The 111,856-nt window shown below is 68.1% G+C and carries 111 protein-coding genes, 1 other RNA gene, 1 pseudogene and 1 other annotated feature (1 of these 114 running past the window's edge); of the genes and pseudogenes, 53 read left to right on the top strand and 60 right to left on the bottom strand.

Annotation, left to right across the window (positions count from 1 at the left end):
- The 4 genes from NPJ82_RS03550 to ruvB all read right to left on the bottom strand — a co-directional run.
- On the bottom strand, nt 1–163 hold the 5' portion of the coding sequence (locus tag NPJ82_RS03550) for a tetratricopeptide repeat protein (protein ID WP_112382047.1). It extends 764 nt beyond the left edge of the window; only the first 163 of its 927 coding nucleotides appear in the window; its start codon is at nt 161–163; the stop codon falls past the left edge of the window.
- A gap of 97 nt (nt 164–260) precedes the next feature.
- On the bottom strand, nt 261–1,130 hold the full coding sequence (locus tag NPJ82_RS03545) for a helix-turn-helix domain-containing protein (RefSeq protein WP_342658374.1): 870 nt from the start codon (nt 1,128–1,130) through the stop codon (nt 261–263).
- A gap of 93 nt (nt 1,131–1,223) precedes the next feature.
- Entirely contained in the window at nt 1,224–3,497 is a 2,274-nt protein-coding gene (ptsP, locus tag NPJ82_RS03540; RefSeq protein WP_112382045.1) for a phosphoenolpyruvate--protein phosphotransferase, read from the bottom strand.
- Nucleotides 3,498–3,578: 81 nt separating this feature from the next.
- Nucleotides 3,579–4,610 carry a Holliday junction branch migration DNA helicase RuvB gene (gene ruvB / locus NPJ82_RS03535; protein ID WP_149682178.1) on the bottom strand — a complete coding sequence of 344 codons (1,032 nt, stop codon included), beginning with the start codon at nt 4,608–4,610 and terminating at the stop codon, nt 3,579–3,581.
- A 73-nt stretch (nt 4,611–4,683) separates the two neighbouring features.
- Between ruvB and NPJ82_RS03530 the strand changes: the two genes are divergently transcribed.
- Nucleotides 4,684–5,283: an exopolysaccharide biosynthesis protein gene (locus tag NPJ82_RS03530; RefSeq protein WP_342658373.1), complete on the top strand. Its 600-nt coding sequence runs from the start codon at nt 4,684–4,686 to the stop codon at nt 5,281–5,283.
- A gap of 3 nt (nt 5,284–5,286) precedes the next feature.
- Here the strand turns inward: NPJ82_RS03530 and pyk are convergent, their stop codons facing one another.
- Nucleotides 5,287–6,759, bottom strand: coding sequence for a pyruvate kinase (pyk, locus tag NPJ82_RS03525; protein WP_149682180.1), 1,473 nt, complete (start codon nt 6,757–6,759; stop codon nt 5,287–5,289).
- 76 nt (nt 6,760–6,835) lie between these two features.
- Between pyk and NPJ82_RS03520 the strand changes: the two genes are divergently transcribed.
- Both NPJ82_RS03520 and NPJ82_RS03515 read left to right on the top strand, forming a co-directional pair.
- Nucleotides 6,836–7,129, top strand: a complete 294-nt coding sequence (locus NPJ82_RS03520; protein WP_112382041.1) for a DUF1244 domain-containing protein — start codon at nt 6,836–6,838, stop codon at nt 7,127–7,129.
- A gap of 121 nt (nt 7,130–7,250) precedes the next feature.
- Nucleotides 7,251–7,511 carry a DUF2312 domain-containing protein gene (locus NPJ82_RS03515; RefSeq protein ID WP_112382040.1) on the top strand — a complete coding sequence of 87 codons (261 nt, stop codon included), beginning with the start codon at nt 7,251–7,253 and terminating at the stop codon, nt 7,509–7,511.
- Nucleotides 7,512–7,678: 167 nt separating this feature from the next.
- Here NPJ82_RS03515 and NPJ82_RS03510 read toward each other — a convergent pair whose 3' ends face one another.
- Complete coding sequence (locus tag NPJ82_RS03510; protein WP_112382039.1) at nt 7,679–9,142, bottom strand: ATP-binding protein; 1,464 nt, start codon at nt 9,140–9,142, stop codon at nt 7,679–7,681.
- Between the two features lie 111 nt (nt 9,143–9,253).
- On the opposite strand from NPJ82_RS03510, the gene NPJ82_RS03505 reads away from it, so the two are divergent.
- From NPJ82_RS03505 to NPJ82_RS03490, 4 genes are all read left to right on the top strand, one after another.
- On the top strand, nt 9,254–9,997 hold the full coding sequence (locus tag NPJ82_RS03505; RefSeq protein ID WP_149682181.1) for a YebC/PmpR family DNA-binding transcriptional regulator: 744 nt from the start codon (nt 9,254–9,256) through the stop codon (nt 9,995–9,997).
- Nucleotides 9,998–10,007: 10 nt separating this feature from the next.
- The gene (gene ruvC / locus NPJ82_RS03500) at nt 10,008–10,514 is read left to right on the top strand and encodes a crossover junction endodeoxyribonuclease RuvC (protein WP_149682182.1); all 507 of its coding nucleotides are present in this window, start codon (nt 10,008–10,010) and stop codon (nt 10,512–10,514) included.
- A 592-nt stretch (nt 10,515–11,106) separates the two neighbouring features.
- The gene (gene ruvA / locus NPJ82_RS03495) at nt 11,107–11,703 is read left to right on the top strand and encodes a Holliday junction branch migration protein RuvA (protein WP_149682183.1); all 597 of its coding nucleotides are present in this window, start codon (nt 11,107–11,109) and stop codon (nt 11,701–11,703) included.
- A gap of 87 nt (nt 11,704–11,790) precedes the next feature.
- Nucleotides 11,791–11,846, top strand: a sequence feature (sul1 is cis-regulatory element that is thought to sense ions involved in sulfur or methionine metabolism; They are found in Alphaproteobacteria).
- A gap of 61 nt (nt 11,847–11,907) precedes the next feature.
- Nucleotides 11,908–13,398 (top strand): SulP family inorganic anion transporter, encoded by a 1,491-nt coding sequence (locus NPJ82_RS03490; protein WP_342658372.1) that lies wholly within the window; start codon nt 11,908–11,910, stop codon nt 13,396–13,398.
- 70 nt (nt 13,399–13,468) lie between these two features.
- On the opposite strand, the gene lpdA is transcribed toward NPJ82_RS03490, so the two are convergent.
- The 11 genes from lpdA to NPJ82_RS03435 all read right to left on the bottom strand — a co-directional run bounded on the left by lpdA (nt 13,469) and on the right by NPJ82_RS03435 (nt 26,954).
- Nucleotides 13,469–14,863 carry a dihydrolipoyl dehydrogenase gene (gene lpdA, locus NPJ82_RS03485; protein ID WP_342658371.1) on the bottom strand — a complete coding sequence of 465 codons (1,395 nt, stop codon included), beginning with the start codon at nt 14,861–14,863 and terminating at the stop codon, nt 13,469–13,471.
- A gap of 110 nt (nt 14,864–14,973) precedes the next feature.
- Nucleotides 14,974–16,206 carry a 2-oxoglutarate dehydrogenase complex dihydrolipoyllysine-residue succinyltransferase gene (odhB, locus tag NPJ82_RS03480; RefSeq protein ID WP_112382033.1) on the bottom strand — a complete coding sequence of 411 codons (1,233 nt, stop codon included), beginning with the start codon at nt 16,204–16,206 and terminating at the stop codon, nt 14,974–14,976.
- 100 nt (nt 16,207–16,306) lie between these two features.
- Nucleotides 16,307–19,285 carry a 2-oxoglutarate dehydrogenase E1 component gene (locus NPJ82_RS03475; RefSeq protein ID WP_205411578.1) on the bottom strand — a complete coding sequence of 993 codons (2,979 nt, stop codon included), beginning with the start codon at nt 19,283–19,285 and terminating at the stop codon, nt 16,307–16,309.
- Between the two features lie 107 nt (nt 19,286–19,392).
- The gene (sucD, locus tag NPJ82_RS03470; RefSeq protein ID WP_112382031.1) at nt 19,393–20,277 is read right to left on the bottom strand and encodes a succinate--CoA ligase subunit alpha; all 885 of its coding nucleotides are present in this window, start codon (nt 20,275–20,277) and stop codon (nt 19,393–19,395) included.
- Between the two features lie 82 nt (nt 20,278–20,359).
- Nucleotides 20,360–21,322 (bottom strand): malate dehydrogenase, encoded by a 963-nt coding sequence (gene mdh, locus NPJ82_RS03465; protein ID WP_112382030.1) that lies wholly within the window; start codon nt 21,320–21,322, stop codon nt 20,360–20,362.
- Nucleotides 21,323–21,524: 202 nt separating this feature from the next.
- Entirely contained in the window at nt 21,525–22,646 is a 1,122-nt protein-coding gene (gene zapE / locus NPJ82_RS03460; RefSeq protein WP_342658370.1) for a cell division protein ZapE, read from the bottom strand.
- A gap of 128 nt (nt 22,647–22,774) precedes the next feature.
- Nucleotides 22,775–23,554: a succinate dehydrogenase iron-sulfur subunit gene (locus NPJ82_RS03455; protein ID WP_149682188.1), complete on the bottom strand. Its 780-nt coding sequence runs from the start codon at nt 23,552–23,554 to the stop codon at nt 22,775–22,777.
- 155 nt (nt 23,555–23,709) lie between these two features.
- The gene (locus NPJ82_RS03450; RefSeq protein ID WP_112382028.1) at nt 23,710–24,288 is read right to left on the bottom strand and encodes an ATP-dependent Clp protease proteolytic subunit; all 579 of its coding nucleotides are present in this window, start codon (nt 24,286–24,288) and stop codon (nt 23,710–23,712) included.
- A 185-nt stretch (nt 24,289–24,473) separates the two neighbouring features.
- On the bottom strand, nt 24,474–25,385 hold the full coding sequence (locus NPJ82_RS03445) for a glycoside hydrolase (RefSeq protein ID WP_342658369.1): 912 nt from the start codon (nt 25,383–25,385) through the stop codon (nt 24,474–24,476).
- 63 nt (nt 25,386–25,448) lie between these two features.
- Nucleotides 25,449–25,841: a hypothetical protein gene (locus tag NPJ82_RS03440; protein ID WP_342658368.1), complete on the bottom strand. Its 393-nt coding sequence runs from the start codon at nt 25,839–25,841 to the stop codon at nt 25,449–25,451.
- A gap of 51 nt (nt 25,842–25,892) precedes the next feature.
- The gene (locus tag NPJ82_RS03435) at nt 25,893–26,954 is read right to left on the bottom strand and encodes an SDR family oxidoreductase (protein ID WP_342658367.1); all 1,062 of its coding nucleotides are present in this window, start codon (nt 26,952–26,954) and stop codon (nt 25,893–25,895) included.
- Nucleotides 26,955–27,056: 102 nt separating this feature from the next.
- Between NPJ82_RS03435 and NPJ82_RS03430 the strand changes: the two genes are divergently transcribed.
- Nucleotides 27,057–27,437, top strand: coding sequence for a helix-turn-helix domain-containing protein (locus NPJ82_RS03430; RefSeq protein ID WP_342658366.1), 381 nt, complete (start codon nt 27,057–27,059; stop codon nt 27,435–27,437).
- A 16-nt stretch (nt 27,438–27,453) separates the two neighbouring features.
- On the opposite strand, the gene NPJ82_RS03425 is transcribed toward NPJ82_RS03430, so the two are convergent.
- The 4 genes from NPJ82_RS03425 to sdhC form a co-directional block, all read right to left on the bottom strand.
- Nucleotides 27,454–27,957: a hypothetical protein gene (locus NPJ82_RS03425; RefSeq protein WP_342658365.1), complete on the bottom strand. Its 504-nt coding sequence runs from the start codon at nt 27,955–27,957 to the stop codon at nt 27,454–27,456.
- A 221-nt stretch (nt 27,958–28,178) separates the two neighbouring features.
- The gene (gene sdhA, locus NPJ82_RS03420; protein ID WP_342658364.1) at nt 28,179–29,984 is read right to left on the bottom strand and encodes a succinate dehydrogenase flavoprotein subunit; all 1,806 of its coding nucleotides are present in this window, start codon (nt 29,982–29,984) and stop codon (nt 28,179–28,181) included.
- Nucleotides 29,984–30,367, bottom strand: coding sequence for a succinate dehydrogenase, hydrophobic membrane anchor protein (gene sdhD, locus NPJ82_RS03415; protein ID WP_112382022.1), 384 nt, complete (start codon nt 30,365–30,367; stop codon nt 29,984–29,986). The genes sdhA and sdhD overlap by 1 nt, the downstream gene beginning before the upstream one ends.
- Nucleotides 30,367–30,780, bottom strand: coding sequence for a succinate dehydrogenase, cytochrome b556 subunit (sdhC, locus tag NPJ82_RS03410; protein WP_112382021.1), 414 nt, complete (start codon nt 30,778–30,780; stop codon nt 30,367–30,369). Before sdhC ends, sdhD begins: the two co-directional genes overlap by 1 nt.
- 190 nt (nt 30,781–30,970) lie before the next feature.
- Between sdhC and NPJ82_RS03405 the strand changes: the two genes are divergently transcribed.
- The 4 genes from NPJ82_RS03405 to NPJ82_RS03390 are packed head-to-tail and all read left to right on the top strand — an operon-like array spanning nt 30,971 to nt 35,412.
- Nucleotides 30,971–32,332 (top strand): methyl-accepting chemotaxis protein, encoded by a 1,362-nt coding sequence (locus NPJ82_RS03405; protein ID WP_342658363.1) that lies wholly within the window; start codon nt 30,971–30,973, stop codon nt 32,330–32,332.
- 26 nt (nt 32,333–32,358) lie between these two features.
- Nucleotides 32,359–33,726 carry a methyl-accepting chemotaxis protein gene (locus tag NPJ82_RS03400; protein WP_342658362.1) on the top strand — a complete coding sequence of 456 codons (1,368 nt, stop codon included), beginning with the start codon at nt 32,359–32,361 and terminating at the stop codon, nt 33,724–33,726.
- Between the two features lie 32 nt (nt 33,727–33,758).
- Entirely contained in the window at nt 33,759–34,466 is a 708-nt protein-coding gene (locus tag NPJ82_RS03395; RefSeq protein ID WP_342658361.1) for an SDR family oxidoreductase, read from the top strand.
- Nucleotides 34,467–34,476: 10 nt separating this feature from the next.
- Nucleotides 34,477–35,412: a 50S ribosomal protein L11 methyltransferase gene (locus NPJ82_RS03390; RefSeq protein ID WP_342658360.1), complete on the top strand. Its 936-nt coding sequence runs from the start codon at nt 34,477–34,479 to the stop codon at nt 35,410–35,412.
- A 221-nt stretch (nt 35,413–35,633) separates the two neighbouring features.
- Here the strand turns inward: NPJ82_RS03390 and NPJ82_RS03385 are convergent, their stop codons facing one another.
- Both NPJ82_RS03385 and NPJ82_RS03380 read right to left on the bottom strand, forming a co-directional pair.
- Complete coding sequence (locus NPJ82_RS03385; RefSeq protein ID WP_342658359.1) at nt 35,634–38,771, bottom strand: efflux RND transporter permease subunit; 3,138 nt, start codon at nt 38,769–38,771, stop codon at nt 35,634–35,636.
- A gap of 4 nt (nt 38,772–38,775) precedes the next feature.
- Nucleotides 38,776–39,951 carry an efflux RND transporter periplasmic adaptor subunit gene (locus tag NPJ82_RS03380; RefSeq protein ID WP_112382017.1) on the bottom strand — a complete coding sequence of 392 codons (1,176 nt, stop codon included), beginning with the start codon at nt 39,949–39,951 and terminating at the stop codon, nt 38,776–38,778.
- Between the two features lie 204 nt (nt 39,952–40,155).
- Here NPJ82_RS03380 and NPJ82_RS03375 point away from each other — a divergent pair, with 204 nt between their 5' ends.
- Nucleotides 40,156–40,893, top strand: coding sequence for an SIMPL domain-containing protein (locus tag NPJ82_RS03375; RefSeq protein ID WP_342658358.1), 738 nt, complete (start codon nt 40,156–40,158; stop codon nt 40,891–40,893).
- A gap of 151 nt (nt 40,894–41,044) precedes the next feature.
- On the opposite strand, the gene NPJ82_RS03370 is transcribed toward NPJ82_RS03375, so the two are convergent.
- The 3 genes from NPJ82_RS03370 to NPJ82_RS03360 all read right to left on the bottom strand — a co-directional run bounded on the left by NPJ82_RS03370 (nt 41,045) and on the right by NPJ82_RS03360 (nt 42,102).
- Nucleotides 41,045–41,302 (bottom strand): GlsB/YeaQ/YmgE family stress response membrane protein, encoded by a 258-nt coding sequence (locus NPJ82_RS03370; RefSeq protein ID WP_112382015.1) that lies wholly within the window; start codon nt 41,300–41,302, stop codon nt 41,045–41,047.
- A 181-nt stretch (nt 41,303–41,483) separates the two neighbouring features.
- Nucleotides 41,484–41,783, bottom strand: a complete 300-nt coding sequence (locus NPJ82_RS03365; RefSeq protein WP_112382269.1) for a DUF1153 domain-containing protein — start codon at nt 41,781–41,783, stop codon at nt 41,484–41,486.
- 91 nt (nt 41,784–41,874) lie between these two features.
- Nucleotides 41,875–42,102, bottom strand: coding sequence for a hypothetical protein (locus tag NPJ82_RS03360; protein WP_112382014.1), 228 nt, complete (start codon nt 42,100–42,102; stop codon nt 41,875–41,877).
- Between the two features lie 192 nt (nt 42,103–42,294).
- On the opposite strand from NPJ82_RS03360, the gene mnmA reads away from it, so the two are divergent.
- Together mnmA and NPJ82_RS03350 are read left to right on the top strand one after the other, a co-directional pair.
- Nucleotides 42,295–43,401, top strand: coding sequence for a tRNA 2-thiouridine(34) synthase MnmA (gene mnmA, locus NPJ82_RS03355; protein ID WP_342658357.1), 1,107 nt, complete (start codon nt 42,295–42,297; stop codon nt 43,399–43,401).
- A complete protein-coding gene (locus NPJ82_RS03350; RefSeq protein WP_342658356.1) occupies nt 43,398–43,658 on the top strand; it encodes a UvrB/UvrC motif-containing protein in 261 nt (86 codons plus the stop codon). Before mnmA ends, NPJ82_RS03350 begins: the two co-directional genes overlap by 4 nt.
- Here the strand turns inward: NPJ82_RS03350 and NPJ82_RS03345 are convergent.
- Genes NPJ82_RS03345 through pdxH form a run of 3 tightly spaced genes read right to left on the bottom strand, consistent with a single transcriptional unit; the run spans nt 43,655 to nt 45,982 of the window.
- Nucleotides 43,655–44,449, bottom strand: a complete 795-nt coding sequence (locus tag NPJ82_RS03345) for a PhzF family phenazine biosynthesis protein (RefSeq protein ID WP_342658355.1) — start codon at nt 44,447–44,449, stop codon at nt 43,655–43,657. The two genes, NPJ82_RS03350 and NPJ82_RS03345, sit on opposite strands and share 4 nt — an antisense overlap.
- 10 nt (nt 44,450–44,459) lie before the next feature.
- The gene (locus NPJ82_RS03340) at nt 44,460–45,407 is read right to left on the bottom strand and encodes a cation diffusion facilitator family transporter (RefSeq protein ID WP_112382010.1); all 948 of its coding nucleotides are present in this window, start codon (nt 45,405–45,407) and stop codon (nt 44,460–44,462) included.
- Entirely contained in the window at nt 45,404–45,982 is a 579-nt protein-coding gene (gene pdxH, locus NPJ82_RS03335; RefSeq protein ID WP_267347323.1) for a pyridoxamine 5'-phosphate oxidase, read from the bottom strand. The genes NPJ82_RS03340 and pdxH overlap by 4 nt, the downstream gene beginning before the upstream one ends.
- A gap of 121 nt (nt 45,983–46,103) precedes the next feature.
- On the opposite strand from pdxH, the gene NPJ82_RS03330 reads away from it, so the two are divergent.
- From NPJ82_RS03330 to NPJ82_RS03315, 4 genes and pseudogenes are all read left to right on the top strand, one after another.
- Nucleotides 46,104–46,958, top strand: coding sequence for a Ku protein (locus NPJ82_RS03330; protein ID WP_112382008.1), 855 nt, complete (start codon nt 46,104–46,106; stop codon nt 46,956–46,958).
- A gap of 248 nt (nt 46,959–47,206) precedes the next feature.
- Nucleotides 47,207–49,638: pseudogene (ligD, locus tag NPJ82_RS03325) on the top strand (DNA ligase D).
- Between the two features lie 88 nt (nt 49,639–49,726).
- Nucleotides 49,727–52,198 (top strand): circularly permuted type 2 ATP-grasp protein, encoded by a 2,472-nt coding sequence (locus NPJ82_RS03320; protein ID WP_342658354.1) that lies wholly within the window; start codon nt 49,727–49,729, stop codon nt 52,196–52,198.
- Nucleotides 52,198–53,079: a transglutaminase family protein gene (locus NPJ82_RS03315; RefSeq protein WP_342658353.1), complete on the top strand. Its 882-nt coding sequence runs from the start codon at nt 52,198–52,200 to the stop codon at nt 53,077–53,079. The genes NPJ82_RS03320 and NPJ82_RS03315 overlap by 1 nt, the downstream gene beginning before the upstream one ends.
- 33 nt (nt 53,080–53,112) lie before the next feature.
- On the opposite strand, the gene NPJ82_RS03310 is transcribed toward NPJ82_RS03315, so the two are convergent.
- Nucleotides 53,113–53,367, bottom strand: coding sequence for a hypothetical protein (locus NPJ82_RS03310; RefSeq protein WP_112382004.1), 255 nt, complete (start codon nt 53,365–53,367; stop codon nt 53,113–53,115).
- A gap of 101 nt (nt 53,368–53,468) precedes the next feature.
- Between NPJ82_RS03310 and NPJ82_RS03305 the strand changes: the two genes are divergently transcribed.
- From NPJ82_RS03305 to NPJ82_RS03270, 8 genes are all read left to right on the top strand, one after another.
- The gene (locus tag NPJ82_RS03305; RefSeq protein ID WP_342658352.1) at nt 53,469–54,422 is read left to right on the top strand and encodes a J domain-containing protein; all 954 of its coding nucleotides are present in this window, start codon (nt 53,469–53,471) and stop codon (nt 54,420–54,422) included.
- Between the two features lie 7 nt (nt 54,423–54,429).
- Entirely contained in the window at nt 54,430–55,398 is a 969-nt protein-coding gene (locus NPJ82_RS03300; protein WP_112382002.1) for a YihY/virulence factor BrkB family protein, read from the top strand.
- Complete coding sequence (fabI, locus tag NPJ82_RS03295) at nt 55,395–56,198, top strand: enoyl-ACP reductase FabI (RefSeq protein WP_342658351.1); 804 nt, start codon at nt 55,395–55,397, stop codon at nt 56,196–56,198. The genes NPJ82_RS03300 and fabI overlap by 4 nt, the downstream gene beginning before the upstream one ends.
- A gap of 4 nt (nt 56,199–56,202) precedes the next feature.
- A complete protein-coding gene (locus tag NPJ82_RS03290) occupies nt 56,203–56,733 on the top strand; it encodes an N-acetyltransferase (RefSeq protein ID WP_342658350.1) in 531 nt (176 codons plus the stop codon).
- Nucleotides 56,734–56,795: 62 nt separating this feature from the next.
- On the top strand, nt 56,796–57,224 hold the full coding sequence (locus NPJ82_RS03285) for an endonuclease domain-containing protein (RefSeq protein WP_342658349.1): 429 nt from the start codon (nt 56,796–56,798) through the stop codon (nt 57,222–57,224).
- A complete protein-coding gene (aroC, locus tag NPJ82_RS03280) occupies nt 57,221–58,288 on the top strand; it encodes a chorismate synthase (RefSeq protein WP_342658348.1) in 1,068 nt (355 codons plus the stop codon). Before NPJ82_RS03285 ends, aroC begins: the two co-directional genes overlap by 4 nt.
- Before the next feature lie 63 nt (nt 58,289–58,351).
- Nucleotides 58,352–58,807, top strand: a complete 456-nt coding sequence (locus NPJ82_RS03275; RefSeq protein ID WP_342658347.1) for a hypothetical protein — start codon at nt 58,352–58,354, stop codon at nt 58,805–58,807.
- A gap of 67 nt (nt 58,808–58,874) precedes the next feature.
- Nucleotides 58,875–59,171, top strand: coding sequence for a hypothetical protein (locus tag NPJ82_RS03270; protein ID WP_342658346.1), 297 nt, complete (start codon nt 58,875–58,877; stop codon nt 59,169–59,171).
- Nucleotides 59,172–59,210: 39 nt separating this feature from the next.
- Here the strand turns inward: NPJ82_RS03270 and NPJ82_RS03265 are convergent, their stop codons facing one another.
- The 6 genes from NPJ82_RS03265 to NPJ82_RS03240 form a co-directional block, all read right to left on the bottom strand.
- Complete coding sequence (locus NPJ82_RS03265) at nt 59,211–60,500, bottom strand: adenylosuccinate synthase (protein ID WP_342658345.1); 1,290 nt, start codon at nt 60,498–60,500, stop codon at nt 59,211–59,213.
- 112 nt (nt 60,501–60,612) lie between these two features.
- Entirely contained in the window at nt 60,613–61,581 is a 969-nt protein-coding gene (locus NPJ82_RS03260) for a glutathione S-transferase family protein (protein ID WP_342658344.1), read from the bottom strand.
- A gap of 54 nt (nt 61,582–61,635) precedes the next feature.
- Nucleotides 61,636–62,736, bottom strand: coding sequence for an ATP phosphoribosyltransferase regulatory subunit (locus NPJ82_RS03255; RefSeq protein ID WP_342658343.1), 1,101 nt, complete (start codon nt 62,734–62,736; stop codon nt 61,636–61,638).
- Entirely contained in the window at nt 62,733–63,077 is a 345-nt protein-coding gene (locus NPJ82_RS03250; RefSeq protein ID WP_342658342.1) for a DUF559 domain-containing protein, read from the bottom strand. The genes NPJ82_RS03255 and NPJ82_RS03250 overlap by 4 nt, the downstream gene beginning before the upstream one ends.
- A 172-nt stretch (nt 63,078–63,249) precedes the next feature.
- The gene (gene serA, locus NPJ82_RS03245; protein WP_342658341.1) at nt 63,250–64,827 is read right to left on the bottom strand and encodes a phosphoglycerate dehydrogenase; all 1,578 of its coding nucleotides are present in this window, start codon (nt 64,825–64,827) and stop codon (nt 63,250–63,252) included.
- A gap of 163 nt (nt 64,828–64,990) precedes the next feature.
- Complete coding sequence (locus tag NPJ82_RS03240) at nt 64,991–66,145, bottom strand: phosphoserine transaminase (protein WP_342658340.1); 1,155 nt, start codon at nt 66,143–66,145, stop codon at nt 64,991–64,993.
- Nucleotides 66,146–66,453: 308 nt separating this feature from the next.
- Between NPJ82_RS03240 and NPJ82_RS03235 the strand changes: the two genes are divergently transcribed.
- Both NPJ82_RS03235 and NPJ82_RS03230 read left to right on the top strand, forming a co-directional pair.
- Nucleotides 66,454–67,104: an extensin family protein gene (locus NPJ82_RS03235; RefSeq protein ID WP_342658339.1), complete on the top strand. Its 651-nt coding sequence runs from the start codon at nt 66,454–66,456 to the stop codon at nt 67,102–67,104.
- Between the two features lie 45 nt (nt 67,105–67,149).
- Nucleotides 67,150–68,031, top strand: coding sequence for an LOG family protein (locus NPJ82_RS03230; RefSeq protein ID WP_112381988.1), 882 nt, complete (start codon nt 67,150–67,152; stop codon nt 68,029–68,031).
- A 204-nt stretch (nt 68,032–68,235) separates the two neighbouring features.
- On the opposite strand, the gene NPJ82_RS03225 is transcribed toward NPJ82_RS03230, so the two are convergent.
- Nucleotides 68,236–69,273: a nitronate monooxygenase gene (locus NPJ82_RS03225; RefSeq protein ID WP_342658338.1), complete on the bottom strand. Its 1,038-nt coding sequence runs from the start codon at nt 69,271–69,273 to the stop codon at nt 68,236–68,238.
- A gap of 7 nt (nt 69,274–69,280) precedes the next feature.
- Nucleotides 69,281–69,973 carry a cytochrome c family protein gene (locus NPJ82_RS03220; RefSeq protein WP_149682222.1) on the bottom strand — a complete coding sequence of 231 codons (693 nt, stop codon included), beginning with the start codon at nt 69,971–69,973 and terminating at the stop codon, nt 69,281–69,283.
- Nucleotides 69,974–70,085: 112 nt separating this feature from the next.
- On the opposite strand from NPJ82_RS03220, the gene NPJ82_RS03215 reads away from it, so the two are divergent.
- On the top strand, nt 70,086–70,976 hold the full coding sequence (locus NPJ82_RS03215; RefSeq protein ID WP_342658337.1) for a prephenate dehydratase: 891 nt from the start codon (nt 70,086–70,088) through the stop codon (nt 70,974–70,976).
- 267 nt (nt 70,977–71,243) lie between these two features.
- On the opposite strand, the gene nudC is transcribed toward NPJ82_RS03215, so the two are convergent.
- From nudC to NPJ82_RS03200, 3 genes are read right to left on the bottom strand one after another with little or no spacing between them, the layout of a single operon-like run.
- Nucleotides 71,244–72,098, bottom strand: coding sequence for an NAD(+) diphosphatase (gene nudC / locus NPJ82_RS03210; RefSeq protein WP_342658951.1), 855 nt, complete (start codon nt 72,096–72,098; stop codon nt 71,244–71,246).
- 5 nt (nt 72,099–72,103) lie between these two features.
- Nucleotides 72,104–73,447: a serine hydrolase domain-containing protein gene (locus NPJ82_RS03205; protein ID WP_342658336.1), complete on the bottom strand. Its 1,344-nt coding sequence runs from the start codon at nt 73,445–73,447 to the stop codon at nt 72,104–72,106.
- Nucleotides 73,444–74,451, bottom strand: coding sequence for an A/G-specific adenine glycosylase (locus NPJ82_RS03200; protein WP_342658950.1), 1,008 nt, complete (start codon nt 74,449–74,451; stop codon nt 73,444–73,446). Before NPJ82_RS03200 ends, NPJ82_RS03205 begins: the two co-directional genes overlap by 4 nt.
- A gap of 59 nt (nt 74,452–74,510) precedes the next feature.
- Between NPJ82_RS03200 and NPJ82_RS03195 the strand changes: the two genes are divergently transcribed.
- The 11 genes from NPJ82_RS03195 to NPJ82_RS03145 all read left to right on the top strand — a co-directional run bounded on the left by NPJ82_RS03195 (nt 74,511) and on the right by NPJ82_RS03145 (nt 85,741).
- Nucleotides 74,511–75,026: a DciA family protein gene (locus NPJ82_RS03195; protein WP_235903998.1), complete on the top strand. Its 516-nt coding sequence runs from the start codon at nt 74,511–74,513 to the stop codon at nt 75,024–75,026.
- Nucleotides 75,026–75,691, top strand: coding sequence for a thioredoxin domain-containing protein (locus NPJ82_RS03190; protein ID WP_342658335.1), 666 nt, complete (start codon nt 75,026–75,028; stop codon nt 75,689–75,691). The genes NPJ82_RS03195 and NPJ82_RS03190 overlap by 1 nt, the downstream gene beginning before the upstream one ends.
- Before the next feature lie 19 nt (nt 75,692–75,710).
- Complete coding sequence (locus tag NPJ82_RS03185; protein WP_149682225.1) at nt 75,711–76,445, top strand: thioredoxin domain-containing protein; 735 nt, start codon at nt 75,711–75,713, stop codon at nt 76,443–76,445.
- Nucleotides 76,446–76,722: 277 nt separating this feature from the next.
- The gene (locus NPJ82_RS03180; protein ID WP_342658334.1) at nt 76,723–77,457 is read left to right on the top strand and encodes a hypothetical protein; all 735 of its coding nucleotides are present in this window, start codon (nt 76,723–76,725) and stop codon (nt 77,455–77,457) included.
- 74 nt (nt 77,458–77,531) lie between these two features.
- Complete coding sequence (locus tag NPJ82_RS03175) at nt 77,532–80,924, top strand: AAA family ATPase (RefSeq protein WP_342658333.1); 3,393 nt, start codon at nt 77,532–77,534, stop codon at nt 80,922–80,924.
- A 206-nt stretch (nt 80,925–81,130) separates the two neighbouring features.
- Nucleotides 81,131–81,343, top strand: coding sequence for a cold-shock protein (locus NPJ82_RS03170; protein ID WP_112381980.1), 213 nt, complete (start codon nt 81,131–81,133; stop codon nt 81,341–81,343).
- A 58-nt stretch (nt 81,344–81,401) separates the two neighbouring features.
- Nucleotides 81,402–81,608 (top strand): hypothetical protein, encoded by a 207-nt coding sequence (locus NPJ82_RS03165; RefSeq protein WP_149682227.1) that lies wholly within the window; start codon nt 81,402–81,404, stop codon nt 81,606–81,608.
- Between the two features lie 154 nt (nt 81,609–81,762).
- Nucleotides 81,763–82,248, top strand: a complete 486-nt coding sequence (locus tag NPJ82_RS03160; protein ID WP_342658332.1) for a hypothetical protein — start codon at nt 81,763–81,765, stop codon at nt 82,246–82,248.
- Nucleotides 82,249–82,506: 258 nt separating this feature from the next.
- Nucleotides 82,507–83,760 carry a putative DNA modification/repair radical SAM protein gene (locus NPJ82_RS03155; RefSeq protein WP_149682229.1) on the top strand — a complete coding sequence of 418 codons (1,254 nt, stop codon included), beginning with the start codon at nt 82,507–82,509 and terminating at the stop codon, nt 83,758–83,760.
- A gap of 80 nt (nt 83,761–83,840) precedes the next feature.
- Nucleotides 83,841–84,326, top strand: coding sequence for a hemerythrin domain-containing protein (locus NPJ82_RS03150; RefSeq protein WP_342658331.1), 486 nt, complete (start codon nt 83,841–83,843; stop codon nt 84,324–84,326).
- 23 nt (nt 84,327–84,349) lie between these two features.
- A complete protein-coding gene (locus NPJ82_RS03145; RefSeq protein WP_112381975.1) occupies nt 84,350–85,741 on the top strand; it encodes a UdgX family uracil-DNA binding protein in 1,392 nt (463 codons plus the stop codon).
- A 336-nt stretch (nt 85,742–86,077) separates the two neighbouring features.
- Here NPJ82_RS03145 and NPJ82_RS03140 read toward each other — a convergent pair whose 3' ends face one another.
- Entirely contained in the window at nt 86,078–86,875 is a 798-nt protein-coding gene (locus NPJ82_RS03140) for an aldo/keto reductase (RefSeq protein ID WP_342658330.1), read from the bottom strand.
- Between the two features lie 89 nt (nt 86,876–86,964).
- On the opposite strand from NPJ82_RS03140, the gene NPJ82_RS03135 reads away from it, so the two are divergent.
- Nucleotides 86,965–87,600, top strand: a complete 636-nt coding sequence (locus NPJ82_RS03135) for a DedA family protein (RefSeq protein ID WP_112381973.1) — start codon at nt 86,965–86,967, stop codon at nt 87,598–87,600.
- Here the strand turns inward: NPJ82_RS03135 and NPJ82_RS03130 are convergent.
- The 11 genes from NPJ82_RS03130 to ssrA form a co-directional block, all read right to left on the bottom strand.
- On the bottom strand, nt 87,581–88,972 hold the full coding sequence (locus NPJ82_RS03130; RefSeq protein ID WP_342658329.1) for a hypothetical protein: 1,392 nt from the start codon (nt 88,970–88,972) through the stop codon (nt 87,581–87,583). The genes NPJ82_RS03135 and NPJ82_RS03130 overlap by 20 nt on opposite strands.
- Entirely contained in the window at nt 88,972–89,433 is a 462-nt protein-coding gene (locus NPJ82_RS03125; RefSeq protein WP_342658328.1) for a hypothetical protein, read from the bottom strand. Before NPJ82_RS03125 ends, NPJ82_RS03130 begins: the two co-directional genes overlap by 1 nt.
- 14 nt (nt 89,434–89,447) lie before the next feature.
- A complete protein-coding gene (locus tag NPJ82_RS03120) occupies nt 89,448–89,990 on the bottom strand; it encodes a demethoxyubiquinone hydroxylase family protein (protein ID WP_235903999.1) in 543 nt (180 codons plus the stop codon).
- Nucleotides 89,987–90,481, bottom strand: coding sequence for a disulfide bond formation protein B (locus NPJ82_RS03115; protein ID WP_112381970.1), 495 nt, complete (start codon nt 90,479–90,481; stop codon nt 89,987–89,989). Before NPJ82_RS03115 ends, NPJ82_RS03120 begins: the two co-directional genes overlap by 4 nt.
- Entirely contained in the window at nt 90,481–91,815 is a 1,335-nt protein-coding gene (locus tag NPJ82_RS03110; protein ID WP_342658327.1) for a S41 family peptidase, read from the bottom strand. The genes NPJ82_RS03115 and NPJ82_RS03110 overlap by 1 nt, the downstream gene beginning before the upstream one ends.
- 713 nt (nt 91,816–92,528) lie before the next feature.
- Entirely contained in the window at nt 92,529–93,692 is a 1,164-nt protein-coding gene (locus tag NPJ82_RS03105) for a peptidoglycan DD-metalloendopeptidase family protein (protein WP_342658326.1), read from the bottom strand.
- A gap of 1 nt (nt 93,693) precedes the next feature.
- Nucleotides 93,694–94,116: a 23S rRNA (pseudouridine(1915)-N(3))-methyltransferase RlmH gene (locus NPJ82_RS03100; protein WP_112381967.1), complete on the bottom strand. Its 423-nt coding sequence runs from the start codon at nt 94,114–94,116 to the stop codon at nt 93,694–93,696.
- 13 nt (nt 94,117–94,129) lie between these two features.
- Nucleotides 94,130–94,558: a ribosome silencing factor gene (gene rsfS, locus NPJ82_RS03095; protein WP_235904000.1), complete on the bottom strand. Its 429-nt coding sequence runs from the start codon at nt 94,556–94,558 to the stop codon at nt 94,130–94,132.
- Nucleotides 94,559–94,560: 2 nt separating this feature from the next.
- Complete coding sequence (locus NPJ82_RS03090) at nt 94,561–95,193, bottom strand: nicotinate-nucleotide adenylyltransferase (RefSeq protein WP_342658325.1); 633 nt, start codon at nt 95,191–95,193, stop codon at nt 94,561–94,563.
- Nucleotides 95,157–96,419, bottom strand: a complete 1,263-nt coding sequence (locus NPJ82_RS03085) for a glutamate-5-semialdehyde dehydrogenase (protein WP_342658324.1) — start codon at nt 96,417–96,419, stop codon at nt 95,157–95,159. Before NPJ82_RS03085 ends, NPJ82_RS03090 begins: the two co-directional genes overlap by 37 nt.
- Nucleotides 96,420–96,532: 113 nt before the next feature.
- Nucleotides 96,533–96,903, bottom strand: a transfer-messenger RNA (tmRNA) gene (gene ssrA, locus NPJ82_RS03080).
- A 37-nt stretch (nt 96,904–96,940) separates the two neighbouring features.
- Between ssrA and NPJ82_RS03075 the strand changes: the two genes are divergently transcribed.
- Nucleotides 96,941–97,372, top strand: coding sequence for an Rrf2 family transcriptional regulator (locus tag NPJ82_RS03075; protein WP_112382261.1), 432 nt, complete (start codon nt 96,941–96,943; stop codon nt 97,370–97,372).
- Here NPJ82_RS03075 and mscL read toward each other — a convergent pair.
- Nucleotides 97,369–97,854, bottom strand: coding sequence for a large conductance mechanosensitive channel protein MscL (mscL, locus tag NPJ82_RS03070; RefSeq protein WP_342658949.1), 486 nt, complete (start codon nt 97,852–97,854; stop codon nt 97,369–97,371). The genes NPJ82_RS03075 and mscL overlap by 4 nt on opposite strands.
- A 105-nt stretch (nt 97,855–97,959) precedes the next feature.
- Here mscL and NPJ82_RS03065 point away from each other — a divergent pair, with 105 nt between their 5' ends.
- From NPJ82_RS03065 to NPJ82_RS03050, 4 genes are read left to right on the top strand one after another with little or no spacing between them, the layout of a single operon-like run.
- Nucleotides 97,960–98,547 carry a LemA family protein gene (locus NPJ82_RS03065; protein ID WP_342658323.1) on the top strand — a complete coding sequence of 196 codons (588 nt, stop codon included), beginning with the start codon at nt 97,960–97,962 and terminating at the stop codon, nt 98,545–98,547.
- A gap of 5 nt (nt 98,548–98,552) precedes the next feature.
- On the top strand, nt 98,553–99,419 hold the full coding sequence (locus tag NPJ82_RS03060) for a TPM domain-containing protein (RefSeq protein ID WP_342658322.1): 867 nt from the start codon (nt 98,553–98,555) through the stop codon (nt 99,417–99,419).
- Nucleotides 99,419–100,087 carry a hypothetical protein gene (locus NPJ82_RS03055; protein ID WP_342658321.1) on the top strand — a complete coding sequence of 223 codons (669 nt, stop codon included), beginning with the start codon at nt 99,419–99,421 and terminating at the stop codon, nt 100,085–100,087. Before NPJ82_RS03060 ends, NPJ82_RS03055 begins: the two co-directional genes overlap by 1 nt.
- A complete protein-coding gene (locus NPJ82_RS03050) occupies nt 100,084–100,584 on the top strand; it encodes an NUDIX hydrolase (protein WP_342658320.1) in 501 nt (166 codons plus the stop codon). The genes NPJ82_RS03055 and NPJ82_RS03050 overlap by 4 nt, the downstream gene beginning before the upstream one ends.
- Before the next feature lie 57 nt (nt 100,585–100,641).
- Here NPJ82_RS03050 and NPJ82_RS03045 read toward each other — a convergent pair whose 3' ends face one another.
- The 3 genes from NPJ82_RS03045 to NPJ82_RS03035 are packed head-to-tail and all read right to left on the bottom strand — an operon-like array spanning nt 100,642 to nt 104,440.
- Entirely contained in the window at nt 100,642–100,923 is a 282-nt protein-coding gene (locus NPJ82_RS03045) for an ETC complex I subunit (RefSeq protein ID WP_112381958.1), read from the bottom strand.
- 12 nt (nt 100,924–100,935) lie between these two features.
- A complete protein-coding gene (gene hrpB, locus NPJ82_RS03040; RefSeq protein WP_342658319.1) occupies nt 100,936–103,401 on the bottom strand; it encodes an ATP-dependent helicase HrpB in 2,466 nt (821 codons plus the stop codon).
- A 28-nt stretch (nt 103,402–103,429) separates the two neighbouring features.
- A complete protein-coding gene (locus tag NPJ82_RS03035; RefSeq protein ID WP_112381956.1) occupies nt 103,430–104,440 on the bottom strand; it encodes a polyprenyl synthetase family protein in 1,011 nt (336 codons plus the stop codon).
- Nucleotides 104,441–104,559: 119 nt separating this feature from the next.
- Between NPJ82_RS03035 and NPJ82_RS03030 the strand changes: the two genes are divergently transcribed.
- Together NPJ82_RS03030 and NPJ82_RS03025 are read left to right on the top strand one after the other, a co-directional pair.
- A complete protein-coding gene (locus NPJ82_RS03030) occupies nt 104,560–104,838 on the top strand; it encodes a chorismate mutase (RefSeq protein WP_112381955.1) in 279 nt (92 codons plus the stop codon).
- A 4-nt stretch (nt 104,839–104,842) separates the two neighbouring features.
- Complete coding sequence (locus NPJ82_RS03025; protein ID WP_342658318.1) at nt 104,843–105,517, top strand: thymidylate kinase; 675 nt, start codon at nt 104,843–104,845, stop codon at nt 105,515–105,517.
- Nucleotides 105,518–105,712: 195 nt separating this feature from the next.
- Here NPJ82_RS03025 and NPJ82_RS03020 read toward each other — a convergent pair whose 3' ends face one another.
- The gene (locus NPJ82_RS03020; RefSeq protein ID WP_112381953.1) at nt 105,713–106,315 is read right to left on the bottom strand and encodes an NADPH-dependent FMN reductase; all 603 of its coding nucleotides are present in this window, start codon (nt 106,313–106,315) and stop codon (nt 105,713–105,715) included.
- Nucleotides 106,316–106,436: 121 nt separating this feature from the next.
- Between NPJ82_RS03020 and NPJ82_RS03015 the strand changes: the two genes are divergently transcribed.
- From NPJ82_RS03015 to NPJ82_RS03005, 3 genes are read left to right on the top strand one after another with little or no spacing between them, the layout of a single operon-like run.
- Entirely contained in the window at nt 106,437–108,482 is a 2,046-nt protein-coding gene (locus NPJ82_RS03015) for a carbon starvation CstA family protein (RefSeq protein ID WP_342658317.1), read from the top strand.
- On the top strand, nt 108,479–108,664 hold the full coding sequence (locus tag NPJ82_RS03010; protein WP_342658316.1) for a CstA-like transporter-associated (seleno)protein: 186 nt from the start codon (nt 108,479–108,481) through the stop codon (nt 108,662–108,664). Before NPJ82_RS03015 ends, NPJ82_RS03010 begins: the two co-directional genes overlap by 4 nt.
- Nucleotides 108,655–109,716: a sialidase family protein gene (locus NPJ82_RS03005; protein WP_342658315.1), complete on the top strand. Its 1,062-nt coding sequence runs from the start codon at nt 108,655–108,657 to the stop codon at nt 109,714–109,716. Before NPJ82_RS03010 ends, NPJ82_RS03005 begins: the two co-directional genes overlap by 10 nt.
- Before the next feature lie 64 nt (nt 109,717–109,780).
- Here NPJ82_RS03005 and NPJ82_RS03000 read toward each other — a convergent pair whose 3' ends face one another.
- Entirely contained in the window at nt 109,781–110,452 is a 672-nt protein-coding gene (locus tag NPJ82_RS03000) for a DUF1013 domain-containing protein (RefSeq protein ID WP_112381950.1), read from the bottom strand.
- Nucleotides 110,453–110,575: 123 nt separating this feature from the next.
- The gene (locus tag NPJ82_RS02995) at nt 110,576–111,577 is read right to left on the bottom strand and encodes an NAD(P)H-quinone oxidoreductase (protein WP_205411576.1); all 1,002 of its coding nucleotides are present in this window, start codon (nt 111,575–111,577) and stop codon (nt 110,576–110,578) included.
- Nucleotides 111,578–111,651: 74 nt separating this feature from the next.
- Here NPJ82_RS02995 and NPJ82_RS02990 point away from each other — a divergent pair, with 74 nt between their 5' ends.
- Nucleotides 111,652–111,846, top strand: coding sequence for a DUF1192 domain-containing protein (locus NPJ82_RS02990; RefSeq protein WP_112381949.1), 195 nt, complete (start codon nt 111,652–111,654; stop codon nt 111,844–111,846).
- Nucleotides 111,847–111,856: the final 10 nt, after the last annotated feature.

Raw genomic sequence — 111,856 nt, 5'->3', positions numbered from 1 at the left:
TGTCGGGTTGCAGATACTGGCCCGCCCCGTTCGGGAACACCTTGCGCTGGACGGCACGCATTTCGCTTTCCAGCTTGGTCACACGGCCCTCCACGCCTTGCGCGGATACCGCCGTGGGCAGGAACAGCGCGGCGGCAACGCCGGTCATCAACAGGTTACGCATCGATCACACCCCCCGGTGCAAGCAGGATTTTCATGAACATCGACCATAACTGCAACGCCCAAGCTGTCGCCAGCCTTAAAGCGGTTGCCGGCGCACGCTATTCCGGAATGGCCGCCGCGTTCAGCGGCCTCGGCGGCGCCGGCTCGGCGGCGGGCGCCGGAGCCGCGGCCGGGATCGGCGTCCCGGCCAGCCGCGCACCGACGGCGGCGGCGTCGACCCGCACATCCTTGATCGGGCGCGATCCGTCGCCCAGCGGCGGCGTCGCCTTGCCGTTCAGCATGATGGTCAGCTTGTCGGGGCGACCGACATTGATCTTGGGCTCGCGCGCGGTGGTCGGCACGTCGAACCGTTCGCCCGCCTTCATCGTGCGCAGGAACAGCGTCTCGTTGTTGGCGTCATAGACGCGCAGCCACACCTCGTCATTGGCGACCAGCGTCACCTGCCCGGTCGTGACGGCCGGCACCGGCTGCGTCACCGTCCTGGGTGCGGCGGCCGGGGTCGGCGCGGCGATTTCGGGTGCCGCCGGCGTCGTCGCGGTGCGGTTGTGGAACAGCTCGGTGCCGAACCACAGCGCCACCAGCACGAGGATGGCGAGCGCCACGCCGACGCCGAGGATCGCCAGGCCGCGCGGCGGCACGCGGGCCGGGTCGGCGATGTCGTGGGGCACATAGTCGCTCTGCCGGCGACCGATCCGGTCCACCTCGGCGCGCACCGAATGCGCGATCGCCACCTCGTCCGCGCCGACCGCGCGGGCATAGGCCTTGGCAAAGCCCATCGCATAGGTCGCCGATGGCAGGCTCTGGTAATCCGATGCCTCGATTGCGGCTAGATGGCGGTTGGGGATGCGGGTGCGTGCGCCGACATCCGCGAGGGACAGCCCCTGCGCCTCGCGGGCGGCGCGCAGAACGTCTCCGGCGCGCGCGGGTGCCGCGGGCGCGGCGTCATGGCCCGGATTGACCTCGTCCATTCTCAACTCCGAAGCGACCGCGGCCCACCCTGCCGGTCGCCCCCGTCTTTCCCAAAGGGTTGTAGGCGTGTCAACGCGCCCTCTGCCTTGGCATCAGGCCAATTCCACGCCGTTCGTCGCAGCCCAGGCACCAAGCACCCCGCGCATGTCGCGCGGCGGATGCGCCAGCAGCCGGTCCATCTCGGCGGCGATGGCGGCGTGATCGAGCGAACGGACCATGGCCTTGACCGGTCCGACCGCCGCCGGGGTGATCGACAGGCGGTCGATGCCGATCCCGATCAGCGCCATCGCCTCCAGCGGCCGTCCGCCCATCTCGCCGCATACCGCGACCGGCACGCCGGCGGCGCGGGCCGGCTCCACCACCCGGCGCAGGAAGCGCAGGATGGAGGGCGACAGCCAGTCATAGCGTTCTGCCAGCTTGGGGTTCGCACGGTCGGCGGCGAACAGGAACTGGGTCAGGTCGTTGGTGCCGATTGACAGGAAATCGACCTGCGGCAGGATCAGGTCCAATTGCTCGGCCAGCGCCGGCACTTCCAGCATCGCGCCATAGCGTATCTCGTTCGGCATCCGCTTGCCGCGTCCCGACAGGAATACCCGCTGCGCCTCGAACAGCGCGCGTGCCTCGTCGAACTCCCAGGCCTCGGACACCATCGGGAACATCACGTTCAGCGTGCGCCCGCCCGCCGCCTCCAGCAGCGCGCGCGCCTGGGCCTTCATCAGGCCGTCGCGTTCCAGCGCGAGGCGCAGCGCACGCCAGCCCATCGCCGGATTTTCCTCATCGCCCGCCTCGATGTTGAGATAGGGCAGCGCCTTGTCGCCGCCGATATCGATCGTGCGGAACACCACCGGGCGCTCGCCCGCCGCTTCCAGCACTTCGCGGTACAGCCGCTGTTGCCGCTCGCGCTGCGGCAGCGAGGCGGAGACAAGGAACTGGAACTCGGTCCGGAACAGGCCGATCCCGTCCGCACCGGTGATGTCCAGCGCCGCGGCATCGTCGCGCAGGCCGGCATTAACCATCACCGTCACCCGGTGGCCGTCCTTCGTCTCCGGCGCCACGTCGCGCAGCGCGGCATAGGCGGCGCGGCGCTTCTGGCGGAGCGTCAGCTTGGCATCGAACGCTTCCTCCATCGCCGCGGAGGGCCGGACGAAGACGTTGTTCTCGATCGTGTCGAGCAGCAGCCGGTCGCCCTCGGCGATCAGCCGGCGGGTGTCGCGCACCCGGCCCAGCACCGGCACGCCCATCGCGCGCGCGACGATGATGACGTGCGCGGTCAGCGATCCTTCCTCCAACACCACGCCCTTCAGGCGGCGCTTGTCATATTCCAGCAGCTCGGCCGGCCCCAGGTTGCGCGCGATCAGGATCGTGTCCTGGCGCAGGCCAAGTTGCGCCGCCGTCCCCATCTGGCCCGACACGATGCGCAGCAGCCGGTTCGACAGGTCCTCCAGATCGTGCATCCGGTCGGCGAGCAGGGGATCGTCGATCTGGCGCATGCGCTGGCGGGTGCGCTGCTGCACCCGCTCGATCGCCGCCTCCGCGGTCAGGCCGCTGTCGATCGCCTCGTTGATCCGCCGCGCCCACCCCTCGTCGTACGCGAACATCTTGTAGGTATCGATCACCTCCTCATGCTCGCCGCCGACACCGAACTCGGCCTCGCGCGCCATGCGGTCGATCTGTTCGCGCATCTTGTCGAACGCGGCATAAACGCGGTGCCGCTCGGCATCGGTGTCCTCGGCCACGGTATGCTCGATGGTGATGCGCGGCTGGTGGAAGACGGCAAAGCCCGAACCCATGCCGTCGACCAGCTTCTGGCCCATCAGCCGCTGCGACGCGGTGCTCTGCGGACGCCCGGCGCCCTGCCCGCCCTCGTCGATCAGCCCGGCATTGGAGATCAGCTCGGACAGCACCATCGCCACCGTCTGCAAAGCCTCGATCTCGACATCCTGATACCGGCGCGGCTCGCTGTGCTGCACCGCCAGCACGCCCACCGCCCGCTCGCGCCGGATGATCGGCACGCCGGCGAAACTGTGGAAGCGGTCCTCGCCCGTCTCTGGCTTGTAGGCGAAGTCAGGATGGCTGGCGGCTTCGTCCAGGTTCAGCACCTCGACATCCTCGGCGATCGTGCCGACCAGCCCTTCCCCCATCGCCAGCTTGGTGACGTGCACCGCCTCCTGCGCCAGCCCGCGCGTCGCGAACAGCTCCAGCACGCCCTCGCGCAGCAGGTAGATCGAACACACCTCGCTCCCGATCGCTTCACCGATGATCTGGACGACCTGGTTCAGCTTGGATTGCGCGGGCGCCCGCGACGCCATCACGTCGTGCAGGCGGACCAGGATTTCGCGGGCGGAGGCAGCGGCCGATAGGGGCATGGGCCAAGGGCTAACAGATCACTGCCTTGGGTGCCATGCAACATTATGACGCAGGGCACGAAGCTGGAGTGGCTGTCCCGATTATCCGCCCAGGTCGAACAGGCCGTCCTGGCTGCCCACCGGCGGATTGAGGCCCAGATGCTTCCAACCCCCGGCATTTAGCACGCGCCCGCGCGCGGTGCGCGCGACCAGGCCCAGCTGGATCAGATAGGGCTCGATCACTTCCTCGATCGTGTCGCGCGGTTCGCTCAGGCCCGCCGCCAGCGTCTCCACGCCGACCGGGCCGCCGCGATAGACGTCGGCGATCATCATCAGATAGCGGCGATCCATCGCGTCCAGCCCCAGCGCGTCGACCTCCAGCCGGTTCAGCGCCTGATCGGCGGCGCGGGCATCGACCACGTCATGCCCCGCCACCGTCGCGAAGTCGCGCACCCGGCGCAGCAGGCGACCCGCGATGCGCGGCGTGCCCCGCGACCGGCGCGCGACTTCGGTCGCGCCGTCCTCCGCAATGGCCAGGTCGAGCAGCCGCGCCGCGCGCGTCACCACCCGGGTCAGTTCCTCGACCGTATAGAATTGCAACCGCACCGGAATGCCGAATCGGTCGCGCAGCGGCGTGGTCAGCAATCCCTGCCGCGTGGTGGCGCCGACCAGCGTGAAGCGCGGCAGGTCGATGCGGACCGAACGGGCCGACGGCCCCTCGCCGATCATCAGGTCCAGCGCGCGGTCCTCCATCGCTGGATACAGCACCTCCTCCACCGCGGGCTGAAGCCGGTGGATCTCGTCGATGAACAGCACGTCGCCGTCTTCCAGATTGGTGAGCAGCGCCGCCAGATCGCCCGACTTGGCGATCACCGGGCCGGAGGTGGCGCGAAAGCCCACCCCCATCTCGCGTGCGATGATCTGCGCCAGCGTCGTCTTGCCCAGCCCCGGCGGGCCGAAGAACAGCACATGGTCCAGCGCGTCGCCCCGCGACCGGGCCGCCTGGATGAAGACGCGCAGATTGTCGCGCGCGGCCTGCTGGCCGACGAATTCGTCGAGATGCTTGGGGCGCAGCGCGGCGTCGACATCCTCGGGACGGCGGCTCGCGGACAAAAGGCGGTCGGTGTCGGTCACCTTTCGTTCCGTAGCGGGCGAGCGGGGGCGCTGTCGAGTGGAACCGCGCCACTTGTCATCCCGTTCCGCCCCCATGGCCAGTGATCCCCACAGCATCAGCGATATTCTCGACGCCCTGGATGAACTTGCGGACAAGCAGGACCGGGTTTCGCTCGGCGATGTGATCGAGGCTTTCGGCAACCGGTCCTATGGCCCCTTCCTGCTGTTGCCGGCGCTGGTCGACATATCGCCGGTCGGGTCGATCCCCGGCCTGCCGACCGTCCTCGCCTGCGTGATCCTGCTGACCGCGGTGCAGATGGTGCTGGGGCGCAAGCATCTCTGGCTGCCCGGCCTCCTGCGCAACCGCTCCGTCAAGGCCGAGACGGTCCGGAAAACCACGAAAAAGGCGCGCAAGCCTGCCGGCTGGGCGGACCGCTGGTTCCATGGTCGCCTGCCGGCGCTGACCAAAGGGCCGTTCGTGCGGGTCGCGGCGGTGGCGTGCATCCTGCTCGCCTGTACGGTGCCGCCGCTGGAATTGCTGCCGCTGGCGACCACCGCGCCGATGGCGGCGATCGCCACCTTCGGCCTGGCATTGATGGTCCGCGACGGGCTGGTGATGATCGTCGCGATCGTGCTGGCCGGCGTCGCAGTCGCGATCGGCGCCGGCCTGCTGGGGTCGAAGATCGGCGGCTGAAGTTCAGGCCTCCGCGCGATCCTCGCCGTACTTCTCCAGTTCGTCGCCGGTCAGCCGTGTGACGTGCAGCACGTTGGTCGATCCCGGCGTGCGGAACGGCACGCCAGCCATGATGATGACCTGATCGCCCGCAGCGGCGATGCCGTGACGCAGCGCCATGCGCTTCGACTTGGCGACCATTTCCTCGAACGATTCGACGTCGCGGGTGTGCACCGCATGACAGCCCCACAACAGGCCGAGCCGCCGTGCCGTCTCCGCCTGCGGGGTCAGCACCAGGATCGGCACCGGCGGCCGCTCGCGCGCCACGCGGCGTGCGGTCGATCCGCTAGTGGTGAAGCAGATGATCGCCTTGGCCGAGGTCGTGCGCGCGATGCTCTTGGCCGCCTCCGCCATCGCGTCCGCAGTGGTGGGATCGGGCTTCATCACGGTGAAGTGCACGCGGTCGCCATGCGCCGGGTCGCCTTCGACCGACACGCCGATCGCGTTCATCATCGCAACCGATTCGACCGGCCACGAACCCGCCGCCGATTCGGCGGACAGCATGATGGCATCGGCACCGTCATAGATGGCGGTGGCGACGTCCGACACTTCCGCGCGGGTCGGCGACGGGCTCTGGATCATCGATTCCAGCATCTGCGTGGCGACCACCACCGGACGGCCCATGCGGCGCGCCACCTCGACGATGCGCTTCTGCAGCGGCGGCACCGCCTGCGGCGGCAATTCGACGCCCAAGTCGCCGCGTGCCACCATCACGCCGTCGCACTGCTCGACGATCTCGTCCAGCCGGTCAATCGCCGCCGGCTTCTCGATCTTGGCAAGGAGCGCCGCCTTGCCCTTGATCAGGCCGCGCGCTTCCATCAGGTCCTCGGGCCGCTGCACGAAGGACAGGGCGATCCAGTCGACCCCCTGCTCCACCGCGAACGCCAGGTCGGAGCGATCCTTGGGCGTCAGCGCCGCCATGGGCAGCACCACGTCGGGCACGTTCAGCCCCTTGTTGTTCGACAGCGCGCCGCCGACCTCGACCAGGGTGACGATGCGATCCGCATCATGGTCCGCGACGCGCAGCACCAGCTTGCCATCGTCCAGCAACAGGCGCGCACCCGGCTCGATCGCGGCAAAGATCTCCTTGTGCGGCAGTTCGACACGCGTTGCGTCGCCCGGCGTCGGGTCGCGGTCGAGCACAAAGGTGCTGCCCGTCTCCAGCACGGTGCGCCCGCCCTCGAACTTGCCGACGCGCAGCTTGGGACCCTGAAGATCGGCCAGGATCGTGGTCGGCCGGTTGAACCGCGCCTCCATGCCGCGGATCGCCTGGATGAGCGGCACCTTGGACGCCTGGTCGCCATGGCTCATGTTGATCCGGAACGCGTCCGCGCCCGCCTGGAACAGCGTGGCGATCATTTCGGGATCGCTGCTGGCGGGTCCCAGCGTGGCCAGCACGCGGACTTTGCGGGATCGGGGGGCGAGGGCCTTGGTCATGTAGCGCTTATCCTGCGAACTTTGCCCGCACGGCTCTAACCTCTATTACGCGCCGATCAACCTTGGAGCTTGTAAAATGGACCGTCTCGACACGCTGGACGACGCCGCCGCCGCCGCGGCCTTCCGCCGGCTGGTGCGCCACCTGCGCCACCGCACCGATGCGCAGAATGTCGACCTGATGGGTCTGGCCGGCTTCTGCCGCAACTGCCTGTCCGACTGGGTGGGCGAGGCCGGCGGGCTGGACAAGGATGCCGCGCGCGAGACGATCTACGGCATGCCCTATGACCGGTGGAAGGCCGAGCATCAGGCCGACGCATCGCCGGAACAGCTTGCCCGCATGAAGGAAAGCGTCGCAAGGAACGCGCACTGACGACGGTTGAGCGGCGCGCGCAAAACGCCTAGACGCGCCGCCGCACCCGACATCGGGAATCTTCAACGCCGCCCCGTCCGCGCGGGCGAGGGCCGCGGCATCAAAGGGAAAGCGAATCACCATGGCGGACGCGGAATTCGAAGGCTCGGGCCAGGTTGCGGCAGACGAGCTGCGGCTGCTGATCGAGCGCGCCGAGCGGCTGGAAGAAGAAAAGAAGGGCATCGCCGACGACATCAAGGACGTGTTCGGCGAGGCCAAGGCCCGCGGCTACGACCCCAAGGCGATCAAGAAGATCATGTCGATCCGCAAGAAGAAGCGCGAGGAATATCAGGAGGAAGAGGCCATCCTGGAGGTCTATATGCAGGCGCTCGGCATGCTTTGAGCACTCTCCCCCTCTCCCCTCCGGGGAGCATCAGGTGAACAGCGCCCCGCGCTGTTCAGGTCATGCCGGGGGCATGACCGACCTGATGCTGGAGGGGCCCACTGCCAAAGGCAGTGGGAAGGTGAGGGGCCGCCAAGCAGTGCAACGCTGCTCGTCACGCCCCCGATTCAAGCCGCCTCGGCAGCCTGCGTCGTCCACCCCAGCCGCGGGATCGTGATCGACCGCTTGCCGGTCAGGTCGGTACGGCACACGAACAGGTCGCGGCTCTCGATATAGCCGATCAGGCGCCGCACCCGCCCCAGCGAACTGGTGCCATAGGTCTGCGCGATCTGCGTATCGGGCGGACATGGCTCCCCCGCCCGCGCCGCGCGCGCCACCAGCAGGAAGGCGCCCAGCATATCGTCGGGCAGCGCACTCGCCAGCGCCAGCGCATCCTGCCAGTCGGGATCGCTCACATCGAAGATGCCGGCGCGCGCGCAGGACAGGCGCCGCGCGAAACCGTTCAAATCCAGCGGCGGGCGCGCCAGTCCCGCCATGCGGCACCGCACCTGAAAATCCTGGAACAGCACGGACGCCGGACGGAAAGTCGATTCGGCATCCTCGACAATCGCGCGCAGCACCGCAGCATAGATCGCCTCCACCTCCTCGCCGCTCATGTCGGGCACCGCCGGTGCGGCCGTGGTGGGCAAGGGCGGACGGCCCAGATCTGCCATCAACTCGTCGGCCGGCACCCGCCGCGGACGCGGATCAAAGGTCATCGGCAGTTGCGGCGCCTCCTCCACGGGGGCGAACAACAGGTCCTGCAAATCGGGTGGCGGCGCATCGGGCAGGGGCGTCAGCTTGGGGCTGCCCGAACGGGCCGAGGTTTCCACCGCACCGATCTTCACCGTGATCGGCCGCCGCGATACCGCCGGGCCCAGCGCCAGGAAGGTGCCGCGCGCCAGATCGCGAATCGCATCCGCCTGCCGCCGCTCCATGCCCAGCAGGTCGGCCGCGCGCGCCATGTCGATGTCGAGGAAGGTGCGTCCCATCAGGAAGTTGGACGCCTCGGCCGCGACGTTCTTGGCCAGTTTCGCCAATCGCTGCGTCGCAATCACGCCGGCCAGGCCGCGCTTGCGCCCGCGGCACATGAGGTTGGTCATCGCCGACAGCGAGGCCCGGCGCACCTCCTCCGTCACCTCGCCGCCGGTGGTGGGCGCAAACAACTGCGCCTCGTCCACCACGACGAGTGCGGGATACCAATGCTCGCGCGGTGCATCGAACAGCGCGTTCAGGAAGGCGGCGGCGCAGCGCATCTGCCCCTCGATCTCCAGCCCCTCCAGGCTGAGCACGACGGAGGCACGGTGCTCGCGGATACGGCTGCCGAACTTCGCCACCTCGCGCTCGGCATAATCGCCCGCTTCGATCACGACATGGCCATAGGCCTTGGACAGGGTGACGAAATCCCCTTCCGGATCGATCACCACCTGTTGCACCTGCCCCGCCGATTTTTCGAGCAGGCGGCGCAGCAGATGCGACTTGCCCGAACCCGAATTGCCCTGCACCAGCAGGCGGGTCGCCAGCAATTCTTCCAGATCGATCGGGACGGACGCACCGCGTTCGTCCGTTCCCATGTCCACGCGTACCGTCATGGCCGCGGGCCATGCCGCATGGGCACGGCCCCAAACAAGACTTGTATTTCGCGCAGGTGGCAAAACCGTCCCCGGCCCGCTAAGTGCGCTGCATCACTCAATGAGGCACCGATGGCAGGCCACAGCAAATTCAAGAACATCATGCACCGCAAGGGCGCGCAGGACAAAAAGCGCTCGGGCATGTTCTCCAAGCTTTCCCGCGAGATCACCGTGGCGGCCAAGATGGGCCTGCCCGATCCCGACATGAACCCGCGCCTGCGCGCCGCGGTCAACGCAGCCAAGGCGCAGTCGATGCCCAAGGACAATATCCAGCGCGCGATCGACAAGGCATCGAAGGGCGATACGGAAAATTACGAGGAAATCCGCTACGAGGGTTTCGGCCCCGGCGGCGTGTCGCTCATCATCGAGGCGCTGACCGACAATCGCAACCGCACCGCCACCAACGTGCGCACCGCGGTGTCGAAGAATGGCGGCAATTTGGGCACCGCAGGCTCGGTCAGCCACGGCTTCGACCGGGTCGGCCTCATCACCTATCCGGCCAGCGCCGGCGACGCTGAAAAGGTGTTCGAGGCGGCCCTGGAAGCGGGCGCCGAGGACGTGACATCTACCGAGGACGGCCACGAGATCTGGACCGAACAGGGCGCGCTGCACGAAGTCAGCAAGGCGCTGGAGCCGGTGCTGGGCGAGGCCGAGGGCGCCAAGCTCGCCTGGCGGCCGCAGACGATGGTGTCGGTCGAGGAAGGCGATGCCGCGACTTTGTTCAAGCTGATCGACGCGCTCGACGACGACGACGACGTGCAGACCGTCTGGGGCAATTACGAAGTCTCGGACGAGGTCATGGAGAAGCTGGGTTGATCCAGCCGGCATGATCCTGCTCGGTCTCGATCCCGGTCTCGGCACCACCGGCTGGGGTGTCATCGCGGCGGAGGGCAATCGGCTGCGCCATGTCGGCAACGGCCAGATCAAGACCGAGCCGTCCATGCCCCTGCCCCGCCGCCTGACCTATCTCCACGCCGCGCTGGCCGAAATGATCCGGGTGGAACGCCCGGACGGCGCGGCAGTGGAGGAGGTGCTGGGCAATTCCAACGCGCAGTCTACGCTGAAACTGGGTCAGGCGCGCGGCATCGTCCTGCTGTCCGCGGCCCAGGCCGGGCTGATCGTCGGCGAATATCACCCCAGCATCGTCAAGAAGGCGGTGGTCGGCACCGGCGGCGCGGACAAGAAGCAGATCCAGGCGATGGTCGGCCATCTGCTGCCCGGCGTAAAACTGACCGGCCCCGACGCCGCCGACGCGCTGGCGGTGGCGATAACCCACGCCCACCACCTCGCCAGCGCCCGCGCGCAAATGCGACGAACAGGCATTTCCGCGTAACCTTCCGGGAAGCCGCGAAATGTTCGTTCACGCGAAGCCGCGAAGAGGATTCTTCACGCGGAGGCGCGGAGAGGTTGCATGCGGCGCGACCGAAACACCTGCTGTCGATCGGAAGACATGCCCAACCGGTGAAAAATGAGCCTCCGGCTCGAAAATGATCCCTGCGCCTTCGCAAAACCTTCTTCTTCTCCGCGCCTCCGCGCCTCCGCGTGAACCCCTTCCTTCTTCGCGTCTTCGCGTCTTCGCGTGAACCCTCCCAGGCCACCGCCAAGCGATGCCCCCAAACAAAAGGAAGCCGCGAAGCCGCGAAGACGATGTTTCACGCGGAGGCGCGGAGGCGCGGAGGGGTTGCGTGCGGCGCGACCGAAACACCCGCTGTCGATCGGAAGACACGCCCGATCGGTGATGCAGGATGAGCCTCCGGCTCGAAAAACGATCCCTGCGCCTTCGCGCAAACCCTCTTCTTCTCCGCGCCTCCGCACCTCCGCGTGAATCCCCCCCCTCTTCGCGTCTTCGCATGAACCCTTCCCCGACCACAGGGAGCGCATCGCCCCCGTGACAGCGTGCCGGGTTTGTTCTAGCGATCACTCCCATGATCGCGCATCTCAAGGGACGATTGGACGCAACCGGCACCGACCATGCGGTGATCGATGTCGGCGGCGTCGGCTATCTGGTCGGCGCCTCGGCGCGCACGCTGGCGGCGATCGGCCCGGTGGGCGAGGCCGCGATGCTGCACACCGAAATGCTGGTGTCGGAGGATTCGATCCGGCTCGTCGGCTTCTCCTCCTCGGCCGAGCGGGACTGGTTCCGGCTGCTGACCGGCGTGCAGGGCGTGGGCGCGCGCGTCGCACTCGCCATCCTGTCCGCGCTCGACCCGTCCGAGATCGCCCGCGCTGTCGCCAGCGGCGACAAGGCGATGATCGCGCGCGCCAACGGCGTCGGGCCGAAACTTGCGCAGCGCATCGTGATGGAATTGAAGGACAAGACCGGCGGCATCATCCTTGGCCCCGCCGCCGCGTCGCAGGTGATCCCGGTCGGCGCCGGCGCCGATGCGGTGTCCGCGCTGCTCAACCTCGGCTTCCGCCCCGCCGAGGCGAGTGCCGCGGTCGCGGCCGCGGAGGAGGATCTGGGCGAAACCGCGACGCTCGACGCGCTGGTCCGCCTCGCGCTGCGCAAGGCGGCGAAATAGGGCCGCGAAACAGGGCCATGAAACAGGGCGGCGGCATAGCGCGGCTTGCCCCGCCCCCATCACCTCCGCTAAGGGCGCGATCAATCGCAAGGACCCGGTGAGACTCCGGGTGGCTCTTCCGGCCGCCGATCCGCCGGACAACCTGCCCATGCCCTATCCGTCGCGCCCGTATCCGGCGCCATGGGCCCCGTTGCAGATTTCCTCATGACCGATTTTCTTTCCCGCACCCGCGCCGAATGGTTCGTCGGCGCGCCGCAGGCCGGCCGCGACGTCCTTGCCGGCGTCGTCGTCGCGCTCGCCCTGATCCCGGAGGCGATCGGCTTTTCGATCATCGCCGGTGTCGATCCCAGCGTCGGCCTTTATGCCTCGGTGGCGATCGCCATCGTCATCTCGCTGCTCGGTGGGCGTCCCGGCATGATCTCGGCCTCGACCGCGGCGGTGGCCGTGGTGGTGACGCCGCTCGTCCGCGATCACGGCGTCGACTACCTCTTCGCCGCGACGATCCTGATGGGCCTCATCCAGATCGTCGCGGGGCTGGCCCGGCTCGACCTTCTGATGCAGTTCGTCTCCCGCTCGGTCATCACCGGCTTCGTCAACGCGCTCGCCATTCTGGTCTTCATGGGTCAGTTGCCGCAACTCGTCGGCGTGACGTGGCACAGCTATGCGATGGTCGCCGCCGGCCTCTTCATCGTCTACCTCTTTCCACGCGTGACGAAGGCGGTGCCCGCCCCGCTGGTGACCGTCCTGTCGCTCGCCGCGGTCAGCATCGCGCTGGGCCTGCCGGTGCGCACGGTCGGCGACATGGGCAACATCCCGCACGGCCTGCCGAGCTTCACCCTGCCCCGGGTGCCGCTCACGCTGGAGACGCTACGCATCATCCTGCCCTTCTCGCTCACCATGGCGGCGGTCGGCCTGCTGGAGGCGCTGCTGACCGCGCAGATCGTCGACGACATGACCGAGACCGACAGCAACAAGCGCCGCGAATGCATGGGTCAGGGCGGCGCCAACATCGCCTCGGCGCTGGCCGGCGGCATGGGTGGCTGCGCGGTGATCGGCCAGACGGTCATCAACGTCACCTCGGGCGGCCGCACCCGGCTATCGACCTTCGCGGCGGGTGCGGTGCTGCTCTTCATGCTTGCCGTCCTCGGCCCCTGGGTCGGGCGCATCCCGATGCCGGCGCTGGTCGCGGTGATGATCATGGTCGCGATCGGCACCTTCAGCTGGAACTCGATCACCAACATCCGCCACCACCCCTGGACCTCCAGCGTCGTCATGGTCGCGACTGTCATCGTCGTCGTCGCGACCCACAACCTGGCACAGGGCGTGCTCGTCGGCGTGCTGCTCTCCGGCGTCTTCTTCGCCGGCAAGGTCCAGCGCATGTTCGCGGTCATCCGCGACGTGCAGGGCGACCGCGCTACCTACCGCGTGTCGGGCCAGATCTTCTTCGCCTCGGTCGATCGCTTCACCCGCGCCTTCCGCACCGACGAGCCTGCGACCGCCGTGGTGATCGACGTCTCCGCCGCGCACTTCTGGGACATTTCCGGTGTCGGCGCACTCGACAAGATCGTCACCCGCCTGCGCGGTGGCGGCCGGACGGTCGAGGTGATCGGCTACAATGCCGCCAGTGCCGACCTGATCGACCGCTATGCGCTGCACGACAAGACGGGTGTGGAAACCGGCGCCGTCCCGCACTGACCGCCCACGAAAAGGGCCGCGGGAGATCGCTCTCCCGCGGCCCCTTGCCGGTTCCGGATCGTGGTGCCGATCAGACGTGGATCGGCTTGCCCCGCACCGCCATCGCGGCTTCCTTCAAGGCTTCCGAATGCGTCGGATGGGCATGGCAGGTATAGGCGATGTCTTCCGACGTCGCACCGAACTCCATCGCCTGCGCCGCCTGCGCGATCATCGTCCCCGCCAGGCTGGAGACGATCCACACGCCCAGCACCCGGTCCGTCTTGGCGTCGGCAATGACCTTCACGAAGCCATCCGTGTCGCGGTTCGTCTTGGCGCGGCTGTTCGCCATGAAGGGGAACTTGCCGACCTTTACCTCGCCCTTCTCCTTTGCGGCTTCCTCCGACAGCCCAACGCCCGCAATCTCGGGCATCGTATAGACCACACTCGGAATCACGTCGTGGTTCACAATGCCGGTCTGGCCGGCAATGTTCTCGGCCACCGCGACGCCCTCGTCCTCGGCCTTGTGCGCCAGCATCAGGCCCGGCGCGACGTCGCCGATCGCCCAGACGCCGTCGACATTGGTCGCGAAGTCATGATCGATCTCGACCTGGCCACGGTTGTTGAGCTTCACGCCCGCCGCGTCGAGGTTCAGGCCGTCGGTGTTCGGCTTGCGGCCGATCGCGACCAGCACCGCATCCGCGGTCAGCGTTTCCGCCGCACCGCCATTCGCCGGCTCCAGCGTCACGGTCGCCGTTTCGCCCTCGACCGTGACGCCGGTCACCTTGGTGCCGGTCTTCAACTCGAAGCCCTGCTTCTTGAACAGCTTGGCCGATTCCTTGCGGACTTCGCCGTCGAAGCCGGGCAGGATCTGGTCGAGATATTCGACCACAGTCACCTTGGCGCCCAGGCGACGCCAGACCGAGCCCAGTTCCAGCCCGATCACGCCACCGCCGATCACCACCAGATGCTCGGGCACCTTGGGCAGTGCCAGCGCGCCGGTGGAATCCACCACCACCTTCTGGTCGATCTCGACGCCGGGCAGCGGGGTAACCGACGAGCCCGTCGCGATCACGATGTCGCGCGCGGTAACCGTTTGCTCGCCGACGGTTACGGTGCTGGCGTCGGTGAAGCTCGCCTTGCCCTTCAGCCAGGTGACCTTGTTCTTCTTGAACAGGTACTCGATACCACCGGTCAGCTCACCGACCGCCTTCTTCTTCTCCGCATGCATCTGCTCGAGGTTCAGCTTCGCGCCCTCCACCTCGATCCCGAACTTCGCAAACGCCCCGTGGCTCGCTTCCTCGAACAGTTCGGAGGCATGGAGCAACGCCTTGGACGGGATACAGCCGACATTGAGGCAGGTGCCGCCCAGCGTCTCGCGCGATTCGGCACATGCGGTCTTCAGGCCCAACTGCGCCGCGCGGATCGCCGCGACATAGCCGCCGGGGCCCGCGCCGATCACCAGGACGTCATAGTCGTACTCAGCCATTTGTCTCTCCCGTTCCCCGGCCTTCGGGGTCCAGCCTTACGGGATCCGTCCCGCTGCGGTCGATATGTGAACGGACCCTCGCCGAAACGAGGGCCCGGCAAGGGTCGTTCTTACAGGTCGATCAGGACGCGCGTCGGGTCCTCGATCGCGTTCTTCAGCGCCACCAGGAAGGTCACCGCCTCGCGACCGTCGATCAGGCGGTGGTCGTAGCTGAGCGCGAGATACATCATCGGGCGCACCACGACCTGGCCGTCCCGCACCACGGGACGCTCCTCGATACGGTGGAGGCCCAGCACCGCCGACTGCGGCGGGTTGATGATCGGGGTCGACATCAGCGAGCCGAACACGCCGCCGTTCGAGATGGTGAAGGTACCGCCCTTCATCTCGTCCATCTTCAGCGTGCCGTCCTTGGCGCGCTTGCCGAAGTCGCCGATCGTCTTCTCGATGCCCGCGACCGTCAGGTTCTGCGCGTCGCGGATCACCGGCACGACCAGGCCGTTCGGGGCCGACACCGCAACCGAGATGTCCGCATAATCGTGATACACGATCTCGTCGCCCTCGATCGAGGCGTTGACGGCCGGGATGTCCTTCAGCGCCATCGTGGCGGCCTTCACGAAGAAGCCCATGAAGCCCAGGCGCACGCCGTGCTTCTTCTCGAACAGATCCTTGTACTTGGCGCGCGCCTCGATCACCGCGGTCATGTCGACGTCGTTGAACGTCGTCAGCATCGCAGCGCTGTTCTGCGCTTCCTTCAGGCGCTTGGCGATCGTCTGGCGGAGGCGGGTCATCTTGACGCGCTCTTCCTTGCGCTCACCCGTTGCAGCCGACGCCTGCGGTGCGGCAGCGGCCGGAGCGGCAGCGGCCTGCGGCTTGTTCTGCGCAGCGGCAGCCACGTCTTCCTTGGTGATGCGGCCGTCCTTGCCGGTACCCTTGATGGTCGAGGGGTCGAGACCATGCTCCAGGATCGCGCGGCGGACCGACGGCGACAGCGCGGCAGGAGAGTCGCCCGCGGGCTCGCTATCGGCCGATGCGCTCGGCGCAGGCGCCGATGCCGGGGTAGCGGTCACCGCAGGCTCCTTGGCCTCCGTCTTCGCAGGGGCCGAACCACCGGCATCGACGGTGGCGATCAGCGCACCGACCTGCACCGTGTCGCCGACCTTCACCGCATGGTCGCCCATCACGCCCGCCACCGGCGAGGGCACCTCGACCGATACCTTGTCGGTCTCCAGGCTCGCGATCGGCTCGTCGACGGCGACCGCATCGCCGGGCTGCTTTAGCCATTCACCCAGGGTCGCTTCGGTGATCGATTCGCCGAGCGTCGGCACCAGAACTTCAGTCGCCATTGTTTCTATCCTTCTGCCCCGGCGCGGCCGGGGGCCCAGTTGCGCAACGATCCCCGGTCAGGTGCTGCGCGGTTCATCTGCTTGCCCGACCGGGCGGCGATCAGCTCGACGGTCCCTGCGTGGGGCGCGAGGCGGTGGTGCCCTCCTCGCCGCGCGTGCGACGGATCTCGTCGCGCACATTGTGGCCCAGCGCATCGGCGACCAGTGCCCCCTGCTCGGCGGTGTGCCGCTTCATCAGGCCCGTGGCGGGCGATGCGGCCGCGGTACGGCCGGCATAACGTGCCCGCTTCACCGACGATCCGGCTGCCGCCAGCGACTCCTCGATCAGCGGCTCGACGAAGAACCAGTAGCCGTTGTTCTTCGGCTCTTCCTGCGCCCACACCACGTCCTGCAGGTTCGGCATGCGCTTCACCCGTTCCGCCAGCGCGTCGCCGGGGAAGGGATAAAGCTGCTCGACACGTACGATCTGCGTGGTCTCGTCGCCCGCCGCATCGCGCGCCTCCAACAGGTCGTACGCCACCTTGCCGGTGCACAGCACCAGCCGCGTCGTCGCCTCGTCGGCGGCGCCATTGGGGTCGGACAGGATACGCCGGAAATGGCTGTCGGACTGGAAGTCCTCCGCCTTCGACACCGCCAGCTTGTGGCGCAGCAGCGACTTGGGCGTGAAGAGCACCAGCGGCTTGCGGAAGTTGCGATGCATCTGGCGGCGCAGCAGGTGGAAGTAGTTGGCCGGCGTGGTCACGTTCGCGACCTGGATGTTGTCGCCCGCGCATGCCTGCAGGAACCGCTCGGGCCGTGCCGAGCTATGCTCCGGACCCTGTCCCTCGTAACCGTGGGGCAGCAGCATCACCAGGCCGTTGGCACGCAGCCACTTGGCCTCGCCGGAGGTGATGAACTGGTCGATCATGATCTGCGCGCCGTTGACGAAGTCGCCGAACTGCGCCTCCCACAGCACCAGCGTCTTCGGATCGGCCAGCGCATAGCCATATTCGAAGCCGAGAACGCCATATTCGGATAGCGGCGAGTCGAGCACCTCGAACCGGCCATGCTCCACCGTCTGGAGCGGCACATATTTGTGCTCGTCGGTCTGGTCGACCCATACCGCGTGGCGCTGCGAGAAGGTACCGCGACCCGAATCCTGCCCCGACAGGCGTACGCCATAGCCTTCCGACAGCAACGAGCCGAAGGCCAGCGCCTCGCCCGTCGCCCAGTCGAAATTCTCGCCCGTGCTGAACATCTGCCGCTTGGCATCCAGCACGCGGGCCAGCGTCTTGTGGATCTGGATGCTGTCGGGAACCGTGGTCAGCGTGCGGCCGATCGCGTCGAACAACTTCTTGTCCAGCCCCGTCTCGACGTTGCGGCGACCCTGGTCACCCTCGCGCGGCGCCGACAGGCCGGACCAGCGCCCGGCGAACCAGTCCGCCTTGTTGGGCTTGTATGCCGCACCCGCCTCGAACTCGCCTTCGAGCAGCGTCGTATACTGCTTGACGTTCTCGTCCAGCCACGCCTGGTCGATCACGCCCTCGCCGATCAGGCGCTTGGCGTAGATGTCGCTGACGCCCGGATGCTGGCGGATTTCCTTGTACATCAGCGGCTGGGTGAAGCCCGGCTCGTCGCCCTCGTTGTGACCGAAGCGGCGATAGCACCACATGTCGATCACGATGTCGCGGTGGAACTTCTGGCGGAATTCCATCGCCATCTTGGTGGCAAAGGTCACCGCCTCGGGATCGTCGCCGTTCACGTGGAAGACGGGCGCCTGAACCCCCTTCGCCACGTCCGACGGATAGGGCGAGGAACGCGCGAACTGCGGGCTGGTGGTGAAGCCCACCTGGTTGTTGATGATGAAGTGGACGCAGCCGCCGGTGTTGTAGCCCCGGATGCCGGAGAAGCCGAGGCATTCCCAGACGATTCCCTGCCCCGCGAACGCCGCGTCGCCGTGGATCAGCACGGGCAGCGAGGCGCTGTGATCCTTCAGGTCGCTGGCGATCGTCTGGATCGCGCGGGTCTTGCCCAGCACGACCGGGTTCACCGCTTCCAGGTGCGACGGGTTGGCGACCAGCGACATGTGCACCTTGTGCCCGTCGAACTCGCGGTCGGTGGAGGTGCCCAGGTGATACTTCACGTCGCCCGAACCGCCGATGTCATCGGGGTTGGCCGAGCCGCCGGCGAACTCGTGGAAGATCACGCGCAGCGGCTTGCCCATCACATTGGCCAGCACGTTCAGGCGGCCGCGATGCGCCATGCCGAACACGATCTCGCGCACGCCGTACTGGCCACCATATTTGATGACCGATTCCAGCGCGGGGATCATGCTCTCGCCGCCATCCAGGCCGAAGCGCTTGGTGCCGACATATTTCTTGCCGAGGAACTTTTCCCACTGTTCGGCCTCGACCACCTTGTTCAGGATGGCCTTCTTGCCGTCGGTGGTGAATTCGATCGCCTTGTTCTGGCCTTCCATCCGCTCCTGCAGGAAGCGGCGCTCCTCGACATCGACGATGTGCATATATTCCAGGCCGACATTGCCGCAGTAGTTCTTGCGCAGCGTGTCGACCAGTTCGCGAACGGTTGCCCATTCGAAGCCCATCGTGCCGCCCAGATAGATCTTGCGGTCGAGGTCGGCGTCGGTGAAGCCGTAATATTCGGTCTTCAGATCCTCGGGCATCTCGCGCTTGGCGAGGCCCAGCGGATCGAGGTTGGCGGCCAGGTGGCCGCGCACCCGGTAGGTGCGGATCAGCAGCTGCGCGCGGATCGCGTCACCGGCCGCCTTGACGATGTCGTCGGTGGAGGGCGCCGCCGCCGCCGGTGCGGCCGGCGCGGCCTTGCCGCCGCGCGCGGGCTTGGGCGCGGGCTCCATCTGCGTGGGATCGAGCCCTGCGGTCAGGTCGTCGGTGGTGGTCAGCGGCCACCGCTTGTTGGTCCAGCTCGGAGCCCCGACACCCTGCTCCAGCCCTTCGAAAAAGCTGCGCCAGCCGCCGTCGACCGACGACTGGTCGGCCTGGTACTTGGCATAAAGCGCCTCAATGAACGCCGGGCTGACGCCGGTGGCGATGTCGCTGAAATCCTGACCTTCGTAGCCCATCGTCATTGTCCTTCTGCCCCTCCCGATCGCGAGGGGGTGATGAGGGCGACAGGTTCCGCGACACCCGCGCCCTTAGGGCCGCCTCCCCGGCGGGGGAGGCGATCACCTTACTTGTTCAGCACCGACAGCAGCGTCGAGCCGAGTTCCGAGGGGCTGGCCGCGACCTTGATCCCGGCCTCTTCCATCGCCGCGATCTTGCTCTCGGCATCGCCCTTGCCGCCCGACACGATCGCGCCGGCATGGCCCATGCGACGGCCCGGAGGGGCGGTGCGACCCGCGATGAAGCCGGCCATCGGCTTGCTCCGACCGCGCTTGGCCTCGTCCTTCAGGAACTGCGCCGCCTGCTCCTCGGCATCGCCGCCGATCTCGCCGATCATGATGATCGACTGCGTCGCCTCGTCGGCGAGGAACAGTTCCAGCACGTCGATGAAGTTCGTGCCGTTGACGGGATCGCCGCCGATGCCGACCGCGGTCGTCTGGCCCAGGCCTGCATTCGACGTCTGGAACACCGCCTCATAGGTCAGCGTGCCGGAGCGCGACACGACGCCGACCGAACCCTGCTTGAAGATCGAACCGGGCATGATGCCGATCTTGCACTCGCCCGGCGTCAGCACGCCGGGGCAGTTCGGGCCGATCAGGCGCGACTTCGAACCCGAAAGCGCGCGCTTCACGCGCACCATGTCCAGCACCGGAATGCCTTCGGTGATCGTCACGATCAGCGGGATCTCGGCGTCGATCGCTTCCAGGATCGAGTCCGCGGCGAAGGGCGGCGGTACGTAGATCACGCTGGCATCGGCACCGGTCTTCGACTTGGCTTCGGCGACTGTGTTGAACACCGGCAGGTCGAGGTGCGTCGTGCCGCCCTTGCCCGGCGTGACGCCGCCGACCATCTGCGTGCCGTAGGCGAGCGCCTGCTGCGTGTGGAACGTGCCGGTTTCACCCGTCATGCCCTGGGTGATGACCTTGGTATTCTTGTTGACGAGGATGCTCATGGGGGCTCCCGTTGGACGTTGCCCCCTTGTTCAAGGGGCTAAAGATGCCCGCGCGTCGACCATCCGCGCGCGGGCGTTGAAATCAGGCCAGCGTGCCGTCGATGCCCTTGCACGCGACCAGCAGTTCCTTGACCGCATCGACCGAGACCTGAAGATTGCCCTTCGCCTCGTCCGACAGCTTGACCTCGACCACCTTCTCGACGCCGTTCGCGCCGATCACCACCGGCACGCCGACATATAGGTCGTCGATGCCGTACTGGCCGGTCAGGTGCGCGGCGGCCGGCAGGATGCGCTTCTGGTCGTACAGATAGGCTTCCGCCATCGCGATGCCGCTGGTGGCGGGCGCGTAATAGGCCGAACCGGTCTTCAGCAGCGCGACGATCTCGCCGCCGCCGCCACGGGTGCGCTTGATGATCTCGTCGACCTTCTCCTTGGTGGAGAAGCCCATCTCGATCAGGTCGCTGACCGGGATGCCGCTGACCGTCGAATATTCCAGCACGGGCACCATGGTGTCGCCGTGCCCGCCCAGCACGAAGGTGTTCACGTCCTTCACCGACACGCCGAACTCGTCGGCGAGGAAGTGGCTGAAGCGTGCCGAGTCGAGCACGCCCGCCATGCCCACGACCTTGTTGTGCGGCAGGCCGGAGAATTCGCGCAGCGCCCACACCATCGCGTCGAGCGGATTGGTGATGCAGATCACGAACGCATCGGGCGCATTCGCGGCGATCCCCTCGCCGACCGCCTTCATCACCTTCAGGTTGATGCCGAGCAGATCGTCACGGCTCATGCCGGGCTTGCGGGCGACACCGGCGGTGACGATGATGACATCGGCCCCCGCGATGTCCGCATAATCGTTCGAACCCTTGATGTTCGCGTCGAAGCCCTCGACCGGGCCGCACTGGGACAGGTCCAGCGCCTTGCCCTGGGGAACGCCTTCGACCACGTCGAACAGCACGATGTCACCGAGACCCTTGAGGGCTGCGAGGTGCGCGAGCGTGCCGCCGATATTGCCGGCGCCGATCAGCGCGATCTTCTTGCGGGCCATTCCAATCCTTCTCCGTGATGGACGTGCGTGATTGGTCATGCGGACTACGCCGATTGCCGGCATGCCGCAACCGCTAAAGCACGCGGTTTCGCATTTTAATTGCAAGTGGTTCGCAAGAGCAATAGGGCGCCAGAGGCGGCAGCGCTACTGGTTTCAACAGGCTCCCTGACTGCCTGGTCCGAGCAGGTGCGCGGCAGGCTCGCTACCGCGTCTCCTCGTCTGCGCCGTGACCCTTGGCCAGATACTCCTCCGACCGCATTTCCTCCAACCGGCTGATCGTACGCTCGAACTCGAAGCGTCCATCCCCGGTTTCGTAAAGATCGGCGGGCTGCGCATCCGCTGCGGCAAGCAGCTTCACCTTGTGTTCGTACAGCGCGTCGATCAGCGCCACGAAGCGCGCCGCCTCGTTGCGATTCTCCGGCCCCAGCTTCGGGATGCCGACCAAAATCACCGTATGAAAACGCCGCGCGATCGCCAGATAGTCCGCCGCGCCCCGCGCCTCGCCGCACAGCCGCTTGAACGAGAACACCGCCACGCCCTTCAGGGCCTTGGGCACCCTGAGCGTCCGGTTGCCCTGCACGGGCAGCTCTTCGGAGGGTACGTGGGCGGCATCCTCCACCGGATAGTCGGTCAGCCGGAAAAAGGCGGCGGACAGTTGCGCGGTCGCCTCCGCCCCGTTCGGCACCAGCCAGGTATCCACCTGCCCCAGCCGGTCGCGCCGGTAATCGGTCGGACCGTTCAGCGCGATCACGTCCATCCGCCCTTCGATCAGCGCGATGAAGGGAAGGAAATGCTCGCGGTTCAGGCCATTCTTGTAGAGGTCGGCCGGCGGACGGTTGGAGGTGGTGACCACCGTCACCCCCGCCTCGATCAGTGCAGTGAACAGGCGCGACAGGATCATCGCGTCCGGGCTGTTCGTCACCATCATCTCGTCGAACGCCAGCAGCCGCGTTTCCTCGGCCAGGGCTGCGGCAACCGGCGCGATCGGCTCGCCGACCTGCTTGGCCCGCTCCCGGCCAATGCGCCCATGCACTTCCAGCATGAACTCGGCGAAATGCACCCGTCGTTTCCGCTCGACCGCGACATGGTCGAAGAACAGGTCCATCAGCATCGATTTGCCGCGCCCGACGCCGCCCCACATATAGACGCCGCGCGGGGCCTGCCCGCCACGACCGGTCAGCCGCGCAAAGAAGCCTCCGCGCGGCGGCCTTTCCAATTGGATTGCCAGGGCATCCAGCCTGGCGGCGGCAGCGGCCTGTTCGGGATCGGGGCGAAGCTCGCCCGCGCCGACCAGGGCTTGATAGGCGGAAAGTACGTCAGGCATGGGGAAACGGTCGCTTCTTCTCCCCTCCCCGTCAGGGGAGGGGTCCGGGGTGGGGCAGTCCCGCAAATGCCGCGCCGGCGGACATGGCCCACCCCACCCTCTTCAGCAGAGGGGTCATCGCAGGCGGATCAGACGATCCGCTCGGCTTCCATCTTCTTGATCTCGGCAATCGCCTTGGCGGGGTTCAGACCCTTGGGGCAGACGTTCGCGCAGTTCATGATCGTGTGGCAACGATACAGGCGGAACGGGTCCTCCAGCTCGTCGAGACGCTCGCCGTTCATTTCGTCACGGCTGTCCGCCAGCCAGCGATAGGCCTGAAGCAGGATCGCCGGCCCCAGGAACTTGTCCGAATTCCACCAATAGCTCGGGCAGGAGGTCGAGCAGCAGGCGCACAGGATGCACTCGTACAGACCATCGAGCTTCGCGCGGTCGGCGGGCGACTGCAGCCGCTCCTTGCCCGCAGGCTCCGGCGTCACGGTTTGCAGCCAGGGCTGGATCGAGGCGTATTGCGCATAGAAGTGCGTGAAGTCCGGCACCAGGTCCTTGACCACGTCCATGTGCGGCAGCGGGGTGATGCGCACCTCGCCCTTCACATCCTCGATCGCGGTGGTGCATGCCAGGCCGTTACGCCCGTCGATGTTCATCGCGCACGAACCGCAAATGCCCTCGCGGCACGAACGGCGGAAGGTCAGCGACGAATCCTGCTCGCCCTTCATCTTGATGAGCGCGTCCAGCACCATCGGGCCGCACTCGTCCAGATCGATCTCGAACGTGTCGTACCGCGGGTTCTGCCCCGAATCGGGGTCGTAGCGATAGACCTTGAACTTCTTGATGCGGCCGGTGGTGGTCGCCTTGTGCGTTTCGCCCTTCTTGATGACGCTGTTCTTGGGCAGGGCAAATTCAGCCATGGGTTCGATGTCCGCTGATGGGCCGACCAGATCGCCGGCAAGGATCGTGCCTGCCCGATACATGACCGGCGCGCAGGCCGCAAATGTCTTGACAGCGAAAAATATGCCGATCGCGGCTGGCGAGCGCCCGGAAACCGCAGACGCCCGCCCGGTCGTCAGATCACGTCGAGCACCAGGCCCAGGTCACGTGCTTCCTCGGCATCGATATACCAGTTCGCCACCGCCTTTTCGCGGATCGTCTCGAAATCCACCCGCGATCCGGCGACGATCGCGCGGAAGCCCTCTTCCTGGATCATGATCGAATGCTCGATCTCGTGGAGCTTGGCCTTCAACACCGCGGGCAGCGTGGTCAGCGGCCCCTTCAGGTCGACCGCGGCGTTCATCTGCCGCTCGTGCAGCATAAGCCGGGTGTTGCGGGTCAGGAAGCGCTTGTCCACCGGGAAGGCGGACATGAACGTCGCGCCCGCCGAATACACCGCTACCTTGCCCAGGAACAGCGTCTCGCGCCCGGTATAGTCGCGCAGCAGGCGGATCGAGTCGCCCATCGCCCGCGCCATTTCCGGGTCGCCGCCCAGCGTGGTGATCGACACGACCAGCGGCCCCTCGCCGGCCGAGGCGGCGGCGAGTTGCTGCTTGAACGTCGCGTACATCGCGTCGTCGACGGGTCCGTGCAGTTGGATCTGCGGGACGGCGAGAGCCGGATAGTTCACGGCGTTATTCGGGTGCTGGTCCATGGCGCGAGCGAACAAGCGATCAGGGTCATCAGTTCCACGTCGGAGGCGCGCATCGGACCTGTACGATCGGACACGCGAGAGGGCACCCAAAGACCTATGGCGCGCAAGCCTTTGATGGACCAGCTTATCGGCATCGCGATGAACACGGCCGTGCACCTCGGGCAACCGGAAAGAAGCGGCCTCGATCAGCACTCTTCGGCGGTAAAGGCCGGCGCCGGCCCCGGCGGCACGCGCGCAGGATGCTCGAAGAACAGGTCCGCGGTCAGCCGGTGGCGATCACCATATACTTCGCGCAGCACGTCCGACAGCGCGGGATCATATCGGCGCAGGTCCGCGTCCGACAATACCGTCACCGCGCCGAAACGCGCCACCATGTTGGAGTTAAACCAGTATTGGGTGCCCTCCGCCCAATATTCATGCACCGTGGTCGATCCATATTCACCCTTCCACAACCCCGCCGCCATCGCCGCGGCATAGGCCCGCTCCACCCGCTGATACAGCAGCGGGTCCACCTGCTCGACCGCGTTGAGGATGGCGTGGCTGAATTCGTGAACGAAGATATTCTCGCCATAATAAGACGTGCCCGGGATCGCGAGCAGGTTTTCCGTCGCGCCGGAGGTCAGCATACCGCCCATCCCCCGCGCGCGACCGTTCCAATATTGCGCATCGGTCAATGCCCCGATGCGCACATCGTAATGCTTGCGCTCGCACCGGGTCAGCGCAGGGTCGTCGCGTTCCGGCTTCTTCCAATCGCGCTGTTCGGGAAGATCGGTCGTGCCCTCTTCGGTCGCCATGATCGCGATGCGCAGGCCACGCGCGATCATCCAGTGCCGCAGGTCGGGCCGTTCGGTCAGCATGTCTTCAACGATGTCACGCGCGAATAGCAACGCCACAGACGGCACCTTGTGCGACGCCGCGATCGGAATGCCATGCGCATCGAGATAGCGTGTGTAAAAGGGGTCGAGCTTCAGCGCAGCCGGCGGCTTGCCGATCATGGCGGCGGCATAATCGGGCAATGTATGGGCGGGATCGGCAGGGGTCTGCGCCACCGCTTGGCTGGCCAACAGCATGGCGATCATCGCACCCGGCGTCTTCATTATGCCTCCCCTTCGTAGATAATATACGAATAGGTCAGCTAGCCCAATTCTGCAATGCGGGCGTCAGGCCATCGCCATCATCACACCGGCCGAGGCAAGCGCACCCGCAAACACCGCCTTGGCCTTCGGCGCCGCTTGCGCACAGCGCGGCAGCGTCGCCACCCGCCGGGGATCACGCAACAGGTCGATCAGCAGTTCGACATCGGTCTGCGAGCCGAAGGGACAGTCGCGGCACGGCGTCCGGTCCAGGCATTGCTCGCCCAGCCGCAGCACGCTGTCGATCACCGGCGCCAGCATGTCGTGGCCGATCGGTGCAAGCAATGCGTGGAGCGGGGGCAACACCGGGCGATCCGCCGCGCGCGCCGCGCGCCACACCGCTACCGCCCGCACGATCGTCTCCGCCGCAATTGGCGATGCGGCAAGACGATCGACTGTGACGGATGCTGCGACACGCATGGCCTTCTCCTTGAAGGCCAAGAGTAGCGCTAATGAGAATCCATTGCAACTCTACGGGATCAACCGATCCGCCCGCAAACGGTCGAACAAGGCGAAGAACGCATCATCCGTCGGCTGATAGCCGGTGAAGCCCAGCCGCCGGCTCTTCGACATGTCGGTCACCACCTCGATCGGGCGACCGAGGTCGGCATCGCTATGCCAGGGCGAGGCCAGCCGCGACAGGTTCGGCTCGATCAGCTGGTGCCGCACCGCGATCTCCCGCCACGTCTGCGCATCGCCAGCCATCTGCGTCTCCAGCGGCCGGACGACGCCGTCGAACGGCGCCGGCTTGATCCCGAACCATGCGGCGATACGGCCCCACATCCATTCCCAGCGGAAGACGTCGCCATTGACCACGTTGAACGCCTCGTCATGTGCCGCGGGCGTCTCCACCGCCCAGAGCAGATGGCGGGCAAGCTGGCCCGCATCGGTCATGTCGGTCAGCCCATGCCACTGCGCGGCCGATCCCGGAAAGACGAATGGCCGCCCGGTTTCGCGGCACAGCGTGGCATGCACCGCCAGCGTCGTCCCCATGTTCATCGCATTGCCGACCGCTTTGCCGATCACCGTGTGCGGCCGGTGCACGCTCCAGGTGAAGCCGTCGCGTGCCGCCGCGGCGAACAGTTCATCCTCCTGCGCATAATAGAAGTTCTCGACATCCAGCCGCCCCTGCTCCTCGCGGAACGGCGTTTGCGGCAACGTACCTTTGCCGTAAGCCTCGAACGGCCCCAGATAGTGCTTGAGCCCGGTGACCAGCGCGACATGCCGCGGCCCGGTGGCGGGCGTCAGGCCATGCAGCAGGTTGCGCACCATCGCGGCATTGACGCAGATATTCTCCGCCTCGCTGTCCTGCCGCGCCCAGGTGGTGATGAACACCGCATCGGGCACGATGTCGGCCAGCGCCGCACGCGTGTTCGCCGCATCGTGCAGGTCTGCGACGACGGGCCGGACGCCGTCCTGGGCCACGGGTCGGCGTGCCAGTCCGTGCACGGTCCATCCCTGCTCTGCCAGCAATGCCGCCACCGCACCGCCGACAATCCCGCTCGCCCCTACCACCAACGCCGTTTTCGCCATGATCTTCGCACCTTGATCGTTCAAAGATCACAGCTAGGCGTCGCCGGTCGCAGCTTCTAGACGGCACCAAACAGGAACCTAGTCACCAAAAGGTAACCACCCATGCGCCCCGGATCGAACGACGAGGAATGGCGGGAGGACTGCGCCCCGCGCCGCGTGCTGGCGCTGTTCGCGACCAAATGGACCAGCATGATCCTCCACGTGCTCCACGCCCGCCACGCCGGCGCGGCCCGCACCGGCGTCCTCCACCGCAGCCTGCCCGGCATTTCCAAGAAGATGCTGACCCAGACGCTGCGCGAGATGGAAGATACCGGCCTGTTGACCCGTCATGTCGAAAGCGTCGTGCCGCCGGCGGTCGAGTACCGCCTCACCCCCCTCGGCACCCGCTTCGTCGAGCCGGTCGAACTGCTCTACGCCTGGGCGCGCACCAACCCCGAAGCCCTCGACCAGCTCGCCCCCCGCCCCACCGCCCGGCGCGTCTGACGCTCTCCCCCGCCCGCTATTTCTGCGGATCGGCCGGCTTGCGCCAGACTTCGATGCGCAGCCCGGGTTCCGGCGTTTTGAAAACGTCCATCGGGATGGCAAACCCCTTCGCGTTCCATTGGAGCGAATATTCCAGATCGCCCGCCTGAGGACCCGAGGATTTGGAGGGCTCGCCGCTCGGAGGCCCGAGGAGCGCGGTGACCGCCTCGACATAGCGCGCGGATGGCTGGTCCGTTTTGGACATCACCCAGCAGCGCATCTGGGCGGCCGGATCGAACAGGGGCATCATCGCACCACTACCCGCCTTGCGATACGTGGTCATACCGTTGCCCGACGGCAGTGCCTTGTCCGCCGCCCACCCCGCCGCCTCCAGCTTTGCGCTGACGCCATCCGCCTTGATGCAGTCGTCCAGCGCCTCGGCGACCTGCTGTGGCGAAGCGGTGGGGATCGTCGCCAGACCGTTCTGCATCGCCCAAGCCGACGTGCCACCGGCCGCGAAAAGGCAGAGCGTGACCGCCACCGCCCGATTCGCCAGCCTAAATGCCTCTGCCCCCATTGCATTTCCTCCCCACTGCCATTCCGGCACGCAGGGCATGATAAACCGGTCGGCGAGGGGCCGGGATATGCATCTTTTTACCGCGGGGTGCGCCCGCAGGAACAGCGATCACGGGCGTTGGATATGCAAAAACGCCCGCCCGGTTTCCCAGGCGGGCGCTTGCAGCCCGTGAAGATGGCGCAGGGTCAGTAAACGCGCTTCTTCGGCTTGATATAGTCGATATCGTCGGTCAGCGTGTAGTCGTGGACCGGGCGATAATCGATCGCGGTCGCACCGCCCTTGCCGCCCCAGCCGTTGAACGTGGTGATCGTGTGCTTCATCCAGTTCGCGTCGTCGCGCTCTGGGAAGTCCTCGTTCACATGCGCGCCGCGGCTTTCCTTGCGGTTCAGCGCCGACTCCATGGTCACCACCGCCTGCGACACCAGATTGTCGAGCTCCAGCGTCTCGATCAGGTCGGTGTTCCAGATCAGCGAGCGATCCTTGATGCCGACATCCTGCATCCGGTTATAGGTGCCGCGGATCTTCTCGCGACCCTCGGTCAGCAGTTCGTCGGTACGGAACACCGCGCAGTGACGCTGCATGGTCTTTTGCATTTCCGAACGGATCTCCGCGGTCGGCGAGCCGCCGGCGGCGTTGCGGAAATGGTCGAGACGGCCGAGCGACAGTTCCTCCGAGCCCTTGGGCAGCGGATTGTGCGGCGTGTTCGGCTTCAACTGGTCCTTGATGCGCAGGCCCGTCGCCCGGCCGAACACCACGAGGTCGATCAGCGAGTTGGAGCCCAGACGGTTGGCGCCGTGCACCGATACGCACGCCGCCTCGCCCACCGCGAACAGGCCCGGGACGATCGAGTCCGGGTTGCCGTCCCGCAGGCGCACGACCTCGCCGTGATAGTTGGTCGGGATGCCGCCCATGTTATAATGGACGGTCGGCGTCACCGGCAGCGGCTGGCGCGTCAGGTCGACACCGGCAAAGATCTTGCCCGTCTCGGTGATGCCCGGCAGCCGCTCGTGCAGCACCTTGGGATCGATATGATCCAGGTGCAGGTGGATATGGTCGCCTTCCTTGCCGACGCCGCGGCCTTCGCGCATCTCCATCGCCATCGAGCGCGACACGACGTCGCGGCTGGCGAGGTCCTTGGCGGACGGGGCATAGCGCTCCATGAAGCGCTCGCCCTCGGAGTTGGTCAGGTAGCCGCCCTCGCCGCGCGCGCCCTCGGTGATGAGCACGCCCGCGCCGTAGATGCCGGTCGGGTGGAACTGCACGAACTCCATGTCCTGCAGCGCGATGCCGGCGCGCAACGCCATGCCGCCGCCGTCGCCGGTGCAGGTATGCGCCGAGGTGGCGGAGAAGTAGCAGCGGCCATAGCCGCCCGTCGCCAGCACCACGTTATGCGCGCGGAAACGGTGGATCGATCCGTCTTCCATGCACAGCGCGATCACGCCGCGGCACGCGCCGCTCTCGTCCATGATCAGGTCGAGCGCGAAATATTCGACGTAGAAATCCGCGTCATACTTCAGCGACTGCTGGTACAGCGTGTGCAGCATGGCGTGACCGGTACGGTCGGCCGCGGCGCAGGTGCGCTGCGCGGGCGGCCCCTCGCCCATATTCTGCATCATGCCGCCGAACGGGCGCTGGTAGATGCGGCCCTCGTCGGTGCGGCTGAAGGGCATGCCGGCATGCTCCAGCTCGTACACCGCGGCGGGTGCCTCGCGGCACAGATATTCGATCGCGTCCTGGTCGCCGAGCCAGTCGGAGCCCTTGACGGTATCGAACATGTGCCAGGTCCAGTGGTCCGGACCCATGTTGCCGAGCGAGGCGGCGATGCCGCCCTGCGCCGCGACCGTGTGGCTGCGGGTCGGGAACACCTTGGTGATGCACGCGGCCTTCAGGCCCGCCTCGGCGATGCCCATGGTGGCGCGCAGGCCCGATCCGCCGGCGCCGACCACTACCGCGTCATAGGTGTGGTCGATGATCTTGTAGGCAGCAGGCATTACGCAGCGGCTCCAAAGGCGATCTTGAGAACGGAGAAGATGGCGACCGATGCGGTCACCGCGGTGAACACGTTGAGGGCGACAAGCGCGGCAACGCGGCTCTCGTCATGCTGGTAATCCTCGATCACCACCTGCAACCCCATGCGGAAGTGGGAGAAGACCGACAGGACGAGCAGGATCATCGGGATCGCGACCCACGCGCTCGACAGCCACATGCGCATCGATTCGTAATCGAATGCGGGCTGGCGCAGGATCGACACGAGCAGCCACACTAGCAGCAGGAAGTTCGATCCCGCGGTCAGCCGGTGGTGAAACCAATGCTTGGCGCCCTGCTTGGACGAACCCAGACCGCGCACGCGGCCGATGCTGGTTCCCGAACGCATCACTTGATGATCCCCAGATAGAGCCAGAACAGCACGGTCAGCGTCACCGACGCGACCATGGTCAGCACGGCATAACGCTTGTTGGTCTTCAGCTCGAACCCCGCGCCCAGGTCGAGTACCAGGTGGCGGATGCCCGTCATCATGTGCTGGAACAGGCAGGCGGTCAGGCCGATGCCGATGACATAGCCGATGATGTTCAGATTGCCGGCATCCGTCGTGAACACGTCGCGGAACGTCGCATAGCTCTCGGCTCCGCCCGCGATCGCGGCCAGAAACCAGACGAGCAGCGCGGTGCCGACGGTCGCCATGCCCGACCCGGTCGCGCGGTGGAGGATGGAGACCAGCATGTGCGGGCCCCAGCGCCAGATCTGGAGGTGGGGCGATAGCGGGCGGGCGGGGTTGCGGGAAGCCAAGGGCAGGTCCTCAGAGCAGTCGATGTCCGGATGATCGCAAACGCCTATGAGGCGAGCGCCCGCGCGATGCAACCCAAGAGCGCATTGCAAGGCCTGGCACCCGGTACCGGTCCGCCGGCGCTACGTTCCTCTAACCGCGCCTTAACCTGTTGGCGGCATATGGATCAACGATCAACAGGGGGATCATTCCTTGGACCATATCGACCTTCCGGCGCCGACCACGATTGCCGCCACCATCGATCTTGATGCGCGGATTCGCGCGTTCGACGGCGGCGACGGCAATCTGCGCCGTCAGGCAGCCGAGTTGTGGGAACTGGTCGAGCCGCGCATCGACGACATCGTCGAGGCATATTGGGAGCATTGGCGCCGCGCCCATCCCGGTGAGCCCGAGTGGACGGTGCTGGACCGCGAACGCCGGGTGGTCGCCGGCCGCGCCTATCTGCGCAATCGCCTGTGCAATCTCAGTGGTCGCGAATGGGTCGAGTCGCTCGAACGCTCGGTGGCCTCGGCCTATGCCAAGGGCGTGTCGACCATGGAGGTGCTCGCCATGTCCTGTGCCAGCGACCGTGCGCTGCTGGCCGCATTGATCGAGCAACTGCCCGTGGGCGATCCCCGGATGCAGCCCGCGATGCATACGCTTCTTCGCCTGTTCGGCATGGAAACCGAACTGACGGTCGAGCTGTTCGCCGGCTTTGCCGCACATACCGCGCAACGTTCGCGCGAACGGCTGGCGGTCGATTTCCAGGGGGGTATCGCCTCCATGGTCGATTCGGCGACGATCGACGGGCAGGATCTCCGCTCCCAGGCGCAGAACGCCTCCACCGCGACGCGCGGCATGCTGGGCAAGTCGAGCGAAGTCGCCGCCGCGGCCGAGCAGTCCGCGGTCGCCATGCGCGAGGCGGCACAGACCGCCGCCGGCCTGATCCGCGCGATCGAGGATGCCCGCTCCGAGGTGGAGGCTGCCGCCGAGATCGCCACCCGTGCCTCCGCTCAGGCGAGCCAGGCGGTGGGCATGTCGGAAACCCTCTCCGATCACGCCAAGTCGATCGAATCGATCCTGGGGCTGATCCGCGACATCGCCGGCCAGACCAACCTCCTGGCGCTCAATGCCACCATCGAGGCGGCGCGCGCCGGCGATGCGGGCCGCGGCTTTGCCGTCGTCGCACAGGAGGTGAAGAGCCTCGCCAGCCAGACCGCGCGCGCCACCGACGACATCGCCGCCAAGATCGCCGCGATCCAGGCGGCGACCCGCTCCACCGTGGACACCAACGCCTCGATCAAGGCGACCGTGGCGGAGGTTCAGGAATCGGCCGAGCGGATCCGCTACGCCATGGAGGCGCAGGCCGGCACCGTCACTGCCATCACCGCCGCAGTGGATGAAACCGCACTCGCCGCCGATTCCATGTCCAACACCATTGCCGCGATCCGCGAGGATACCGAAAGCGTCGCGGACGAGATCGACGCGGTCGGCCGCGGCTTCGACATGCTCGATGGCCGGCTGGGCGATCTGAAGTCGAGCGCGGACCGTTTCATCGCCCGCGTCGCCGCCTGACCCGCACCGGCCCGGAAAAGCAGCAGATGGCAAAGCAAGAGATTGCGGTCGGAACCTGGAGCAGCGCCGAGGAATCCACCTCGGCGATCATGCGCAACTATGACTGGGACAACAGCGTCACCTCCACCTGTGCGGAGATCATGTCGCTGTTGACGGACGAGGACATCGACACGATCTCCCGGACCTTCTGGGATCATTATCTCGGTCAGGCCGAGTTGCGCGACCGGCGCTCGGTCCTGACGCCCGATCGGCTGCGCGACCGCATCGCCAGCAGCGCGCGCTACATTCGCGAGAAATATGACCGTCCGTTCGACCAGACATGGCTGGACATGGCGGTGGACTACGCGATGCACGCACGCGACAGCGGCGTGTCGCTGCGCACGCTGATGAACGCGCTCAACTATTCGCAAAGCCGCACCATGCATGCGCTGGAACAGCGGGTGAAGGGCGACAGCGCGCGCATGTGCCGCCTGGCCGACATGACCGCGCGCATCTCGCTGGCAGAGGCGGGCATCATGGCCAGCGCGCTCGGCCGGTCGGATGCGATGCTGTCCAGGGACGCCCGTCACGAACAGGCGGAAGCCTTTCGCCAGACCATCGCCGGGGCGATCGGCAATGCCGCGGCGCGCGGCGACACCTTGCGCGAGCAGGCGAGCCACGCCGCCGGCTCCACCACCCGCATGCTCGGCAAGTCGCATGAGGTGGCGATCGCCGCCGAGCAGTCGGCGCTGGCGATGCGCGAGGCGGCACAGACCGCCGCCGGCCTGATCCGCGCGATGGAGGCCGCGCGCGAGGAAGTGGAAAGCGCCGCCGCGATCACCACCCGCGCCGCGGCGCAGGCGGACGAGGCGGTCGCCCTGTCGGGTGCGCTGTCCGGACACGCCCGCTCGATCGAATCGATCCTGGGGCTGATCCGCGACATTGCCGGCCAGACCAACCTGCTGGCGCTCAACGCCACCATCGAGGCGGCCCGCGCCGGCGATGCGGGTCGCGGCTTTGCCGTCGTCGCGCAGGAGGTGAAGAGCCTCGCCAGCCAGACCGCACGCGCCACCGACGACATCGCCGCCAAGATCGCCGCCATCCAGGCCGCGACCCACGCCACGGTCGAGACCAATGCCTCGATCAAGACCACCGCGGGCGATGCGCTGCTGATCTCGCAGCGGCTGCGCGGGGCGATGGCGGCGCATGCGCAAACCGTGATCTCGATCACCGCCGCGGTGGACGAAACCGCGCTGGCCGCCGATTCCATGTCGGGCAGCATCGCCGCCATTCGCGAGGATACCGAGACGGTTGCCGGCGAGATCGCGGCGCTTGGCGGCGGCTTCCAGGATGTCGACCGCCAGTTGCACGACCTGTGCGCCGCAGCCGAGGTGTTTTCCGCCAGCGTCGGTTGACGCCTCCCCGGCGCTTGCGGCAGGCGGGCGCGATGACCACCATTCTCCTCACCGGCTCCAGCCGCGGCATCGGCGCGGCGATCGCCGACACGCTGTCCGCCGCGAATGCCACCGTTATCGGCCACGGCACCGCAAGCGGGATCGCCGCCGACTTCGCCGATCCCGCCGCGCCCGCCGCCTTGTGGCAGGCCGCGCTGGCCCGCGCCGGCGGCGCGATCGACGTGCTGGTCAACAATGCCGGCGTGTTCGAGGCGGCACCGCTCGACGCTGCGGACTGGTCCAAGCGGTGGGAGCGCACCATGCGCATCAACCTGACCGCCTCGGCCGAACTCTGCCGCCTTGCCGTCCTGCACTGGCAGGAACGCCGCGCCGCCGGATGGCAGGGGGATGCGCGCATCGTCAACGTCGCCAGCCGCGCCGCCTATCGCGGCGACTCGCCCGCCCACTGGCATTATGCCGCGTCCAAGGCGGGCATGGTCGCGATGACCAAGACGATCGCGCGCGGCTATGCAGGTGCGGGCATTCTCGCCTTTGCCGTCTGCCCCGGCTTCACCATGACCGGCATGGCCGACGATTATCTCGCCAGCCGCGGCGGCGACAAGCTGCTGGCCGACATCCCGCTCGGCCGTGTCGCCATGCCGGATGAGATCGCCACCACCGTCCGCTTCCTCGCGCTCGACGCGCCCGCCTCGATGACCGGCGCGGTGCTCGACGTGAACGGCGCCAGCTACGTCCGCTGAAGGAGTTCGCATGAGCTGGAAACTCACCCTCCCCTGCACCCGCGCCGAGGCCGAGGCGATCGACGCCGCCGACGATCTCGGGCTGGACGCGGCCCCCGTGCTGATGACCACCGAAACGGTGGAGGACGATACCGAGACATGGCGCCTCGACGCCTATTTCGAGGATGAGCCGGATGCCGCCGCCATCGCCGCGGTCCGCGCACTGGTACCTAGCGCCAGCGACACCGCGCCCGCGATCGAGGAACTCGGTGACCAGGACTGGGTGACGATGAGCCAGTCGGGCCTGGAGCCGCTGCGCGTCGGCCGCTTCTTCGTCCACACCGGCGCTCATCCCGCCGAAGTGCCGGAGGGCGGCCGCGCCTTTCTGATCGAGGCGGGGCAGGCGTTCGGCACCGGCCATCACGAAACCACCAGCGGTTGCCTCGCGATGCTCGACGCGATGGCGGGCACGCCCGTGTCGAACGCGATCGATGTCGGCACCGGTACCGGCCTCCTCGCCTTTGCGGTGCGGCATCTCTGGCCGGATGCCGCGGTGATGGCGACCGATATCGATCCCATGGCGATCATCGTCACCCGCGAAAATGCGCAGGCCAATGCGATCGACCGCGTGGAGTGCATCGTCGCCGACGGGGCGCTGGATGACGCGATCACCGCCGCGGCGCCTTACGACCTCGTCATCGCCAACATCCTGGCCGGCCCGCTCGTCTCGATGGCGCCCGAACTCGCCGCCATCGCCGCACCCAACGCCACGATCCTGCTCGCCGGCCTGCTGGAGACGCAGCGCGGCGATGTCACCGCCGCCTATGCCGCCTGCGGCTGCACGGTGGAGGCGGTCGACCGCCGCGGCGACTGGAGCGTCCTGCGCCTCATGGCCGGCGCCGAACGCTATGTCCCCGCCGCCCCTTTCGACCCCAAGGGCCGCGACGGCTGGGCACTCGATCTGTAGGCGTCCCGCAGTCGCCGCAAAGAGGCGCCATCCCTTTTTCCCGTTCGTGCCGAGTAGAGATCGAGTAGGCTCGTCAGAGCCGTATCGAGAGCTCGTATCGAGGCATCCTCCGCGCGCGGACCTATCGCTCGTTACACGGCTTTGCCGCTACTCGGCACCTGCTCGGGACGAACGGGTAGCTGAATGATATCTGATCTTAGACTTCATCCAGCACCCGGCCTTCACTCGGCCGGATGCGTCCCCAGCTTGCCCTGCGCACCGGGTAGCGCCGGGGGGTCGCCCGGCCCCTCGATCAGCGGCCCGCCATCGTCGCCCGGACGATAGGTCAGCAGCTTGTGGCCGAGCTTGGGCCCCAGCCACTGCTCCATCCCGATCGCCAGGCTGAACCCCGCCGGCACGATCAGCAGCGTCAGCAGCGTCGACAGGAACAGCCCGCCGATCACCGTCACCGCCATCGGCTGGTTGAACGATCCATCGCCGGTCAGCGACAGCGCGGTCGGGATCATCCCCGCGATCATCGCCACCGTGGTCATCACGATCGGCTGCGCCCGCTTGTGCCCGGCATCCAGGATCGCGGCCAGCGGCGGCACGCCGGCGCGCATCTCCTCCAGCGCGAAGTCGATCAGCAGGATCGAGTTCTTGGCGACGATGCCCAGCAGCATCAGCAACCCGATCAGCACCGGCAGCGACACCGGCATTCCGAACAGGTGGAGCGCCACCGCACCGCCCAGCGGCGCCAGCAGCAGCGAGCCCAGGTTCACGAACGGCGGCATCGCGCGGCGATACAGCAGGATCAGCACCGCCAGCACCAGCATCACGCCCGCGAACACCGCGATCACGAAATTCAGCAGCATTTCCGCCTGCCACTTCGCCTCGCCCGATGCGGCATAATGCACGCCCAGCGGCAGCTTGCTCATATAGGGCAGCTTCAGCACCTTGGCGCGTTCCTCGCCCGCGATCGCGCCGGGCGCCAGGTCCGCGCCGATGATGACGCGGCGTTCCTGGTTGAAGCGCCTGATCTGCGATGGTCCCGCGCCAAAGCCGATATCGGCCACCACGCGCAAGGGGACGGTGCTGCCGCGCGCGGTCTGCACCGGCAGGTTCTGGATCGTCGACAGGTTGCGCCGGCTATAGGGATCGAGCGCGACGCTGATCGGGATCTGCCGGTCGGGCAGCGAGAATTTCGCCGCGTTCTGCGCGATCTCGCCCTGCGTGGCGATACGGATCGTCTGGCTCAGCGCCGCCGTCGTCACGCCCAGGTCGGCGGCAAGGTCCAGGCGCGGCCGGATGACGATCTCGGGCCGCGGCAGATCGCCCTCGACCCGCGGGGAGCGCAGGTTAGGCAGCGCCTTCATCTCCTGCACCAGCCCTTGCGCCGCCTTTTCCAGCGCTTCCGGATCGGAACCGGCCAACATGATGGAAACCGCGCGGCCACCGCCGCCACCGCCGCCGCCACCGAAATTGATCCGCGCATCGGCGATCTTGTTCAGCTCGGCTGCCGTTTCACGCTCGAAATCGGTCGAGGTCCGCACCCGGTCCTTGCGCAGCGTGATCTCCAGGATCGCGCTGCCCGCCTTGATCGTCTCGACCGCGGACTTCACCTCCTGCTGCTGGCGCAGGATGCCCGACACCTGATCGGCCACCGCTTCGGTCTGCTCCAGCGTGGTGCCAGGCACCATGGTGATCGACAAACGGCTGAAATCATTGTCGCGCGGCGGCTGGAAGGTGAAGGGCAGCGTCGCGAACGCGGCGATCGTGGCGACGAACGCCAGCCCGCCCAGCCCCATCGTCTTCCACCGATTGGCCAGCGTCCAGCGCAGCACGCTCATATAGCGGTCCATCGCCGGGCCCTCGCCATGCTCGGCATGGCCATGCGCCTTCAGGAAATAGGCCGCGACCATCGGCGTGATCAGGCGTGCGACCGCCAGGCTCATCAGCACCGCGACGACCACGGTGATGCCGAAATTCTTGAAGAACTGGCCCGCAATGCCCGGCATCAGCCCGACCGGCAGGAACACCGCGACGATCGAGAAGGTGGTCGCGACCACCGCCAGCCCGATTTCGTCGGCCGCATCGATCGATGCCTGATAGGCCGATTTGCCCATCCGCATGTGGCGCACGATATTCTCGATTTCCACGATCGCGTCGTCGACCAGCACGCCCGCGACCAGGCTGAGCGCCAGCAGCGTCATGAAGTTCAGGCTGAACCCCATCAGCGCCATGATCCAGAAGGTCGGGATCGCCGACAGCGGAATGGCGAGCGCCGAGATCAGCGTCGCCCGCTTGTCGCGCAGGAACAGGAACACCACGATCACCGCCAGCACCGCGCCCTCAATCAGCGCGCGGATCGCCTCCCGGTACTGGTGCTTGGTGTAATCGACGCTGGTGAACTGCTCGACGAAGCGGAACTTGGGGTTCTCCTTCTGGATCTTCGCCAATTCCGCCACCGTCGCATCGTACAATGCGACCTCGGACGCGCCGCGCGCGCGCTGGATGCCGAAGCCGACCACCTGGCGCCCGTTCGCCTTGAACAGGCTGGTCTGCTCCAGCGAGGTGTCGCGGATCTCGGCGATGTCGGCCAGGCGCACGGTGCCCGGCTGGCCGTTGCCCAGCGGAATCTGCAACTGCGCCAATTCGCGCGCCGTCTCGGCGCTGCCGACGATGCGCAGCGACTGTTGCGCGCCGCCGATATCGGCCCGGCCGCCTGCCGCGTTCTGGTTGATCGCGCGCAGCGTCTGGTTCACCTGCGCCGCGGTGATGCCCAGTGCCTGCATCCGGCCCGGGTCCAGGATCACGCGCACCGCGCGCTCGACGCCGCCGGTCATCTCCACCTTCTGCATGCCCGGAATACCGAGCAGCCGCTTGACGACCACCGTGTCGACAAAGGCGGACAGTTCTTCCAGCGTCACGTCGGTGCTCGCCACCGACCAGGTCGCGATCGAATCATTGTTGATGATCACGCGGCTGACGTTCGGCTCGATCACGCCGTCGGGCAGTTCGGACCGGACCTGCGCCACCGCGTCGCGCACGTCGGTGACCGCGCGGTCGACCGGCGTGGCGAAGCTGAACTGCACGAAGGTGCCGCTCGATCCTTCGCTGATCGTCGAATTGATCTCGTCCACGCCTTCCAGTCCGCGGATCGCGGCCTCGATGCGCGTGGTGATCTGCGTCTCGATCTCGCTGGGCGCCGCGCCCGGCTGGCTCACCTGCACCCATACCGCCGGAAAGGTGATCTCCGGGCTGTCGTTCACCTGCATGCGGTTGAACGAGATAAGCCCGGCGATCGTCAGCGCCATGAACAGGACGAGCGGGACGACCGGGTTGCGGATCGCCCAGGCGGACATGTTGCGGAAGCCCATGGGATCAGCGCGCCTTCTGCACCGACGGTTTGATGACCTGGCCCGGCGTCAGGAACGCGCCCGCGGTCAGCACCACGCGCTCGGTCCCGTTCAACCCGTCCAGCACGGCGACGCCGTTGTCGGATGCCTCGCCGGTCTTCACCACGCGGCGCTCCACCTTGTTGTCCTTGCCGACGACATAGACATAGGTCGACTTGTCGTCGCTCAGGATCGCCGTCTCGGGCAGCAGCGGCGCCACCGCGGTGCTGCCGTTGATCGCGGCCGTGGCGAAGCCGCCGGGGCGAAGCGCCGGGTCGTGGCGCAGGGCGATGCGGACCACGCCCTGGCGGGTCTGCGCGTCGATCACCGGCGAGATCTGCCAGACCTCGCCCTCGAAACTGCGGTTCGACCCCACGGGCGTCACCCGCGCGCGCGATCCCACCGACAGCCCGGCCAGATCGCTTTCCGACACCGCCGCGCGCAGCTCGACTTGCCCGTCCTGCTCCAGCCGGAACAGCACGCCGCTGCCCGAACTGACGATCTGTCCCGGCTCGGCGGTGCGCGTCAGGATCAGCCCGGCGGCCGGCGCGCGAATGTCCAGTCGGCCGTTGCGGGCCCGCGCTTCCGCCAGGCTCGCCTGCGCCGCCTTCACCCGCGCCGCCGCCGCATCGCGCGTCGCCTCGCGCCGCTGCAGGTCCGCCTTCGAGATGAACCCGCGGTCGACCAGCGTCTTGGCCCGGTCCAGCTCCGCCTGCGCCAGCACCTGGTCCGACCGTGCGACCGACACCTGCGCCGCCAGTTGCGCCGCCGTCTGCGTCTGCACCGACCGGTCCACCGTCGCCAGCACCTGCCCCGCCTTCACCCACTGCCCGGGCTCCACCAGCACCCGCGTGATCATCCCGCCCTCGCCGGCGATACCGATCGGCAGATCACGCCGCGCCGCCAGCGTGCCCGTCGCCGATACCGTACGCGCCACCGTCTGCCGCCCCGGCACACTCACCGTCACTACCGGCGCCTGCGAAGCATCGTCGCCCGCCGGCCTGGCCGCCTCGTTCTTCTTGCCCCCGAACAGGAACCACGCCGCCACCGCCAGCACCACGATCGCCGCCACGATCCACGGCCACCGCCGCCGACGCGGCGCCTCCGGTGCCGGCAACGCCAGCCGCTCCTCCTGCTCGATCGCCCCGGTTTCGTAGTTCATGCCCGCCATCAATCCTCGCCCGGCCCACCGGCCCCTGACAGGGCTGTGTTATCGGAATATATCACTTCGCTCAAGCCCGTGATTGCCCTTGCTTATGTCGGACGATTACGGCGTCCATGTGTCGATCCGGGGCACCTGTACGTTCAGCCCCCGTTTTGCGCAGGCACGCCAAGGAGCGTCCACCGCTATTTAGGGGAAACAGGCATGAAGACGATGTTCGTACTGGCGCTGGCCACCGCACCGCTGATGGGCGGTGCCGCCGCCGCGCAGGGCGTGCCGCAAACCGTGGAGCCGCTCGTGCCCGCCGCCGGCACGATCCTGGACGTCAGCGCAGAGGGGCGCACGACCCGCGTTCCCGATCTGGCGACGATTCGCGCAGGGGTCGTCTCGCAGGGGGCCACAGCCGCCGCCGCGCTGTCGGACAACGCCCAGCGCATGGCCCGCGTTCTCGCCGCCCTCAAGCGCGCCGGCATCGCCGAGCGCGACGTGCAGACCGCCACCGTGCAACTGCAGCCGCAATATCGCTATGGCGAGAACGTGCCGCCGGTCATCACCGGCTACCAAGCGACGAACAGCGTCGCCATCCGCTTCCGCGACGTCGCCCGGTCGGGCACGATCCTCGACACGCTGGTCGCGCAGGGCGCCAACCAGATCGAGGGTCCGAACCTGTCCATCGACAAGCCCGATGCCGCGCTGGACGAGGCGCGCCAGGATGCGGTCGCCCGCGCCCGCGCGCGCGCCGACCTGTATGCAAAGGCGTCGGGCCTGCGCGTCCTGCGTATCGTCTCGATCGCGGAGGGCGGCAGCGATGCAGGCGGCCCTGAGCGCCCCATGGCCTTTGCCGTCTCGATGCGGGCCAAGGCCGATGCCCCGACCGAGATCGCGGCGGGCGAGCGCGACGTGACGGTCTCGCTCAACGTCCGCTTCCTGCTCGGGCAATAGGCAAAAGAAAACCCTCTTCCCACATCGGGGAAGAGGGTCGGGAGGCAAAAGAAAACCCTCTCCCCGGTGGGGGAGAGGGTCAGGGGGCCGCCCAACGGCTTTGAGCCTGCGAGCCCCCTCAAGCCTTTCCGGAGAAAGGCAGCGTTCCGATTTAGCGCACCCGGCCGCGACGGACCAGGTTCACGATCGCGAGCAGCACGACCGCACCCAGCAGCGACACCAGGAACGAATAGATCGTCAGGCCCGAATTGTTGATCGAACCGCCCGAGAAGATCAGGCCGCCGATGAAAGCGCCGACAATACCGACGACGACGTTAAGCAGAATGCCCTGCTGGGCGTCGGTGCGCATGATGATGCTGGCCAGCCAGCCGATGACGCCACCGATAATCAGCCAAAGAATAATACCCATGGTCTTCCCTCCGTTGGGCCCGCAAGCGGGTCGCAGGGATAGACGTACAAACCCATATTGTTGTTCCACCCGCGTATCGTAAAGCTTGACAATCGCTGGGGAAAGGATCGGTGCACCGCGCGGGCAAACCGCCCCCCGACGGGAGGGCGGCCCACCGCTCACCGCAACATGTTCACCGCGTTCAATATTTCTGCTGGCGCTCGTACAGGGTGCGGTAATGCTGGATGCGCGTCACCCGCAGCCCCGGCATGCCCGACCGGTCGATCGCGCGCTGCCATCCGGCAAATTCCTCCACCGACAGGCCGTAGCGCTGGCACACCTCGTCGACGGACAACAGGCCGCCATTGACCGCCGCGACCACCTCCGCCTTGCGGCGGACGACCCAGCGCGTCGTGCTGGGCGGGGGCAGCGTGTCCAGGGTCAACGGTTCGCCGAGCGGACCGATCACCTTGGCGGGGCGGATTTTCTGGTTCTCGATCATCATTGTCCCCCGAAACGCTCCGCTCCTGCCCAGGCGCGGTCGTACCAGTCGAGCTTGAAGATCGGCTGAAATGCCACGGTTAACAGCGCCTTCACTCCTTCTTCCATGCGGTCAGCGCGCCTGCCATCGGCCCGTTGAACGCTCCGTCCAGCGGCGCGAACAACCGGGGATCCGCCGCCGCGCGCACGAATCCGGCCTGTCGCACTGCGGTGGGGCTCGCCGCCTGGCGCGCCGCCACCCCCACCATCAACACCGCAAGGTCGCTTGGCAGAACCGTGAGCTCGATCTCGCGATCGAAACGAGGAAAGCTCAGGTCCAAGAAGGCGCCTCTTGCTGCCGGGGTGGAGCCGCACGGTTAGCCGCCGAGGATGAAGGCTCGGTAAAAATGCTGTAAATTTCTGACGTTCATCATCTGCCGATTGATCGAGATTGCAAATAAGTCGCGCTTCCGTCGCGTCCGGCCGCCCCGGCTTTGCATGTTCGCCCTCCCGCCCCTATGTGCGCGTGCATCATGGACGAAGCGGTGGATTTCCAGCTCGGCGGCGACGCGCGGGGCAAGCGGATCGTGGTGGCGATGTCGGGCGGCGTCGACAGTTCGGTGGTGGCGGCACTTGCCGCGCGCACCGGGGCGGAGACGATCGGCGTCACCCTGCAACTCTACGACCATGGCGAGGCGGTGGGCCGCGCGGGTGCCTGTTGCGCCGGGCGCGACATTCGCGACGCGCGCGCGGTCTGCGACCGGCTGGGCATCGCCCATTACGTCTTCGATCACGAAACCAGCTTCCGCACCCAGGTGGTCGATCGCTTTGCCGACGAATATCTGGCGGGGCGCACCCCCATCCCGTGCGTTCAGTGCAACATGGGGCCGAAATTCACCGATCTCCTGGCCCTTGCCCGCGATCTCGGCGCCGATTGCCTCGCCACCGGCCATTATGTCCGCCGCATGATCGGCGAGGACGGGGCCGAACTGCATCGCGGCGCCGATCCCGCCCGCGACCAGAGCTATTTCCTGTTCGCCACCACCCGGACGCAGCTCGATTTCCTGCGCTTTCCGCTCGGCGCCCTGCCCAAGCCCCGCGTGCGCGAGATCGCCGCCGAACTGGGCCTCGGCGTCGCGGCCAAGCCCGACAGCCAGGATATCTGCTTCGTGCCCGACGGCGACTATGCCGGCCTGGTCAAGAAGCTGCGCCCGGATGCCGACACCCGCGGCGACATCGTCGACATGACCGGTCGCAAGCTGGGCGAGCATCGCGGCCTGATCCACTACACCGTCGGCCAGCGCCGCGGGCTGGAGATCGGCGGCAGTCCCGAGCCGCTCTATGTCGTCCGCCTCGATGCCGACACCCGCCGCGTCGTCGTCGGTCCGCGCACCGCGCTGGCGGTGGACGCGGCCCGGCTGACCGACCTCAACATTCTCGGCCCGCTCGGTGGTCCGCTGACCGCCAAGGTCCGCTCGATGGCGCGGCCGGTCCCGGCGCGCATGGTCGGGGACCGGCTGGTCTTCGACACACCCGAATATGGCGTCGCCCCCGGCCAGGCGGCGGTGCTCTATGCCGGCGACCGGGTGCTCGGCGGCGGCTGGATCGCCGCGACCGAGGCGGCGACGCTGGCGGCATGAGCCGGATCGCGCAGTTGCAGGCCGAGATGGAGGCCGCCGCCGCCGCGCTCGATTTCGAGCGTGCGAAGCGCCTGCGCGACGAGATCAGCCTGCTGCGCGGATCGGATGCGGAGGCGGCCGACCCCACCGGCCTGCACCGCCAGCAGCCGGGCGCCATGGGTCTGGGCACCAGCCGCCAGCGTGTCGAGCCGCCCGAGGGCTGGACCCCGCCGCCGCGCCCTGATCCGATGACGAAAGGCCGCTCGCGCCGCCGTTAGGGCAGCAGGAACGTGCCTTCGATCACCGTCACGCACGCCCCGCCCAGCACGACCCGGTCGCCATCCAGCGTGCACCGCAGCCGCCCGCCACGCGCGCTCGCCTGAAACGCGCTGAACCGGTCGCGCCCCAGCCGCTGCGTCCAGTACGGCGTCAGCACCGCATGCGCCGATCCCGTCACCGGGTCCTCATCCACCGCAAAGGCCGGCACGAACACCCGGCTGACCACGTCCGTCGCCTCGCCCGGCGCGGTCACGATCACCACATAAGGGCCTTGCGCGGCCAGCGCGCGCATGTCGGGCGTGCAATCCCGCACCGCCGCCTCGTCCGCCACCACGACGACCACATAGCCCTTGTCGTGGAACAACACCGCCTCGGCCGTGACGCCCAGCGCCGCCACCACCCCCGGCATCTCCTGCGGCGTCGGCGCCCATGCCGGCAAGGCCATGGCATAGGCCGCCCCGTCGCGCGCCACCTCCAGCACCCCCGCCTGCCGCGTCGCAAAGCGCACCGCCGCCCGGTTGGTGTCCGACGACAGCACGACATGCCCGCTTGCCAGCGTCGCATGGCCGCACAGCGCCACCTCGGTGCCCGGCGTGAACCAGCGCAGTTCGAAATCCGCCTCGCCGCCCTCGATCGGCACCAGGAAAGCGGTCTCCGACAGGTTGTTCTCCTGCGCGATCTTCAGCAGCGTCGCATCGTCCGGCCAGCGCGACAGCGGCATCACCGCCGCCGGATTGCCGCCGAACGCCGCATCGGCGAACGCGTCCACCTGGGTAAAGGGAATGCGCATCGGACAGTCCTTACAGCCGCTTGCCGAACCAGTGCGGCGTCACATCCGCCTCGACCAGCGGATTGTCGGTATCGACATGCCCTTCGGGGTCGAGATGGATCAGCACCTCCACCTTGGGAAAGGCACGGCGCAGCGCCACCTCGACATCCTCGACGATATCGTGCGCGGCCGCGACGGTCAGCGTCGCATCCACCTCCATGTGGAACTGCGCGAAGTCATGGCTGCCCGAGCGGCGGGTGCGGAAGTCGTGAATACCCTTCAGCCCCGGCTGGCGCGCCGCCACGTCCAGAAAGGCCGCGCGCTGCTGGTCCGGCCATTCCTTGTCCATCAACTGGTCGATCGCGTTGGACGACGCCTGGAACGCGCCATATGCCAGCCACAGCGCGATCGCGATGCCGAAGATCGGGTCCGCCCCGTGCCAGCCGGCATATTGATCCAGCGCGATCGCGACGATCACGGACGCGTTCAGCAGCACGTCCGACTGGTAATGGACATTGTCCGCCATGATCGCGACCGATCCGGTCTGCCGGATCACGCGACGCTGATACCAGAGCAGCAGCGCGGTCGCGCCGATCGCGACCAGCGACACGCCGATGCCGAATTCGGCCGCCTGGGTGGGCTGGGTCTCGCCCAGCGCCATGATCGCGCGCCACGCGATGCCGGCCGCGGATGCGGTGATCAGCGCGACCTGGAACAAGGCGGCCAGCGCCTCCGCCTTGCCGTGCCCGAACCGGTGGTCATGATCGGCCGGCGTCGCCGCCAGCCGCACGCCGTACAGCGTGACGAGGCTGGCGAGCAGGTCGAGCGCGGTATCCGCCAGGCTGCCCAGCATCGCGACCGAGCGCGTGTGCCACGCCGCAAAGCCCTTCAGCCCCAGCAGGAACAGCGCCATCGCGACGCTGGCCAGTGCCGCGCGCGTGGCAAGCGGGATCATGCGCCGGCGTTCTTCCCAGGTCATGGGAACAACAGCCCCTCGCGCCACCCCGCGCCTTCCGCAACGAACAGCCGCCGCTCGTGCAGCCGGTGGGCCCGGTCCTGCCAGAACTCGATCCGGGTCGGCGCGACGCGGTATCCGCCCCAATGCGGCGGCCGCGGCACGTCCTGCCCCTCGAACCGCGCCTTCATCGCCTCGAACCGCGCCTCGAACGTTTCGCGCGAATCCAGTGGCCGCGACTGGTCCGACGCCCAGGCGCCAAGCTGCGAGTCGCGCCCGCGACTGGCGAAATAGGCGTCCGATTCGGCATCGGTGACGCGCGTCACCGGCCCCTCGATCCGGATCTGGCGGCGCAGCGATTTCCAGTGGAACAACAGCCCCGCCTTCGCATCCGCGCCAAGGTCCTGTGCCTTGCGGCTTTCCCGGTTGGTGTAGAACACGAAGCCGCGCGCATCATGCCCCTTCAGCAGCACCATGCGGACAGAGGGTTGCCCGGCGGCATCGACGGTGGCCAAGGCCATCGCATTGGGGTCGTTGGGTTCGCTCGCCCTGGCTTCTGCGTACCAGGCGTCGAACAGTTCGAAAGGGCTATCGGCCATCGCCGCTCCATACGCCTTTCGCCGTCGAAAACCAACGCCATGCCCGTGCCGGAACGAGTCCGCCTGTTCACGGATTAAATCGCTCGCGAATTGAATCGCCGCCGCAACGGAAAGGACGACGATGCCCGCACGCGCCTATTGGCAAGGCCAGATCCGCCTCGCGCTGGTGTCGATCCCGGTCGAGATCTATTCGGCCACCAAAAGCGGCGCGACCGTCAGCTTCAAGCAGATTCACGAACCCAGCGGCAAGCCGATCCATTATGAAAAGGTGGTGACCGGCATGGGACCGGTCGACACCGACGAGATCATGAAGGGTTACGAGATTTCCAAGGGCGAGTTCGTGCTGCTGGAGCAGGACGAGATCGACGCGGTAAAGCTCGAATCGAAAAAGACGCTCGAACTCACCCAGTTCGTCGACGCGCACGAGATCGACGTGCTGTATTACGAGAAACCCTATTTCGTCGTCCCCGCCGACGATCTGGCGGAAGAAGCGTTCATCGTCCTGCGCGAGGCGCTGCGCCGCTCGAAAAAAGTCGGGCTGGGCCAATTGGCGCTGCGCGGCCGCGAATATGTCGTCAGCCTGAAGCCATGCGGGCGCGGCATGGTGCTGGAAACGCTGCGCTACGCCGACGAGGTGAACAAGGCGCAAAGCTATTTCCGCGAGATCCCGGATGCCAAGCCCGACCCCGAACTGCTCGACCTCGCCCAGGCGCTGATCGACAAGAAAAGCGCCGCCTTCGATCCACAGGAATTCCACGACCGCTATGTCGATGCGCTGAAGGGCCTGATCGAACGCAAGCGCAAGTCGAAAAAGGGCGCCCGGATCATCGAGGAGGATGACGACAAGGGACCCTCCGGCGCCAACGTCGTCGACCTGATGGCGGCGCTCAAGAAGTCGATGGAGAAATCGGGGGGCACCAAGCCTGCGGCCAAGAAGGCGCCCGCGAAGAAATCCGCGGCGAGGAAACGTGCATAGCTTTCGCCCTCTCCCCTCCGGGGAGCATCAGGTAAACAGCGCCCCGCGCTGTTTAGTTCATGCCGGGGGCATGAACGACCTGATGCTGGAGGGGCCCGCTGCCGCCAGGCAGTGGGAAGGGTGAGGGGTAGACCAGCAGTGCAGCGCTGTTTGGCAGCCCCTCACCCTCCCCACGGCTACGCCGCGGGTCCCCTCCCTCTCCCCGGTGGGGAGAGGGCGTCATGCGCCGCGCCGCGCGGACAAAACCGATGACCGACCCCCTCGCGCGCTACAACGCCAAGCGCGACTTCACGAAAACCGCCGAACCCGCCGGCACGCTCGCCCCCGGCCATGGAAACGGCTTCATCGTCCAGAAGCATGACGCCACCCGCCTCCACTGGGATTTCCGGCTGGAGGTGGACGGCGTGCTGAAAAGCTGGGCGGTCACCCGCGGTCCCAGCCTCGACCCTGACGAGAAGCGGCTTGCCGTCCGCACCGAGGACCACCCGCTCTCCTATGCCGGGTTCGAGGGCACGATCCCGGCCGGCGAATATGGCGGCGGCACCGTCATGCTGTGGGACCGCGGCACCTGGGCGCCGGTGAAGGGCAAGTCCGCCACCGACCTCGACAAGGGCCACCTCCATTTCGTGCTCGATGGCGAGCGGATGAAGGGCGAATGGCTGCTCATCCGCCTGAAGCCCAAGGCCCGCGAGAAGCGCGAGAACTGGCTGCTCCGCAAGATTGCCGACGACTTTGCCGGCGGCACCGACACGCTGACCGAGGACGCGCTGACCAGCGTCACCACCGGCCGCACCATGGTCGAGATCGCCGAGAACAAGCCGCCCGCGCGCAAGACCGCCGCCAAGAGGAAGGCACCCAAACGCGCCAGCGGCAAGGCGGCCGCCCTGCCCGATTTCCGCCCGCCCGCCTTGTGCACGCTGGTCGACCACGTCCCCCCGGCAATGCCTGGGTGCATGAGATGAAATATGACGGCTACCGCGCGCTCGTCGCGGTCGCCGGCGGCACGGCTCGGGTCTTCACCCGCAACGGGCTGGACTGGACGGACAAGTTCCCCGGCATTGCCGAGGCCGCATCGGCGCTTCCCGTCACCGCCGCGCTGATCGATGGCGAGATCGTCGCGTTCAAGGATGGCCGCCCCGATTTCTCGACGCTCAAGGACGCGATCGGCAGCGGCGGCGCGATGACGCTCTTTGCCTTCGACCTGCTCGCACAGGATGGCGAGGACCTGACTGCGCTCCCCCTCGTCCAGCGCAAGGCCCGGCTGCAACCGCTGATCGCGCACGACGACCGCCTGCTCTATGCCGAACATATCGTCGGCGCCGGCGAACAGCTTTTCGCCTCGCTGTGTGGCGGGGGGATGGAGGGTGTCGTCTCCAAGCGCGCCGACAGCCCCTATCCGAACGGGCGCAGCAACGACTGGCTGAAGATCAAATGCCTGCACCGCCAGGAGTTCGTCGTGCTGGGCTGGCTTCCCTCCGACAAGCGTCGCGGCTTCAAGTCGCTGCTGCTCGGCGTCCACCGGGGGGGCGAATTGCGCTATGCCGGCAAGGTCGGCACCGGCTTCACGCAGGATGCGATGACCGAATTGCGCGAGGCGCTCGATGCCCGCCTCGCCGATGCCGCGCCGGTCAAGGCCCCCCGCGCGATGACCCGCGGCGCCCGCTGGGTGAAGCCCGAGCTGGTCGCGGAAATCGCCTTTACCGAAATGACGCCCGACGGCCTGCTCCGCCATCCCAGCTTTCTCGGCCTGCGCGGCGACAAGCCTGCCAGCGATGTCGTCATCGAAGAGCCCGCCCCCCTGCCCGACACGCCCCGGCCCGACGCCGTCACCATCACCCATCCCGACCGGGTGATCTTTCCCGACAGCACGCTGACCAAGGGCGACCTTGCCGCCTATTGCCGGGCGATCGCCCCGGTCATGCTCCCCTGGACCGCCAACCGCCCGGTCAGCCTGGTGCGCTGCCCACAGGGGCGCGCCCGCGCCTGCTTCTTCCAGAAGCACGACGCCGGCAGCTTCGGCGAACAGGTCCATCATGTCGACGTCACCGAAAAGGACGGCTCGGTCGAACCCTATCTCTACGTCACCGATGCCGACGGGCTGGCCGCTTGCGTGCAGATGGGCTCGATCGAGTTTCACGGCTGGGGGTCGTCGGTCGCCACGCTCGAACAGCCCGACCGGATGATCTTCGATCTCGACCCCGACGAGGGCCTCGACTTCGCCGATACCAGAGGGGCCGCCGAGCATCTGAAGAACCAGTTGGCCGAACTCGGCCTGACCAGCTTTCCGCTGCTGTCCGGCGGCAAGGGCATCCATGTCGTCGTGCCGCTCACGCCGCAGGCCCGGTGGCCCGCGGTGAAGGATTTCGCCGACCGCTTCGCCCGCGCCCTTGCCCAGGCCGAGCCCGATCGCTTCGTCGCCGTCGCCACCAAGGCGAAGCGAAAGGGCCGCATCTTCATCGACTGGCTGCGCAACCAGCGCGGGGCGACCGCGATCCTGCCCTATTCGGCCCGCGCCCGCGCCCATGCCCCGGTCGCCGCCCCGGTCTCCTGGACAGAACTCCGCAACATCCACACCGCCGCCCGCTGGACCATCGCCGACGCCGCTGAACTGCTCGACCGCGCCGGCAGCGCGGCCCTTGCCGGCTGGGGCATCGCCGACCAGGCGCTGCCCGATCTTTGAACCTGCCCCCGATTCCCGGTTGCGCGCGATCCGGAAACAGTGGAACGGTCCACCGCAGCAAGGCTTACGGCAGGCGTACGGCAAGACCATGGGAACAGCGATGGCGACGCAGATCGACGCTTGCGCGCATGCCGGCCGATGGATCGCCGACTATTGTGCCGGGGCTCCCGTGCATGACGTGCTGTGCGCCGGCGACCGTGCCGCCTGGCACGCCACGCTGGAGGAACTCGCCGCCGTCGCCCCCGACGGGCTCGGCCATGCGCGCGAACGGGTGCAGCGCCACGCCGCCGACATGGGCACCGGCTTTCGCATCCCCGGCGAATCGGACGAACGCCCCTGGCCCGTCTCGCCCGTCCCGCTGCTGATCCCCGCCGCCGAATGGGCGACGATCGCCGCCGGCGCGGTGCAGCGCGCCACCCTGTTGGAGGCGATCACCGCGGATCTCTACGGCCCCGGCCGGCTGGTGGCCGACGGCCATATCCCCGCCGCGCTCGTCACCGGCAGCCCGCATTTCCTGCGCCCGATGGTCGGCCTGCCCCCGCCCGGCGGCCATCATCTCAGCTTCGTCGCGTTCGATCTCGCCCGCGGGCCCAGCGGCGAATGGCGCGTGCTGGCCGATCACCTGCGCGGCCCCGCAGGCGCGGGCTATGCCCTGGAAAACCGGCTGGCGGTCAGCCGCACGCTGGGCGGGCTCCAGGCCCGGCTGAACGTACAGCGCCATGCCCCCTTCTTTGCCGCCTTCCGTGCCGGCCTCGCCGCCCAGTGCCGCCGTACCGATCCGCGCATCGGCATCCTCACCCCCGGCCGCTACAATCCCTCCTATCCCGAACAGGCGCACCTCGCCCGCTATCTCGGCCTGTTGCTGGTCGAAGGCGCCGACCTCGCCGCGCTGGAGGGCAAGGTCTATGTCCGCACCGTTGGCGGGCTGAAGCGCATCGATGCGCTGTGGCGCCGGCTCGACCCGCGGCTGCTCGATCCGCTCGCCTTCGACACCCATTCGCAGATCGGCGTGCCCGGCCTGATCGACGCCTATGCCGCGGGCGAGGTGATCCTGGCCAACGCACCGGGCGCGGGCATGCTGGAAAGCCCGGCGGTATCCGCCTTCCTCCCCGGCCTTGCCCAACACCTTCTGGGCGAGCCGCTGCGCCTGCCGACCATCGCCACCTGGTGGTGCGGGGCCGACGCGGAACGCGACCATGTGCTGGCGAATCTGGACCGGATGCTGGTCGCCCCCGCCTTCGCCGCCCGGCCGCTCGGCCTGCCCGCCGGCCCCCGCCCCGGCGCCGGCCTGTCCACCGCCGAGCAGCAGGCGCTGCGCGAGGACATGGCCCGCCGCCCGCAGGATTATGTCGGGCAGGAGATGGTACAGCTTTCCACCATGCCCGTGGTGGTGGACGATCGACTGGTTCCCCGCCCCTTCACGCTGCGCGTGTTCGCCGCCCGCGACGCCGATGGCCGCTGGATCGTCCTGCCCGGCGGCTTCGGCCGGATCGGCGAGCAGGCGGATGCCACCGCCTCCGTCATCGGGGAGGGCATCTGGTCGGCCGATGTCTGCGTCCACGGTGACGATCCGGTCGCGCCGGTATCGCTGCTCGCCGCCCCCGATTCGCTGCATGTCCGGCGCAATCCCGGTACGCTGCCCAGCCGCGTGGCCGACAATTTCTACTGGCTCGGCCGCTATCTGGAACGCGGCGAGGCCCTGCTGGCGGCGATCCGCGTCATGCTCGGCAACTCGATCGATGCCGATGGCGGCGCGGCGCTGGCCGACCGCACGGTCGGCCGCCTGGCGGGCCTCATCACCGGTGCCGGCGCGGCGCCCTCCCCGCCCAGCCTGCGCCGCGCCGACCTGACCCAGTTCGCCCGCACTGCGATGGAGGACGAGCGCCATCATTCGGTCGCCGCGATCAACCGGCTGGCCCGCGCGATCGGCGCAGGGTCGCGCGACCGGCTGTCGGCGGACATGGTGCGCCTGCTGGAGGCGCCGTTTCCCTCGCATCGCGGCCTGCTCGACCGTGCCGGCTCGCTTCAGCGCCGCTATGCTGCGATCGCGGGGTTGTCGGCCGAACATATGGTGCGCACCACCGCATGGCGCTTCCACGATCTCGGCCGCCGCGTCGAACGCGCCATGGCACTTGCCCGCGCCTGTCGGCTGTTCGGCATGGCCGGCGCGTCCGCCGACGATCTGTCGACCCTGCTCGATCTCGCCGACAGCCAGATCAGCTACCGCCAGCGCTACCCTACCGGGCTGGCCCGCGTCGCCGTGATCGATCTTGTCGCGCTCGATCCCAACAATCCGCGCGCGCTCGCCTTCCAGGCGCAGCGGATCGCTGCACTTCTGGCGGAACTTCCCGTCCTGTCGGATGACGAAATGGCAGAACCCCAGCAGGCGCAGGCGACTAGGTTGCGCGCCCTCGTCGACACCGCCGATGCCGCCACGCTCGACGCCGACCTGATGGGCGAGGTCGAACACCGGCTGACCGCGTTGTCGGAGGCGATCGCCCGCCGCTATTTCCTGCAAGGCGCCGAACCGCTGCGCGCCGGCGGACTGACGCTCGCCTGATGCGCTACGATATCCGCCACGTCACCCGCTTCGATTATGGCGCGCAGGTCAAGTTCGCGCGCTGCAACCTGCGCCTTCGCCCGATCGACTGGCCCGGCCAGCGGGTCGAGGATTATGCGCTGACCGTCGAGCCCACCGGCCGCACCGCGCCGGCGCTGGCCGAGGCTGGTCTTGCCCATGTCACCCGCCTCGTCGTCGACCGCGCGGTGCAGACGCTCTCCATCGAAAGCCGCGCCCGCGTCCTGGTCGACCGCCTCGTCCCTGTTCCCGACGCATCCGATCCCACGCTCGCCGACATCGCCCGGATGGCGCGCGGCAGCGGCGACCTGTCGCCTGCCGGTCCCGCCAACTACATCTTCCCCTCCGGCCTCATCCCCCTCGACCGCGACATCGCCGCCTGGTGCGCGCCCGACCTCTCCCCCGATCGCAACGCGCTCGAAGCCGGCATTGCGCTGGCCCGCCGTATCCAGGACGAATTCGCCTTCGACGCCACCGCCACGCTGGTCGACACGCCCCCGCACGAGGCGTTCCGCCACCGCCGCGGGGTGTGCCAGGATTTCGCGCAGATCATGATCACCGGCCTGCGCGCCGCCGGCCTGCCCGCCGCCTATGCCTCGGGCTATATCCGCACCCTGCCCCCGCCCGGACAACCCCGGCTGGTCGGTGCCGATGCCACCCACGCCTGGGTATTGCTGTGGTGCGGGCCGGTGCGCGGCTGGGTGGGGCTCGACCCCACCAACGGCATCTGGATGGCCAGCGATCACATCGTCATGGCGATCGGCCGTGACTATGCGGAGATCGCACCGGTCGACGGCGTCGTGCTGGGATCGGGCGCGCAGAAGATGGACGTCAGCGTCGACGTCGCACCGCTCGACGAATAACGGCCCCTCCTGAAAGGGGGAGGGGCCGCCGGTTCACTTCGTTACCGCATTCTCGTTGCCGACATCCGGGTCATCGTCGGTCCCGCCTTGTCCGGTGCCGTGGTAATCGATCTCCGTCTGGCCGCCATGGCCCATGAAGCCGCTGTTATCGCCCTTCTTTCCCGTATGCGGATTGGGATAGGCGCCGCCGTCGCTTTCGCTGCCGCCCTGTTTGCCGTGCGTGATGTTGGTGCCATCGGGCGCGCCCTTCAGGCCATCGCCGCCGGTCGCCTGGTTCCGTTCGGTCATGATTCTCTCCTTCGCTGCCACGCACAACGCATCAGCGCCGCGTTGCGCTCCGCGCCGCGCTGCCCCACATAGGCGGGTAATACACCGTTTTGGGGACCAGAGTGGCCGATCCGTATCAGACCCTCGGCGTCGCGCGCACCGCCAGCGAAGCCGACATCAAGAAAGCCTATCGCAAGCTCGCCAAGGAGCTGCATCCCGACCGCAACAAGGACAATCCCAAGGCGGCGGAGCGGTTCAGCCAGGCGACATCCGCCTATGACCTGTTGTCCGACAAGGACAAGCGCGCCCGCTTCGATCGCGGCGAGATTGACGGCGACGGCAATCCCACCAGCCCGTTCGGCTATGGCGGCGCGCGCGGTGGACCGGGCGGCGGGGGCGGCGGGCCGGGTGGTTTCTCCAGCCACCAGTTCGATTTCGGCGGTGGTGACGCGGACATGTCCGGGATTTTCGAGGGGCTGTTCGGCGGTGGCACCCGTCCCGGTGCCGGCGGCGGCTTTTCCAGCGGCTTCGGCCGGCGCGGTGCCGCACCAAAGGGGGCCAATACCGCCTACCGCCTGGCGGTACCGTTCATCGACGCGGCGACGCTTGCCCCCCAGCGCGTCACGCTGGCCGACGGCAAGACCATCGACCTGAAACTGCCCGCCGGCACCGAAAGCGGCACGCAGATGCGCCTCACCGGTAAGGGCGAGAACGGCCCGGGCGGCGCGGGCGATGCGATCGTCACCATCGACGTGCAGCCTCACCGCTTCTTCACCCGCGATGGCGACGACGTTCGCCTCGACCTGCCGATCACGCTGGCGGAGGCAGTGCTCGGCGGACAGGTCAAGGTGCCTACCGTCGAGCGCCCGGTGATGCTCAAGGTCCCGGCCGGCACCAGTTCCGGCCGCACATTCCGCTTGAAGGGCAAGGGTTTCCACAAGAAGGACGGCACCCGCGGCGACCAGCTCATCACGCTGATGATCGCCATTCCGGCCGACGACGCGGCGCTTGCCGCCTTCGTTCGTGATTGGAACGGCGCCGAAACGGGGAACCCGAGGGCCGATATGGGCGTCTGACGCCCTGATGAATGCGACCAGCGGCCTGACCCCGGAAGATCGCGCGCGCCACCACGGCGCGCGGCGCAAGCTCAACAAGCAACTGGCCAGGGTCAGGCCCGGCTCGCAGGTGTTCGAGGTCGCGAAGCGCGCGCTGCTCGGCGTCTATACCGACGGCTTCATCCATGCCGGCAACCTTGCCTATCTGGCGCTGATGACGGTGTTCCCGTTCTTCATCGTCGCCGCCGCCATCGCCTCGCTGGTCGGCCAGAGCGACGAGACGCAGCGCGCCGTCACCTCCTTCCTGCACGTCCTGCCGCCCGATGTGTCCAACATCCTGCGCAAGCCGATCGCCGACGTGCTGGCCGCACGCACCGGCTCGCTGCTCTGGCTGGGCGGCCTGGTCGGCTTGTGGACGGTCGGCAGCTTTATCGAGACCATTCGCGACATTTTTCACCGCGCATACGGCGTGCGCTCCACCGCGCCGTTCTGGAAATCGCGGCTGTCCTCATCCTTCGTCATCGTCTGCTCGGTGGTGCTGGCGCTGCTGTCCTTTCTGGTCGGCGGTATCCTGACCGCGGCCGAGCAGTTCATCTACCGCCTTGTTCCGCTGGCGGAAAATGTCGCGGGCTGGGTCGGCTTGTCGCGCTTCATCCCCGGCGCGGTGATGTTCGGCGCGCTTTACATGCTCTTCTACTCCGTCACCCCCTCCAAATACCGCGAAAGCGCCTGCCTCAAATGGCCCGGTGCCCTCTTCACCGCCATCTGGTGGGTCACCATGACCGCCGCCCTCCCCCTCGTCCTGGCGCAACTCGGCGGCTACGATCTAACCTATGGCAGCCTGGCCGGCGTTGTGGTGATGCTGTTGTTCTTCTATCTGATCGGTCTGGGGTTGGTCTTTGGCGCGCATTTGAACGCGGCACTGGCGGAACCGCCCGAACCGGCGCTAGAGGGGCAGCCGGACCAAGGGACACCGGCAGGAGCGGTAACGGCGTGAATGGATTGATGGCGGGCAAGCGGGGGCTGATCATGGGCCTCGCCAACGACAAGTCGCTGGCCTGGGGCATCGCGCAGAAGCTGCGCGAGGCCGGCGCCGAACTCGCCTTTGCCTATCAGGGCGATGCCCTGCTGAAGCGGGTCAAGCCGCTCGCCGAACAGCTCGGCTCCGACCTGCTGATCGATTGCGACGTGTCCGACATGGCCCGGCTCGACGCCGCCTTCGCCACGCTGGCCGAGGCGTGGCCGACGATCGATTTCGTCGTTCACGCGATCGGCTATTCGGACAAGAACGAGCTGCGCGGCAAATATGTCGACACCAGCCTCGACAATTTCTTGATGACCATGAACATCTCCGCCTACAGCTTCGTCGCCGTCGCCAAGCGCGCCCGCGCGATGATGCCGGAGGGCGGCAGCATGCTGACGCTCAGCTATTACGGCGCGGAAAAGGTCGTGCCGCACTACAACGTCATGGGCGTCGCCAAGGCGGCGCTGGAGGCCAGCGTCAAGTATCTCGCCATGGACCTCGGCCCCGAAAAGATCCGCGTCAACGCCATCTCCGCCGGCCCGATCAAGACGCTGGCGGCCAGCGGCATCGGCGACTTCCGCTACATCATGAAGTGGAACGAACTGAACTCGCCCCTGCGCCGCAACGTCACGATCGAGGATGTCGGCGGGGCGGGCCTCTATCTCTTGTCCGATCTTGCCAGCGGCGTCACCGGCGAGACGCACCATGTCGATGCCGGCTACAACGTCATTGGCATGAAGGCCGAGGACGCGCCGGATATCGCCCTTTCCTGATCCGATGAGCATCGCCATCCGTCCCGCGACCGGCGGCGATATTGCCGCGCTGGACGCGCTGCTCCGCACGGTCTTTCCCGCCCCGGACGAGGCGTTGCTGGTCCAGCGACTCTGCCTGTCGGGCGACATGGTGCTGACGCTGATCGCGGACGACGAGGATAGCGGCGAGCTCGCCGGCACCGTGGTGTTCAGCCGCATGCAGGTGGATGTCGCGGGCAAGGCGATCGCCGCGGTCGCGCTGGCCCCCGTCGCGGTCGCCCCGGCCTATCGCCGCCAGGGTGTCGGCGAAGCGCTGGTCGAGGCCGGGCTGGACCATCTGCGCCAGGCCGGCGTCCATCTGTGCTTCGTGCTCGGCGACCCGGCCTATTATGGTCGCTTCGGCTTCGCCGCGGATTGGGCACAGGGCTTCGCCTCGCCCTATGCCGGCGAGCATCTGATGGCGCTCCCCCTTCAGGGCGGTGCCATGCCCTGCGGCGTCCGCGGCGACGCGGTCCATGCGCCGGCCTTTGCGCATCTGGGCGAGGATCACGCTTGACCCCTCTCCCCTTGGGGGAGAGGGAGGGGCCCATCGCGTCAGCGATGGGAGGGTGAGGGTTGGTGTCGCAGACAAGGTTCATCGAAGGCGACGGCACCATCAGCCGCGCACGCGACCTTCGAGGTGACGCGACGACGCCCGAACGTCGCCTGTGGGCTATCCTGCGGGGTCGCAATGTCGGCGATGCCAAATTCCGGCGCCAGCAGCGGATCGGACCATTCTTTGCCGATTTCGTGTGCCAATCGGCGCGATTGGTGGTGGAAGTCGACGGCGAAAGTCATAGCGGAGATGAAGCCGAGCGTGACGATCGCCGGCGCACGGCCTATCTGGAACAGGAAGGATACCGGGTGCTCAGATTTACGAATACCGATGTCATGCAGCACCTTGACGCCGTGAGTTCGGCCATACTGGCTGCCCTCGCACCCTCGCCTTCCCACCTGGCTATGCCGGGCGGGCCCCTTCCTCTCCCCCATGGGGAGAGGAGCGCATGAGCTTCAACACCTTCGGTCGCCTGTTCCGCTTCACCACCTGGGGCGAGAGCCACGGGCCCGCACTGGGTGCCGTGGTCGACGGGTGCCCGCCGGGCATCCCCTTGGCCGAGGCGGATATCCAGCCCTGGCTCGACAAGCGCCGCCCCGGCACCTCGCGCTTCACCACGCAGCGGCGCGAACCCGATCAGGTCCGCATCCTGTCCGGCGTGTTCGAGGGGCGCACCACGGGCACCCCGATCAGCCTGATGATCGACAATGTCGACCAGCGGTCGAAGGATTATTCCGACGTCGCCAAGGCCTATCGTCCCGGCCACGCCGATTATGCCTATGACGCCAAATACGGCTTTCGTGACTATCGCGGTGGCGGGCGCTCGTCGGCGCGCGAAACCGCGGCGCGCGTCGCGGCCGGCGCCGTGGCGCGGGCGGTGATCCCCCAGGTCCGCATCCGCGCCTGGGTGGAGGCGATCGGCGGCGACGCCATCGACTATGCGGCGTTCGATGATGCGCAGATCGACGCCAACCCGTTTTTCTGTCCCGATGCCGCCGCGGCGCAGCGCTGGGAAACGATCGTCGATGCCGCCCGCAAGGCCGGGTCCTCGGTCGGCGCGGTGGTCGCCTGCGAGGCGACGGGCGTTCCCGCCGGCTGGGGGGCGCCGCTCTATGCCAAGCTCGATTCCGAACTGGCCGCCGCCTGCATGAGCATCAATGCGGTCAAGGGTATCGAGATCGGTGACGGTTTCGCCGCGGCGGCGCTGACCGGCGAGCAGAATGCCGACCCCATGCGCCCCGGTGCGGATGGCCCGCACTTCCTTGCCAACCACGCTGGTGGCATCGCCGGCGGCATTGCGACCGGCCAGCCGATCCGCCTGCGCTGCGCGTTCAAGCCGACCAGTTCGATCCTGACCCCCGTCGAGACGATCAACCGCGACGGAGCCGCAGCCGAGATCGCGACGAAGGGCCGTCACGACCCCTGTGTTGGTATTCGCGGCGTGCCCGTGGTGGAGGCGATGGTCGCGCTTGTACTTGCCGACCAAGCGTTACTTCATCGGGGTCAGTGCGGATAAAGTCCGGAACACACCCTATCCCGCTTCGTTGAGAGCAAACACAACAAAGCAGGAGAGAAAGCCATGCGTATCAAGCATATGATCGCGGCTGGCGCGCTGATTGTCCCGGCCATGGCGATGGCGCAGACGTCCACCACGGGCGGCTCCATGGGTGGCCAGACCGGCACCATGGGCGGCCAGACCGGCACGATGAGCGGCCAGATGGGCACGCCGGGCACCACCATGTCGCCTACCCAGGATCGGAGTACCGGCACGACCCAGACCCGCGAGCGCGGCAAGACCACGCGCGATCGCAACCGCGGCTCGGCCACCACGACCGGCACCACCTCGACGCCGGGCACGCCTACCACGATCGACGACACGGGCACCGGCACCACCGGCACGACCGGTGACACCATGGGCGGTACCGGAACGACTGGAACCACGGGTTCGATGGGCACCACCGGCACGATGGGCACACCGGGCGGCAGCGTTGGCGGTACGGTTCCGACCACGCCGGGCACCGGCGGCACGCCGTAAGTCACGTCATACGGGACACCCCCGCGCCACTGGCGTGGGGGTTTCGCCTTTGGGAAGGATGACGGCCATGCATCGTATCGCGGCCGCGACCCTGGTCGCAATCGCCCTGCCCGCTGCCGCAACGGCGCAAATTAGCGGCGCTCCGGTCGAATCGAAACCGGGTGAGGCCACCGCGCCGGGCGAAGAACAGCCATCGATGCGTGGCGACGATGATCGCCCCTCTTCGCGCGACGAGCGCCACTTGGACCCGCCGACCACCGCCGCGCCCGCTCCCCGGCCGAGCACCCCACCATCGCCCGATGGTACGACCGAGCCATCCGACGGTACCCCGACGAGCATGTCGGACGCGCCCGCAAAGAACTGACGCTTCCCCCGTACCAACCTGGAAGAAGCGCTCGATTCCTCAGTCGACGAACGGATCGCGGACCAAAATCGTGTCCTCGCGCTCCGGGCTGGTCGACACCAGCGCAACCGGGCAGCGGATCAATTCCTCGACCCGGCGGATATATTTGATCGCCTGCGCCGGCAGGTCGGCCCAGCTTCGCGCGCCCGCGGTCGACTGCTGCCAGCCTTCCATCGTCTCGTAGATCGGCTCGACCTTGGCCTGCTCGGCCGCATGCGTCGGGAAATAATCGAGCGTCCGATCGTCCAGCCGATAACCGGTGCAGATCTTCACCTCGTCGAACCCGTCCAGCACGTCCAGCTTGGTCAGCGCGATGCCGGTGATCCCGCTCACCGCGGCCGACTGGCGCACCAGCACCGAGTCGAACCAGCCGCAACGCCGCTTGCGCCCGGTCACCGTGCCGAACTCATGCCCGCGCACGCCCAGCCGCTCGCCCGTCTCGTCCTCCAGCTCGGTCGGGAATGGCCCCGATCCGACGCGCGTCGTATAGGCCTTGGCGATTCCCAGCACGAAGCCGACCGCGCTCGGCCCCAGGCCCGATCCGCCTGCCGCGGTGCCCGCGATCGTGTTGGACGAGGTGACGAACGGATAGGTGCCGTGATCGACATCGAGCAGCACGCCCTGCGCACCTTCGAACAGGATGCGCTTGCCGCCCTCGCGCGCTTCGTTCAGGTCGCGCCAGACCGGCTTGGCGAAGGGCAGCACGAAGCCCGCAATCTCGCGCAGATCGGACAGCAGGCGCTCGCGGTCGATCGGCGGCTCGCCAAAGCCGGCGCGCAGGGCGTCGTGATGCGCGCACAGCCGGTCGAGCTGCGGCCCCAGATCGTCCAGATGGGCCAGATCGCACACCCGGATCGCACGGCGGCCGACCTTGTCCTCATAGGCCGGGCCGATACCGCGCCGCGTGGTGCCAATCTTGCCCGCCCCGCTCGCATCCTCGCGCAGGCCGTCCAGGTCGCGGTGGAAGGGCAGGATCAGCGTGCAGCTATCCGCGATGCGCAGCGTCTCGGGCGTGGCGACCACGCCCTGTTCGCCCAGCCGCGCGATCTCGGCCTTCAGCGCCCAGGGGTCCAGCACCACGCCGTTGCCGATGAACGACGGCGTGCCGCGCACGATGCCGGACGGGAGCAGCGACAGCTTGTACACCTTGTCGCCGACGACCAGCGTGTGGCCGGCATTGTGCCCGCCCTGGAAGCGCACGACCATGTCGGCGCGCTCGGCCAGCCAGTCGACGATCTTGCCCTTGCCTTCGTCGCCCCATTGCGCGCCGATGACTGCTACATTTGCCATGGATGCATGTTCCCACCTGCCGCATCGGACCCGCGCGCCCTTCGACAGGACTCGGCACGCAGGCGGTTCATCAGTGGACGGGGGCGGCGGTTAGCGAGCCCGCGCGAACAGGTCAACCGGCAACCCGGTCCGCCCAGGACAGGACCGGCCCTGCCGGTACGATGCCGCTGGGGTTCAGGTCGCGGTGGCTGGCATAATAATGCGTCTTGATGTGATCCAGATGCACCGTGTCCGCAATCCCGGGCACGTCCAGCATCCGCTCCAGCAGCGCCTCCAGCGCCAGATAGTCCCGGATGCGGCGCAGGTTGCACTTGAAATGCCCGTGATAGACCGCATCGAAGCGCACCAGCGTGGTGAACAGCCGGATATCGGCCTCGGTCATCGCCTCCCCGACCAGCCACGCACCGCCCGCCATCCGCGCCTCCAGCGCGTCCAGCGTCTCGAACAGGGGATGCACCGCCGCCTCATACGCATCCTGCGACGTCGCGAACCCCGCCTTGTACACCCCGTTGTTCACCCGGTCGTAGACCTCGGCATTGACGCGATCGATCTCGGCCCGCAGCGGTTCGGGGTAGAAGTCGCCCGGCGTCGCGCCCAGCCCGTCGAACGCGGTGTTCAGCATGCGGATGATCTCCGCCGATTCGTTGCTGACGATCGTCCCGGTCTCCCGGTCCCACAGCACCGGCACCGTCACCTTGCCGCTGTAACCGGGTCTGGCGCGCGCATAGAGCTGCCACAGATAGTCGGCGCCGTGCAGCGGATCACCGGTGCCGCCGCGGCCCGTCTCGAACGTCCAGCCGTGGTCCAGCATCACCGGATCGACCACCGACACGTCGATCATCGCCTCCAGCCCCTTCAGCGCCCGGACGATCAGCGTCCGGTGCGCCCAGGGGCAGGCATAGCTGACATAAAGATGGTAGCGCCCGGCCGCGGCGGGGCGCCCGGGCTGGCCATCGGGGCCGGGGCCGCCATCGGCGGTGACCCATTCGCGAAACCCCGAATCCTGCCGCTTGAAGGCGCCGTCCTTCGAATCCTCGGTCACCTTGCCCGGCTGCCACGCGCCGTCCACCATCCTGCCCATCTGCGTCTCCCGGTTTTCCGGGGTTGCGAACGCACGAAAGGGGCAAGCGTGCCGCTACAGCCGCTGCGGCACTCCGCCGGTCCAGACATGCGTGCAAAGCTGCGCTTGCGGCGTATCATCCGCCTCCAGCGCCTGCACCGTCACCCATCCCTGCCCGCGCAGCGCCGCGCCATCGGCATGCGGCGTCCCCACCGGCAGGAACAGGCGCCGCCGCTCGTCCCTGGGCGCGGTTGCCACGATCGCATCGGCGTACAGCGAGAAGCCCGTCGCCTTCTCCTCGCGGCCATCCTCGTGGATCAGGGTGTAGGTGCCGCCCCGCCCGACCTCGCGCGGCGGTCCCGCCACGAACAGCGAGAAGCCCAGCCAACTTTGATATTCGAAGCCATGCCGCTCGGTCGGGTCCAGCGTCATCGCGACGCCGTCGCCCAGCGCGGCTGCAATCGCCTCCAGCCCATCCAGCCGGCTGGCCAGCACGCCGTGCACGTCGAGGCGGCGCAACCGCTCGATCGCCGACGCGAACGGCCCCGCCGCCTCGACCAGCGGCAGATAGTCCGGCGCGATCGCCGCCACCCCGCCCGCATCCTTGGCGTCCAGTCGCTCGCGCAAGGGTCCGACCTGCTCCGCTGCCACCGGCAACGGCCCCGCCGCCAGCGTGTCGACCAGATCGGGCAGCGTAAAGTCGATCGAGATGCCCGTCGCCCCGGCCGCGCTCAGCGCTTCCACCGCGACGCGCACGATTTCGGTCGCCGCCGCCACCGAATCGAGCCCGATCAGCTCCGCCCCGATCTGTCGCCACTCGCGCGCAGGCGCCAGTTGCGACGCGCGCAGCTTCACCACCGTGCCCGCATAGGACAGCCGCACCGGCCGCGGGTGGTGCCCCATCCGCGTCGCCGCGATCCGCGCCACCTGCGCGGTCAGGTCGGGCCTGAGCGCCAGCGTCCGCTGCGACACCGGATCGACGAAGCGCACCGCATCGTGCAGCCCCCCCGCCTTCAACCGCGACGCCAACGCCTGCGCAAACTCGATCAGCGGCGGATCGGCCCGCTCATACCCATGCAGCCGCGCCGCTTCCAGCACCCGCGCCTCGACCGCCGCGGCAGCGTCGGCGAAAGGCGGCAGGCGGTCGTGAAAGCCTTCGGGCAGGAGGGCGGTCATGCCGCCGCTCCTCCACCAAGGATGACGCTCGCCACGCCCTCCGGATTGGTCGTGACATCTTGATTGGAGAAGCGGATCACACAATTGCCCTGCTGTTCGATCTGCACCGTCCGGCGCGCGTCGCGGGCTTGGTCCGTGTGCGTATCGCCGTCAAGTTCGATGACCAATCGCGGCATCCATGCGGCGAAATCGGCGATGTAGGGGCCGATGGGTACCTGCCGCGAAACCTTGATCCCACCGATCTGTCGATTGCGGATGATCCACCAGAGCCGCGCTTCCGCCTCAGTCATCTGCCGCCGCATCGCACGAGCACGGTCCCGCAACACCGGATCGGGTTTCATGAGGCCTCCCAGACGGGAGACTAACACGCCCTCTCCCCGCCGGGGAGAGGGAAGGGGCCCGCTGCCGTCAGGCAGTGGGAAGGGTGAGGGGCAGACCAGCAGAGCAGCACTGCTTGGCAACCCCTCACCCAAACCCTCTTCGGAGGGGAGAGGGCTTTAACGCCCCCTCACCTCAAAACTTCAACCCCATCGCCGTCTTGACCCCCGGCAACGCCTTCACCGTCGCCAGCAATTCGGCCGACACCACCTCGTCCAGCGACAGCAGCACCACCGCCTCGCCCCCGGCCGAGCGCCGGCCCAGGTGGAAGGTCGCGATGTTCACGCCCGCCTCGCCCAGCGTGGTGCCCAGGCGGCCGATAAAGCCCGGCGCGTCCTCATTGACGACATACAGCATCGGCCCGTCCAGATCGGCCTCGACCTTGATGCCGAACAGTTCGACGAGGCGCGGCGCCTCGTTGCCGAACAGCGTGCCGACCACCGAACGCTCGCCGTCGGAGGTCTTGACGCTGACGCGCACCAGCGTGTGGTAATCGCCCTCGCGCTCGGTCCGCACCTCGCGCACCTCGATGCCCTTGTCCTTGGCCAGGAACGGCGCATTGACCATGTTCACCGTGTCCGAATGGACGCGCAGGAACCCGGCCAGCACCGCCGACACGATCGGCTTCTGGTTGAGTTCGGCCGCCGCACCTTCCGAATGCACCGAGATGCGCGCGATGCCGCCATGCGCCAGTTGCCCGACCAGCGAGCCTAGCTTCTCGGCCAGCGCCATGTACGGCTTCAGCTTGGGCGCTTCCTCCGCCGACAGGCTCGGCACGTTCAGCGCGTTGGTGATCCCGCCCGTCACCAGATAATCCGCCATCTGCTCGGCGACCTGGATGGCGACGTTGACCTGCGCCTCGTTGGTCGATGCGCCCAGATGCGGGGTGGAGATGAAGTTGGGCGTGCCGAACAGCGGGCTTTCCTTGGCCGGCTCGGTCACGAACACGTCGAGCGCCGCGCCGCCGATATGGCCCGAATCGAGCCCCTGCTTCAGCGCCGCCTCGTCGATCAGGCCGCCGCGCGCGCAGTTGATGATGCGCACGCCCTTCTTCGTCTTGGCCAGGTTCTCGGCCGACAGGATGTTGCGGGTCTGCTCGGTCAGCGGCGTGTGCAGCGTGATGAAGTCCGCGCGTGCCAGCAGTTCGTCCAGCGTCACCTTCTCCACGCCCATTTCCAGCGCGCGCTCGGGCGTCAGGAACGGGTCATAGGCGACGACCTTCATCTTTAGGCCCAGTGCCCGGTCCGCGACGATCGATCCGATATTGCCCGCACCGATCAGGCCCAGCGTCTTGGAGGTCAGCTCCACGCCCATGAAGCGGTTCTTCTCCCACTTGCCGGCCTGGGTCGACGCGTCGGCTTCCGGCAACTGGCGGGCCAGTGCGAACATCAGCGCGATGGCATGTTCGGCGGTGGTGATCGAATTGCCGAACGGCGTGTTCATCACCACCACCCCCTGTGCCGAGGCGGCGGGAATATCGACATTGTCGACGCCGATGCCGGCCCGGCCCACGACCTTCAGATTGGTCGCATGCGCCAGGATGTCCTTGGTCACCTTGGTCGAGCTGCGGATGGCGAGGCCGTCATACTGGCCGATGATCGCCTTCAGCTCGTCGGGCGTCTTGCCCGTGATCTCGTCCACTTCGACGCCACGCTGGCGAAAGATCTGCGCGGCCTTGGGGTCCATCTTGTCGGAAATAAGTACCTTGGGCATGACATTGCTCCTGCAAGGAATTTGGAATCTCGCCCTCTCCCCCACGGGGAGAGGGAGGGGACCCATGGCTCCGCCATGGGGAGGGTGAGGGGCAGACACGGGCGAAAGCGCTGCTTGGCAGTCCTCACCCAACCCTCCCCGGTGGGGAGAGGGCTTGAAGGGATCACCCCCGCGCGGTCGCGTAGGCCCAGTCGAGCCACGGCCCGAGCGCCTCGATATCCGCGGTCTCGACAGTCGCCCCGCACCAGATGCGCAGGCCCGACGGCGCATCGCGATACCCCGCCACGTCATAGGCCGCGCCTTCGGCCTCCAGCAGCGACGCCATCTTCTTGATCAGCGCCTCGTCCGCGCCCTCGACCGTCAGGCAGACGCTGGTGGTCGACCGGATCGCCGGGTCCTCCGCCAGATGGCCCAGCCAGTCGCGCGCCTCGACGATCCGGTTCAGCGCCGCGGCGTTCGCGTCCGACCGCTTGACCAGCGCCTCGGCGCCGCCCAGCCCCTTGGCCCATTCCAGCGCAAAGATCGCGTCCTCGACGGCCAGCATCGACGGCGTGTTGATCGTCTCGCCCTTGAACACGCCCTCGGCCAGCTTGCCCTTGGAGACGAGGCGGAACACCTTGGGCAGCGGCCATGCCGGCGTGTAGCTTTCCAGCCGCTCGACCGCGCGCGGCCCCAGGATCAGCACGCCGTGCGCACCCTCGCCGCCCAGCACCTTCTGCCACGAGAAGGTGGCGACATCGATCTTGTCCCACGGCAGGTCATAGGCGAACACGCCCGAGGTCGCGTCGGCGAACGACAGCCCCTCGCGATCCTCGGCGATCCAGTCGCCGTTCGGCACGCGCACGCCCGAGGTGGTGCCGTTCCAGGTGAACAGCACGTCGTTGGACCAGTCGACCGCGCTCAAATCCGGCAACTGCCCGTAATCGGCGCGCAGGACGGTGGGATCGATCTTCAACTGCTTGACCGCATCGGTCACCCAGCCTTCGCCAAAGCTTTCCCAGGCGAGCGCGGTGACGGGCCGTGCGCCCAGCATCGTCCACATCGCCATTTCGAAGGCGCCGGTGTCCGATCCGGGTACGATGCCGATGCGGTGGGTATCGGGGAGCTTCAACAGCTCGCGCATCAGGTCGATGCAATATTGCAGCCGCTGCTTGCCCAGCTTCGAGCGATGCGAACGGCCGAGGCTGTCCGTCGCGAGCTTGGCCGCATCCCAGCCCGGAGGCTTGGCGCAGGGACCGCTGGAGAAATAGGGGCGTGCCGGCTTCGTAGCGGGCTTCGCAGGCGCAAGAGTGGCGTCGGCGGCAGTTGTATCAGTCATATAGACTCTCCTCACAGAGAGCACGCGCGGCGTTGGGACCGCGTGGCCCGACGCCGGCTCTAAGGAGGTAGGATGCCAAGGGCAAGCACCTTCTTCCCCCTCGCCCCTCCGGGGAGAGGGAAGGGGCCCGCTGCCGTCAGGTAGTGGGAAGGGTGAGGGGCGGCCACGGGCGGAAGCACTGCTTGGCGCCCCCTCACCCTCCCATCGCTTCGCGACGGGCCCCTCCCTCTCCCCGGAGGGGCGAGGGAGATAGGCAACTCACCGCTAACCACTTGCATCCCGCGGACACCCTCCCGCACAGACGAACCGTGCGACGCCTGCCCCCCCTCATCCTCCTCGCCCTTGCCCTCACCGCCTGCGGCCGAACCGATCGCCCCACCACCCCGCGCGCCAGGGCCGAGCCGCTGCGGCCCTCCACCCGCGAGACCGCCCAGTGCCAGGCCGATCTCCGCCGCGAGGGCGTGGACTATCGCGAGCTGCCGCCCAAGGATTACGGAAACGGCTGCGGCCTCTACGGCGCGGTACAGCTGACCGATATCGGCGTCCCCGTCACCGGCGTCACCGCGATGCGCTGCGGCGCGGCGCGGGCCTTTGCCGGCTGGGTGCGCAACGCCGTCGCCCCCGCCGCCTATCAGGTCCTCGGCTCCGAACTCGCGCGGGTCGAGGGGATGGGCACCTATGCCTGCCGCAACATCGTCGGCACGCGCGGCATGGGCGACCGGCGCTCGGGCCACGCGCTCGCCAATGCGGTCGATATCGGCGGCTTCGTGCTGAAGGACGGGCGGCGCATCACCATCCTGCGCGACTGGTCCTCGCCCGATCCGGCGACGCAGCGTTTCCTGCAGGCGATCCGCACCTCGGCCTGCCGCCGCTTCGGCACCGTGCTGACCCCCAATTACAACGCCGCGCACCGCAATCACCTCCATCTGGAGGACGACCGCGCCCATTTCTGCCGGTAGCGCCGCCCCCTAGCAAGCGGCTGCACTTTCCCGTATTTGGCCGCGATGACCGATACCCGCGTACCAAACCGCGTCTTCCCGCGTGCCAGCCAGGATGCCGAGACCGCCAAGACCAGCGTCTCGACCCCGCAAACCGAACATCCGGCCTATCGCCTCGCCTTCCAGGATATGGATTTCCTGCTGCGCGAGGATCTGCGCCCGATCCGCTTCCAGCTCGAACTGCTGAAGCCGCAACTGCTGCTGGAGGAGGCCAAGATCGCCTCCACCTTCGTCTTCTACGGCTCGGCCCGCATCCCGGAGCCTGCCAAGGCGCAGGCGCTGCTCGACCTCGCCACCGACGATGCGTCGCGCCGGATCGCCGAGCGCCTCGTCGCCAAGAGCAAATATTACGACATCGCGCGCGAGCTTTCGCGCATCACCAGCCGCCTGCCACGCGACGCCAACGGCATGCGCCACTTCGTCGCCTGCTCGGGCGGCGGCCCTTCGATCATGGAGGCGGCGAACCGCGGTGCAGCGGACGTCGGCGTCGATTCGATCGGCCTCAACATCGTGCTGCCCCACGAACAGGCGCCCAACCCCTACGTCACGCCTTCGCTCAGCCTGCAATTCCACTATTTCGCGCTGCGCAAGATGCATTTCCTGCTGCACGCACGGGCACTTGCGGCATTCCCCGGCGGCTTCGGCACGTTTGACGAGCTGTTCGAGCTGCTCACCCTGATCCAGACCGGCAAGATCCAGCCCATCCCGGTGCTGCTGTTCGGCCGGGAATTCTGGGAACGCGTCATCAACTTCGACGCACTGGTCGAGGAAGGCGTGGTGTCTGAGCGCGATCTCGGCATCTTCACCTATGTGGAGACGGCCGAGGAAGCTTGGGACGTGGTCCGCCACTTCTACGAGGAACAGGCCAAGAAGGCCGACGCGGTGTGAGGCAACTCTCCCTCTCCCCCACAGGGAGCATCAGGTAAACAGCGCCCCGCGCTGTTTAGTTCATGCCGGGGGCATGAACGACCTGATGCTGGAGCGGCCCGCTGCCGCGAGGCAGTGGGAAGGTGAGGGGCCGCCAAGCAGCGCAGCGCTGCTGGTCTACCCCTCACCCAACCCTCTCCCCGAGGGGAGAGGGCTTTGCACAGTTCACCGCATCTCGCCCGCAATCACCCGCACTAGATCGCCCGCCGGCATCGCCCGCGCCAGCGGCGCCCCCTGCCCCGCCCATTGCGCGCCATATCCCGTCTCGCCCACAGCCTTCGCGGCCGCATTCAGCGCCTTGCCCGCATCATAAGCGATCGGATACGCCGGCACCGCCGCCGCCAGCCGCTCGCCCAGCGCCGTAAAGCGATTGGGCAAGCACCGCGCCGGCCGCCCGGAAATCGCCCGCGTCATCACCGTATGCGCCGCCCCCGGCCCCATCAGCGCCGCACGGTACGCGTCGTCCGCCGCACTTTCCGGGCAGACGATGAACGCCGTACCAAGCTGCGCCGCCACCGCCCCCAGTGCCAGCGCGGCATCGACGCCCGCACCGTCCATGATCCCGCCCGCCGCGATCACCGGCACCGCCGCCCTGGCCAGCAGCCGCACCAGCGCCAGCGTCCCCAGCGCATCGTCGCGCGCCGCCGGATCGAACACGCCCCGATGCCCGCCCGCCTCGATCCCCTGCGCCACCAGCACATCGATCCCGGCCGCCCGCGCCGCCGCCGCCTCGGCCGGCGACGTCACGCTGGCAAGGAGCAGGCAGCCCACCGCCCGCAACGCTGCGATCCGGTCCGAACCGGGCAGGCCGAAGTGAAAGCTCACCACCGCCGGTCGCGTCGCCAGCAACAGCGCCAGCATGGCATCATCTTCGACAAAGCTGGGATAGATGGCGCGCAACGCCGTTGGCGGCACCGCGTCGAATTCGGCAAAGGTCGGCGCCAGCGCGTCGATCCACCCCGCCGCACGGTCGCCATCATCGTGCGGCGCGGCATGGACGAACAGATTGACCGCAAAGGGCCGCGCGGTCCGCGCCCGCAGGTCCGCGATCATCGCCGCCGCACCCGCCGCATCGCTCGCGCCCAGCGCGACCGACCCCAGTCCGCCGGCTTCGCACACCGCCGCCGCCATCGCCGGGGTGGAGACGCCCGCCATGGGCGCCTGCACCAGCGGCAGCGACAGGTTCAGCCGCGCCGCCGGCATGCGCCGATCACTTGACCGGCGACTTCTCGCCCTCGATCGCCGCCTGCGGGTCGACCGACGGTGCGCCGGAGGCGGGGGTGCCGGTGTTCGCCACCGCGCCGGTCTCGCCGCGCACATCGTCGGTGACGTTCTGCACCGCCTCGGGCGCCGCATCGCCGCCCGCCGCCGCGGCGGCCGGCGCGGCCGGCAAGGGCAGGTTCGACCCTTGCGCGTTCAGATAGACCAGCAGGTTCGCCCGGTCCTCGGCATTGGCAAGGCCGGCAAAGGTCATCTTGGTGCCCGGCGCGAACTTGCGCGGCGAACGCAGCCAGGCGTCCATCTTCTCGAAGTCCCAGTTGCCGCCCACCGCCTTCAGCGCGTCTGTAAAGGCAAAGCCGCCCTTGCCCTGCCCGATCGGCTCGCCGAGCGTGTGGTAGAGATTCGGCCCGATGCCATTGGCACCGCCCTGGTTGATCGTGTGGCACGCGGCGCATTTCTTGAACACTTCCGCGCCCTTGGCCGCATCGGCCGTGGGCAGCAGCGAGGCGATCGCCACCTCCGGCGCACCGCCGGCGCCGGCTTCCTCGACGCCTTCGATGGCATAGCCCATCTTTTCGGGGCGTTCGCCGTGGAAGATCATGCCCCCCGCGATCGCCAATCCCAGTGCGGCGCCGCACGCGCCCAGCACCCATCCCGCGATCGTGTTGGTCTTCAGATCCATGGCGCAAGGGCCCCCGTTTATGCTCTCCTGACACGACCCTTAGGAAACCACGCCCGCCCCTGCAAGCGGCGCTTGATCGATGCGCGCCGGCTCCGTACCGCGCTTGGCCATCATGGAGAGCTATCCCGCCCCCGCCCGCCCGATCGTCGCCGCCATGTCGGCCGCCGCCGCCGCCCAGCCGGAACGCGCGGTCGCGTTTCAGGGGGCGCCGGGCGCGAACAGTCATGTCGCCATGGCGCAGGCCTTTCCGGACGGCCTGCCGCTTCCCTGTTTCGACTTCGCCGATGCGCTGGATGCGGTAAAGGACGGTCGCGCCGATTGTGCGATCATTCCGATCGAAAACTCGCTGCACGGCCGCGTCGCCGACATGCATTTCCTGCTCCCCGAATCGGGACTGGTCATCACCGGCGAGCATTTCCTGCCGATCCGCCACGCGCTGATGGGGCTCGGCACGCGCGACACGGTGCGCGAGGCGATGAGCCACCCGCAGGCGCTGGGCCAGTGCCGCCACTGGCTGCGCGCGCACGGGATACAGCCGGTCGCCTATCCCGATACCGCAGGCGCCGCCGCACGCGTCGCCGAGCTGGGCGATCCCACCGTCGCCGCGCTCGCGCCGCCCGCCGCCGCCGACATTTACGGCCTGACCCTGTTCGCCACCGACATTGCGGATGCGGACCACAACATGACCCGATTCGTCACGCTCGCCCGCGGCGGCCGTCCGCCGGCGGGCGAAGGCCCATGGATGACGACGCTGATCTTCGAGGTGAAGAACATCCCCGCTGCGCTCTACAAGGCGATGGGCGGTTTCGCGACCAACGGCGTCAACATGACCAAGCTGGAAAGCTACCAGCGCGGCGGCACCTTTGCCGCGACCGAATTCTACGCCGATGTCGACGGCAAGCCGGGCGACGCGGCGTTCGACCGCGCGGTGGAGGAACTCGGCTTCCATTCCAAATGGGTCCGCATCCTCGGCACCTACCGCCAGGCCCGCGCGCGGGGATAGCCCCTTAGACCGTGATAACTTTACGTTGATCCGTTCGTGCCGAGTAGAGATCGAGTAGCTCCGCAGGAGCGTATCGAGGTGAGCAGGTCGGATCGTCCCCCGGACGATCCTGAACATGCCGGGGGCATGTTCACCGGCTCACCGTATCGAGGCATCGCCCCGCGCGCGAACCTGTCTCTCGATACGCCGTCTCGATACGCAGCTTCGCCGCTACTCGACGGCTACTCGAGACGAACGGATCATGGTTTAACCTCATGTCGTCTGGCTCTAGCCTCCGGCCCACACCCGCATCAGGTCATGCGCGATGGCATAGGCGGGCGGCACCACGAACCGCCCCGCCTCGCCCGCCAGTGCCGCGCGCATCTCCGCCTTCGTCACCCAGATCGCATCCTCCAGCTCGTTGGTGTCCAGCGTGATCGCGTCGCTGTCCGCGCGGGCGATGCACGCGATCATCAGCGACGACGGGAACGGCCAGGGCTGGCTCGCCACATAGCGCACGTCGCGCACCACGATGCCCGCCTCCTCCGCCACCTCGCGCGCCACCGCTTCCTCGATCGACTCGCCCGGCTCCAGAAAGCCCGCCAGCGCCGAGTAGCGCCTCGGCGGAAAGGCCGGCTGCCGCCCCAGCAGCGCCCGTCCCTCATGCTCGGCGATCATGATCACCACCGGATCGGTGCGCGGAAAATGCTCGGTCCCGCACATCGGGCAGGCGCGGCCCCAACCGGCGCGGAACGGCCGGGTCACGCCGCCGCAATTGGCGCAGAAGCCGTGCCGCGCATGCCAGTCCAGCACGCTGCGCGCCGCCGCATAGGTCGCCGCCTCACCCGCGTTGAGCGCGTGCAGCGCCGCGATCAGCTCGAACGAGCGCCCCCGCGCCGGCGCCCCGGTGATCGCGGCGAAATGCGGCACCCCGCCCTCGTCCAGCCCCAGCAGCACCAGATCGCCCGGCATGCCCGGCAGCGCGGTCCAGCCCAGCCGCCCGTCCGCCATCGCCGGCACATAGTCGTCCATCGCCAGCAGGCGCGCCGCCGGATCCGCCATCGCCGCCGCCAGCCCCTCGGCATCGTGGCGCAGCGCATCTGCGCGGTTCAGGCGGCCGCCGGTAAAGCCGATCGCGGGCATCTCGCTCATCGCGCCCCCAACCGTGCCGCATCCCTGGCGAGCGCGCCCAGCACCTGTTCGCGCAGCGGATACCGGTTGGACGGGAAGTAGTTGACCATGATCGTCCTGCGCACCCCGCGCGACGGATCGACGAACGCCACCGTCCCCGCCGCACCGCCCCAGCCATAGGTGCCCTTGCCCGCACCCCCCGGCTGATCCGCCAGCAGCACCGATCCGCCCGCGCCGTAACCCATCGGCACCTCGGCATTGGTGCCCCCGGTGCTCGCCGCCACGCCGCCGAAGCGCACGCCCACTGGCAACAGGTTCGACATGGCCAGCGCCACCGTCTCGGGCTTCATCACCCGCACCCCGTCCAGCGTGCCGCCATCCTGCAGCATGTGCAGGAAACGGTCGTAATCGCGCGCCGACATCACCAGCCCGGCACCGCCATAGGGAAAGCTCGGCGCCTGTCGAAAGACGGAGGTCGCCGCCGGATCGAGCGGCACCATCGTATCGCCGACAAAGCTGTAATTGGTCGCCAGCCGTCCTGCCTGTGCAGCCGGCACCTGCCAGTAGCTCGACGTCATCTTCAGCGGCCGGAACAGCCGGGTGGAGACGAACTGCTCGAACGGCATGCCCAATGCCTTTTCGATCACCGCCGCCATCACGTCGAGCCCGATCGAATAGCTCCACCTGGTGCCCGGCTCCGCGATCAGCGGCAAGGTGGCGACGCGCGTGGCGAATTCGGCCAGCGTCTTCGGCCGGGTCGCGCGCATCTTCGCCTCGACCGTCGCGTTGACCGCGGCGGGCACGATCCCCAGCCGCTCATATTCCTTCAGGATCGGCCCCTTGGCATTGATCGAATAGCTGAGGCCGGCGGTATGGGTCAGCAGGTGGCGGACCGTGATCGGCGTCCTCGCCGGCACGGAGGTCAGGCTGGTGTCCGGGCTGGTCAGCACCCGCATCTTCGCAAAGCCGGGAAAGAAGTCGCTGATCGGCTGGTCCAGCTTCAACCGGCCATCCTCCACCAGCATCATCGCCGCCATGCCGGTGATCGGCTTGGTCATTGAATACACGCGCCACAGCGTGTCCGGCCCGGCCACCGGCGCGTTCGGCTCCAGCCCGCCCCGGCCGGCGGCGGGGAACAGCGTCGGCCCGTCCCCGCGCCCGATCGCCACCACGATGCCCGGCATCTTGCCCTCGCGGACATAGCCGTCGAGCAGGCTTTGCGTGGCGGGCAGGAGGGCGGCCGCCGTCCGGGCGGCAGGTGCCTGCGACGACAACTGCCGCTGTGCTTGCGGCTGCGCCTGCACCACCGCCCCCAATCCCGCCACGCCCAGCGCGACGCCCACGACCATCATCCGCTTCATCGACCAGTCCTCAACCGTTCCGCAGCCTTGGCGAACACCGTCGGCAGACCCGCGGTTCCGATCGCGTCGATCGGCCACCATTCGCCCGCCACCGATGGTTCAACCTCCGCCATGCCACGCGCCAGCGCCAGTTCCAGATCGAAATGGGTGAAACCGTGCGCCACCGTACCGTTCAGGACCGTCCAGTCGGTCTCCGCCGGCGCCTCCGCCAGCCCCGGCGGCACCTCCACCCACGGCCCCGTCGGCAGCGCGCGCATACCGCCCAGCAACCCCTTGTCCGGCCGCCGCACCAGCAGCACGCACCCCTCCCGCTCCAGCCAGAAGATCGTCCCGTGCCGCTGCGGCTTCGCCTTCTTCGCCGCCTTCACCGGCAACCGCTCCGGCGCGCCCGAGGCGAAGGCGTCGCATGCTTCGCGCAAGGGGCAGAGCAGGCATTTGGGTGCGCGCACCGTGCACACGCCCGACCCCAGGTCCATCATTCCTTGCGCGAAATCGCCCGCCCGCGCATCCGGGGTGATCGTCTCCGCCGCCGCCCGGATCGCCGGCCGCGCCGCAGGGAGCGGGGTGGTGATCGCGAACAATCGCGCCACCACCCGCTCCACATTGGCGTCCACCACCACCGCCCGTTCGCCGAACGCGATCGCCGCCACCGCCGCCGCCGTATACGCCCCCAGCCCCGGCAGCGTGCGCAAGCCCGCCTCCGTCCGCGGAAAGGCACCGCCATGCTCCGCCACCACCGCCCTCGCCGCCTTCACCAGGTTGCGCGCCCGCGCATAATAGCCCAGCCCCGCCCAGGCGGCCATCACGTCGGCCTCGTCCGCCCCCGCCAGGCTAGCGAAATCCGGCCAGCGCGCGACCCACGCCTCGAAGCGCGGCGTCACCGCCGCCACCGTCGTCTGCTGGAGCATCACCTCGGACAGCCAGACCCGGTAGGCATCGGGCACCTCGCCGGGTTTGGCGCGCCATGGCAGGTCGCGCCGGTGTCGGTCGTACCAGGCGAGCAGCCGGTCGGGTATCGAAGATCGCTTGGCGTCCACCCGCCCGCTATGGCATGGCGTCGCCCATGAGCAAGCGCGCCGGCGCCCCCCGACCTGAATCCGTTCGTTCGAACCGCTCGCGTGCGGTGTCCGAACTGCTGCCCGCCATCGGCGGCGCGGCCTTTCGCCGCTTCGGCTTCGTGCAAAGCGCGGTGGTCAGCCGCTGGCCCGATATCGTCGGCCCGCGCCTGTCCGCGGCCAGCGCCCCCGAATCGATTCGCTTTCCCCATGGCAAGAAGCAGGACGGCACGCTGACGCTGGTCGTGCGCGGCGCACACGCGCCGATGATGCAGCATATCCAGCCCGAGATCATCGAGCGGGTGAACCGCTTCTTCGGCTATTGCGCGGTCGCCCGCATCCAGATCCGCCAGGGCGAGCTGCCGGCGCGCATGCCCGCCAGGAAGGCGCCGCCTGCGCCGCAACCCGTGCCGCCCGAAATGGGCGACGGGCTGAAGGGGATCGCGGATCCCGAACTGCGCGCCGTGCTCGAATCCTTTGCCGCCGGCGTCGCTGCCACCCGCGGCCTGCCCAAGGTGTCCTGATGCGCCTGATCCTTGCCTTTCTCGGCCTTGCCCTGCTCACCGCCGCGGCACCAAAACAGGACTGGACGACCACCGTCGCCCAGACGTCCGCCGGCGCCTATGTGCTGGGCAATCCCGCCGCGCGCGTGAAGCTGGTCGAATATGCCAGCTATACCTGCCCGCACTGTGCCGCCTTCGCCAACGAATCGGATGCGGTGCTGAAAGGTCGCATGATCCGTTCCGGCTCGACCAGTCTGGAGCTGCGCCACTTCATCCGCGACCGCCTCGATCTCGCCGCCGCCGTGCTGGCGCGGTGCGGCGGCGCCCGGGGCTTTTTCGGCACGCATCAGGCGATCTTCGCCGCGCAGAAGACGTGGCTGCCCCGCGGGTCGGAATTCGACCAGAACAACGCCCAGCGCCTGTCCGCCTATCCGCTGGCCGCCCAGCTTCGCGCGCTCGCCGACGGCGCCGGCCTGTCCGACATCGCGAAGGCGCGCGGCCTGACCGATCCGGCCATCCAGGCCTGTTTCGCCGATCGCGCCGCGATCGACCGGATCGTCGCGATGACCAGCGCCGCGCCCGACACCATTCAGGGCACCCCCGCCTTCATCGTCAACGGCAAGCAGGCGGACAGCTTCGCCTGGGCCGGCCTCGAACCCCTGCTGCGCGCCGCCGGCGCGCGCTGATCAACGGAGTATCCATGCCATGATGCGTCGTCTTGCCCCGCTGGCCCTCACGCTCGTTCTCGCCGCCTGCGGCGGCGGCGGCGACGGCAACAGCACCACCGCGGCCAGCCCGGTCGCCCCGGTCGCCGCCCCTGCCGGCCAGAACTGGACCGACACCGTGTCCAAGACGGCGGAAGGCTATGTGATGGGCAACCCCAACGCCCCGATCAAGCTGGTCGAATATGGCTCGCGCCTGTGCCCCACCTGCGGCGCCTTCGCCCGCGAAGCCTATGAGCCGCTGACGAAGAACTATGTCGGCTCGGGCAAGGTCTCGTTCGAATTCCGCGAATTCCTCGTCCACGGCGCGCCCGATCTGCCGCCGGCGCTGCTCGGTCAGTGCGGCGGCGCACAGCCCTTCTTCCCGCTGCTCGAACAGATGTACCAGGCGCAGAACGGCTTCAACGACAAGCTGCAGGCGATGCCGCAGGCCATGCAGCAGCAGCTTCAGGCGGCAAAGCCCGTCGATGCGATCCGCATGATGGCCGAGCAGATGGACCTCATCAACTTCGTCAAGCAGCGCGGCATCCCCGAGCCCAAGGCGCGGGCATGCCTCGCCAACATGGGCGAGATCGACCGCCTGACCAAGCAGACGCAGGACAAGACGCAGGACGGCACCGTGTCCGGCACCCCCACCTTCCTCATCAATGGCAAGGTCGTCCCCAACGCGATCAGTTGGAAGGACATCGAGAGCGCGCTGAAGCAGAACGGCGCCTGACCCCAAACCGGCCCTCCCCCCTCGGGGGAGGGGCCCTGCGGCAAAGCTTTGGGAGGGGTGAGGACAGCGGCGCGCAAACGAATGGCGCGCGCGTTGGACAGGTCCGCAGGAGCCTCGCCAGCGCTGGCATGATAAAGGGCGATCACGACAGTCACACAAGGGGAGACGTGACGCGATGATGCTGGCGATACTGTTATGGTCTGCGGTAACCCAACAGACGCAGGCGCAGCCTCAGGATCCTCCACCCCTGCCTCCGATTCACGGCGGCCCCGCACCGATGACCTGCCCTGTCGGTGGCGAGCGATTCTCCGCGTGGCGATCGGGATCGTACAGCACCTATGGCTCCCGGCCGGACGGCAAGCCGTTCAGCTACATGACCTTTCCCTTCCCCCTGCCGGAATGTCCGTCGAACAAGCTGATCGTCTTCGACGACTTCAAGCCCGACGAGGTGAAGGCGCTCGCCACGCTGATCGAAACCCCCGAATACAAGCGGATGGTGACAGCGGAGACACCCTATTACCGCGCCTACTGGCTCTCCACCCGCCTCAACCGCCCTGCCGTCGGCACGCTTTGGCTGCTGTTGCGCGCGATATGGGAGGTCAGCCCCGGATCGAGGGACGTCTCGGATACACCCGCCGATCGTGCGCGGATGGATCGGTACCAGCAGGCGTTCGTCGCAGGCGTGCGTCGCCTGCCGAAGTCTGCCGATGCGCAGGATCGCCTGTGGCTGACGATCCGCGCCGCCAACGCGCTGCGCCAGATGGGCCGATTTTCCGAGGCACAGCGGCTGCTCGCCGACGCCCGCCCCCTCGCAGCGCAGGACAGGAAAGCGGCCGCAGTTGCCGCCTATATTGATAGCATGGCCCGCGCGATCGCGCGCAAGGATGCGGATGTCGAGCCGATCGACCTGATCCCGCAGAGGGAGGCCAAGCGACGCTGCGAGGCGGGGGACGCCACCACCCTGTCGCCCGTTCAGCAGGGGCTGTGCCGCAACGTGAAGAACGAGCCCTGACCGCCGCCCCTCGACAAACCGCATAAACCGATTAATCGAAGAGGCCCGCCCACCCGACGAACGGCCCCTCCCCGGTGCAGATCAAGCGCCTTCGCATCACCGGCTTCAAGAGCTTCGTCGACCCGGCCGATCTGCGCATCGAACCCGGCCTGACCGGCGTCGTCGGGCCCAATGGCTGCGGCAAGTCGAACCTTCTCGAAGCGCTGCGCTGGACGATGGGGGAGACCAGCGCCAAATCGATGCGCGGCGCGGGCATGGAGGATGTGATCTTCGCGGGCACCACCAGCCGCCCGCCGCGCGACTTTGCCGAGGTGTCGCTCCTCGCCGAAATTCCCTCCGCCACCGGTCCGCAGGAAACCGAGATCGTCCGCCGGATCGAGCGTGGCGCCGGCTCCGCCTACCGGATCGACGGGCGCGACGTGCGGGGCAAGGATGTCGCGCTGCTCTTCGCCGACGCCGCCACCGGCGCGCATTCGCCGGCGCTGGTCAGCCAGAACCGGATCAGCGCCGTCATCGCCGCACGACCGGCCGAGCGCCGCGCGATGCTGGAGGAAGCCGCCGGCATCGCCGGCCTCCACGTCCGCCGCCGCGATGCCGAGGCCAAGCTGCGCGCGACCGAGGCGAACCTCGCCCGGCTGGACGAGGTCATTGCCGATCAGGACCAGCGCCTCGCGGCACTTCGCCGCCAGGCCCGCACGGCGGAGCGCTATCGCCTGCTCTCCGACCAGATCCGCATTGCCGAGGCGCGCATGGTCTTTGCCCGCTGGCGCGACGCGGCCGATGCCGCCAACGCGGCCAAGGCACTGGCGGAACAGGCCGAATTGCTTGTCGCCACCGCCACCGCGACGGCCGCCGCCGCCACCGCCGCGGTCACCCGCGCCGCCCGCCGCCTCGCCACCCTGCGCGCCGACGCCCTTGCCGCCCGCGACCGCGCCGCGGAGGCCGCCCACGCCCTCACCCGCGCCCGCGACCAGCGCCACGGCCTCCAGCGCCGCCTGGACGACATGACCGCCGCCCGCGCCCGCATCGCCGAGGACCATGCGCGCGAAAACGCCCTGGCGTGCGACGCCGCCGCCGCACTCTCCCGCCTCGCCGACGAAGCCGCCTCGCTCGACGCGACGATCGCGGAGGCGACCGCCGCCCTCCCCCTGCTCGACGCCGCGCTGGCCGATGCCGAGCGCGACGCCCGCGATGTCGAGGTCGCACTCGCCCGGGCGCTCTCCGCCCACGCCGCCGAATCCGCGGAGCGCCGCGTCGCCACCGCCGCCCGCGCCGCCGCCGCCCAGGCGCACGACCGCGCCCGCCGCGACGCCGCCCAGGCTGCCCACAACCTCGCCGCCCTTGCCGACGCCGCCCGCTTCGAAACCGACCGCGACACCGCGCTCGCCGCGCAAGAGGCCGCCGTCGAACAGGCCGCCCGCGCCCGCGCCGCGCTGCAATGGGCCGAAACCAGCGAAGCCGACGCGATCGCCGAGCGCGATCCCGCCGAGGCCGCTCGCGCCGCCGCGCTTGCCGCCCTTGCCGCGCTCGATGCGGAGGCCGCCGCACTGACCCGCGCCACGCAGCGCGGCGACGACCGCCTGCTCGATGCGGTTCGTGCCGAACCCGGTTTCGAACGCGCGCTTGCCGCTGCGCTGGGCGACGAGCTCGACAGCGTCCTGTCCGACTGGACCGGCTCGCCGCTCGACCCCGACGATCCCCTGCCCCCCGTCGGCACGCTGCCGCTCGCCGCGCGGGTCGAGGCGCCCGAGGCGCTCACCCGCCGCTTGTCGCAGATCTGGCTGGTCGAGGTCGACTCGGGCCAGACGCTCGCCTGTGGTCAGCGCCTCGTCACCCGCGAGGGGCACGTCCGCCGCTGGGACGGCTATGCTACCGAGGGGGGCGGCGCCGCCGCGGCCGAGCGGCTCGAACGCCGCAACCGTCTCGCGGCGATCGAGGCGGAACGCCCCCTCGCGCAAGCTGCGGTCGACACCGCTACCCGCCAGCGCGCCGCGATCGACGAGCGCCTCGCCCGCGCCCGCGCCGCCGCCGCCTCGGCCCGCACGCTGCTCGCCCGCGCCGATACCGACACCCGCGACGCCCAGCGTGCCGAGGACCGTGCCACCGCCCAGCTTGAGCGACTGGCCGCCCAGCGCACCGACCTCGCCGACCGCGTCGCACAGCTCGACGCCCAGGTCGCCGACGCCGCCACTGCGCTGTCCGCCGCGGAGGATGCGTTGGCCGCCCTCCCCGATGGCGTCGCCGCGACCCAGGTGGAGCGCCTGCAAGTCGAGGCGCAGGCTGCCCGCGCCGCCGTCGCCACGGCGCGCACCGACCGTCTCGCCCGCGACCGCACGCTCGCCGCCGCGCGCGAGCGCCGCACCGCCGCACTGGCCGAGGCATCGGGCTGGCGCACCCGTGCAGACGAGGCGGCCGCGCGCATCGCGGCGATGGCTACCCGCACTGCCGATCTCGACCGCGACATCGCCGCCTTGGCCGAGCGCCCTGCCGCGCTGGCCGTGGAGATCGAACGGCTGGACGGCGACCACGCCGCCGCCCGCATCCGCGCCGATGCCCTTCAGGCCGACGAACGCGCCGCCGACACGGCCGTGCGCGAGGCCGAGGCGGCATCGACCCGCGCGCAGGAAGCGCTCGCCACCGCGCGCGAGGGTCGCGCCACCGCCGCGGCGCGCGTCGAATCCCACGAACTCCGCCGCGTCGAGATGGGCCGCGTCTCCGGCGAGCGGTTCGGCTGCCCCGCCCCCGTCCTCCCCGCCAAGCTGGAATTCGACAGCACCACCGTCGATACCCCGCAGGCCGAGGCCGCCGCGCATGAGAAGCGCAATGCCGAGCGCGACCGGCTCGGCCCGGTCAATCTGGTCGCGGAGGCCGAACTGGCTGAGCTGGAGCAAGCCGGCCGCGCCACCATCGCCGACCGCGACGAGCTGGGCGAGGCGGTGCAGCGGCTGCGCGGCTCGATCGGCACCCTCAACCGCGAGGGGCGCCAGCGGCTGCTCACCGCCTTTGCCGCGGTCGACGCCCATTTCCGCCGCCTCTTCACCACCCTGTTCGACGGCGGATCGGCGCATCTCGAAATGGTCGATTCGGACGACCCGCTGGAGGCCGGGCTGGAAATCATGGCGCAGCCCCCCGGCAAGCGGCTCCAGTCGCTGACGCTTCTGTCCGGCGGCGAACAGGCGCTGACCGCGATCGCGCTGATCTTTGCGCTGTTTCTCACCAACCCTGCGCCGATCTGCGTGCTGGACGAGGTCGATGCGCCGCTCGACGACGCCAATATCGAACGCTTCTGCGACCTGCTCGACCGGATGACGCGCGAAACCGACACGCGCTACCTGATCGTCACCCACAATGCCGTCACCATGAGCCGCATGCACCGCCTGTTCGGCGTCACCATGGTCGAACGCGGCGTCAGCCGCCTGGTCTCGGTCGACCTCCAGGCCGCCAGCACCCTGATCGCGGCCGAATAATCCGTCTGCCCGCCAGACGAGGAGCGCGGGGAAGATGCGGTCCGCAGTCAGGGGCCTTGCATCCCTGCCCCCGCATCCCCATGTTGGACCTGCTTTAGTCGCATATCGACGGTTTTCGGCGCTTTGCGGCCCATTCTCCTTCTTTCCCTGCAGCCACGGCACCGGGCGCACCGGTCTTCGGCACGCCCTCGAACGAAGGAAAATTTATGAGCATTACCGGCACCGTCAAGTTCTTCAACGCGGACAAGGGCTATGGCTTCATCGCACCCGACACGGGTGGCGCGGACGCTTTCGTCCATATCTCCGCGGTGGAACGCGCCGGCATGATCACGCTGAACCAGGATCAGCGCGTCGGCTACGAACTGGAACAGGATCGCCGCGGCAAGATGGCGGCAGTCAATCTCCAGCCGATCGACTGATCTTTGAATGGCGGCCCGTCCGGGTCGCCATTTCTCTTGCCGCAACGGAGATGCCACCATGTCGAACGATGCAGCCTTTTTCCGCCAGCAGGCCACGATCCAGCGCACCGCCGCGGGCGAGGCGACGCTGACCAACGTCCGCGAACAATGCGAACGCGCCGCCGCCTCGTGGGAGGTCATGGCCTCGCGTGCCGAACGCACCGAAAAGCTGCGCGCCGATCGGGAGGCAAAGGTTCAGCACGCCGCGGTGATCGCCGCCGAATGACGCTGGGGCCGGCGTCCATCCCGCTCGTCCTGTTCTTTCCTCTTCTTTTCGCCGGCATTGTCCTGGTCGCGTGGCTGTCGCGCGGCCTGATCTTTCGTCTGTTGCGCTGGCATTACTGGCGCAGTCGCCGGTGAGCGGCCCCGCCTACGATACCATGCGTCGCGGTACCCGGTTCCTTGCCGCCATCGCCGCCGGCACCGCCTTCGGCACGCCCTGGCCGACCGGGCATGGCGGCCGCGTCCGTGCGCTGTATCTTGGCAACTGCCTGCGCGAACTGGACCGCTTCCTCCATGTCCTGATGGACGAGATCGCCGGCGGCGAGCCGATACGCCCGCTGTCGCTCCACCATACCACCGCGAACAAGCTGGGCGGGCATGCCCATGCCCGGTGGGACATGGCGGCCGACCAGGCGCGTCTCAATGCCCTGTGCCGATCGCGCACCTGCCTGTTCCATCATGACGGCTGGGTGCGCCGCCCCGATCTGCCCCGCGGCCGCTGGATGACCGCCGGCTGGCCCGCCCCTGCCTCGAACACGCTGCGCCGCTATGCGGTGGGCGAGCATCTCCATCTGTCGGGCGCCGATCTCGCCGACACCTGCGCCTTCTACCAGCATCTGGCCGATCGCCTCGTCCGGGCCTGAACCGCCGCCGGCATCGCCTGTGCCGAACTGTCCTACACCCGCCCGACCTGCTATGACGCCGACATGCCTCCGGTGCCATCAGGTCCCGCCCCGATCCGCCCTGTTGCGATTGCAACAATAGTAAGTGGACACGGACCGGGGGACGTAGTGTCCACTTCCACGCCGTTCCACCATCCCCGCGCGCTTTTTGCCCCGCGAATCACCGGCAGGCTCGTGCCGCGCCTTGCCCCTGCCGCCCCCCGAACATATATCGAACGAATGGCGCAGCTCGACACCCGGCAGAAGCTCGAAATCCTTGCCGACGCTGCGAAATACGACGCATCCTGTGCGTCCTCCGGCACCGCCAAGCGGAACAGCCGCGATGGCAAGGGGCTTGGCTCGACCGAGGGCATGGGCATCTGCCACGCCTATGCGCCCGACGGTCGCTGTATCAGCTTGCTCAAGATCCTGCTGACCAACAGCTGCATCTTCGACTGCCATTACTGCATCAACCGCAAGTCTTCGAACGTCCGCCGCGCCCGCTTCACCGCGGATGAGGTCGTGAAGCTGACCATCGCCTTCTACAAGCGCAATTATATCGAGGGGCTGTTCCTCTCCTCGGGCATCATCCGCTCGTCCAACTATACCATGGAGCAGATGGTGGAGGTCGCCCGCGCCTTGCGGGAGGATCATCATTTCCGCGGCTATATCCATCTGAAGACGATCCCCGACGCCGATCCGGAGCTCGTCCGCCTCGCCGGCCTCTATGCCGACCGCGTCTCGATCAATGTCGAGCTTCCCACCGCCGGTGGACTGAAGCGGCTCGCCCCGGAGAAGGACGGCGCCCGGATCGAGGGTGCGATGGCCGATGTGAAGTCCTCGATCATCGACACGCGCGACGCGGCCAAGCGCTACAAGTCCGCCCCCCGCTTCGCGCCCGCCGGCCAGTCGACGCAGATGATCGTCGGCGCCGATGCGGCCACCGATCGCGACATCGTCTCGCGCGCTTCGACCCTCTACGACCGTTTCCAGCTTCGCCGCGTCTATTATTCCGCGTTCAGCCCGATCCCCGACGCGTCCGCCGTGCTCCCGCTTCAGCGCCCGCCGCTGATGCGCGAGCATCGCCTCTACCAGTCGGACTGGCTGATGCGCTTCTACGAATATCAGCCGCACGAGGTCGTCGCCGCCGCCGACGATGCCACCGGCATGCTGCCGCTCGATATCGATCCGAAACTGGCCTGGGCGCTGAAGTTCCGGCAGCATTTTCCCGTCGACGTCAACCGCGCGCCGCGCGAACTCCTGCTCCGCGTGCCCGGCCTGGGGGTGAAGGCGGTGAACGGCATCCTTGCCAGCCGCCGCTGGCGCCGCCTGCGCCTCGACGATGTCGCCCGCCTCACCGTCTCGGTCGCCAAGCTGCGTCCGTTCATCGTCACCGAGGATTGGCGCCCGGTCATCCTGTCCGACCGCGCCGACCTGAAGACGCTGGTCGTCCCGAAGAAGAAGAAGGAGCAACTCGAACTGTTCGCCGCCTGACACGCTCTGGTGTGAGAATGAATCGCGGGTGAAACGAGCGCGCGTGTCGCCGGTTGAAACGGCCAGAGGAGACACGACCGATGGCCACCGCCCAAATCTATGCCGACCTGAAGCGCGACCATGACAAGCAGCGCGACATGCTCAAGCAACTGGCCGAGCTGAAGGGCGCTTCGTCCGAGCGCCAGAAGCTGTTCGAGGCTTTCCGGCTGGAGGTGCAGAGCCATGCCGCCGCCGAGGAGGAGTCGCTCTACGCCACCATGCTCGGCGATCCCGAACTGCGCGACGATGCCCGCCATTCGGTCAGCGAGCACAAGGAGGTGGACGATCTGCTCGGCGAGTTGATGGACCTCGATTTCGCCTCCGACGAATGGGAGTCGAAATTCTACCACATGCGTCACCGCTACGAGCATCACATCGACGAGGAGGAGGAAGACATGTTCCCCGCCGCGGAGAAGGAACTCGACGACGCGACCGAGCAGAAGCTTGGCCAGATCTATGAGGACCGCAAGCCCAAGGAACTGGAAGAAGCCAAGGCAAACCCGCCGGGCGGCGACGAGCGCGAATGATCGTCACGGCGGCCGGCTGAGCGATGCGCGTCGTCACCCTCCCCCAGCCCGATGATTTCGACGGTTGGCGTGACGCCGCGCGCGGCTTGGCCGCTGACGGCGTACCGCCAGAGGACATCGTCTGGCAGGTCGGCACCACCCCCACTGACCTGTTCGCGGGAGAGGCGGTGGCGCACGCCGCGCCGCCGCCGGGCGCCGGCTTCTCGGTGCCCCGCCCGTTCATGGACCTTGCGCGCCGCGCCGCGCTGGCCTCCGATCCTGAGCGCTGGGCGCTGCTCTACACCGCGCTGACCCGGCTGCGCACCCAGCCCAAATTGCTGGAGGATCAGGCCGATCCGCTGGTCCGCCGACTGGAATCGCTCGCCAAGGACGTTCGGCGCGACATTCACAAGATGCGCGCATTCGTCCGCTTCCGCGAGGTGGACGAGGACGGCACGCCGCGCTTCGTCGCCTGGTTCGAACCCGACCATCATATCGTCCGCGCCAACGCCGCCTTTTTCGTCAACCGCTTCGCCTCGATGCGCTGGTCGATCCTGACGCCGGAGGTGTCGCTGCACTGGGACGGCGAAACGCTCAGCGAGGGCCCCGCCGCCAGCAAGGCTGACGCCCCCGATGGCGACCCGACCGAGGAGGTGTGGAAGACCTATTATGCCAGCATCTTCAATCCCGCCCGCATGAAGGTCGGCGCGATGCTGAAGGAGATGCCGCGCAAATACTGGAAGAACATGCCGGAAACCGCGCTGGTCCCGCAACTGATCGCCGGCGCACAGGCACGGGAGGCGCGCATGATCGACACCGCACGGCAGGAGGTGGGCGGCAACAGCCAGATGGCGTGGGAGGCGCTGCGCGAGGAAGCCGCCGGCTGCACCCGCTGCCCCCTCTACAAGCCGGCGACGCAAACCGTCTTTGGCGAGGGGCCGGTCGATGCGCCGCTGATGTTCGTCGGCGAACAGCCCGGCGATCAGGAGGATCTGGCCGGCCGCCCCTTTGTCGGCCCGGCCGGCCAGTTGTTCGACCGGGCGCTGGCGCAGGCCGGTGTCGACCGCACCCGCGCCTATGTCACCAATGCGGTCAAGCACTTCAAGTTCGAACCCCGTGGCAAGCGCCGCATCCATGCCAAGCCGAACACCGGCGAGATCGACGCATGCCGCTGGTGGATCGAACAGGAACAGATGCTGATCCAGCCCAAGGTCACGGTCGCGCTCGGTGCCACCGCCGCACGCTCGCTATTCGGCCGCACGATGACGATCAGCCGTGAACGCGGCCGCGCCCAGACGCTGGCGGACGGCGGTACGGCGTTCATCACCGTCCACCCCAGCTACCTGCTACGCCTCCCCGACCCGGCCGCGGCAGAAGCGGAATATGCCCGCTTCGTGGAGGACCTGAAACAGGCGCATGCCGCACTGACGGGCTAGGGTCGAATTCGATCAGAGGTGGTCGCCCTCACCCTTCGCCGCCTTTGGCGTCTTTTCCCTCTCCCGCCGGGAGCATCGGGTGAACAGTGCCCTGCGCTGTTCAGGTCATGCCGGGGGCATGACCGACCCGATGTTGGAGGGAGCGGCGCAGCCGCGGACGGGTGAGGGTGACCGAAAGGTGATCGGATTTCCACTCTAGAGTGCCGCGTGTCACCCCGTCACCACGACCACATTTTCTCACCACCATCCGTTCGTGCTGAGCGAAGTCGAAGCACAGCCTCGCTCAGCAGGAACCGAGCGGTCTGAAAATGCTCCAGCGCATTTCCATACGGACTCTCAGAACGTCGCGGGATCCGGCCCGATCCGCCCATCCTCCCGGTCCAGCCCGTCGATCGCGGCCATGTCGTCGGTATCCAGCGTCAGGTCGCCGCTCGCGAAATTGTCGCTCAGATGCTCCGCATCCGCCGCCTTGGGGATCACCGACAGCCCGTGCGCCAGATGCCAGGCGATCACCACCTGCGCCGCCGACCGCCCGTGCTTCTCCGCGATCCCGGCGATCACCGGATCCTTGAGCAACGGGCCACCCTGCCCCAGCGGGCTCCGGCTCTGCGTCACGATGCCCTTGTCGGCATGATAGTCGCGCAAGGCCCGCTGCTGGAAATTCGGGTGCAGCTCGATCTGGTTGACCGCCGGCGCGACGCCCGTCGCATCGATGATCGCATCCAGATGCTCTGGCAGGAAGTTGGACACCCCGATCGACTTCGCCTTGCCCGCCTTGCGCAGGGCCACCAGGGACGTCCACGCCTCGACATAATCGCCCGCCGCGGGCACCGGCCAGTGGATCAGGTAGAGGTCGACCGCCTCGACACCCAGGAGCGCCAGGCTCTCGTCCAGTGCCGCTTCGGCATCGCGGTGCCGATCGTTCCAAAGTTTGGTGGTCAGGAACGCATCGGCGCCCTTGTAGCCGTCGCCCACCCCGCGCTCGTTGTTGTAGATCGCGGCGGTATCGACCAGCCGGTATCCGATATCCAGCCCGCGCCGCACGATGGCGGCGACATGGGCATCGGGAATCTTGAAGGTGCCCATGCCCAGTTGCGGCATGGTGCGGCCGTCGTTCAGCGTCAGATCGGTCATGCCCGGGCCAACCGCCCGCCCCCCGATCGGGTTCCGCCGGCCACGCGGGCGATTGACGCCCGCATCGCGATCGCGCAAGTCCGCACCCCATGGTCGAGCAGATTTTGGGCGCCCTCGCATCCTTTGCGATCTGGGTCATTTCGTCGGGTGGCTATCTGGGCATCATGCTGCTCATGGCGATCGAAAGCGCATGCATTCCGCTGCCGTCCGAGATCATCATGCCCTTTGCCGGCTATCTCGTCTCCACCGGCCGGTTCGACCTCTATCTGGCGGCGACCGCCGGCGCGCTCGGCTGCAATCTCGGCTCGATCGTCGCCTATGAGATCGGCAAGCGCGGCGGCCGGCCGCTGGCGGAGCGCTGGGGTCGCTATCTTCTGATCGGCCCCGGCGAACTCGACGCGGCCGACCGTTTCTTCGCGCGCTGGGGCTCGGCGGCGGTGTTGATCGGCCGCCTGCTGCCCGTCATCCGCACCTTTATCGCCTTTCCCGCCGGCGTCGCGCGCATGAAGCTGGTGCCCTTCCACCTTTACACCTTTATCGGCTCCTGGCCCTTCTGCCTCGCGCTTGCCTATGTCGGGCGCGAGCTGGGCGAGAAGTGGAACAGCGATCCGCGGGTCAAGGCCTTCTTCCACCAGGCCGATCTGCTCATCGGCGTCGTGCTCGTCGCGGCTGTTGCCTTTTACGTCTGGCACCGTATCCGCGGCCTCAAGCGCGCCCGCGCCTGACGATCCAGCCGAGTGCCGCGATCAGCGGCACCGCCACCACGGCCCATAGCGCCAGCCCTTCCCAGGGCGACCATCCCCACCATTCATTGGGGATGGTGCGCAATTGCCCCGTCACGAACCGTTCCCGCCATACCGCGTCCCTCAGCGCATTGGGCACCGCGGCATAGGCCATGATCTCGGCCGACGCGATCACCAGGTTGATCGCGATCGACAGCGCCAGCACCGCACAGGCCATCACCCGCGCCCAGGTCGATCGCAACGCTACCCAGAATTGGGCCAGCCCCAGCGCGGCAAGCCCCGCCAGCGGCATGGCATGGCGCGGCCCCGTCGAATTGCCGCCATCCCAATAGACATAGGCGGCATTCACCAGCAGCGCGATCACCACCACGCCCGCCGCCATGATGCCGATGTCGCGCGTCCGGCGCCCCTCCACCAGCAGGCACAATCCCGGCACCGCCAGCGCCAGGATCGGCGCCACCCAGATCAGCCCCCGCCGCACGCTGAACAGGATCGCCTTCAGCACGTCCATCCGCGGCATGGTCAGCCCGAACAGCCCCTGCTGCATCCCCTCGAACCCGACCACGCCCGAATAGCCTACCCGAAACACGGTGCCGAACGCGAACAGGTTATAGGCGAGCAGCGGCAGCAGCGCGATCATCCCCGCCCCGATCAGCACCGCGACGTGGCGCCCGGCCCGGGGCTCGCCCCGCGCCCGCCAGATCGCCCACAGCGCGATCACGCTGCCGGCCAGCACCGCCTGATATTCGACCACCACCGCCCATCCGAGCGCCAGTCCCGTCACCGCCAGCCCGCGCACACCGCCGCGCATCCCGCCCCAGGCGGCGATCACGAACAGCGCCGCCACCACCGCATGGCCGAAGATCGTCGTGGACCAGCCCCAGACCGGCGTGCCGAGCGCATAGCCCAGGCTGGCGAACAGCGCCGCCGCCGCCGATCCGTTCACCATCAGCGCCATGTCGAACAACAGGACGGCGGCGACTGCCGTCAGCAACGCGGGCCCGGTCGCCGCCGCGATCCGGGTGCGCAGCCGCATGTACCGCTCGAACCCCGGATCATAAACCGCCAGCGTGTGATCCGCCGCCCGCTCGCCCGTCACCCGATCGGCGATCCACACCGCGGGCAGCGCCATCAGCGTCATGCCCGGCGCCTTGTCCAGATAGGCGTGCCCATCGAACACCGCCTTGTCGATCGTCATCGGTGCAAAGGCATCGATCCGCGCGCTGCCATCCTCCACCATCGCCACGGCGGCGAACAGGCGCGTCGCGTTGTTGGGGTTGAACTCCCATGATCCGAACCAGGCGCAGGAAAACCAGACCAGCAGGAACAGCGCCGCCCGCATTCCCCCCCGCATCAGGGCACACGCGACTCCTGCAGGCGCCGATCGGCGTTCATCGCACGATTTTCACGAACGCGCTGGTTGAAACAGCCGGTCTGTCCGCCCGCCCCGATCGTGGAGCAACTGCCGATGCTGTTCGTGCCGACGCCCTCGTTCGTCGTACCGGTGGCGCGCACCGCCCAGCTTTCATTCTCGGGCGTGATCTGCAGCTCGCGCAGTTCCTTGGGCACGCGGAACTGTTCCTCGGCACTGCGCCGCACGCACACCACGATCTCGTTGCCGTTATTGTCGGTCGGGCAGCGCTCGTTGCCGAACAGCGTCAGCACGCCGTTGACCGGCGCGTTGCGCGACACCTCGCCCGGCCCCGTCACCGGCTTCGGCTTGGTCGCACCGGGCAGCGCCACGCCCTGCACCGCCTGCGTCGCCGCCGCGGGTCCGGCGACCAGCACCAGCGCCAACAGCCATGCCTTGGTCATCACCACCCTCTCCCTCAGATCCGCTTCGCCGCGGCGATCGCCGCCTTGCAGCCCAACCGGATGAACCCATACAACACCGGATAGCCGAACGTCTCCTCCGCGCCGGATGCCAGCGCATGGTCGCGATGTTCCAGCTCCTCGGCCTGGAAATCGGCGATCGCCTCGGAGAGTTCCGGATCGCTGTCCGCCAGCTGGTCGAGCTGCGCCTGGTAATGCTTGTCGATCTCGGTCTCGACCGCGGCGGTGCACGCCATCGCCGCATTCGGCCCGATCGCCGCGGTCACCGCGCCCAGCGCGAAGCCGGCCACATCCCAAAAGGGCTGGAGTATCGTCGGCCGCACCCGCCGTTCGACGATCATCCGGTCGAAAAAGGCGCGGTGCCGCTCCTCCTGCTCCGCCATATGGTGGATCGCCCGCGACGAGGGGTGCCGGTCGCCCAGCACCGCCAGCTGCCCCGCATAGATGCGCGTGGCGCCATATTCGCCGGCCTGATCGACCCGGATCATCGCCCGCGTCGTTTCGCGCCGGTCGCCCGGCATCCATCCCAAAGCGCTCATCGTGCCTTCCTCATCAGCACCAAGATGGTGGCCGCGCCCCCCAACGAGAAGAGGGCGTTGAACCCGGCCAGCGAGATGCCGGCCAACGTCCACTGCGCCACGTCGCAGCGGATGACGGGCGCACGCATGATCGCATCCAGCCGTTCGGCCGCGCTCGTGCCCCCCATCTGCACGGTGGAGGTGCAGGCGGTGAAGCCCTGCCACCAGCCATATTCCACCCCGGCATGCGCCACCCCGATCGCACCGGACACCGCGATCAGCAGCGCCGCCAGGATCACCAGCGACGCCCGGATGCTCCGCTGCTTCACGAAGAACGCCGCAAAGGCCGGCACCAGTGCCGCATAATGGGGCCAGCGTTGCCAGTGGCACATCTCGCACGGATACAGCCCGCCGATCAGTTGCGATGCCCATGCCCCCGCCAGCAGTGCCGCCGGTAGCAGGAACGCGATCCGGTTCGCCTGCCGTTCGCCTGCCGTCACCCGCCGCACCATCACTTCACCGGCGGCTTCGTCGCCGCGGCGACCTGTGTCGCCCCGCCCAGCCGCGCGATCGTCTTGAGCGCATAATAAAGCTGGAAATCCTCGATCCCCTGCTTCTTCAGGCTGTCGGGCGTCGCGGCGAAGCGCGGATCGGTCTTGGTATCCTCTTCCAGTATCTTGTCGTCGGCCTTCACCTCGTTGATCAGGTGGCGGCGCAGGTCGGCCTCCCGGAAGACGGGGCGTGACTTGTAATCGGGATCGGAAATCTGCGGCACCGCCAGGTCGGGTTCGATCCCGCCCTCCTGCACCGACCGGCCGGACGGCGTGTAGTAGCGCGCCGTGGTCAGGCGCAGCGCCGTTTCCGGCCCCAGCGGCAGCAGCGTCTGCACCGATCCCTTGCCGAACGTCCGCTCACCCATCACGATCGCGCGGTGATGATCCTGAAGCGCGCCCGCCACGATCTCGGAGGCGGAGGCCGTGCCCGAATTGGTCAGCACGATCACCGGCAGGCCATGAGCGTCATCGCCGGCCTTGGCATAATAACGCTCGATATCGCTCTTCTCGCGGCCGCGCTGCGACACGATCTCGCCACGCTCCAGAAACGCGTCGGATACCGCGATCGCCTGGGTCAGCAGGCCGCCGCCGTTGTCGCGCAGATCGACGACGTAGCCGAGCGGGCGATGGCCCAGCGACTTGTCGATCGCCATGATCGCCGCGCGCGTATCCGCCCCGGTGTTCTCGGAGAAAGTGTTGATGTTGATATAACCGACATCGCCGCGCACTTCCCACTTCACCGGACGCTGCACGATCACCTCGCGCACCAGCGTCACCTCCAGCGGCCTGTCGCGCCCCGGCCGCACCAGCGTCAGCGCGATCTTGGTCCCCGGCTTGCCGCGCATCACGCCGATCGCCTCGTCCAGCGACTGGCCATAGATCAGCTTGCCGTCGATATGCGTGATATAGTCGCCGGACTTGATGCCCGCCCGCCCCGCCGGCGTATCCTCCTGCGGCGCGATCACCTTGACCGCGCCATCCTCCATCGAAACGGTCAGGCCCAGTCCGCCGTAATTGCCCTCGGTCTGGATCTTCAGATTGTCGAAATCCAGCGCATCGACATAGCTGGAATGCGGGTCGAGCGCCGCCAGCATCCCCTGGATCGCGCCCTTTATCAGCGTCTTGTCATCGACCTTGTCGACATAGTCGGCCTTGACGCGGTTATACACCTCCAGGAACTGGTCGAACTCACGATAGGTACCGCTGTCGACGGCGGCCATCGCAGCGGTGGCGAGCGGCACCATGGCAAGCGTGCCGACGATCGCAGTGGCAGTAAGCAACGGACGGGGCATCGAGGGTCCTGAGCCTTGGAGGAATATGCCACATTAGCGGCAACCGCGCCGCCGATCAAAGCGATAGCGCGGCTGAATGGAGGCTGGCTGGCGGGGGCGGGATGTGGCGGATGTGATTACAACAGTGGGAGGCTCTCCGGCCGTTACCTTATCTGGTATTCCGCCGCCCCAACGAGATGAAATGCCACTGTGCCAAGCCCCGTGGATACGAATACCGAGCGCTGTCCGGTGGACAGCGGATCGACCAGACAACCCCTGGAACAGCGCGCAGCGCTTGGACAAGGGTCCATGCCAATATTACGACAATGCCATCAGTCATACCGCTCGCTTCCTCAAATCTACTTTCCAAATGATGCAAGAGCAATCCGCAAATCCACCGCTTTGATAGCCAATTTCCCGCCTCTCTGCGGGTTTGTAACGGAAATGTCGCGCCGATCTTGATCCATTACTGGAACGATGGTTCCACCTTGACCCATTAAGCTATCGGACTTTTGGCAGCGCATTTCCACCGCATAGACTTGCTGGAGCGCAAGATCCTGTATCCTGACACTATTCAATAGGCAGGATCTTATGTGGCGCTTCTGCCAATCGCACCGCACACGAATCCCCAGACGTAGACTCGGCGGGCGACATAGTGGCTGCCGAAAAAGGGGTTGTTGAAGGTGAAGGGCCTTCTCACCCACTGCATACGCTCCGGAAGGGAGATAGGGATTTTACCCCACCAGCGCCGCAATATCCATCGGTTGCCCCCGCCGTCGCAACTCCACCGATATGCGCGGCGTCTCGTCCCCGCCCGCACGGCCAAGCGGCGTTCCCGCCGTCACGCGCATACCCGGCCGTACCGCCAGCGCGCCCATTCCGGTGACCAGGCTCGTCCACCCCCCACCATGATCCAGGATCACGATATCGCCATAGCCGCGATAGCGCCGGGCATAGCGCACCACGCCGTCCGCCGGCGCCATCACCGTCGCGCGCGGCTCCGTGGCCAGGGTCAGTCCGCGTGCCCGCACCCCCGCGGAGGATAGCTCGCCGAACCCGCTGACCAGCCGCGCATCGCGCACCGGCAATCGGTAGGTTCCGGGCTCCGGCACCGATCCCGTCACCCCCGGCGCCAATGGTCGCGCCTGGGGCACGGGCAGCGCGGCAAGATCGCTCGCCGTGGTTTGGGCCGCGCCATCCTGCGCCATGCGGTCGACCAGGTCGCGGGCCGCCTCGCCCATCGCCAGCGCGCGGTCCGCTTCGCCAATCGCGGTCTGGCCGATCGCCTCCGCCCGCGCGCGGTGACCGGCGGCGGTGTCGGCCAGTTCGCGGCGCGCGCCCTCCAGCTTGCGCCGCCCGGCGACCAGTGCCTGTGCCGCCACCTCGGCACGCGCACGCATCGCCCGCGCCGCGGCGATGCCGCGCCGCACGGCCTCGGTCCGGGTGCGGATCGCCGGCAGGGTGCTGGCCAGTACCGCGCGGCCATGCACCAGATCGCTGACCGATCCCGGTTGCACCAGCGTCGCCGCCATCGGCCGCGCCGCCAGCCCCTGCATCGCCGCCAACAGGCGCGCGACCGGCGTCTGTGCATCCGCCAGCCGGGCCTCGCGCGCCTCGCGCAGACGGTCGATCAACGCGACCCTCGCCTCGGCCGCGCGTACATCCGCCGCCGCCGCCTCGACCCGTGCCGCCATCGCCCGCTCGCGCACCTCGGCCCGCTCGGCCACGCCGCGCACCCGCGCCGCATCGGCCATCAACTGCACCGCCCGGTCCTGCGCCACCACCGCCGCCCGCTTCGCCGCCGCCAGCCGCCGCGCCTGCTCCGCTGCATCGGGCACCCGCGCCGCACCGCTCCCCGCCAGGATCAGCGCCAGCGAGAAACCGAACGCGACCCGCATGTCAGCCTTCGCGGTGATAGGGATGATTGGCCAGGATGCTGGTCGCGCGGAACAGTTGCTCGGCCAGCATCGCGCGCGCCATCAGGTGCGGCCATGTCGCGCGCCCGAACGATACCAACAGGTCGGCCTCGGCGCGCGCCGCATCGTCGAAGCCGTCCGCGGCGCCCAGCATGAAGCGCACCTCGCGCACCCCATCGTCACGCCAGCGACCCAGCCGCTCGGCAAAGGCCATGGAGGGCAGATTCTCGCCCTTTTCGTCCAGCAGGATCAGCCGACTCTGCCCTTCGCGCGGCGGCACGCGGCCGCCCGTATCGGGCAGTTCGGTGACGCGCGTCGGCCAGGCGATCCGCTTCAGATAGCGGTCGACCAGTTCCGCCTCGGGCGAACGTCCGATTCGCCCGCGTGCGACGATGTGCAGCAACACGGGCGGTGAAGCGTCAGGCTTGGGGTGCCGGCGTCGGGGCGGCCGCCGGCGCATCGCCGAACGCCCACATCCGCTCCAGATTGTAGAAGGTCCGCACCTCGGGCCTGAACAGATGCACGATCACGTCATTCGCATCGAGCAGCACCCAGTCGGCGGTCTGCAGCCCCTCGATCCGTACGATCCGGCCGAATTCGGCCTTGATCTTCTCGGCCAGTTTCGTCGCCATCGATGCGACCTGCCGGGTCGAACGTCCGCTGGCGATCACCATATAGTCGGCGATCGAGGACTTGCCCGCCAGCGGGATCGAAACGGTCTCCACCGCCTGGTCGTCGTCCAGCGAGGCGAGGATCAGGCGGTGCAGCGCCTCGACCTCTGCGGCGTCGGACGGCTTGGGCGATTGGGGGGAAGTGGCCAAGTTAGCTCCTGGGTTGGACGACGGCATGCTTAAACTTTACGCACATGCCAGTCTGGATCGCGGGCACGTACGCCCGTGGCGGAAATGGGGTCGGGGCGAAAGCGCAACAGCACAAGGGCCGGCCGTCTCCACGTCATCCAGTTCGTCGCCTGGTCCGGGCGCCGTTCAAAGCGCCGGAACCAGCCCATGGCGGGTGCCGATTGGGCCGATGTAGTGTATCCCGGACGCGCGACAACCGCAATCGGGATTGCGCGGGCAATGGTGCGCCAGTCGCGCCAGCGGTGAAACTGGGCAAGATTGTCGCTTCCCATCAGCCAGATGAAGCGGATGTCGGGGTATCGGCGGATCAGCTTGCGGATGGTGTCCACGGTGTAGCGCGTGCCCAGCCGGATTTCGATCGCGCTTGCGCGGATGGGGGCGCGGCGTGCCATCCGGCGCGCCGATGCCAGGCGTGCGGCCAGCGGCGCCATGTCGGTCGCGCCCTCTTTCAACGGATTGCCGGGCGAGACCATCCACCACACTTCATCCAGCTTCAGCGCGCGGATCGCGTTCAGGCTGATGCCGCGATGCCCCTTGTGCGCCGGATTGAACGATCCGCCGAGCAGGCCGACATAGCGTGGCCGGCTCACCCGCGGATCTGCCCGCTCCCGCGGCCGACCCATTTATATGTCGTCAGGCCCTCCAGCGCGACCGGCCCACGCGCGTGCAGGCGCCCCGTCGCGATGCCGATCTCCGCGCCCAATCCGAATTCGCCGCCATCCGCGAACTGGGTGGACGCATTCCACAGCACGATCGCGCTGTCGACCTGCGCCAGGAAGCGCTCCGCCACGTCCTGATCGTCGGCGACGATCGCATCGGTATGGCCGGAGGAATGCGCCCCGATATGCGCCAGCGCGCCGTCCAGCCCGTCGACCAGCGCGACCGACGCGATCGCGTCCAGATATTCAGTGTCCCAATCCTCGGGCGCGGCGGCGGCCACCTCGGGCACCAGCGTGCGGATCCGTCCGTCGCCCCGTACCTCGCACCCGCCCCCGCTAAGGACCCGTACCAGCCCCGCCACGTCGCGGTAACTGCGGTCGATCAGCAGCGTTTCCATCGCGCCGCAGATTCCGGTGCGCCGCAACTTGGCATCGCGCACGATCCGGCCGGCCATGTTTTCGTCTGCCGATCCATCGACATAGACATGGTTGATGCCGTCCAGATGCGCCAGTACCGGAACCCGCGCCTCGGCCTTCACCCGCGCCACCAGGCTCTTCCCCCCCCGCGGAATAATCAGGTCGATCGCGCCTTCCGCGGCGAGCATCGCGCCGACCGCGGCCCGGTCCGTGGTCGACACCAGTTGCACCACATCCATCGGCAGGCCAGCTTCGGTAAGGCCGTTTGTGAAAGCCGCATGGATCGCCCGGTTGCTGTGCGCCGCTTCGGAACCGCCACGCAGGATTGCGGCATTGCCGGACATCACCGCCAGCGCCGCGGCATCCGCCGTCACGTTCGGCCGACTTTCATAGATGATGCCCAGCACGCCGAGCGGCACGCGCACACGTGTGAGTTCCAGCCCGTTGGGGCGCGTGCGCGTGTCGATCACTTCACCCACCGGGTCAGGCAACGCCGCCACCGCTTCAATGGCATCCGCAATAGCCTCAACACGTCCGGCATCCAGTCGCAACCGGTCCTGCATCGCGCCGGACAGGTCGTTGGCCACGGCCCGTGCCATATCCTCGCAATTGGCCAAGAGTATCCCAGCCAAATCCGCGCGTACGGCCTCGGCGGCTGCACGAAGGCCATTGGCCTTGGCAGACGTCGGCTGATGGGCGAGCGCCCTTGACGCGCGGCGCGCACGTGCCGCCATTGCAGCGATCATCTCGAACGGACTATCGATATCGGCCATGCGTCGCGGCTTATCATGCACCCATGCAGCACGCCACCACGCCCACGGACGTATCGCGACACGAGATATGAGGAAGTGGGGAGCTTCTGTTGCTCGGTGCCCCCCGTACCGCCGGTGTCTGCTTCTGTTGCCCGGTGCAGCCCAACCGCGCTTTTGTCCGATGTAATTTAAACCGTGAGGTTCAAATTACGCGGCAATCGCAAGAGCCTCGTTATCGTTGGCACTTGTATATATGGGCCGTCACGGTGGTCCCATTCCGAACGAAAACAGCGCTTTTCAACACACGTCGATCCTGGTTCGGCCCCATCAGCGACGCTGGTCGCACGAAACTCGCCATGGCGAGTTCCTTGCGTCAGCTGCGATGGTGGAGCCGCCGGGTACTGCCCCCGGGTCCGCTGCGTCTATTATACGCCGCAGTTTATCGCCATAGTCGGGTGAACCCGACGGGAGCGATATAGGGATCGGAGAAGCGGAGCGCAAATGCCTTTCGCTTGCCCCAATTTGGGTTCATGGGAAGCACCATGTTGACCCAGCGTTCCCGTTACGCGCTGCGTGCGATGCTGTTCCTGGCGCAAGCCCAACCGGGCTCCCCGCCCACCTCCATGACGCGGATCGCGGCGGAGGCGAACGTGCCGCGCAAGTTCCTTGAGCTGATCCTGGCGGATCTGCGCGGTGCGGGGCTGCTCGACAGCCATCGCGGCAAGATGGGCGGATATCGCCTGTCGCGCCCCGCGCACCTGATCTCTCTTGGCGACATCATTCGCATCATCGAGGGGCCGCTTGCGCTTGTTCCATGCGTCAGCCGCACCGCATATCGCCCATGCACCGATTGCAAATCGGAGGCAGACTGCGCGATCCGGCATGCGATGGCACGCGTGCGTGATGAAACCGCACGCATCCTGGACGGGACCAGTCTGGCCGACGCGACCGCGAAATCCCTCGCCGCCGCCTAACGGGGATCGGATGCGGTGGGCGGCGTCGACCGGCTGCGCAACTCGTCGCGGATTTCGCGCAAGAGCACCACGTCAGCAGGATCGGCCGCCGGCGGCGCCGTTCCCTGTTTTTTCTCATGTTCGGCCAGCGCGACCAGCCGGTTGACGCTGCGTACCAGCATGAAGACGATGAAGGCCAGGATCACGAAGTTGATGACGACGGTGATGAACTCGCCATATCCCAGCAGCGGCACTCCCGCCGCCTTCAGCGCGGCATAGCTGTCCGGCGAACCGCGATAGCTGGCCGGAATCGGTCCGAGCCGAAAGAAGTAGCTCGAAAAATCAAAACCGCCGAAGATCCAGCCGACAACCGGCATGATGACATCATCGGTCAGCGACTTGGTGATACCGCCAAACGCACCACCGATGATAACGCCGACCGCCAGGTCGAGCACATTGCCGCGCGCGATAAAGGTCTGGAATTCCTTGAAGAGTCCCGCCATCGACGCTTGCTCCCTATTGCCGTGGGCAAGGTTAACCCTGGATAATGCTTTCGCCAAGCCTGCCGACTGTCCTATAGGAACGATACAGGTTCAGGAGACCCGTCGATGAAGTTTCGCGCCCCGCTCACCGTTATGGCCGCCGCGTCGCTGGCCGGTTGTGGCCTCAACAGCGTGCCGACCTCCGAAGAAAATGCCAAGGCCAAGTGGGCCGACGTGCAGGCCGCCTATCAACGCCGCGCAAGCCTCATCCCCAATCTGGAAGCGACGGTGAAGGGTGCTGCCGCATCCGAGCGGCAGATATTGACAGACGTGATCGCCGCGCGGGCACGGGCGACGCAGGTGCAGGTGACGGGGGATGAGCTGACCGACCCGGCGAAGATGGCACAGTTCCAGGCGGCGCAGGGTCAGTTGAACGGCTCGCTTGGGCGGCTGCTCGCCAATGTCGAGGCTTATCCCGAACTGAAGAGCCAGAACAATTTCGCGACCTTCATGGACCAGTTGGAAGGCACCGAAAACCGCATCAACATCGCGATCCTCGACTACAACAAGGCCGTGCAGGAGTATAACACCCGCATTCGCACCTTCCCCGATGCAGTCGGGGCGCGTGTGTTCTACGGAGCCAAGCCGATGGTCCCCTATCAGGCAACGACGCCGGGTGCCGAGAACGCGCCCAAAGTGGATTTCGGCGGCTGATCGCGATGGTCCCGCTGCGCCGGCTGGCGATGCTGACAGGGCTGTGCCTCGTCGCCACGACGGCGCAGGCACAGACCTTTCCGAAGTTCAGCGGCCTGGTGGTCGACGCGGCGGATGTGCTGCCGCCCGCACAGGAAACACAGGTCCGGCAGCGGCTCGAAGCGCTTCAGCAGCAGACCGGGCGACAGCTCGTCGTGGCCACCATCCCCGACCTTCAAGGCTATCCGATCGAGGATTACGGCTACCGCCTGCTGCGCGCCTGGGGTGTCGGGCTGAAAGACGCCAATAACGGTGCGATCCTGCTGGTGGCGCCTGGTGAGCGCAAGGTTCGGGTCGAAGTGGGGTACGGTCTGGAGCCCGTTCTGACCGACGCGTTTTCCGGCAACGTCATCCGGCAAGACATCATACCGCGCTTCAAGGCGGGGGACCTGCCCGGTGGTGTCGTGGCGGGTGCCGATGCGCTGGCCGAACAGCTGGCACGTCCAGACGCGGAAGCAAAGGCGAAGGTGGCGGAGGCCGTCAGGACGTTCGACGCAGCGCAGCGCGGGCGGACGCGGGAGCAGGGCAACGTTCCCATCGGCCTGATCTTCTGGGGTATCATCGGCTTTGCGGTGTTGATGTCCTTTGTCGGTCGGCGCGGCGTGAAAGGCCGGCGATATCGCGGGGATAGCGGGATGATGCCGGTGATTCTGTGGAGCATCGCCAACGAGATCGGGCGGGAAGCCGGCCGGGGTGGCGGCGGCGGATGGGGCGGCGGTGGCGGATGGGGTGGCGGCTCGTCCGGCGGCGGCGGTGGGGGCTGGATGGGCGGCGGGTTCACCGGCGGTGGCGGCGGATCGGGCGGCGGCGGCGGCGCTTCGGGGAGTTGGTGATGCGGCTGAGCGACACGGATCATGCGCGCGTCGCCGGGGCGGTTGCCCGTGCGGAGGCAAACACCGCGGGCGAGATCGTGACGGTGCTGGCGCGCCGGTCGGACGCCTATCACGATGCGGCATTGCGATGGTCGGTGCTCGCCATGCTGCTGATGCTGGCGCTGCTCGCCAGTGTGCCGGGCATGGCCGAGGCGGTCCACGCGACCTTCGAGCCCTGGGACGAAGCCCCCTCCCCACGCACCCTGATGCTGATCGCGCTGGTGCTGGCGACGCTGACCTTTCTGGGCGCACGCCTCCTGCTGGCGTGGCGACCTTTGCGATTGGCGCTGACGCCGGGGCGCACCAAGACGCGGCGCGTGCATCGGCAGGCATTGGCGCTGTTTCGGGCAGGGGCGGAGAAGCGGACGACCGGGCGGACCGGCGTGCTGCTCTACGTGTCCGCCGAGGAACACCGTGCCGAGATCATCGCCGACGCCGCGATCCACGACCATGTCTCGCCCGAATGCTGGGGCGAGGCGCTGGCGCCCCTGCTGGCCGAGATGCGGGCCGGGCGCCCGGCGGACGGGATCGTCGCCGCCGTCGAGCGGGTCGGCGCGATCCTGGCCGAACGCATCCCATCCAAGGAGAATGACGTGAACGAATTGCCCGACAGGTTGATCGAACTGTGAGCGTCGTATGGGAAGGAAAATACCTGGCCGCGCACAAGGAAGGCACCTGGGAATATGTCGCGCGGCGCGGCGGCATCGGGGCCGCGGTGATCGTCGCGGTGCATGAGGGCCACCTGATCCTGGTCGAGCAGCACCGGATACCGATCGGCCGCGCCTGCCTGGAGTTGCCGGCCGGACTGGTCGGCGACGAGGATGCCGGCGAAGCGACGACCGACGCCGCCGCGCGCGAACTGGAGGAGGAAACCGGCTACCGGCCGGAGCGGATCGAGGATTTGGGCTTCTTCTATTCGTCGCCCGGCATGTCGTCCGAAGGGTTCAACCTCGTTCGTGCGACCGGGCTGGCGCGCGTGTCGGACGGCGGCGGGCACGAGGGCGAGAACATCACCGTCCACCGCGTACCGCTGACCGAGGTGCCCGCCTTCATCGCGCAGAAGCGCGACGAAGGACTGGGGATCGACGCAAAGCTGCTCTACGTGCTGGGCGCCGGGCTGGCCTGACAGCGTGTTCGGAAACGCGCAAAAACGCGCGTTTCAAGGCTTCGCCGGCGACCCGCCTCAGCGGAAATTGTCGGCGTAGGCCTGCAGCTTCAGGGTCGCGGTCGGGGTGGGGACGACGTGATGATCGATCCCCTCGCGCTCGCAATAGGCGACCGCGGCCTCCAGCGTCGGGAAGAACAGGCGCACCTGATCCCGCGTGTCGCCGCTGCCGGCCCAGCCGGTCAGCGGATCGGCCTTCTTGGCCTCCGCGGGAGCGAATTCGAGCTGCCAGTGGTCGGTCCGGGCTTTGCCGGACTGCATGGCGTTCTTGGGGCGCTTGAAGATACGGGCAGTGGCCATAATGGCGTCTCCTTATCGCGAACCGGCGGCTCTTGCATCCGCCTTTTTCGTGCGCAGCGTCGGCGCCGCACCCGCAGGGTCGTCCGGCCAGGGATGGCGCGGATACCGACCGCGCATCTCCTTGGCGACCGCCGCCCAGCTTCCCGCCCAGAAACCGGGCAAATCGCGCGTCGTCTGGATCGGTCGCCCGGCCGGCGAGGTCAGGCTGAGGACGAGGGGCACGCGGTCGCGGCCGATCACCGGATGCTCGGCCAGCCCGAACAACGCCTGCGCCCGCAATTCGACGCGCGGCCCACCCTCCGCCGCATAATCGATCGCATGCGTACTCCCGGCCGGGCTGGTGAAATGCGGCGGGGCCATGGCGTCCACCCGGCGCTGTTCATCCCAGTCGAGCAGGTTGCGGATCGCCTCGGTCAGCGCAGCCGGCGCAATGGCATCGAGCCGGCGGCGGTTTTCGAGCAGCGGCGCAAGCCATTCGTCCAGCCGGTCGACAAGCGCCGCGTCATCCAGCGCGATGCCGGCATAGGCAGCCCGTGCCCGGTAGGCATGGGCGCCGTCCGGCCAGGGCAGGCGATCGAGGCCATGGGTACGCACCCCCTCCAACAGCGCAGCGGCGATGGTGGCGGGGTCGGCGTTCGAATCGGGACCGCCCGACAGGCGAAGTGCACCAAGGCGGCGTTCGCGCTGCGGCTGGACGCTGCCGGTCAGGGGATCGAAGACGGCCGTGCGGCGGATCTCGATACGATCGGCGAACAGCGCCTCCACGGTCAACGGATCGATCGCCGCGGCGGAGAGGATGCGCGCGCCCGACGCCGCGCCCTGCGTCTCGCCGACGGCGAGCCATTCGGCGGTGGCAAGCGGTGATGCGGGATCGAGACGGAAGCCGCGGCCACCGACAGAGGCCCAATGCTCGCCGCCCTGATCGCGGCGGCGCGCGATGCGATCGGGATAGGCGAGCGCAAGGCAGAGCCCGGGTGTGACGTCCAGATCGGGTCGCTCGGTCGGCTGGTCGCCAGTTCCACGCGGTAACGGGAGGGTGGACCATCGCCGGGCGAGCGCGCGGGCGGCGTTGGCCTTGGGACCCCGGTCGCTGCGCCACCGGCGCAGGCGATTGTCCAGATCGACATCGTTGCCGCCCAGACCGCGTTCGCCGAGCAGGACGGCGATGTCGGCGGCGAGCGTGGTGGCGCCGTGATCGGCGGCGCGGATCAGCATATGGGCAAGGCGCGGCGGCATCGGCAGACGCGCGATGGCGCGGCCATGCGTGGTGGGGCGGCCGGTGTCGTCCAGTGCCTCCAGCGTGGTGAGGCGGGCGCGTGCCTCCATCACGGCAGGTTCTGGTGGAGCGTCGAGCCAGTTCAGGTCGCGGGGGTCCGCCACGCCCCAGATGGCGGTGGCGAGCAACAGCGCCGACAGGTCCGCTTCCAATATCTCGGGCGGGTCGAAGCGCGGCAGGCCGGCGGTCGCGGCTTCCTCCCACAGCCGGTAGGCGGTGCCGGGCCCCTGGCGCGCGGCGCGGCCGGCGCGCTGGACGACGGCCGCCTGGCTGGCGCGTTCGGTGACGAGGCGCGTCATGCCCGCAGCGCGATCATAGCGCGGGCGGCGGGCGAGGCCGGAGTCGATGACGATGCGGATACCGTCGAGGGTCAGGCTGGTTTCGGCGATCGAGGTGGCGAGGACGATCTTGCGGCGGCCCTGTGCGTCGGGGCGGATGGCGGCGCGTTGCGCGGCGGGGTCGAGGGTGCCGTGCAGGAGGTGGAGCGCGATGGCATCGGGCAGGGTGGCGAGGCGTTCGGCGACGCGCTCGATCTCACCGACGCCGGGGAGAAAGGCGAGGATGCCGCCCTCCTCCTCGACAAGGGCGCGGCGGATGGTGGCGGCGACCGCATCCTCGATGCGGGCGTTCGGGTCGCGGCCGACATGGCGGAGCGTCAGCGGGTAGCTGCGGCCTTCGCTCTGGATGATGGGGGCCTGGCCCATCAGGGTGGCGAAGCGGCTGCCGTCAAGGGTGGCGGACATGGCGACGAGGCGCAGGTCGGGGCGGAAGCCACCCTGCGCATCGAGCGCGAGGGCAAGGCCGAAATCGCCGTCGAGACTGCGTTCATGCACCTCGTCGAACAGGACGGCGGAGACGCCGGCGAGTTCGGGATCGGCCTGAATACGGGCGACAAAGATACCCTCGGTCACCACGGTGACGCGGGTGGCGGCGCTGGTCGCGCTGTCCATGCGGGTGGCATAGCCGAAGCGGCGGCCGACGGGCTCGTTCGCGATCGCCGCCATCCGTTCGGCCGCGGCGCGCGCGGCAAGGCGGCGGGGGGAAAGAAGCAGGATCTCACCGTCGCACCAGGGCTGGTCGAGCAGCGCGGGCGCGACGCTGGTCGTCTTGCCGGCACCAGGCGGCGCGACGAGCACGGCGTTGCGCCCGCCCGCCAGCGCGGCGAGCAGGTCGGGCAGAACGTCGTCGATCGGGAGCGTCATGCCGGCACCCTGCCCGCCCGCAACAGGATCAGTAGGCGCGCGCGACCGCGAATTCGACCGCTTCGATCATCGCCGCCTTGGCCGGGCTGGCGGGGAAGCGGGCGATCGCCTCGATCGCGAGGCTGCCATAATGGCGGGCGCGGGCGAGCGTGTCGTCCACCGCCTTGGTACGGCGGACGAGTTCGATCGCATGGGCGAAATCCTCGTCGGAGGTGCGGCGCCCCTCCACCGCGTCCTTCCAGAAGCGGCTGTCCTCTTCCGACCCGCGGGCATAGGCGAGGATGACGGGCAGCGTCATCTTGCCCTCGCGGAAATCGTCGCCCGCATCCTTGCCCATCGTGCCCGCGTCCGAGACATAGTCGATCGCATCGTCGACGAGCTGGAAGGCGATGCCGAGATTGCGGCCATAGGCATCGAGCGCCTGCTCTTCCGCCTCCGACCGATCGGCAACCACCGCGGCGATGCGGCAGGCGGCGGCGAAGAGTGCGGCGGTCTTGGCGTCGATGATCGTCAGATAGCGATCCTCGGTCAGCGTCACCTGCCGCGCGGCGGTGAGCTGGTTCACCTCGCCCTCCGCGATGACCGCGGACGCGTTCGACAGGATGTCGAGCACCTTCAGGCTGCCCGCCTCGACCATCAGCTGGAACGAGCGGCTGAACAGGAAATCGCCGACCAGGACGCTGGCCGGATTGCCCCAGATGATGTTGGCGGTGCGGCGGCCACGGCGCAGGTCCGAGCCGTCGACCACGTCGTCGTGCAGCAGCGTGGCAGTGTGGATGAATTCGACCGCGGCGGCGAGCACGTGGTGATGCGTCCCCTGATAGTCCAGCAGCAGCGCGCTGGCGAGAGTCAGCATCGGGCGCATGCGCTTGCCGCCCCCGGCGATCAGATGGCCGGCAAGTTGCGGGATCAGCGGGATATCGGAGGTCATGCGATCCAGGATCACCTGGTTCACACGATCAAGATCGGCCGACACGAGCTGGACCATCGGCTCCAGCGACGGCGCGGACGGGGCGAGGCGGGTGGCGGTGGCGGTCATGGACACGGGTTCAGCCTGTGACGGCATCGGGGGGCGAACGCAAGTGTTCTTGCCTGAAGCGCTTGCCCTTGCGCCGGCCCGCCCGCAAAGAGGCTCCGCCTGTTGCCAAGGAGAATTTCGTGCCGGACGACGTGCTGAAGGGCTATCGCCAGTCGATCGACAATATCGACGCCGCCTTGGTGTGCATGCTGGCCGAGCGGTTCAAGGTGACGCAGGCGGTCGGCCGCTACAAGGCGGAGAACGGCCTGCCGCCCGCCGATCCGGGGCGCGAGGAGGCGCAGATCGCGCGGTTGCGCCAGCTGGCCGCCGATGCGCAGCTCGACCCGGAATTTTCCGAGAAGTTCCTGCGTTTCATCATCGATGAGGTGATCCGCCACCATGAACGGCTGAGGGGCTGACGGCATGGCCTTTCTGCTGGCGATCGAGGGGGCGGACGGCGCCGGCAAGGCGACCGCGACCGCCGCGGTGGTGGCGCATCTGGCGGCACAGGGGCTGTCCGCCTGCGCGCTGTCCTTTCCGCGCTACACCGACACGGTGGGCGGCTGGGCGCTGGGCGAATATCTGGCGGAGCGATTGCCCCGCGCGGTAAGCCCGCAGGCGGCCGCGACGCTTTATGCGCTCGACCGGTTCGAGTCGCGGGCGCATCTGGTCGACATGGCGGCGCGCCACGACGTGGTGGTGTTCGACCGTTATATCGCGTCCAACATGGCGTATCAGGCAGCGCAGGTGCCGGATGGCGAGGCGGAGGCGCTGATGACGTGGATCGCGCGGCTGGAAACCGGGCAGTTCGCGCTGCCCGTGCCTGATCTGTCGGTCTATCTGGATACGCCGCTGGCGGTGGCGCGCACGCTGATCGCGCAGAAGCGGCGGCGCAGCTACACCGACGACACCTATGACGCGTATGAAGCCGATCTGGGGCTGCAGGCGCGGGTGCGGGCGAATTATGCCGCGATGGCGGATGCGGCGATGCTGGGCGAGTGGATGACGGTGGAAACGGTGGCACATGCCGCTCTGCGCCCGCCCGAGACGATCGCGGCGGAGATCGCCGACGCGGTGATCGGGCGGCTGGAGGGTTAGGGTTTGGCGGCTTAACCTTGATCCGCTCGTGTCGAGTAAAGATCGAGTAGCTCCAAAGGAGCGTATCGAGAGCTTGTATCGAGACACCGCCCCAGGCGCCAACCTGTCTCTCGATACACCGTCTCGATACGCGGCTGCGCCGCTACTCGACGGTTACTCGAGACGAACGGAGTTTGAGATCAATTCGTCATGCTGTCAGGTCTTCGATTCGATCGTTCCCGCGAGCGGGGCGAAACGGGCGACCTGACGGCCGACCAGGCGTAGTTGGTCGACTACCGCGGGCTCGCTGGCGCTGCCCTCGTCGTCGAACTTGGTGAGCTGGCTGTTGATCGCCGCGGCAAAGGGCGTCGGCCAGCCGCGCAGGGCGTGGACGATCGAGCGCAGCGCCGCGATGGTCGAGCCCGTCGCCTGCCAGCCATAGGCGGTGGCGATCAGGCCGACGGGCATGTCGGCCAGATAGGGTCGCGGATCGCGCGCGGTTTCCTCCAGCAGGTCGAGCGCGTTCTTCACCACGCCGGAAATGCTGCCGTGATAGCCGGGGCTGGCGATGATGACGGCGGAGGCCTGGCGGACGGTGGCGACGAACTCCTGTTCCGCTGCGGTACGCTCGGGCGCGCGCGGGTCGTAGAGCGGGAGGCGGGCGAGATCGGCGCCGCCGAAGACGCGGGTGCGGAATCCTTCCGCCCCGGCCGCCTCCACCGCGATGCGGAGCGCACGCTCGGTGGAGGAAACGCTGCCGATCGTGCCGCCGATGCCGACGACGAGCGGTGCAGCGGTGGGGGGTGCCGAAGATGCCATGCGCGCCTTTCAGCCCGGCAGGCCCCATGGGGGCAAGCGGAATGTTCAAAAAACGGCGGCTGCAAACATTTTCATCGGGTCGCTCTGGCAATGCGGCGGCGCCCGTCTAGAACATGGGGTCATGGTAAAGCATCTCCCCTGGATCGCGCTGGCGCTGGGAGGCGCCGGTGCCCTGGCCGTGATCGCCAGCGTGCGCGGCGAGCCGATCAGCGCGCTGTGGATCGTGGCGGCCGCGGTGTCGGTCTATCTGATCGCCTATCGCTACTATGCGCTCTTCATCGCGCGGGTGATCGGGATCGATCCGTCGCGGCCGACGCCGGCGGTGCGCCGCGCGGACGGGCTGGATTACGTCGCGACCGACCGCACCGTGCTGTTCGGCCATCATTTCGCGGCGATTGCGGGGGCAGGACCACTGGTGGGGCCGGTGCTGGCCGCGCAGATGGGCTATCTGCCCGGCACGCTGTGGATCCTGGCGGGCGTAGTGCTGGCGGGCGCGGTGCAGGACTTTCTGGTGCTGTTCATCTCGATGCGGCGCGACGGGCGTTCGCTGGGCGAGCTGATCCGCATGGAGATGGGGGCGGTCGCCGGCACGGTCGCGCTGTTCGGCGCGTTCATGATCATGGTCATCATTCTCGCCGTGCTGGCGTTGATCGTGGTGCGGGCGCTGGCGGAGAGTCCGTGGGGGATGTTCACCGTCGCGGCGACGATCCCGCTGGCGATGCTGATGGGCGGCTATACGCGCTGGGTGCGGCCCGGCCGGATCGGGGAGGTGTCGATCATCGGCTTTATCGGCCTGATCGCGGCAATTATCTTCGGGCAGTCGATCGCCCTGTCGCCGACGCTGGCGCCGCTATTCACCTTTACCCCGGTCCAGCTCTGCTTCATCCTGATCGGATATGGCGCAGTCGCCTCCGTCCTGCCGGTCTGGCTGTTGCTGGCGCCGCGCGACTATCTGTCGACTTTTCTCAAGATCGGAGCGATCGCGGCGCTGGCCATCGGCATCGTCGTCATGGCGCCGCCGCTGCGCATGCCGGCGCTGACCCAGTTCATCGACGGTTCCGGCCCGGTCTGGGCGGGCAGCCTGTTTCCGTTCCTGTTCATCACCATCGCCTGCGGTGCCGTGTCCGGCTTCCACGCGCTGATCGCCAGCGGCACCACGCCCAAGCTGATCGCCAGCGAGGCGCATGCGCCGTTCATCGGATACGGCGCGATGCTGATGGAAAGCGCGGTGGCGATCATGGCGCTGGTCGCCGCATCGATCCTGGACCCCGGCATCTATTTCGCGATGAATGCGCCGGCCGCGGTGCTGGGCACCGATCCGGCAAGCGCCGCGGCGGCGGTGACCGCGATGGGCTTTCCCATTTCGGGCGACGCCCTGGCGCAGGTGGCGCGCGACGTGGGCGAGACCACGATCATCAGCCGTGCGGGCGGCGCCCCGACGCTGGCGGTGGCGATGGCGGAAATCTTCAGCCACCTGATCGGCGGACAGGCGATGAAGGCCTTCTGGTATCACTTCGCCATCCTGTTCGAGGCGCTGTTCATCCTGACCGCGGTGGATGCGGGCACGCGCGCGGGCCGCTTCATGCTCCAGGACCTGATCGGGCTGGCGGTGCCGCGCTTCCGGGGGACGAGCGCGGTGGCGCCGGGGCTGATCGCCACCGCCCTGTGTGTCGCGGCCTGGGGCTTCTTCCTCTACCAGGGCGTCACCGATCCGCTGGGCGGGGTGAACACGCTGTGGCCGCTGTTCGGCATTTCCAACCAGATGCTGGCCGCCGTCGCGCTGATGCTGGCGACCGTGGTGCTGTTCCGGATGAAGCGCGAGCGGTTCGCCTGGATCACGGTGGCGCCGACCGTCTGGCTGCTCGCCTGTACCGTGTCGGCGGGGTGGCTGAAGCTGTTCTCGGCCGATCCGCGCGTCGGCTTCCTGGCGCATGCGACGAAGTTCTCGGACGCCGCAGGCCGCGGCGAGGTGCTGGCGCCGGCCAAGTCGATGGCGGAGATGGGGCGGATCGTGTTCAACGACCGCATCGACGCGGCCCTGTGCGCGATCTTCCTGGGCGTGGTCGTCGCGATCTTCGTCTATGCGGTGCGCGCCTGCCTGAGCGCGCGGCGCATCGACCGGCCGAGCGTGACCGAGGTGCCGCCGATGCTGGCGGCAGCGGAATGAACGCGTTTCTCGCGCGGCTGGCGGAGACGGCGCGGCTGATGGTCGGCGTCCCCAGCTACGACGCCTATCGCCGCCACATGGCCGAGCATCATCCCGATGCCGAGCCGATGAACGAGGTGGCGTTCTTTCGCGAGCGGCAGGAGGCACGCTATGGCGGCAAGAATGGCGGGCGGTGTTGCTGAGCGAGTGGCGTGGGGCCGTCGGTGCGGTGGCGGTGGTCATGAGCATGGCGGCACCGGCCGCTGAGCAGGCGCCATCGCCGATCCTGTTCCGCGAGTTCATCTACCGCACCGCCCCCTATCCACAGGCGCATGCCTCCACGCTGGTCGAGCTGCCCGGTGGCGAACTGGCCGCGTCATGGTTCGGAGGTACCGGCGAGAGCCGGCCCGACGTGGCGATCTGGTTTGCACGGCGCGGGAGCAAGGGCTGGTCGACGCCGGTCGCGGTCGCTCGCGGCGATGGCCAGCCGACCTGGAACCCGGTGCTTTTCCAGCCACCGGGCGGAGACCTGCACCTGTTCTACAAGGTGGGGCCGAGCCCGCGCGAATGGTGGGGGATGGTGATCACCTCCGCCGATGGCGGCCGCCACTGGTCAGCGCCCCGACGCCTGCCCGATGGCGTGCTGGGCCCGATCAAGAACAAGCCGGTGATCGCACCCGATGGCGCATGGCTGGCACCATCGAGCAGGGAGGAAGGCAGCGCCGCCGACAATTACTGGTCGCGTATCGAGCAGAGCGTGGATCAGGGCCGGACGTGGCAGGTGGGGACGCGCATCCCCTCCCCCATGCATATCGAGGCGATCCAGCCGAGCATCCTGACCCACCGCGACGGCCGGATGGAACTGGTGGCGCGCACGCGGCAGGGCGCGCTGGCGATGAGCTGGACGCGCGATGGCGGCAAAAGCTGGTCGCAGCTCGCCGCGATCGACCTGCCCAATCCCAATGCCGGCACAGACGCGGTGACCCTGCGCGACGGGCGACAGCTGATCGTCTACAACCACGCCGCGCACAGGCCCGACACGCCGGGCGACGGTGATCGCTGGCCGCTGAACATCGGGCTGTCCGATGACGGCGTGCATTGGCGCGCCGTGTTGACGCTGGAGAGCGAACCGGTGCCCGACGGCTATGCCTATCCGGCGGTGATCCAGACGCGCGACGGGATGGTGCATGTCACCTACACGCACAACCGCACGCGTATCGCGCATGTGGTGATCGACCCGCGACGCATCCGCTGACACGAAAAAGGGCACCGCCGCACCGGCGATGCCCTTTTTTCTCAGCCTTCCGGCCGCGCGCCGATCAGTTGCGGAACAGCGCGTGCGGGTCGGTGATCTCGTCGCTGCGGCCGGTGCCGTCGGCGTCACGCTCCTGCTGCGCGCGTTCGGCGCGCAGGCTGGCGATCAGGGCCTCGCGGTCGCCCTCCAGGCGGGTGTCGGTGGGGGCAGGCTCGGTACCCGCGGCCTTGCCGGCCTTGGAGACGGCGGTGTCCAGCTCGCGCTGGGTGGTCAGGCCCAGCGTCACCGGATCCTTGGGCGTGATGTTGGCGATGTTCCAGTGGCTGCGGTCGCGGATCGCGGCAATGGTCGTGCGCGTCGTGCCGATCAGGTTGGAGATCGCGCCGTCCGAAATTTCGGGATGGTTGCGGATGATCCAGGCGATGCCGTCCGGCTTGTCCTGCCGCTTGCTGACCGGCGTGTAGCGCGGCCCCTTGGTACGGCGGACCTGTTCGGGGCCCTTGGTCATCTTCAGGCGATAGTCGGGGTTCTTCTGGCCCTTGTCGATCTCGTCCTGCGTCACCTCGTGCGCGCGGACCGGATCGCGGCCGGTCAGCTTGGTGGCGGCGGTGTCGTCGGCGATCGCCTGCACTTCCAGAATGTGGAGGCCGCAAAAATCGGCGATCTGCTCGAAGGAGAGCGACGTGTTGTCGACCAGCCAGGAGGCGGTCGCATGGGGCATGAGCGGCTGGGCCACGGGGTCACTCCGTCGGAAAATAAAAGGGCCGCCCCTCATCGGAGCGGCCTTAGCATGGCTTCGACTTAATACCGCGGCGGTATTTCGGCAAGGTGTCGCGGGGCCCCCGCCCCTTATCCGCGCCTATCCGATGGTCAGCACGATCTTGCCGACATGATCCCCCGCCTCCATCCGCGCATGCGCCGCCGCCGCCTCGGCCAGCGGGAAGACGCGGTCGATCACCGGGCGCAGCTTGCCCGCCGCGACATGTGGCCAGACGGTGCGGATCAGCTCGTCGGCGACCAACGACTTGAACGCAGCGTCACGGGCGCGCAGCGTGGAGCCGGTCAGCGTCAGGCGGCGGCGCATCACCTGCCACAGCGGGATCGTCGCCTCCGCCCCGCCCTGCACCGCGATCGAGACGTGGCGGCCATCCTCACCCAGACATTGCAGGTTGCGGGGCACATAGTCGCCGCCGACCATGTCAAGCACCGCCTGCACCCCCTTGCCGCCGGTGATCGCCTTCACCTCGGCAACGAAATCCTGGCGCTTGTAGTTGATCGCGTGCGCGGCTCCCAGCACGCGGGCGGCGGCGCATTTCTCGTCCGAACCGGCGGTGACGATCACGGTCAGCCCGAAGATGCGGCCGAGCAGGATCGCCATGGTGCCGATCCCGCTGGTGCCGCCGTGCACCAGCACCGTATCCCCCTCCGTCGCATAGGCGCGCTCGAACAGGTTGGTCCACACGGTGAACAGCGTTTCGGGAATCGCCGCGGCTTCGACCATCGAAAGGCCGTCGGGCACGGGCAGGCACTGGCCGGCGCAGACCGCGACATATTCGGCATAGCCGCCGCCCGACACCAGCGCACATACCGGCTGGCCGAGCAGCGCATCGTCCACGTCGGGGCCGAGCGCGACGATCGTGCCGGCGACCTCCAGGCCGGGAATGGACGGCGCGCCGGGCGGCGGGGGATAATTGCCCTGGCGCTGCGCCACGTCGGGCCGGTTGACGCCGGCGGCGGCGACGCGGATCAGCACCTCCCCCTCGGCCGGTTGCGGCACCGGGCGCGTGACGGGGACGAGTATCTCCGGCCCGCCATGCCCCTCCGGGTCGATCGCCGTCATCATCTCTGGCACCTGCGCCATTCGATCGCCCCCGTTTGCCGATAATGGCACCGTTATTGACATCGCGGGCGGGCGGGTCAACGCTGCGTCCCGTCATGGACATCGACGACTCTCCTGCCCGACGCGACGACCCGCTGACCCTGCTGGCGAAGGCGGACCTCGATCCCCTGTCGCTGGCCGAGCTGGAAGCGCGGGTCGCGGCGCTGGAGCGGGAGGCGGCGCGGACCCGCGATCACATGCAGCGCGCGGGCCGCCACCGCGTCGATGCAGAGGCGCTGTTCAAGCGGTGAGGCACCGTGC

It is taken from the genome of Sphingomonas sp. NY01, assembly GCF_038809135.1.
In the GTDB taxonomy this organism is placed as follows: Bacteria; Pseudomonadota; Alphaproteobacteria; order Sphingomonadales; family Sphingomonadaceae; genus Sphingomonas; species Sphingomonas carotinifaciens.
Note: the sequence above shows the minus strand (reverse complement) of the source record. Positions and strands in the feature narration are given on the sequence as shown.

Coding starts and splice junctions, on each gene's coding strand:
- NPJ82_RS03545 (WP_342658374.1), bottom strand. CDS start 1,130: ATGGACGAGGTCAATCCGGGCCATGACGCCGCGCCCGCGGCACCCGCG.
- ptsP (WP_112382045.1), bottom strand. CDS start 3,497: ATGCCCCTATCGGCCGCTGCCTCCGCCCGCGAAATCCTGGTCCGCCTG.
- NPJ82_RS03530 (WP_342658373.1), top strand. CDS start 4,684: ATGGCCAGTGATCCCCACAGCATCAGCGATATTCTCGACGCCCTGGAT.
- pyk (WP_149682180.1), bottom strand. CDS start 6,759: ATGACCAAGGCCCTCGCCCCCCGATCCCGCAAAGTCCGCGTGCTGGCC.
- NPJ82_RS03520 (WP_112382041.1), top strand. CDS start 6,836: ATGGACCGTCTCGACACGCTGGACGACGCCGCCGCCGCCGCGGCCTTC.
- NPJ82_RS03515 (WP_112382040.1), top strand. CDS start 7,251: ATGGCGGACGCGGAATTCGAAGGCTCGGGCCAGGTTGCGGCAGACGAG.
- NPJ82_RS03510 (WP_112382039.1), bottom strand. CDS start 9,142: ATGACGGTACGCGTGGACATGGGAACGGACGAACGCGGTGCGTCCGTC.
- NPJ82_RS03505 (WP_149682181.1), top strand. CDS start 9,254: ATGGCAGGCCACAGCAAATTCAAGAACATCATGCACCGCAAGGGCGCG.
- ruvC (WP_149682182.1), top strand. CDS start 10,008: ATGATCCTGCTCGGTCTCGATCCCGGTCTCGGCACCACCGGCTGGGGT.
- ruvA (WP_149682183.1), top strand. CDS start 11,107: ATGATCGCGCATCTCAAGGGACGATTGGACGCAACCGGCACCGACCAT.
- NPJ82_RS03490 (WP_342658372.1), top strand. CDS start 11,908: ATGACCGATTTTCTTTCCCGCACCCGCGCCGAATGGTTCGTCGGCGCG.
- lpdA (WP_342658371.1), bottom strand. CDS start 14,863: ATGGCTGAGTACGACTATGACGTCCTGGTGATCGGCGCGGGCCCCGGC.
- odhB (WP_112382033.1), bottom strand. CDS start 16,206: ATGGCGACTGAAGTTCTGGTGCCGACGCTCGGCGAATCGATCACCGAA.
- NPJ82_RS03475 (WP_205411578.1), bottom strand. CDS start 19,285: ATGGGCTACGAAGGTCAGGATTTCAGCGACATCGCCACCGGCGTCAGC.
- sucD (WP_112382031.1), bottom strand. CDS start 20,277: ATGAGCATCCTCGTCAACAAGAATACCAAGGTCATCACCCAGGGCATG.
- mdh (WP_112382030.1), bottom strand. CDS start 21,322: ATGGCCCGCAAGAAGATCGCGCTGATCGGCGCCGGCAATATCGGCGGC.
- zapE (WP_342658370.1), bottom strand. CDS start 22,646: ATGCCTGACGTACTTTCCGCCTATCAAGCCCTGGTCGGCGCGGGCGAG.
- NPJ82_RS03455 (WP_149682188.1), bottom strand. CDS start 23,554: ATGGCTGAATTTGCCCTGCCCAAGAACAGCGTCATCAAGAAGGGCGAA.
- NPJ82_RS03450 (WP_112382028.1), bottom strand. CDS start 24,288: ATGGACCAGCACCCGAATAACGCCGTGAACTATCCGGCTCTCGCCGTC.
- NPJ82_RS03445 (WP_342658369.1), bottom strand. CDS start 25,385: ATGAAGACGCCGGGTGCGATGATCGCCATGCTGTTGGCCAGCCAAGCG.
- NPJ82_RS03440 (WP_342658368.1), bottom strand. CDS start 25,841: ATGCGTGTCGCAGCATCCGTCACAGTCGATCGTCTTGCCGCATCGCCA.
- NPJ82_RS03435 (WP_342658367.1), bottom strand. CDS start 26,954: ATGGCGAAAACGGCGTTGGTGGTAGGGGCGAGCGGGATTGTCGGCGGT.
- NPJ82_RS03430 (WP_342658366.1), top strand. CDS start 27,057: ATGCGCCCCGGATCGAACGACGAGGAATGGCGGGAGGACTGCGCCCCG.
- sdhA (WP_342658364.1), bottom strand. CDS start 29,984: ATGCCTGCTGCCTACAAGATCATCGACCACACCTATGACGCGGTAGTG.
- sdhD (WP_112382022.1), bottom strand. CDS start 30,367: ATGCGTTCGGGAACCAGCATCGGCCGCGTGCGCGGTCTGGGTTCGTCC.
- NPJ82_RS03400 (WP_342658362.1), top strand. CDS start 32,359: ATGGCAAAGCAAGAGATTGCGGTCGGAACCTGGAGCAGCGCCGAGGAA.
- NPJ82_RS03395 (WP_342658361.1), top strand. CDS start 33,759: ATGACCACCATTCTCCTCACCGGCTCCAGCCGCGGCATCGGCGCGGCG.
- NPJ82_RS03390 (WP_342658360.1), top strand. CDS start 34,477: ATGAGCTGGAAACTCACCCTCCCCTGCACCCGCGCCGAGGCCGAGGCG.
- NPJ82_RS03385 (WP_342658359.1), bottom strand. CDS start 38,771: ATGGGCTTCCGCAACATGTCCGCCTGGGCGATCCGCAACCCGGTCGTC.
- NPJ82_RS03380 (WP_112382017.1), bottom strand. CDS start 39,951: ATGAACTACGAAACCGGGGCGATCGAGCAGGAGGAGCGGCTGGCGTTG.
- NPJ82_RS03375 (WP_342658358.1), top strand. CDS start 40,156: ATGAAGACGATGTTCGTACTGGCGCTGGCCACCGCACCGCTGATGGGC.
- NPJ82_RS03370 (WP_112382015.1), bottom strand. CDS start 41,302: ATGGGTATTATTCTTTGGCTGATTATCGGTGGCGTCATCGGCTGGCTG.
- NPJ82_RS03365 (WP_112382269.1), bottom strand. CDS start 41,783: ATGATCGAGAACCAGAAAATCCGCCCCGCCAAGGTGATCGGTCCGCTC.
- mnmA (WP_342658357.1), top strand. CDS start 42,295: ATGGACGAAGCGGTGGATTTCCAGCTCGGCGGCGACGCGCGGGGCAAG.
- NPJ82_RS03350 (WP_342658356.1), top strand. CDS start 43,398: ATGAGCCGGATCGCGCAGTTGCAGGCCGAGATGGAGGCCGCCGCCGCC.
- NPJ82_RS03345 (WP_342658355.1), bottom strand. CDS start 44,449: ATGCGCATTCCCTTTACCCAGGTGGACGCGTTCGCCGATGCGGCGTTC.
- NPJ82_RS03340 (WP_112382010.1), bottom strand. CDS start 45,407: ATGACCTGGGAAGAACGCCGGCGCATGATCCCGCTTGCCACGCGCGCG.
- pdxH (WP_267347323.1), bottom strand. CDS start 45,982: ATGGCCGATAGCCCTTTCGAACTGTTCGACGCCTGGTACGCAGAAGCC.
- NPJ82_RS03330 (WP_112382008.1), top strand. CDS start 46,104: ATGCCCGCACGCGCCTATTGGCAAGGCCAGATCCGCCTCGCGCTGGTG.
- NPJ82_RS03320 (WP_342658354.1), top strand. CDS start 49,727: ATGGGAACAGCGATGGCGACGCAGATCGACGCTTGCGCGCATGCCGGC.
- NPJ82_RS03315 (WP_342658353.1), top strand. CDS start 52,198: ATGCGCTACGATATCCGCCACGTCACCCGCTTCGATTATGGCGCGCAG.
- NPJ82_RS03310 (WP_112382004.1), bottom strand. CDS start 53,367: ATGACCGAACGGAACCAGGCGACCGGCGGCGATGGCCTGAAGGGCGCG.
- NPJ82_RS03300 (WP_112382002.1), top strand. CDS start 54,430: ATGAATGCGACCAGCGGCCTGACCCCGGAAGATCGCGCGCGCCACCAC.
- NPJ82_RS03290 (WP_342658350.1), top strand. CDS start 56,203: ATGAGCATCGCCATCCGTCCCGCGACCGGCGGCGATATTGCCGCGCTG.
- aroC (WP_342658348.1), top strand. CDS start 57,221: ATGAGCTTCAACACCTTCGGTCGCCTGTTCCGCTTCACCACCTGGGGC.
- NPJ82_RS03275 (WP_342658347.1), top strand. CDS start 58,352: ATGCGTATCAAGCATATGATCGCGGCTGGCGCGCTGATTGTCCCGGCC.
- NPJ82_RS03270 (WP_342658346.1), top strand. CDS start 58,875: ATGCATCGTATCGCGGCCGCGACCCTGGTCGCAATCGCCCTGCCCGCT.
- NPJ82_RS03265 (WP_342658345.1), bottom strand. CDS start 60,500: ATGGCAAATGTAGCAGTCATCGGCGCGCAATGGGGCGACGAAGGCAAG.
- NPJ82_RS03260 (WP_342658344.1), bottom strand. CDS start 61,581: ATGGGCAGGATGGTGGACGGCGCGTGGCAGCCGGGCAAGGTGACCGAG.
- NPJ82_RS03255 (WP_342658343.1), bottom strand. CDS start 62,736: ATGACCGCCCTCCTGCCCGAAGGCTTTCACGACCGCCTGCCGCCTTTC.
- NPJ82_RS03250 (WP_342658342.1), bottom strand. CDS start 63,077: ATGAAACCCGATCCGGTGTTGCGGGACCGTGCTCGTGCGATGCGGCGG.
- serA (WP_342658341.1), bottom strand. CDS start 64,827: ATGCCCAAGGTACTTATTTCCGACAAGATGGACCCCAAGGCCGCGCAG.
- NPJ82_RS03240 (WP_342658340.1), bottom strand. CDS start 66,145: ATGACTGATACAACTGCCGCCGACGCCACTCTTGCGCCTGCGAAGCCC.
- NPJ82_RS03230 (WP_112381988.1), top strand. CDS start 67,150: ATGACCGATACCCGCGTACCAAACCGCGTCTTCCCGCGTGCCAGCCAG.
- NPJ82_RS03225 (WP_342658338.1), bottom strand. CDS start 69,273: ATGCCGGCGGCGCGGCTGAACCTGTCGCTGCCGCTGGTGCAGGCGCCC.
- NPJ82_RS03220 (WP_149682222.1), bottom strand. CDS start 69,973: ATGGATCTGAAGACCAACACGATCGCGGGATGGGTGCTGGGCGCGTGC.
- NPJ82_RS03215 (WP_342658337.1), top strand. CDS start 70,086: ATGGAGAGCTATCCCGCCCCCGCCCGCCCGATCGTCGCCGCCATGTCG.
- nudC (WP_342658951.1), bottom strand. CDS start 72,098: ATGCCCGCGATCGGCTTTACCGGCGGCCGCCTGAACCGCGCAGATGCG.
- NPJ82_RS03205 (WP_342658336.1), bottom strand. CDS start 73,447: ATGAAGCGGATGATGGTCGTGGGCGTCGCGCTGGGCGTGGCGGGATTG.
- NPJ82_RS03195 (WP_235903998.1), top strand. CDS start 74,511: ATGAGCAAGCGCGCCGGCGCCCCCCGACCTGAATCCGTTCGTTCGAAC.
- NPJ82_RS03190 (WP_342658335.1), top strand. CDS start 75,026: ATGCGCCTGATCCTTGCCTTTCTCGGCCTTGCCCTGCTCACCGCCGCG.
- NPJ82_RS03185 (WP_149682225.1), top strand. CDS start 75,711: ATGATGCGTCGTCTTGCCCCGCTGGCCCTCACGCTCGTTCTCGCCGCC.
- NPJ82_RS03180 (WP_342658334.1), top strand. CDS start 76,723: ATGACCTGCCCTGTCGGTGGCGAGCGATTCTCCGCGTGGCGATCGGGA.
- NPJ82_RS03170 (WP_112381980.1), top strand. CDS start 81,131: ATGAGCATTACCGGCACCGTCAAGTTCTTCAACGCGGACAAGGGCTAT.
- NPJ82_RS03165 (WP_149682227.1), top strand. CDS start 81,402: ATGTCGAACGATGCAGCCTTTTTCCGCCAGCAGGCCACGATCCAGCGC.
- NPJ82_RS03160 (WP_342658332.1), top strand. CDS start 81,763: ATGCGTCGCGGTACCCGGTTCCTTGCCGCCATCGCCGCCGGCACCGCC.
- NPJ82_RS03155 (WP_149682229.1), top strand. CDS start 82,507: ATGGCGCAGCTCGACACCCGGCAGAAGCTCGAAATCCTTGCCGACGCT.
- NPJ82_RS03150 (WP_342658331.1), top strand. CDS start 83,841: ATGGCCACCGCCCAAATCTATGCCGACCTGAAGCGCGACCATGACAAG.
- NPJ82_RS03145 (WP_112381975.1), top strand. CDS start 84,350: ATGCGCGTCGTCACCCTCCCCCAGCCCGATGATTTCGACGGTTGGCGT.
- NPJ82_RS03140 (WP_342658330.1), bottom strand. CDS start 86,875: ATGACCGATCTGACGCTGAACGACGGCCGCACCATGCCGCAACTGGGC.
- NPJ82_RS03135 (WP_112381973.1), top strand. CDS start 86,965: ATGGTCGAGCAGATTTTGGGCGCCCTCGCATCCTTTGCGATCTGGGTC.
- NPJ82_RS03130 (WP_342658329.1), bottom strand. CDS start 88,972: ATGCGGGGGGGAATGCGGGCGGCGCTGTTCCTGCTGGTCTGGTTTTCC.
- NPJ82_RS03125 (WP_342658328.1), bottom strand. CDS start 89,433: ATGACCAAGGCATGGCTGTTGGCGCTGGTGCTGGTCGCCGGACCCGCG.
- NPJ82_RS03120 (WP_235903999.1), bottom strand. CDS start 89,990: ATGAGCGCTTTGGGATGGATGCCGGGCGACCGGCGCGAAACGACGCGG.
- NPJ82_RS03115 (WP_112381970.1), bottom strand. CDS start 90,481: ATGGTGCGGCGGGTGACGGCAGGCGAACGGCAGGCGAACCGGATCGCG.
- NPJ82_RS03110 (WP_342658327.1), bottom strand. CDS start 91,815: ATGCCCCGTCCGTTGCTTACTGCCACTGCGATCGTCGGCACGCTTGCC.
- NPJ82_RS03105 (WP_342658326.1), bottom strand. CDS start 93,692: ATGCGGGTCGCGTTCGGTTTCTCGCTGGCGCTGATCCTGGCGGGGAGC.
- rsfS (WP_235904000.1), bottom strand. CDS start 94,558: ATGCCGTCGTCCAACCCAGGAGCTAACTTGGCCACTTCCCCCCAATCG.
- NPJ82_RS03090 (WP_342658325.1), bottom strand. CDS start 95,193: ATGGGTCGGCCGCGGGAGCGGGCAGATCCGCGGGTGAGCCGGCCACGC.
- NPJ82_RS03085 (WP_342658324.1), bottom strand. CDS start 96,419: ATGGCCGATATCGATAGTCCGTTCGAGATGATCGCTGCAATGGCGGCA.
- NPJ82_RS03075 (WP_112382261.1), top strand. CDS start 96,941: ATGTTGACCCAGCGTTCCCGTTACGCGCTGCGTGCGATGCTGTTCCTG.
- mscL (WP_342658949.1), bottom strand. CDS start 97,854: ATGGCGGGACTCTTCAAGGAATTCCAGACCTTTATCGCGCGCGGCAAT.
- NPJ82_RS03065 (WP_342658323.1), top strand. CDS start 97,960: ATGAAGTTTCGCGCCCCGCTCACCGTTATGGCCGCCGCGTCGCTGGCC.
- NPJ82_RS03060 (WP_342658322.1), top strand. CDS start 98,553: ATGGTCCCGCTGCGCCGGCTGGCGATGCTGACAGGGCTGTGCCTCGTC.
- NPJ82_RS03055 (WP_342658321.1), top strand. CDS start 99,419: ATGCGGCTGAGCGACACGGATCATGCGCGCGTCGCCGGGGCGGTTGCC.
- NPJ82_RS03045 (WP_112381958.1), bottom strand. CDS start 100,923: ATGGCCACTGCCCGTATCTTCAAGCGCCCCAAGAACGCCATGCAGTCC.
- hrpB (WP_342658319.1), bottom strand. CDS start 103,401: ATGACGCTCCCGATCGACGACGTTCTGCCCGACCTGCTCGCCGCGCTG.
- NPJ82_RS03035 (WP_112381956.1), bottom strand. CDS start 104,440: ATGACCGCCACCGCCACCCGCCTCGCCCCGTCCGCGCCGTCGCTGGAG.
- NPJ82_RS03025 (WP_342658318.1), top strand. CDS start 104,843: ATGGCCTTTCTGCTGGCGATCGAGGGGGCGGACGGCGCCGGCAAGGCG.
- NPJ82_RS03020 (WP_112381953.1), bottom strand. CDS start 106,315: ATGGCATCTTCGGCACCCCCCACCGCTGCACCGCTCGTCGTCGGCATC.
- NPJ82_RS03015 (WP_342658317.1), top strand. CDS start 106,437: ATGGTAAAGCATCTCCCCTGGATCGCGCTGGCGCTGGGAGGCGCCGGT.
- NPJ82_RS03010 (WP_342658316.1), top strand. CDS start 108,479: ATGAACGCGTTTCTCGCGCGGCTGGCGGAGACGGCGCGGCTGATGGTC.
- NPJ82_RS02995 (WP_205411576.1), bottom strand. CDS start 111,577: ATGGCGCAGGTGCCAGAGATGATGACGGCGATCGACCCGGAGGGGCAT.
- NPJ82_RS02990 (WP_112381949.1), top strand. CDS start 111,652: ATGGACATCGACGACTCTCCTGCCCGACGCGACGACCCGCTGACCCTG.